Below are 115,343 nucleotides of genomic sequence, written 5' to 3'. Positions count from 1 at the left end.
TGTTTTCCACGGCTTTAGGAGATATATACTCTAATTTCGCCTGCAGTTTCTCGTTTTGTAACGCGCCGATTGTTATCTTCATAGCCATCCCAGTGACGAGACTTCCCACCTCGGTTTCATCGATATTACCTCGGAAAATCAAATCGTTCATGTTGGCAACTGTGGCAATTGTCGTACCATCATTAAACGTATTACTCAGGATTACGGTGTTACCGACCTTCACAGGGATATCTAAAATCAAGCCGCTTACGGTTGAACGAATCAACGTTGAACTTGTGTTTGCATTGCTCTTCGACACTCCATCGCGCACCACTTCAAGGTTATCGTTGGCTGAACGCACCTCTTCTTTGGCCTGACGCATGGTTTGTCTCACCTTATCATACTCGTCTGCACTGACCAATCCCTTATCAAACAAGACCTTTTCTCGCTGATAATCAATCATTGCTTGCTTGAGATTGACGTTTGCTAAGCGTACTCTTGACTCCGAAGAACTAAGTTGTTGCATGTCGGGTATAACCTTAATCTTGGCTATTATCTCACCCGCTTGCACGCTTTGTCCTGCTTCTTTGAGTATCTCTGTAATGATTCCACTGATCTGTGGCTTAACACTTACCTCGTTTCTTGGCTCAATCTTGCCCGTCACTACAGTCGTTTTCTTTAGATCCATGATTGTAGGAGTAAACTCTTCATAGGCAACTGACTGAGGACGCGACTTCATCCAAAGGAACACAAAGGTTCCAATGAAGACCAAAGCAATAAGGGCTGCAATAATAAACTTAATGTACTTTTTCATTTCTATAATGCATAATTCTTAATTCATAATCCATAATTAACTCTCACTCCCTACCTTTTTATCACATTCAAAGGTAGTCTTTACAATGGAAGTCAATAGTTTTATCAACGCAATACAATCGGAAAGCATACTTTCTGCTTGTGCTTTTGTGATATAATCAGAGTCACGTAATAGTTCCAACCAATACTCTGTCTCACTTGCTTCCTTAAGAGATATATTCATTTTTGAACCAAAATCAGCCTTAGATTGCCCGCGTAAAGCTTCTCTTACATTAGCTCCTATGCTTGTTCCACTACGAAGTAACTGCTTACCTATAATATAATTACCATCTTTTTCACATAGAAACTTATACAACTTCACGCATCTTAAAGCAAAATCCATACTCTTTGAGACGATTATATTATCTTCTTTTGTCTTCATTTTCTGCCTACTTATGCTTCAATATTTTGTTAAACATAAAATTTTCTAATATTTCAAACCGAGCATTCTCCAATCAACAATATGCCAGGAAGCTTAATTATGCATTATGAATCATGCATCATGAATTAATCATCCGTCCCTCATTGCATCGACAGGCTTTATAGACATGGCCCTCGCTGCAGGCGCAAGACCGGCTAATATGCCTAAAATACTTAGCAGAACTACGGCACCTACGGCCGTCCAAAAGCCTATTTGGAAGTGTGAACTCACGATTCCATCCGTTGTGTTTGCAAGCTCGGCAAGTTGTAAAATGACTACAGCGAAGAGCAAACCACTCATCCCTGACACCGCCGTTAGTAGGATACTCTCACTTATTATCTGGCTTAATATGTTGCGAGGTGTCGCTCCAATAGCACGTCGAATGCCTATTTCGGTGGTACGTTCTCTTACAGTTACCATCATGATATTAGACACTCCGATAGCTCCTGCAAGTAAAGTTCCGATGCCAACAAGCCAGATTAAGAAGTTAACTCCACTGAAAAGGTTGTCTACCATGCTAAACATTGCCTCACTATTAAACATGGAAATAGCTTTCTCATCAGTAGGATCGACCCGGTGACTACGGGCAATAACGCCTCTGATTCGTGTCGTAAGATTGCTCATTTTGACGCCCGGCTTTCCTGTAACTGAAATCAAATGCACTGTGTTTCCAAGGTTATAAGCTTGCTGCATGAGTGTAATGGGGATGACAATACTTTCATCTGTGCTCCCGCCTACAGTCATATTACCACTTGCATAGTCAACCCCTACCACACTATAATATATGGAATCGACACGCAAAAGCTGTCCACATGGGTCGCCACCTCCAGGGAAAAGCGACTTATATACATTCTTTCCGATGACACAAACCTTACGATGTTGCTGCATATCCATGTCATTTAAGAAGCGACCATAACGTAACTTTGGGGTCTCAACTCTGGCATATTCGGGCAAGACTCCTTTCACATAGCAACTTGTTTTCTTATCATTGAACACGGCATTATTACCTCCTAAGACAACCATTGGAGACACTACGTCTAACTCTGGCACTTGAGCTTTCAAACGATCTACGTCTTTATACTCCATAGACCATTGTCTTCCTTTGCGATAACCCGCATAAGGTTTCGTCGTGTTTTCAGCGAAAATAATAGCCGAATTGGTTGCAAAGCCTTCGAAATTCTTAGAGAGTAACTCCTCAAGTCCTTTGCCTCCACCGAACAATCCCACAAGCATGAACACGCCCCAGAACACCCCAAAGCCAGTCAATATCGACCTACTTTTGTTGCGAGTTAAGGTATCTAAGATCTCCTTATAAGTGTCAATGTCTATTCTCATCCTACTAAAGGCCTCACTCTATCCCTCAAAAAGTGGGATATATTGAGTTTATTTGGCTCATTATTAATTTATATTCATATTCTCATTTGCTACAAACAATGTCTTATAAAGCCATGCTTCATCCGACAAATCCACCTTTGTTGAGACAGGAAAAGGCTCATTTATTCTGCCCTTAACGCCTCAATAGGTTTGATTGTAGCTGCTTTTCGTGCTGGAATCAGCCCTGCAAGTGTTCCTGCAATGACCATAACGAGCGTGGCTTCTATGCATACATCCAACCCAACGGTAGGGTTAATAAACATCCTTGCCTTAAAGATTCCCGCGTCAACCTGCGTATGTCCCAACGTCATATCCATGTACTCATTGGCTATTATGCCAAGAACCATCCCCACATATCCAAAGAAAGTCGTGATGATTACACTCTCAACTATGATAAGTTTCAATATAGACCACGGCTTAGCTCCTATGGCTTTGCGGATTCCAAACTCATGAGTTCTCTCCTTAACTGTAATGAGCATGATGTTAGAAACACCCACTATACCACTCAACAACGTAAAGATGCCGACTATCCAAAGGGCAGTTCGTATAATGTCCATAGCCGTATTCATCTGCATATCCTGTGTAAACCTGTTCCAAAACCATACAGAATGTTCGTCATCCGGAGCCGCTTTATGATTCAAATTCAGGCTTGCACGATAGGCCTTTTCAAAGTCTTCATTGTCTTTTTCGGTTTTCAAACCATGAAAAGTAAAATGCAATTCATCGGTCTTATCCCCCTTGTTATATATTGTTCTAAGCGTATTGAAGGCCGAATATGCCACATCATTGCGCCCCGTGTCATCCTTTTTATAGATTCCAACGACGCTAAAGCTGAACGAACCCACGTTGACATGTTGTCCAATGAGCTGCTGAATATCTTGTGAAGTGAGTTGACGCGCCTGCTCATCACTAATGACTAAGACCTTACGCGACTGCTGATTGTCTATCTGATTCACGAATCTTCCATACATCATTTCAATCTTATTGATTTGCATTTCGTTAGGAAACACGCCCGAAAGTGACGTGGTCAGATAGTTTTCTTTCAATGAAATTGTGACCGCTTGTTGCGTAACTTGCCCTCCAATCTCATCGACATGACGACTAAACAACGCCCCCGTGATGGCACTGTCTTTATCATTTAGCGTAATCTCACGCCCCTCTTTGAGTCCTTGATACTCTTTCGTTGTCTCACCACCAAACACTACCATCGAGTTGGTCATAAAGTGATCAGTGTTCTGTTGGTTGGCATTGATGATGCCGTTTCCTGCACCAAGGAGAACAATCAGCATGAAAATGCCCCACGCAACGGCAAAGCCCGTGAGCCCAGTACGCAGTTTATTGCGCCTCGCTGTAGACAATATTTCGGATAAAATGTCTTTCATTTGTTCATGCTTTGTTTTATATTATTGTTTATATTCTGTCAGTTATCATTTCAAAGTGCCTCATCTGCAGTTGTAATCTATGGCATTTCATCGCATAAAATGATGCAGATTGTGGTGCAATATGACGCTTTTCAGGCCATGAAGTGCCCCACTTTACGACACCTTTTATACCCCTTTGAGTCTCAATCTGTTTCAGTTTATTTCATCACTCCATCGATTCCAAATGGTGACGCATGGTGATCGAAGTTGTCTTCTATCTTTCCTATGATGCCATCTTTAATGTGAACAATCTTATTAGTCTCGTTAGCTACACCACTTTCATGCGTCACTACAACAATCGTTTTGTGGTCTTCGGCATTGAGTTTCTTTAGTAATTGCATCACCTCTACAGACGTTTTACTGTCTAAAGCCCCAGTAGGTTCGTCGGCAAGTATAATCTGTGGCTGTGTAATCAAAGCGCGGGCAATGGCTACTCTCTGCTTTTGTCCGCCCGACATCTCATTGGGATAGTGGTCGGCCCAAGGCAAAAGACCTAACCGATCAAGATATTCGAGCGCCTGCTGGTGGCGTTTTCGCCGACTTACTCCTTGGTAAAACAGGGGAAGTTCGACGTTTTCTACAGCCGTCTTAAAGCCAATCAGGTTGAAACTTTGAAAGATAAAGCCAATCATTTTGTTGCGATATTCGGCAGCACGTGACTCAGAGAGGTTCTTGATGAGCTTGCCATCAAGGACATATTCGCCTGTATCATAGTTGTCAAGTATGCCGAGTATGTTCAAAAGTGTAGACTTTCCAGAGCCTGAAGCGCCCATAATTGAGACGAATTCTCCGGCTTCTATATCGAGGTTTATACCTTTAAGAACGTGTAAAGGCTGTGCCCCTTGATAGGTTTTATTTATATCTTTAAGATGAATCATATACAGTTTAGACGACGTTTTGTATGAAAAAGTTGCACAAAGGCTTTATTTTTCGCAGCAAGTTCCTATATTTTTGTTATCTTTAATATATGGTCACAATAGTCAATTACAGCCGGACGATGCGTAATAAAGAGTATCGTCTTGTCGTGAGTAGACAGAATATTGTGGAGCAGTTGACGCTCAGTGTCGGGATCAAGCGCACTCGTGGCCTCATCAAAGAGCATCACTGAGCGATCGCGGAGTAGGCTTCGGGCGATTGCAATGCGTTGAGCTTGCCCCTCACTAAGGCCTCCTCCCTGTTCAAAACAAAGCGTATTGAGTCCTTCTGGCAGGTCGTTGACGAAATCAGCACAGCTTACATGCAGGGCATGTAGCATCTCTTCGTCGGTAGCATCAAGCTTTCCAAGACGCAGATTCTCTCGAATTGTGCCGCTCATCAGCGTATTTCCTTGGGGCACATAAACGAAATTACACCGATGAAGCGGTGATAAGGTTTGACGGGTTGAGCCATGATAGATTTCAATCTGCCCACTTTGAGGCTGCACCAAGGCAAGAATCATGCGCACAAGTGTTGTCTTTCCGGCGCCCGTTTCACCGAGAATAGCCGTACAACTGCCCGGTTTGAAGTCAAAACTAAGGTTATCTATCACCTTATCTTTACCATCTTCATAGGCATAACAAAGGTTGTTCAGCCGTATTCCGCATGGGGCTTTAATATAAATAGGTGCACCTTGTGCTTCAAGTGGGTCTTCTTCAAGTTCCATTAAACGTTCAGCGGCTGTGAAAACACTAACGAATGCCGGTACGAGTTTGGTCAGGTTGCGTGCAGGTCCTTGTATTTTATTGACCAATTGCAGGAAAGCTGTCATGCCACCAAAGCTCAAGGTGTGGGCCGACATACGCAAAGCTGCCCACAAAAAGGCTACCAAATAGCCAAAGGCAAAGCCAAAATTGATGACAACATTACTGAAAACACTGAACTTTGTGCGCTTAACCACGCGATAACGGAGTTCACTCTGTATGTTCTCTAAACGCTCAACCATGGCTTCATTGCTTTCCAATGTCTTGATAAGCATGCGATGTTGTATTGTCTCTTGCATCACACTTTGCACCTTACTGTCGCTATCTCTGACTTCACGCGTTAGGTGTCGCATCCTGCCTACATAGATTTTACTCACTGCAAGGAATAGAGGAAAGATGGCAATCACTATGAGAGCGAGAACCTTATCCATTGAAAAGAGATAGAAGAATGCACCAAGGAACATTGCCAGAACAGACAAAGTGTTGGGTATAGTCTCTGTAAGAAAGGTGACAACTGTGCTGACATCGAACTCCAATCGATTGAGAATGTCAGCCGAATGATGATGATTGCGCCCTCGCCAGACCGATTTCAGCAAACGATCAAGGAGGCGTTGCTGCATGCGGTTTTGCGCTTTGATTCCTAAAATATTGCGAACCCACGTACCGGCAATGGTTAATGCAAAGTCTGAAAGAATCAAAACAGCCATCCAACCCACAGCCCAATAGATATTGCCACTAACCGTTCGCGAGGCAACATCAATGGCGTGCTTGACAGCCCACACTTGACCGAGCCCAACACCCACTGATAACAATCCGATGGTTGCATTGAGAATAGCTTGCAATTGATTTCCTCTCCACGCGTTCCAAAGCCATTTCATCAACGTACGAGCGTCATATTTGAACGCAGGAATCCTGAGTAAAGTCTTTAAAGTCATTGTCTTGAGTCGGCGCCCCACATGAGTTTTCGGTGTAAAGTGGAGAAATATCGCTGGTTTTTAAGTTTAACAAGCTTGACCATATAATCCGCTTTACGAATCGTTAAGCGTGTACCTTCGGTCAGTTTCATGCTGCGTCCGTCGATGGCAACAAGGAAATTATGCGACCGAGAGCATACTTCGAGCTCGATAACACTGGTATCATTGATGACGATTGGACGGATATTAAGACTATGAGGGGCTACAGGTGTGATACAAAGACTACCACTTTGAGGCACAATAATGGGTCCGCCATTCGACAAACTATATGCCGTGCTGCCCGTAGGTGTAGCAATAATCAATCCATCGGCTTGGTAATTGACAAGAAATTCGCCATTAACATAGGCCTTTATGCTAATCATCGAGGCTGTGTCGCGCTTCAAAACAGCAATATCATTCAATGCAAACGGACAGCAATCAACGCATTCTCCGTCGGCTTCTAACTTGATTACGGTGTGGTTTTCTATCATATAATCCCGTCGAAGCACATGTTCGAGCACATCTTCTATTTCACTTGGCAACACATCTGCAAGGAAACCGAGTCGTCCTTTGTTGATACCTAAGATGGGAATCTCACGCTCTCCAACCATACAAGCGGCTTTAAGAAACGTGCCATCTCCACCCATTGAGATGACTAAATCGACATTAGTTAGCTCATCAGGTTCTATCAATGACGAGACGGAATGACGGTCGAGAAAAGCTACAACACGTTCAACGAGGGGCTGAATCTCCTGTTGTTTAAACGCATTTACATAGATTGCAAATACCAATTGATTATCAATCATACTTTGTTTTTGCCGTTTCAACAATTCTTATTATATTTGCAAATGTAACGAAAAATATTAAAAGACTATGCCAAAAGTATATGAATTTTTAGCAAATGGATTCGAAGAGATTGAAGGTTTGGCTCCTGTTGACATCCTAAGAAGGGGTGGTGTGGACGTCAAGACCGTCAGTATTACAGGCGATTTGTTTGTAGAAACTTCGCATGGAGTAACAGTTAAGGCAGACATTAAATTCGAAGATGTGGCTGATTTCAATGATGCTGACCTTCTTTTACTGCCGGGTGGCATGCCGGGGAGTACGAATCTGAATGCACACGAGGGTGTAAAGACTGCATTAAAGAAGCAGTTTGAAGCCGGGAAACGCGTCGGAGCAATCTGTGCTGCACCTATGGTTTTGGCCTCATGTGGTATCCTTGATGGCAAGAAAGCAACGTGTAGTCCAGGTTTTGAGCGTTATTTCAACGCATCAACAACCTATACTGGCGAGCTCGTTCAAGTCGATGGAAACGTTACAACGGGTGAAGGTCCGGCAGCATCTCTACCATATTCCTATACACTTTTGAGTTATTTCATCGGCGAAGATGCCACAAAAGACCTCGAAAAGAAAATGCAATTTGCCCATCTGATGGGCCGATAAAGCTCATGAACTATATCATTATTGTGGCTGGAGGCAAGGGAATGCGCATGGGTTCTGAACTTCCTAAGCAGTTTATTCCTATTGGAGGAAAGCCTGTTCTCATGCACACCATAACGCGGTTTCATACGTATGATGCTGCATTGCAAATCATTCTTGTACTTCCCGAGAGCCAACAGACCTATTGGAAAGGCTTGTGTGAGACCCACAATTTTACGATTCCACACACCATTGTCAATGGAGGTGCCACACGATTTGAATCAGCTAAGAATGGACTTTCAGCCATTCCTGATGACGAAGAGGGCTTAGTGGGCATTCATGATGGCGTGCGTCCGTTTGTTTCTTCAAAGGTAATTGCAGCGTGTTTTGAAGCAGCTCACGAGGAGTTTGCTGCCATTCCTGTTCTTCCAGTGACTGATAGCATTCGCTACATTGACGCACATGGTGGCGGGAAGAATGTGCAACGGGCTGACTATCGCATTGTACAGACACCACAAGTATTTGATATTTCCTTGCTGAAACGAGCTTATAGTCAACCTTATCAGCCTCATTTCACCGATGATGCATCCGTAGTTGAGGCCCTCGGATGCCATGTTTCTATGGTTGAAGGGAATAGAGAAAACATCAAACTTACTACCCCTTTTGACCTCAAAGTCGCTGAAATCCTCTTGCAATGACCAGCATTCTCGACCAAGATATCATGTATTTGCCGGGCGTAGGTCCTAAGCGTAAGGAGATATTGAGTAAGGAACTCAACATCCAAACATGGCGAGACTTGTTGGAATACTATCCATATAAGTATGTGGATAGAAGCAAGATATACACTATTGACGAGCTAAATGGCTCGATACCCTTTGTACAAATCAAAGGAAAGATACTGAGTTTTGAAGAGTTTTCGAATGGAACAAGGAGGAAACGCATTGTCGCTCACTTCTCCGATGGGCACGGAGTAGTCGACTTAGTGTGGTTCCGTGGGACGCAATATATTTATAAAACCTATGCATTAAATACCGAATATATCGTCTTTGGCAAGCCAACCGTCTTCGGAAGTCGCTATCAATTCGCACATCCTGAAATCGAAAAGGCCGACGAACTCCAACTCAATGAGATGGGGATGCAGCCTTATTATTCCACAACGGAAAGGATGAAGACCAATGGAATCACAAGCCGCACCATAGAAAAGCTAACAAAGAATCTTATCAGTAGGCTGCCTAAAGACGCTATTTCAGAAACGCTTCCCGTGTTTATTCAGCGTCCTCTCCACCTCATTTCACGCGAAGCAGCCTTCAAAGGCATTCATTATCCTAAGTCATTAGATGAACTTCAGCACGCACAAGTAAGGTTAAAGTTTGAAGAACTCTTTTATGTTCAGCTCAACATCCTACGATATGCCAGCGACCATCGACGCAAATACCGAGGTTATGTGTTTCAAAGAGTGGGACAAATCTTTAATACTTTCTACCAAAACAACCTGCCGTTTGACCTTACAAACGCCCAAAAGCGCGTCATGCATGAGCTTCGTGACGACATGGCGAGCGGCAAACAAATGAATCGTTTGCTTCAAGGAGACGTGGGATCAGGCAAGACTCTCGTCGCCTTAATGACGATGTTGATAGCCATTGACAATGGTTTTCAGGCGTGTATCATGGCACCTACTGAGATATTGGCAGAGCAACATCTCACTACAATCAAAGAGTTTTTGCAAGGAATGGACGTCCGTGTCGAACTACTTACAGGCATTGTGAAAGGCAAGAAGCGGCAAGAAGTACTCGAAGCATTGGCAAATGGCGACATCAACATCCTCGTTGGAACCCACGCTGTCATAGAAGACACGGTGCAATTTGCCCGACTCGGGCTTGCCGTTGTCGATGAACAACATCGCTTTGGAGTAGCCCAACGCGCACGATTATGGGCAAAGAGCGAGAATCCTCCACACATTTTAGTGATGACAGCAACGCCAATTCCTCGCACGCTTGCAATGACAATATACGGCGATCTCGATGTAAGCATCATCGATGAGCTGCCTCCTGGGCGCAAACCTATACAGACAATACACAAGTTTGACAATCAAATGACAAGCCTTTACAACGGCATTCGTCAGCAGATTCAACAGGGGCGGCAAGTCTATATCGTATTCCCTTTGATCAAAGAAAATGAGAAAAACGACCTCAAAGACCTTGAAAAGGGATATGAATCATTGCTCGAAATCTTCCCAGACTTCTCAATTAGCAAGGTACATGGCAAGATGAAACCCTCTGAAAAGGAAGAAGAGATGAGACGATTTGTTAGTGGTGAAACGCAGATTCTCGTTGCAACAACGGTCATTGAGGTAGGCGTCAATGTGCCAAATGCCTCTGTAATGGTCATTCTTGACGCCCAACGATTTGGTCTTTCCCAACTCCATCAGTTGCGAGGACGCGTCGGTCGGGGTGCAAAACAATCCTATTGCATCCTCGTTACAAGTTATAAAATGAGCGAAGAAACACGAAAGCGCATCGACATTATGTGCGAAACAAACGATGGTTTCCGTATAGCTGAGGCCGATTTGAAGCTCCGTGGCCCGGGAGATCTTGAGGGAACGCAGCAAAGTGGAATCGCTTTTGACCTTAAAATCGCTGATATTGCACGCGATGGGCAGTTAGTTCAGCTCGCACGTGATGAGGCACAGAAGATTATTGAGCATGATCCGACGTGCCAAAAGGTAGAATATCAGCTCTTATGGGAGCATCTAAAAGAGTTAAGAAAAACTAATATTAATTGGTCTTCAATCTCTTGAAATTCCCCATATACAAACGAATTATGAGATAAAACGGCTTTTTTGATTGTGTTAAATTTGTAACAAAATACGTTAACAAGCATACAAACTGGTGATTTTTTGCATACCTTTGTAGCGCTTTTGACTACAATCGATGAACTTCTTTCATTCGTTGTTTGATAAATTTAGATTGCTTTTTTAGTTAATCTGAAGCTTATTCGGACCTAAAAACCATATTATGAGTTTAAGAAAAAGTATTGGAATATTTACGATAGGATTATTGTTTGCATTGGTATCTCTGCCAACTTCTGTGCAAGCGCAAGACCTTTTAGCACGTCAAGCCCCTGTAGATCGCAAGATGAAAGCCGTAGACACGCTCGTACTTCGTAGCATTGTTGAACGCGAACAGGAACAATCGCCCGCAGCAAGTCTTTATAACGACTGGGACAATCGCTATGCACATCGTCGTACAGAAATGCCCGATACTTTCAAAATAGACCTCCGTCATTTCAGCATGCCTACCAATAGTCGCGTCGTTACGAGTAACTTTGGTAGCCGATGGGGCCGTCAACACAAAGGATTAGACATCAAAGTATATATTGGAGACACTATCCGCGCCGCCTTTAGTGGCAAAGTTCGCATCGTAAGATACGAGGCAGGAGGCTACGGAAAGTATATCGTTATACGCCATCCCAATGGACTTGAGACGATATATGGACACCTTTCAGAACAACTTGTCACGGAAAATCAGGTCGTGCGTGCAGGCGAAATCATCGGTCTTGGAGGTAATACGGGGCGCAGTACTGGCTCACATCTTCACTTTGAAACACGCCTTTGTGGAGTCGCTTTGAATCCCGCCTTGATGTTTGACTTCCGTAATCAGGACGTAACGGGCGACTACTTTGTCTATAATGTCAATACATACGATGAACTATCTGCCGAAGCTACCCGCCTAAGAGGTAAGATAGGGAATGGTGGTTACACACGTGATCTCGTTCAAAATGGCGAACTTGGCACCTATAACAAAAAGCATTCGTCAGACAATGAAGATTTGCTCTATCACAAAGTTAAGTCTGGTGAGACCATCGCTTCTATCGCAAAACTGCGTGGTGTGACTGTAGAGAAGATTTGCAGTCTTAACCATCTGAGTGCAAACTCACGCGTTCGACCAGGCATGATCCTAAGATACTCATAATGAACAGCCCCCCAAAATGGGGCTGAATCATTTTTATCACATCATGGAATAGCTGCGTTCATGTGCTATATAGCAATTTATAACGTTACTATTCCATTTCTTTTTCCCTATAAAACACCACAGCGTTTCATTTGAAATGGCCAATTTAATGTCGTAAACATCATATTATTTCGGCGAAATTTGCCATTAATTTCGGCGTATATTGACGTTAATCATGTTATAAATAGAACGTTTCAACGCCATCGGTGTTACGCTTTCTAAGCGTAATCCGCCATGAATATCCTCGTTATAAGCCTGCTTTCTCAAAAAAAGCTCAACACCTATGGCGTTGAATCCCCTTGCGGATGCTTACCCGGGGTAGGCTCGTTCCTCGCCAACCCCGGGCTATCAAAAGAACAACACCTACGGCGTTGCACCATAAGGGCATTTATATTGCCAAATACATTCATGGAAATATTAACATAATTTCCACGACGTTGCGTTGTTACAACATTCATAATGGCACATACATTCATGGGGATATTGGCATAATAACCACGGCGTTGCATTGTTGTAACATTCATAATGGAATATACATTCATGGGGATATTGGCATAAAATCTACGGCATTACATCGTTACAACATTCATAATGGAATATACACTCATGGGGATATTGGCATAAAATCTACGACATTACATCGTTACAACATTCATAATGGAATATACATTCATGGGGATATTGGCATAAAATTCATGGCGTTGCGTGTTACAAACATACATAAGTTCGGGCACATTCATAGGTAAACCATTATAACATAAATGGTATTGATGACGAATGTCTTTTCGATCTTCGGATAAATGCTATGGTGTGATTATTCATTCTAATGCATTCCACTCCTTCAATGACAACAAACGGTGTAACAAACTGATAATAAGGATGTTGCAATTAGATACAGATTACAAGGTGAAATGAGGCAAATCGTGATGTAAAACAATAGAGATTACGCGATAATATGACGCATTTCACCCAGCCAAACAGAGGTAACCATGCTTGCTATGGCTACAAACGAACGCTTTTACTCATCGTGATAACGGAAGCTTTCCTACAGAAACATTCCAAGACTACACAGAAAGCGTATTCCGTTTTCTACTTCGCTGAATGACGAGGTCATAGAAAACGTGATATAAAGCTTACAATTTTGCAAGCTAATCACAAGTTCTACAAAGGTAAGAAAGATTGCAGATGTGATGTCTCTACAACCCATTTATATCCCTATCCTCCCCATATTGGGGAGGAATGAGGGACGTTTTTAAAGCCGAAATAAATAAACTATTTTTCTTTTTTATATCTCATAAAGAATCGTTTACAGCCGAATTAAATTGCCGAATGGCAGTCGAGACCAAACACATTGGCCACCGCCTTATAGGTAATGCAGCCATTTACAATGTTAACTCCCTTGAGAAGCGCTTCGTCTTCACGGCAAGCCTGCTGCCAACCCTTATCAGCCAAGGCTATAGCATAACGCAAAGTAGCATTTGTTAAGGCCGAAGTTGAGGTATTGGGAACCGCTCCTGGGATGTTCGCCACACAATAATGTATGATGCCATCCACGTCATATACCGGCTCAGAATGAGATGTTGGATGAGATGTTTCGAAGCATCCGCCCTGGTCAATAGCCACATCTGCAAGCACAGCTCCAGGCTTCATGAGTTTCAACATGTCACGAGTGATGAGCTTAGGTGCCTTATCTCCAGGTACAAGAACAGCGCCAATGACAAGATCAGTGACGGGAAGTTGCTGACGAATGTTATAAGATGTCGAATAAAGTGTATGCACATTGGCAGGCAAATCAATGCCCAACCGGCGCAAACGGGGCAGACAAACATCAGCAATAGTAACCTCAGCACCGAGTCCTGCGGCCATTCTTGCGGCAGCTTCTCCCACAGTTCCACCGCCAAGGACAAGCACTCGAGCTGGCAAAACCCCAGGAACGCCACAGATAAGTTTGCCATTTCCGCCCTTCGTTGTTTGCAGATAATGCGCCCCATTGAGTACCGCCATGCGACCAGCAACCTCACTCATCGGCACAAGTAAAGGCAAAGAGCCATCAGAAAGCTGCACCGTTTCGTAAGCAATACACACAGCTTTGCTCTTCATCATAGCCTCGGTGAGTGCTCGATCACAGGCAAAATGGAAGTAAGTGAATACCACTTGGTTCTCACGCACAAGCGAATATTCAGATGGGATAGGCTCTTTCACCTTCAAAATCATGTCTGCCTCGGCATAAACTGCAGCGATATCAGGAAGGATTTTAGCGCCAACCGCCTCATAGTCAGCATCAGAGAAGCCACTATTTTCCCCTGCACTGCGTTGCACATAGACTTCATGTCCGTGCTTAGAAAGTTCACTTACACCCGTAGGAGTCATGCCTACACGGTTCTCATTGTTCTTAATCTCGCGTGGAATTCCAATCTTCATAGCCGTATTCCTTTCGTTATTAAAGTTAATAGTAATAGAATTTTGCAACAAATATAACGATAATTCTAATTGGTTGTTACGCAAAAAGGAAATTTAACAGATAGAAATAACGACACAAAAAAAGCTCGGACATGAAATGATTTCATATCCGAGCTACAACGATTGCTATGCTTTTATCTTATTCTTTCTTCTCTTCGATAGCCTGACGGATTTGTCCTTCAAGCTCATCGCAAAGCTCTGGATTATCTCGAAGCAAGTTCTTTGTGGCGTCACGGCCTTGTGCAAGTTTCGAACTATTATAGCTAAACCAGCTTCCACTCTTTTGAATTATACCATATTCAACGCCAAGATCGAGGATTTCTCCTACCTTACTGATTCCTTCTCCGAATAGAATTTCGAACTCAACCTTGCGGAATGGAGGTGCAACTTTATTCTTTACGACCTTCACTCTCACTTGATTTCCTATGATGTTATCACCGTCTTTAAGACTTGTAACGCGTCGAATGTCGAGACGAACACTACTATAAAACTTAAGTGCATTGCCGCCCGTTGTGGTCTCAGGACTACCAAACATCACGCCAATCTTCTCGCGAAGTTGATTAATAAAGATACAACATGTGTTGGTTTTACTTATCGTTGACGTTAGCTTTCGTAAGGCTTGACTCATCAAACGCGCTTGAAGTCCGACGACATTATCACCCATGTCGCCCTCAATCTCTTTCTTTGGAGTCAGTGCAGCGACTGAATCGACAACGAGAATATCAATTGCACTCGAGCGAATTAGCTCGTCGGCAATCTGTAACGCCTGTTCCCCATTGTCGGGTTGGCTTATCCAAAGGTTGTCAACATCAACCCCAAGTTTCTCTGCATAGAAGCGATCAAAGGCGTGTTCTGCATCAATGAAGGCTGCAATACCGCCCATTTTTTGCGCTTCTGCGATTGCATGTAGCGCCAAAGTAGTCTTTCCTGATGACTCAGGTCCATATATTTCGATGATGCGACCACGTGGATATCCGCCCACACCGAGTGCCACATTGAGTCCTATACTGCCTGAAGGGATGACGTCAACATTTTCAATTTGTTCGTCACCCATACGCATAATAGAACCTTTTCCGAAGTCTTTTTCTATCTTAGACATTGCTGCCTGCAAAGCCTTTAGCTTCTCACTCTGCTGGTTAGCCTCTGTTTCTTTTGCCATATTTGTTAGGATTTATATCATTAAATGAGACAAGCTGTCCCGTATATAGATTAGAGTTCTAAGTCACCATCAAACACTTCATGCCATGGAAGCCCTTGTTTGTTGAGCTCATCCATAAATGGATCGGGGTTGAAGTCCTCTACATTCCACACTCCCGGGCGTTTCCAAATACCCTTTAGGAACATCATTGAGCCAATCATTGCAGGCACTCCAGTCGTATAACTGACTCCCTGCATGCCGGTTTCTCTATATGCTTCCTGATGTTTACAATTGTTATAAACATAATAAGTGCGTTCCTTTCCATCCTTAAGTCCACGGATTCGGCAGCCAATAGAAGTCTCTCCATCATAGTTTTCGCCTAAATCTTGGGGATTAGGTAGCACAGCTTTGAGGAATTGTAAAGGCACAATTTTCACCTTTGCGGTCTTCGTTGGGTCATCAACCAATGGAGCTTCTACCTCAACTTCATCTATTCGAGCCATTCCTATGTTCTGAATCACGTCGAGATAATTAAGATATTGCTGTCCGAAAGTCATCCAAAAGCGAGCTTGTTTTATGGTCGGATAGTTCTTAACTAAAGACTCAAGTTCTTCATGATGCATAAGATAACTGTCGCGAGGACCTATGTTTGGGTACGTAATATCTTGGTGAACAGCTAATGGTTCGGTTTCAATCCATTCGCCCTCTTTATAGTAAAGGCCCTTCTGTGTAATCTCTCTGATGTTGATTTCTGGGTTAAAGTTCGTCGCAAAAGCTTTGTGGTGGTTTCCTGCATTGCAATCAACAATGTCGAGATATTGTATCTCATCGAAGTAATGTTTAGCCGCATAAGCCGTAAATATGCCTGAAACACCGGGGTCAAATCCACAACCTAAGATTGCCGTTAGCCCTGCTTGCTCAAACTTTTCCTTATAAGCCCACTGCCAAGAGTACTCAAAATGTGCCTCATCCTTAGGCTCATAGTTTGCTGTATCAAGATAGTTGCAACCACAAGCCAAGCATGCTTCCATGATGGTTAGGTCCTGATAGGGCAATGCAAGGTTTACAACCAGCTCGGGTTTATAGTCATTGAACAGCACTTTTAGTTGTTCAACATCATCTGCATCGACTTCAGCGGTCTTGATATCCAACTTATATCCTTTCGCATGTATTGCCTGAACGAGTCGATCACACTTAGCTTTGTGGTGACTGGCAATCATCAATTCAGAGAAGATTTCACTGTTCTGTGCCATCTTAAAGGCTGCAACGGTGGCTACACCGCCAGCACCTATCATCAAAATTCTACTCATATCTCTTTATTTTATTTCTTCAGCTTTGATGCCTAATGCGTTCATCAACGAATAGCCTAATATCTCTTGACGGAAGTTTCCGCCTTCCATGGGCTGCATAGCAAATAGCGTTATGCGCTTATTATCATCGTCTACACGTTGCAAAAGATGACGAATGCGGTCATAAGCATCACCATGTTCGCTGTCGGGAACTAACATTATGCGATGCACTTCCTTATGATCAAGGAGTGTGTGGAGCACGTTTTCAAAATATTCTTCCTTACTGATAGCATCGCCTAATGCCACAGAAGTTATCGTGAATTCACCCAAATAGTCATCTGAAAAAGCACGTGCATGGAGGTCATGTTCATAGTTTGACGGCTTGAAATTATCCATTTCTTTATGCTTTTCATCATGAACAAGTACCACTTGAACATCATTTTTCCCTGCACGCACACCGCCATCAAGCGCCATACAGACAGCCCACTGACTCAAATCTGCCTTCGGTAGTGGCCTGCCTATCATGCGTTCAAAGTTCACAATGAGGTCAAATACGACCGAATCTAAGTAATCTGCATCAGCAACGACGATGTTCTCGCTCATTCTAATGCTGTTCTCTGGCTGTGAATTCATGCTACAAAGATAATGTTTTAATTTCAAATTATCGTGGCTAATAATATTTTTTTTCTTAACTTTGCAGTGCTTATACAGAATTAAATATATATAATAAAATGACAACTTTAACTGTTCTAATTATCGTGGTATTTGTAGTTGGCTACATGTTTATTGCCCTTGAAAGTATCACGAAAGTCAACAAGGCTGCTATCGCACTGCTGATGTTCGTGGCATGCTGGACACTTTTCATGGTTAATCCAGGCATTTATCTCCCCGGATTGACTGGTAATGCGCTTACAAATGCTGTGAATGCCGCCATTGAACACCATTTAGGAAGCACCTCAACAACGTTGTTTTTCCTCATGGGGGCAATGACAATTGTTGAGATTGTCGACCAAAACGGGGGATTCAATTGGGTACAAACCCGCATGAGTACTAAGAGTAAACGCTCTCTTTTGTGGAAGATTGCCTTCATGACCTTCTTTTTTTCGGCCATACTTGATAACTTAACAACGGCCATTGTGATGATTATGATTCTGCGAAAGCTTGTTTATGATCACAAAGATCGACTCATATATGCGTCTTTAGTCATTATCGCTGCCAACTCAGGAGGTGCATTTTCGCCCATCGGAGACGTTACAACTATCATGTTATGGAATAAGGGTGTAATCACGGCTTTAGGCGTAATCAGTGAGATTTTCATTCCTTCTGTTATTTCACTCCTTATCCCTATGCTGATACTTCAACAGCAACTTAAGGGTGAACTCAAGCAAGAAAGTTCACAACCTTACGACGTTCGAGATGGTGAAGTGCTTGAATTTACGAGCTCAGAACGCAAGATTATCTTCATCGTTGGCGTGGGAGGACTGATGTTTGTGCCAGTATTCAAGTCGATAACTCACCTGCCCCCATTCGTTGGAATCCTTCTTGTGCTCGGTGTTTTATGGACAGTTACCGAGGTGTTCTACCGCAAATTGCATCGCCATCAGAAAGAAATGACATTCCAAAAGCGTGTTTCCAATCTGCTGAGTCGCATTGATATGACCACCATTTTGTTCTTCCTTGGCATCCTGATGGCCGTGGCTTGTCTCGAAGAAATTGGTGTACTCACTTCTATGGGAGGTGCACTTAACACTATATTTAATAAGAATCATTATCTTGTTACGGGTATTATTGGTATCCTTTCAAGCATCGTTGACAACGTGCCTCTTGTCGCAGGATGTATGGGAATGTATCCCGTTGAAGCGTTAGGTGACATGGCTGTAGATGGTATTTTCTGGCAGTTGTTGGCCTATTGTGCCGGAGTTGGTGGCAGCATTCTCATCATAGGAAGCGCTGCCGGAGTAGTAGTTATGGGATTAGAAAAGATTACTTTCGGTTGGTATATGAAACACATTAGCTGGATAGCTCTGTTAGGTTATCTTGCAGGTATACTGAGTTACTTCATTATTCGCTCAACAATCTTGCCTACAGCACTATAATTTCAACAGATAAAATCATAAGATATCGGTCGCAAACTCATTTGATTTGCGACCGATTTTATTTTGAAAGCATTGATTCATTGCATGTGAAAATAAATAAGTTAATCGAGAGTGTTGTCATTATTGCTATTAAGGAGCAAAAAGATTTACGGCAAACAACGATGTAATTAGGTGCATTTTACCGCGTGAAACGACGCATATCATACGCCAATATGCGTCCAATTACTACGTAAAATGACGCGAATGAGAAACCAATAGGATTTTACCAACAAGAGGATAACATTTATATAAGTAAAACAAATCCATTTTATGAGGTTTTACCCGTTATTTAACTACCAGAAGGAACATTCTTTTTCATGCTATGAATTAAACAAAATCAAATAGAAATCTGATAGAGAATTACGTCAGCCGCCTATTTGATGCACACTGAAAACACCAAGCACCGCGATGCCTTTTGACTGTTTTGCGACTGACAAACGTATGATTTCGGGACATAAAAAAGGTGGTTCGCACGAAGCAAACCACCCATTTATCTTTTTAATTGAAATAGAAGTGCGATTATTCTGCAGCGAGAGTAAAGCGCTTGTAAGCAACAATCTTCAAATCACCTTGCTGCTTCAACCACTCACAAACACTGATTTTATCACCCTCAGAGAACTGGAACTCCTGATCAACCAAGCAGTTGTCTTTGAAGAACTTGTTCAAACGACCCTTTGCAATGTTCTGAATCATCTGCTCATTGAGGCTTGCAGCCTTCTCTTCGCCAACGGTTTTCTTGATTTCTCTGGCTTTATCAGCGTCCTCTTGTGTAAGCCATCCCTTCTTCGTATTACTCTCGATGTGATCTTCTGAGTCTACATGTGCAGGGTTGATACCAGCTTTTTTGAGTGCAGCATTAACTGCTTTCTCAACCATTTCCTCTTTAGTCTTCTCAACAGCAACCTTGAATTCTTCATCCTTTACAGACTGAGGAACAGATGCTTCATCAAGAGCAACAGGCTTCATTGCAGCAACCTGCATTGCAACCTTATGTCCAGCTTCCTCGTTGTTTGCATTGAGTTGAACCATAGTTGCTAAGGTATGACGACCCATGTGGTCATAAACAGAGATGTTATCTCCCTCAAGGAAGTTATAACCGTCTATCTCCATCTTCTCTCCAGTGATACCAGAACGATGCTGAACTGCCGTAGCTGCGTCGTCACCATTAGCCAACTTGAGTGCCTTAACCTCATCAAGAGTCTTGCATTTTGCAGCAACTGCTGCATCAAGTATTTCCTGTGTGAGCTCTATAAAGTCTTTACCTGCAGCCACAAAGTCGGTCTCACACTTAACAGCTACCATGGCAGCAAAGCCTGGAACGCTCTTAACGAGGACACAACCATTTGAAGTTTCGCGGTCAGAACGCTTTGCAGCAATAGCCAAACCACGCTCACGGAGCAGCTCCTTAGCCTTATCAAAGTCACCAGCGGCCTCTGTTAGAGCCTTCTTTACGTCAGCCAAGCCAGCACCAGTCATAGCACGAAGCTTCTTGATATCTTCTATTAAAATACCCATAATCTATTATTTCTTTTATTAATTTGTTTGAAAAAAGAAAAAGGTCTCATTGATAGTGCATAGGGATTTATGGCATCCTACCCTATCAAATAAGACCCTCTATGCGATTACTCAGCCTTTTCAGCCTCAGCTTCTGCAGCAGGAGCTGCTTCTTCCTTACGTGCCTTGCGAGTACGTTTCTTTACTTCAGCAGCCTCTTCTGCCTGTTCAGCGGAAGCCTTTTCATCTGCTTTTTCAGCCTTACGCTCTTCAAGACCCTCAGCAATAGCACCACAAACAGCTGTGAGAATAGTCTCTACGCTGTCCTTAGCGTCATCGTTTGCAGGAATAACGAAGTCGATATTCTTAGGATTTGAGTTTGTATCAACAATACCAAAGACTGGAATTCCAAGACGGTTAGCCTCTTTCACTGCGATGTGCTCTTTCATTACGTCAACAATGAAAAGTGCACTTGGCAGACGAGTCAAGTCAGCAATTGAGCCAAGGTTCTTCTCTAATTTAGCGCGTTGGCGTGTAATCTGCAACAACTCACGCTTAGAAAGGTTAGAGAAAGTACCATCGTTCATCAGCTTGTCGATGTTTGTCATTTTCTTAACTGCCTTACGAATTGTTGGGAAGTTGGTCAACATACCACCTGCCCAGCGCTCGTTTACGTATGGCATATTAACAGATGCGGCCTTATCAGCTACGATATCTTTAGCTTGTTTTTTAGTAGCGACAAACAGAATCTTCTTGCCTGACTTAGCGATTGCCTTTAATGCCTCTGCAGCTTCATCGATTTTAGCAACAGTTTTGTTTAGATCGATGATATGAATACCATTGCGCTCCATGAAGATATAAGGAGCCATAGCTGGATTCCACTTGCGTTTGAGGTGACCAAAGTGGCAACCTGCCTGGAGTAATTGGTCGAAATTTGTTCTTGACATTTCTCTTTTTAATTTTTATTGTTTACTTTCTTTTTTAATTCTTTCAGCCTGCATACCGCATAACGATTATGGATAACAGACCCCTTTTGCTCAGAATCAGCCCGACAGTAATCTGCTTCTGTACTACACAATGAGTGTATCAGTGTGCAGAGTCTGCCTGGTTTAGATACTAAACGAGATTGTTCCTGAATATTGAATCGTTGTTTCTGAATTTTGAATCGTACCAAACGAAAGGCTCTTGTGAGTCATTGTCGCTCAGGATATAAAACAAAACATTCGATGATTTGTATCCAATATCCAAAGAACAAGGCTTAACGCTTGCTGAACTGGAAGCGGCGACGTGCCTTTGGTTGACCTGGTTTCTTACGCTCAACAGCACGACTGTCGCGAGTAAGGAAGCCTGCATCCTTCAAAACTTTCTTGTCTTCAGCGTTCACTTTGACAAGAGCGCGAGCGATAGCAAGGCGTAATGCCTGGCTCTGACCAGTGAAACCACCACCATCAAGGTTTGCCTTTATATCGTATTTACCATCAGCTTCTACCAACATCAATGGCTGTTTAACCACATACTGCAGAATAGCTGAAGGGAAGAATTCTGTTAATTCTTTCTTATTTATAATGATCTTACCGGTACCTTCACAAAGGTAAACACGAGCTACTGCGCTCTTGCGGCGACCAATTGCATTTATTACTTCCATCTTTATCCTTAATTATTTATACTGGTTAATATCGATTGATTTTGGTTTCTGAGCCTCTTTGTTGTGCTCTGCGCCTTCGAATACGTAAAGGTTGTCCATCAATGCGCGACCAAGACGGCCTTTTGGCAACATACCTTTAACCGCATGACGAATCATTTTGTCTACACCATTGGCACGAGTACGTAGCTCTGCGGGTGTATTAAAACGCTGTCCACCTGGGTAACCAGTATAACGTGTGTAAACCTTATCAGTCTCTTTCTTACCTGAGAAGACTACCTTTGCGGCGTTGATAATGATTACATTGTCTCCACAATCTACGTTAGGAGTGAAGTTTGGTTTGTACTTTCCGCGGAGAAGTTTAGCTACTTTAGAGCAAAAACGACCTACAATCTGATCGCTGGCATCAACAACCACCCACTCTTTCTTAGCTGTTTCCTTGTTTGCGGAAATAGTTTTGTAACTTAAAGTGTCCATTTTTAAAACTTAATTTAACTACTAAAAAACTTATAAATCAATCAATGATAACAGAAACCTCGCGGCGCCTCCAGTCTAAAAGAGACCATCCACAGCTTTACGTTCTGTTGTTTAACAGATTCACTAACCGCCTAATCTGGCCAAAGAAAAGGCTATTAACACTGCTAAACTACTGGGAATTCCAAGCGCTCTCCCAGTAATCGGTTTGCAAAGATACATATTTTATAGGAAGAATCGAAAAGCATTAGCAGACAAAAGCATTCTGGTTACGAATATTTAACAATATTATTAATTATTAATATTATTCATTTCGTGAAATCAGTCCCTACAACCCAAGATACATTATGAATCATAAAAGTAGATAAAATAAAACGAGTTAAGAAGTCACCCTTTAGTCTACATTGTCCCGACTCTAATGAAGAGGACAACAATTTGCTTTAGCTAACAAAATAGAGGAATACACTTTCGTGCATTCCTCATAACAAAACATGCCTTAATTATTGTTGAACACCAGACAAAAGCCCTTTATTCAACATCAAGTTCGCACCTTAATCTACGAACAGAATCAATTAAGCTTGCGACTCATTTTCTATATTTTCGGCAGCAACTTCTTCCTTTCCACGACGCACATTGCCACTGAAGGTGACAAAATAAAAACCTTTTCGTGGAGTCCACTCCATGCAAAACAGTTCTGAAGGACTCTTAAAGCCATTACTCTTGATATAGCGTAACACCCACTCACGCGTCTTATTACATTGCAAAAGCGTTCTCTCCACAATCTCACCATTATTGACAAGCAAGTGAGAATAAGCCGTTCTACCTGGCGGAAGCACTGTCACTGCACCATTAGTCTCAAATAAAACATCATCAACATCAAACATAGAGAAGATTCCTTTCTGCCGTAACAGCATGCGAAATTGCTCCATTTCCAAGCTGTTTCGCTTGAAAGCTTTGAAGTTTATATAGCCATCTCTCACGAGATATGAACTTTCTCCTTTAATCAGATGACGCAAACGGGCTGAGCGCATACAAACTCTGACAAACATATTAAAGGCAGTCCACACGGCCAAAGCAAACAAAATATGCCACATAGACATATCAGGATTGTAAAGAACACCACCGACTAAGGCACCAATAACGAATGCACTTACAGTGTCAAGCGGTGTAATTTGTGCCATCTGTGCCTTGCCTGCAATACGTAAAAACACAAGAATGCCAATCATACCCGTAACGAGTTTCAAGGCAATTGCAATGTAGGGTTGTAATTGTTCCACCATATTCTTTGAAAATAAATAAATATTTTAAGATGATTCTCTAATTATTTCATATTACGAAAACTATCGGGTACCAACATCACCAAAATGTAATCATCCATAGAAATCGATGACAAAGTTAATTTTTCTCCTTGAGATATACAAAAAATTCGAAAAGAAATATGATTCAAAGAATTATTTTCTATCTTTGCATTAATCATATATTACGTTATGAAACTCAAGCATTTAGCCCTTTTTCCTATTATTATCACAACACTCTTCGGCTGTCATCAATCGAAGATTCCTTTCTTACAAGCTCTCGATATCAATGCTGACAGCCTGCTAATGGATTCTATTCCCCAGCCTTTAACCGACGATTTACGCGGCCTTTGGCTTACGGGTGCACAGGTGATGCAATTGAAAGGCAACGCCATTGATAGCTTTCCAGATCGCATTTTATCGGTTCAACGCTTCGCGAATGACTATGCTTTGGCTTTCGCTTATCAAGGAATGGTAGAGCTATATTTATATAATGCTGAAGGAAAGAGGCTCGATCGTGTTGAACTCGGCTATTGGAATGAACCCATAAAACCCTCAACCCTCCAACCGAAAGTTGTCAAACTATCTGTCTATATTGATAGTCTTACAGCAACATACGGCCGATATCATCGTGTGGATGAACGGCATTTTGAAGTTTATTGTACTACAAAAGACGACACCATCTGCTGGAAATATGTAGTTGAAAACCATCACTTCAAGTTACTCAAACGCACTGCCAATCATCCCGTAGCTACGCCTTCACGCGACATTTCCGCTTATCCCTGGTCACAAACCTATGAAGTTTGTCCTCTTATAAACAACTCTCGGGAAATCTTACCAACAGGAATGTTGTGCCGATTAGAAACACCCGGTGGCCATTTTTCCTACGAATATCTACGCAAACAACGTGACATGGGCGCTTATTGGCAGTGGATTTATGACCACCGTGGGCATGAACGACTCTCTAATAAAATACGCGACAATTACTATTGGGCTATGCATTACAAAGACAAGAAGCGCCAATTACCACGTGAAATGATTGAAAACGACATCCAAAAAGTAAGGAACAAACAGGCAAAAGCTTATCTTTTAAAACTTGTCAGAAGCTGGAACAACAACCCGTATAACGCTGAATAAAATGCCACATGAATCATTTCTTTAAGTTGCGCCCCACGAATTAGCCATAACTTCTGCCCTACAAGCACAATCCACCCTTACACATGAGCACCCCACCATATGCGCTATTGCTCTCAAACAACAATCATCTACAAACTACATCTATAACTATTATGGATTAAAATGCAAAGGCTTGCATCATGACGAACCTTGACCAACAAAACAAAGTTTCACCTATACCTTATATATATAGGGGCAGTTATACGATGAAGAAACACTAATACGAACAACTATCAACATTCACCATTTCACCAGGTGCATAAAAACAAAGTACCGAACCATGCACATCGACACGTTTCGGTACTCATCTTTTGTTGTGTTTCAGCCTTACCTCATTGCCAAGCAAGCCTAAAACTCTTTATTATTTATTTGCTTTCAGTTTTTTACTACTTAGCTTATTCCTTGCAGCAAGCCTTCTTAGCTTCCTTCTTGCAGCACTTCTTAGCTTCAGGTTTGCTTTCCTTGCAGCAAGCTTTCTTTGCTTTGCAATCTTTCTGGCAGTCTTTCTGGCAGTCTTTCTTTACATCATTTTTAAGCTTCTTCACCTCATTCTTTGTGCCGTTATAAGCCTTCTTAGCTGCATCACCGATTTCTTCGCCAGTCTTCTTTGCATCAGACTTAAACTGCTTTGCATCCTTCTTAACTTGTTCTTTTACTTCTTTTTCTACGGTTTTAACCTTCTGTGCGTTTGCAATACCAAATGAAGCTAATGCTAAAACTGCGCATAATACAATCTTTTTCATACTCATTTCTTTTATATTTAACGCTTGCAAATATACAGTTATTCATCTAAATAACAAAGAAAATATAAGGAAATTCGCAATTTTAACGCTATTTTTGAATTACACTTCGTATTAAAAACCATAAATGAAAGATTAACGTTGTGAGTAAACCATAATGAGATTGCATCACATGGAAACGTTCTTTAAGCGATGCTTTGTGGTTTTTGACACTCAGTCCCCCGTCAAGATAGTTAGCAATTACAGCGTTAACATTGCGCAAAGTCATGTGCTGTTGGCCTGCCTTTTTCATCACTTTAATACACCAATCCACATCTGCTGAGTACTTATAATGCGTGTCGTAAGGAATAGATTTGGCTATATCCGCACGCACATAAAACGCTTGATGACACACTAACATGCCGTTACGGAACGAACGCCAAGTAAGTTTTCGTGGAGGGGATAGACGGCGACGGCGCAGAAAACGACCTGTATCATCGACAATATCTGTATCACCATAGAGCACACCGGGATGCGCTTCACCCTCTCCAACGCATCCCGCGATATGCTCAAGGGTATCAGTCGAAGGAAAGGTATCACCTGCATTAAGAAACACAACATAATTTCCCGTGGCCTTTTCCAGGCCTTTATTCATTGCATCATACAGTCCTTTGTCTGGTTCAGAGACAAAAACAACACGATGCATACAATCTTCATTGTCATCATTGGCTTGGATATAACGCTCCACAATGTCTTTTGTTCCATCCGTAGAAGCACCATCTATGATAATATGTTCAACGTGACGATAGCGCTGATGCAGTACACTTTCGAGCGTTTTTGGTAGTTCTGATGCAGCCTGATAAGTGCAAGTAATAATAGAAAAGCGTATCATAAGTGAAAGTTTTTAAGTGCAATGGCCTCATTATAGACTTCAATATACTTCATTGCCACGGCATGTTGCGAATAGTTTGTAACGACCTTGTGCACCGCTTCACGGCTCAAAGCGTCATAATCTGCCTCATAAAGCACCCAATATAGCCCTTTGGCAAGGTCGTCAACATCGCGATATGCTGCCACATATCCATTTTTCTTATGGTCTATTTCTTCGGGAATTCCACCAACATTAAAGCCAACAGAGGGCACTCCGCAAGCCATTGCTTCCATTATTGTGTTAGGAAGATTCTCGGAAAGTGAGGGTAACACAAACACATCGGCAGCGTTATAGATATCTACAAGCTGTCGAGTGTCATTCACATATCCTAATTTTCCCGTGCAGAAATCAAAGACATCACCAATATTTCCCTTACCTCCGCCGAGCACAGCAACAAAGGTTTTATGCACGATTTCCGGGTGTTCAGCCGCCATTTTGTGGCAGGCTTCAATAAGATAAAATATCCCTTTGTTTTCGTTTATTATGCGTTGGGCTGCAAAAAGAATCACCTTCATGTCTTGAGGTATCCTTGCACGCTGGCGAGCTAACTTGCGATCAATAGGTCGAAAGACATGTGTATCAATGGGATTTGGTATCGAACAAATCGGCTGCCCATACAGAATGGCACTCTTTTTAGCCTCCTTTTCCAACCATTTACTACAGGTTACGAATGAGATTGTACGTCTATTCAACAAACTTTTCTTGCGTTTGAAAACCTGATATGACAGGTCATGCACAGAACCTCCATGGGGAAGGAGGCGACAATAGCCACAAGAGGTTTGATAACGACGGCAGTTTAATGCAACATGACAAATGCCAGTAGCCGGCCAAATATCGTGCATCGTCCACACCACGGGCTTACCGCTATCGAGTATTTTGCGTATATCTTTAAGAGAAAGCATCCCTTGATTAATCCACGAAAGATGGATAACATCGGCTTCTTTGAATTCAGGCAGCCGCGTAACATCCGTTCCTGTGTTGGCCATATCTATCTCAAAGAGATGCGTCCGCTTGAAATGTAGGTGACAAAACAAGCACCAACGCTCCCAAAGAAAACGCCAATAGTTGAGCAATTTGTGTTTAAGTCCAACTACTGTAATATCATCTGTGAGCTTATCGCGCACCAACATCTTGGCTTTTACGCCATTGTTGTTGAGCGCATCCATTAGGCGATTGGCCGCAACAGCAGCCCCGCCGGTATGCTCACTCGTATTTATAATCAATACTCTCATTCTCGTTTTACTTACTTTCTGCAAAGATACGTAAAAACTAAAAAAGCAAAAAGGTTAATGCTTAAAAAGTAATCTCAAGACGCTTTGACTGTCCACGCATCACACTTCTTCCCTATGTTCAAACACAAAAATTACACCTTATTATATATAGGCACCTGAACAACATCATAAACAAATCGTTTTGACAACACCAACCACTAAGCATAAAACAACAAAACCTATGAAATCAAAACACCATTACCCAACAAGAAATAGATATAAAAAGGCTTTCAATGATGTATTTTCATACAATATCCAATGTAAACAAACACGAAGAAAACAGAAAACTGCATGTGTGTACGAACACAATACGTTGATTTAGGTCAAGAAAACACGTCAGATTGCATGAAAATCACACGTAAAGTTGCAACATGAGATTAATCTTTCTACCTTTGCATCATCAAAAGGTTAATAGATTGTTTAGGTTAGTAGTAATAGATTTTAGGTTTTAGTTATTAGGTTTAAGGTAATTTTTAACAGATTGTTTCGTAGATAACAATGGAGACCGTGAGGTTACCATTTGTTTAGAAAGGTTTTTAGTTAGAAATAGATGAGGTCGAAGCTCGGGTTAGAGTTTCGGCTTTTTCGTTTCTTGTTGGTTAGGTATGAAAACCTTGATTGACTGAAAACCCATCCTACATTCATTTTTTTCTATTCATCATTTCAAAGTTTTCATAAATCGATAGACAATCAAACAGAAATGATTATCTTTGTGATTGATAAACAAACAAACGCTATGGCAAACGAGATTAAACTTGGAGAATATAATGTTTTACGCGTAAAAGAGGTGGCACGTCGCGAAGGATTTGGTGAAGTTTTCGGGCTTTACATGGACGGAGGACGTGAAGGTGAGATACTGATGCCCCAGAAATACGTTCCTGAAGGGGCTAAACCTGGCGACGAAATTGAATGTTTCATCTACTTAGATCAAGACGAACGCCCCATCGCAACGACTGAAAAGCCATTGGCAAAAGTGGGAGATTTCGCCTACTTGGAATGCGCTTGGGTCAATGAATACGGCGCTTTTCTGAACTGGGGGCTAACCAAAGACCTCTTTTGTCCATTCCGCGAACAGAAAAAACGCATGGAGATTGGCGACAGTTATATCGTATATGTGCACATTGACGAAGAGAGTTATCGCATCGTTGCCAGTGCAAAGGTGGAGCATTTTCTCGGTAATGACGTTACAAAAGCAGGCTTTAAACGCAATCAAGAAGTAGAGATTCTCATCTGGCAAAAGACTGATTTGGGCTTCAAAGCCATTGTAAACAATCAATATCCGGGCCTTGTTTATCAAAACCAAGTTTACAAATATGTGCACACAGGCGACCGAATGAAGGCATACATCCACAATGTTCGACCCGACGGAAAACTTGATCTAACCCTTCAACCTACAGGAATGGCAGCCGCAGAAGACTTTTCTGCCACGCTATTTCAATATCTTCAAGACAATAACGGCTATTGCGTATTGGGCGACAAGAGCAGTCCTGACGACATCAAACATCAGTTTCAGGTGAGCAAAAAGGTATTCAAAAAAGCCATTGGAGAGCTATATAAGCAACGGAAAATAAGGATTGAAGACGATGGAATATACTTGGTGAGGGAGTAATATTGTAAATATTAATCGCTAATATTTAACACTTCATTTCTTCATCAAAGAGAAACAAAAACATCGTTTTTCTATTATCGTCCTCCATTTTACCCAAGATTACCTGCCTATTTCATCGTATTAGCAACGCAAAGTGTGTCATTTCATCTTGCTAAATGACACATAAGGCAGGGTAAAATATAGGAGAACACTTGATAAAACAAGCCTTTTCATTCCCAAATCTGCCTCTTCTTACAGCTTAATCCTTCCTATTTTCCAACATCATTTCTTTTGTTTTTTATAACTATTTGAAAGTCATTAAATTACAAACAGGTAAAAAATAGAGCCGTTTTCCATCTAAAAAGGATTTGAGATTCAAATTTTGTCATTCTCCGAAACACTTTGTTTGCATTTTTCATAAACAATAAATTATAGGTCACATTGTGCAATTATAAGTGCTTATCAGTATCAGAATGTTAAACAAACCATTATGATTCTTTGCATAAAATCAATGCCTATAGCTTCGCCTTTTAGTACATTTGTCTCCCCCATCCCAATCCAATAGCATACAGCAAAAGGCCAAGTAGGTTTTGTTTTCAGCCTTTTTGTATCGCTTCAATCACGTTAAATACACTTAACTACCTTTAGAATTAGCCATATTTGGTAGCAGAAGTGGAAAAATATTGCTATATTTGCACGCAATAAATTTTAAAAGTTACAATATGTCATCATTTGTTGCAGATAAAATTGTAATGGACGGTCTTACCTTTGATGACGTCCTTTTGATTCCTGCTTATTCCGAAGTACTTCCTAAAGAAGTAGAGTTGAAAACCAAGTTTACACGTAACATCACCCTGAATGTGCCCTTTGTGACAGCCGCAATGGATACAGTTACCGAGGCATCAATGGCCATTGCCATTGCACGCGAAGGTGGTATTGGCGTTATTCACAAGAACATGTCGATAGAAGAACAGGCACATCAGGTGGCAATTGTTAAACGTGCAGAGAACGGAATGATTTATGATCCCGTGACAATTCGACGCGGAAGTTCGGTTAAAGACGCTCTCGCCTTGATGCATGATTACCATATTGGTGGCATACCTGTAGTGGATGATGACAACAAACTCGTTGGAATCGTGACGAACAGAGACTTGCGTTTCGAGCGTCATATGGACAAAAAGATAGACGAAGTGATGACAAAAGACAATCTTGTTACTACTCATCAGCAAACAGACTTGGGTGCTGCTGCACAGATATTACAGGAGAACAAGATTGAGAAACTACCCGTTGTAGACAAAGATAACCATCTCGTGGGCTTGATTACCTATAAGGATATCACCAAAGCCAAAGACAAACCAATGGCTTGCAAAGATGAAAAAGGCCGCCTTCGCGTGGCTGCCGGCGTTGGTGTTACAGCCGATACGATGGAGCGTGCAAAGGCTTTGGTTGAGGCAGGTGTAGATGCTATCGTCATCGATACAGCCCATGGACACTCCAAAGGCGTAGTAGAAAAGCTCAAACAAGTAAAGGCTGCCTTCCCAAATGTAGACGTTATTGTTGGTAATGTGGCTACAGGTGCCGCAGCAAAATACCTTGTTGACAACGGAGCCGATGCCGTAAAGGTGGGCATTGGACCCGGTTCTATTTGCACAACTCGCGTTGTTGCTGGTGTGGGTGTGCCTCAATTGACCGCTGTTTACGATGTATATTCAGCACTTCAAGGTACGGGTGTGCCATTAATTGCAGATGGTGGACTTCGTTATTCAGGCGACATTGTTAAAGCATTGGCAGCTGGTGGCAGTTGTGTTATGATTGGTTCACTCGTTGCCGGCACAGAAGAAAGCCCAGGAGAAACTATTATCTTCAATGGACGTAAATTCAAAAGCTATCGCGGAATGGGTTCACTTGAGGCTATGGAACAAAAGAATGGCTCTCGTGATCGCTACTTCCAGAACGATGTTCGCGATGTAAAGAAGCTCGTACCAGAGGGTATTGCCGGTCGTGTTCCCTACAAAGGAACTGTTCAAGAGGTGATTTATCAGTTGACAGGTGGCTTGCGTTCGGGAATGGGTTATTGCGGAGCACCTTCTATTGAGAAGTTGCACGATGCGAAATTCACACGCATCACTAACGCTGGTGTAATGGAAAGTCATCCTCATGACATTGCCATCACGAGTGAAGCTCCTAACTATTCTCGTCCAGAATAAGTGAGGTTCATGCAGAAAAGAAAAAGATTTATGATATCATTGGCCATGCTTCTTTGTGGAAGCATGGCTTTTGGTCAGACAGACGACCCTGTCTTGATGACGATAAATGGCAAGCCCGTGAAGCGCTCGGCATTCGAATTTGCATATAAGAAATATCAAACAGCAAACGGATTCGAACGAAAGAGCGTGGCCGATTATGCCGAACAATACGCCAATGACAAGTTGAAAGTCGAAGAGGCCCTATCGGAACGACTCGACACTTTGCCTTCTTTTCTGCAATTGTTTGCTGCTTATCACAACCAACAAATCCCGCAAACATTAGACAACGACGCTGAAACGGAAGCAGAAGCACGCCGTCTTTATGCCTTCACTCAACAACGAGTTGACGCCTCAGGTGGCATGATTAAGGTGCGTGAAATACTGCTTCGATTAGGACAAAGGGCCTCAAAACGAACGGAAATTGAGGTTAAACAACGAATAGACTCTATTTACAATGCACTGCAACATGGTGCGGACTTTGGAGAAATGGCAAGGCGATATTCGGACAATAAGACTGCAACTAATCTTGGAGAGCACCAACCTTGGCTGCTACCGGGACAGACTTTACCCGAATTTGAGACTCAGGCTTATGCCTTAAAGAAAGGAGAAATGAGCGCGCCCTTCCTCACTCCAGCAGGTTATCACATTATATTAATAGAGGACAAAAGCGCTTACTTTCCATACGATTCAGTTCGAAACAACTTGCTACGCTTTGTTAGTCAGCGAGATCTTCGAAACAAACTGACAGCTGTCCGACTACAAGAAAGGTCATTTGCACAACGTAGTTCTGAAGACATGGCTTTGAAAAAACAAGCTGATGCCTTTGAAAAAGAAAATCCACAAATGGCAAATCTCATGCAAGAATATCGTGATGGATTGTTGATTTTTGAGGTTAGTAAGCGGATAATATGGGACAAAGCTGCTCATGACGAAGCAGGACTGACAAACTATTTTGACCACAATAAAAAGAAATATAAATGGTCGTCACCACGTTATAAAGGTATCATCATCCATGCAAAAGAGGCTGGAGAGGTGAAGAAAGTGAAAAAGTTACTGAAACATATTGACTTTAATCACTGGAAAGAGGCAATAGACCAACAGTTCAATGCAGGCGGAGAGGTTCGCATAACTGCCACGCAAGGGCTATTCAAATCAGGTGATAATTCGTGGATTGACTATGAGATATTCAAACAAGGAGAGGCACCTCAGCCTATAAAGGACTATCCTTTTAACGGAGTTTATGGGAAAAAGCTCAAAGCTCCCAAGGCATTAGCTGAGGTTAGACCACTTGTTCTTGCAGATTATCAAGAGGAGTTGGAACGCCAATGGGTAAAGACCTTGCGTGAGAAATATCCTGTTATAATCCATCAGGAAGCGCTTAAGACAATAAAAGAAAATAGATAATTGTAGAGAATTAAAACGAAACAATAACGAGATGAACAAAGGATATAAACTATTTGGTGGCTTTATTGGCGTACTACTTCTGGCAGGTATCAGCGCTAAAGCCAATAAAACTGTCGGTAATATGACGGATGAGAATGATACGGTGCAAGCAAAACCTGCCGCAACGCATATCCCAGAGCATAGTGTTATCGATGAAGTTGAATGGGTAGTAGGTGATGAACCTATCATGAAATCAGACATTGAGCAAATGCGTTTGCAAGGAGAAATGGAAGGAATGAAATGGGGTGGTAATCCCGACTGCCGCATTCCGGAACAGATTGCCGTTCAAAAACTCTTCTTACATCAGGCTATACTCGACTCCATTGAAGTTACAGAGTCAGATATTGCGCAAACCGTTGAGCAACAAATCAACTTGTGGATAAACTCCGTTGGTTCCAAAGAGAAACTCGAAGAGTATCAAGGAAAGAGCATAAGTCAAATCCGTTCCGATCTGCATGATGATGTAAAGAACAGCAAGATGATTCAACAGATGAAACGAAAGATCATGGGAAATGTCTCTGTTACGCCTGCCGATGTAAGACGATACTTTAAGAATCTGCCCGAAGATAGTATTCCTTTTATCCCTACAGAGGTTGAAGTTGAGATCTTAGTTCGCAAGCCTCGTATCCCACAAAGCGAGATAAACCGCATCAAAGACCAGTTGCGTAACTTCACGGATCGCGTCAATAAAGGAGAGACTTCCTTTAGTACCTTGGCACGACTCTATTCAGAAGACCCAGGAACTTCACGTCAAGGAGGAGAGATGGACTATACAGGTCGTGGCACACTTGACCCTGCTTTTGCCAGCGTTGCCTTTAATCTTACCGACCCAAAGAAGATTTCTAAGATTGTAGAATCAGAGTTTGGATACCACATTATCCAATTGATTGACAAGCGAGGAGACAAGATAAAGGTGCGTCATATATTGCTAACGCCGAAGGTTTCTAATGAAGATATGAACAAAGCCTTATCCAGATTAGACTCTATTGGCAATGATATTAAAGATGGGAAGTTTACATTTGAGGCTGCCTGCTCTTATCTTTCAGAAGATAAAGACACACGTAACAACCACGGCTTAATGGCCTATACAGACAATCAAACAGGTAAAATCACCTCACGCTTCCAAATGAAGGATCTCCCCACTGAAGTCGCTCGAGTTGTAGATACGATGAAAGTTGGAGAGATATCTGTACCATTCAAGATGATAGATCATCGTGGAAAGACAGTGGCAGCTATCGTTAAATTGGTCAATAGAATCGATGGACATAGAGCTAAAATCACTGAAGATTTCCAGACAATGCAAGAGGTAGTGATGCAGAAAGAGAGTGAAAAGAAACTGCATGATTGGGTGGTTAACAAAATAAAGAATACGTATGTGCGCATGAATGACCGCTATAAAGATTGTGATTTTGAATATCAAGGTTGGATAAAATAACGGATGAGACATCATCACATCATACGAATTAAATATAGACATAGGGCATTCCTTGGAATGGTCCTATGTTTGTTTGTGCTGTGCTTAATGCGGAGCTATGCTGCAGTTGGAAACAAAAAGTCTGACGATAAAGTATTTCTTATACATGCAGATGAACTTCGTTATGACCAGTATGGCCCTGTTCCTGATGCCCAAATTGTAAAAGGTCGCGTGCACTTTATGCACAAAGGATCAAACCTTTGGTGTGATAGTGCTTACTTTTATCAGCAGTCTAATTCTGTAAAAGCATTTGGCCATGTCCGCTATCAACAGGGAAAGACTCTTTCACTCAAAGCAGATCGTGCTGCCTATGATGGCTTCCGACAATTATTGGAAGCTCGAAAGGACGTGGTTTTACATCATGGTGACAAGACACTTTACACTGATAGTCTCGATTATGACCGCTTTAATGATTACGCATACTTCTTTGAAGGCGGGAGGTTAATAGACAAAAAGGATCGCTTAGTGTCTGACTGGGGCGACTATAACCTAAAGACTCGCGAGGCAACCTTTTGGTATAATGTGAAGATGCGCAGTGGTAATCGCACGGTCACTACAGACGAATTGCATTATGATACAAAGAAATCCTTGGCACATGTTGTGGGACCAAGTAAGATAATTCAGAACGGAAGTGTCATCCAAACGACAGATGGTTACTTCGATAGCAAGTCTGATCTTGCTGAGATGTATGGGCGTTCTACGGTTACAGACAAGGATAAAGAGATTACAGGCGATAGTCTTTTCTACAACAAACGAACAGGAATGGCTCGCGGTTTGGGTAAGGTGGTCTATGTAGACAAGCGTAACAAGAACCAGCTTTTAGGCGAAAGAATCTTCTATAACGAGAAAACGGGACGAGGTTTTGCTACAGGTCGTGCCTTAGTTAAAGACTATTCACAGAAAGATACCCTGTTTATGCACGCCGACTCTATGAAGATTTTCACGTTCAATATGAATACAGATTCTATGTATCGAAAGGTACATTGCTTCCATCATGTAAAGGTATTCCGCCAAGATGTGCAAGCTATCTGCGATTCATTAGTGTTAAACAGCAAAGACTCCTGCATGACCATGTATCGCGATCCGATTGCATGGAGTGGAGATCGACAAATACTTGGTGAGATAATCAAAGTTTATATGAATGATAGTACGGTGCGTGAGGCACACGTTATCAACCAAGCTTTGAGCATTGAACGCATCCCAGGACAGAAATATTTCAATCAACTTTCATCGAAAGAAATCTCAAGTTATTTCATCAAAGGTAAGATTCGGCGCGTCATTGCATCAGGAAATGCGAAAGCAATCTTCTATCCTGTGGACGACAAAGATTCCACTTTGCAAGGTCAAGTCTATATAGAGACAGACACAATAAAAATGTTTATCTCACCAGAAAGAAGACTTGACAAGATATGGACACCCAAAAATACGGGTGTTATGCTACCAATGACACAGATTCCTGCCGAAAAACTGAAGCTTCCGGAATTCGCTTGGTTTGAAGAATTGCGTCCAACAGACCCACAGGATGTTTTCCATTGGCGCGGGAAAGGCGAAGGTTCAGCACTTAAAGTGATACAACGTCGCCGGTCACCTCAGCAGAAAGTCAATACTGTTTCACGATGAATCTCTTTCAACAACCACGGCCCCGACGATTCAATCACAAATATATCTATGTGGATGAACGCAAAGAACGCTTGCAAAAAATAGAGCAACAGGCACGTGAAACGTTAGGGCTTACCCCTCATAAGCCCTTAGACCAAGAACAAATTCATCAGGCATTCCGTGCCGCAATGCCTCATCTCTCAAAGAAGAAGAGGTGCTACAATGGTGCAAACCAACTCATCCAAGTTGTTCTTCTACTATTTCTTTTGGCGTTATTTTATTTAATTTTGTTATTTATCTTTTAGCAATTTATGAGCGATATCATACAACTTCTTCCCGATTCTGTTGCCAACCAGATTGCCGCTGGCGAGGTTATACAACGCCCCGCATCTGTAATTAAAGAATTAGTTGAGAATAGTGTTGACGCAGGGGCAAAGAATATACAGATTCAAGTCATTGATGCCGGAAAGACAACGATATTAGTTACCGACGATGGTAAAGGCATGTCTGCAACAGATGCACGTCTATCTTTCGAACGACATGCTACATCTAAGATTAGGAAGGCTGATGATTTATTCGCTCTTCACACAATGGGTTTCCGCGGAGAAGCCTTAGCTTCTATCGCTGCTGTGGCTCAAATTGAATTGAAAACTCGGCAAGAAAGCGATGAGGTAGGCACTCTTTTATCCATCTCCGGAAGTCGTTTTGTTGGACAAGAGCCCTGTTCTTGTGCAGTAGGTAGCAGTTTTTCTGTCAATAACCTATTTTATAATGTACCCGCGCGAAGGAAGTTTCTGAAGTCCAATTCAACGGAACTAAATAACATTATCACCGCTTTTGAGCGCATAGCACTGGTCTATCCTGACATAGCCTTTACCTTACAAAGCAACGGAACAGAACTTTTCAATCTTAAAGCTGGCGTACTTCGTCAGCGAATCATAGACATTTTTGGGAAACGTCTCAATCAAGAACTGCTTTCTGTAAAGGTAGATACAACGATGTGTCGCATCAATGGATACGTCGGTAAACCTGAGTCTGCCCGTAAGAAAGGTGCACATCAATACTTCTTTGTAAATGGTCGTTACATGAAACACCCTTACTTCAACAAAGCAGTGATGGCTGCCTTTGAACGATTAGTGCCAACGGGTGAGCAAGTTCCTTATTTTTTATATTTCGAAGTGGCTCCCGAAGATATCGATGTCAACATCCATCCTACGAAGACTGAAATTAAATTTGAGAATGAAGTGCCTATTTGGCAAATCCTTTCTGCTGCTGTGAAAGAGGCTGTTAGCATGTTTAACGACATCCCTTCAATTGATTTTGACACAGAAGGCAGGCCTGAAATTCCTGTGTATAACCCCACAGAAAACGTTGAAGTGCCTAAAGTTAAATATAATCCAGATTATAATCCTTTCCGGAATTCATCAGAAGCACCTCGTTCTTCGAGTCCCTCTAACCGATGGGAAGAGCTTTATCAGAATCTACAAAAGCCTAGTCAGGAAACAGAATTATTCTCTTCAAAGATGACTTTGCCTGATATTCAAGAGGAGGAAGAACCAACCGAGAACGTCATTGAAGAGAAATCACCCTCTCACTACCAGTATAAGGGACGCTATATCATGACAGCCGTGAAGTCAGGACTAATGATTATCGACCAACATAGGGCACATGTGAGAATTCTTTTCGATCGATATCAAGAGCAATTGAAGCGCAGTGAGACTGCCGCTCAAAAGCTATTATTTCCCGAAAACCTTCATTGCACAGCATCAGAAGAAGTTACTTTGTCGAAGATTCTACCCGAGCTGCAAGATCTTGGCTTTGAAATCAGTCCATTAGGAGGTTCGACTTATGCAATATTAGCTGTTCCTTCAGGGCTTGAAGGACTTGACATGATTAATCTTTTGCATGACATGATTCTCTCAGCACAGGAGAAACCCACCAATCTTCGCGAAGAAATCAGCCGAGAATTGGCTTTAACCATGGCACGAAAAGCTGCAATCCCGCAAGGACAAGTATTGAACAATGCGGAGATGGAGAACATCTTTAATTCTCTTTTCTCTTCATCGAATCCCAATTATACACCAGATGGCAAAAACATTCTTTGCATATTAAAACAGAATGAAATAGAACATCTTTTAGATTAAAATATGTAAAATTATACCATCTGAATGAAAATATCATTAACTTTGTAATCAAATGCAAAAACAAAGCATATATTCAGATAGCAAATAACTTATATTAATTATTATTATTTATGAAGAAATTCGTGATCGGTGCAGCTTTATTGGGCATGTCTATGACTGCTTTTGCACAACAAGCTGACCCAACACTGAAGTACAGTGTAGCCACAAATTCGTTTTGGAGCAACTGGTTTATTCAGGTAGGTGGTGATTACAACATTTGGTATTCAAACCAAGAGCATGGCCGTGGCCTTGATAATGGTGGCAATTATAACTTCCTTAGCAAGCAACGTCGTAGCTTTGGAGGGTCTGTTGCCATAGGAAAGTGGTTCACACCAGGCATTGGTCTCCGTACAAAGTTACAGGGATTCAACTCTAAAAAGATTGGTGCTGTTGGCGTAACTTCACAGCATTTCTGGAGTTTGAACGAGCATATCATGTTCAATTTAAGCAATCTTTTCATGGGTTATAACCCTGAACGAGTTTGGAATATCAGCCCATTCATTGGTGGAGGTATGGCTCGTAATATGTCTGTTAATCGTTATGTTATGCAGTTAAGTGCCGGTATCAACTCTTCATGGAGACTCTGTCGGAACCTTGATCTCTATGCAGAAGCAGGATGGAATCGCATGGAAGATAACTTCGATGGCAATGAGATGGCACAGCTTTCTAATGCACATTATGGACGTGGTTGGGAAGATAAGGACAACCATTTATACGCAGAAATAGGTCTTACTTTCAAACTCGGCAAGGCCACATGGAATAAGACTCCTGACGTAGATGCAATCAAAGCATTGTCTCAATCACAAATAGATGCACTCAATTCTCAGCTTAATGACCTCAACACAGAGAACGAAAAACTCCGCAAAGAGCTTGCCGAGAAGCCAAAGACTACTGTCTTGACAAAGAGTCTTAAGGAATTTGTTGCAACACCAATCTCTGTATTCTTCAACATCGGTAAGATTGATGTAGCTCTCTTGAAGGACTTAGTTAACGTTCGTGCACTTGCAAAATACGCAATAGAGAACAACTCTCATATCCTTGTTACAGGTTATGCTGACTCATCAACTGGTACACCTGCTATCAACCAGAGACTCTCTGAGCAACGTGCTAACACTATCGTTGAGGAACTTGTTAAGATGGGTGTTAACCGTTCTAACATCAGAACAGCAGCTGGTGGCGGTGTAAAGATGCTCGAATATCCTGACTATGATCGTCGCGCTACAGTTCAAATTGTAGACTAATCGAAGTCAATGAGCCTGTCTTTTAAGGCAGTTCATATAGAAAAAGCAACATCCTCAGTCAATCTTTTGACTGAGGATGTTTTTTATTAGATTTATTTGCACGGGTGAAATAAATTTCTTAATTTTGCAATCGCTTTACAAAAGTAAGGGCGTTTAGCTCAGCTGGTTTAGAGCATCTGCCTTACAAGCAGAGGGTCGGCGGTTCGAATCCGTCAACGCCCACAAGGGGTGTATCCCTGTAGTCCTTTGGGATTGCAGGGATTTTCTTTTATATCATAACCCCGTTGGGCTGCAAGCGAATCTTTTGTTCATGCTAATCATTTTGCTTTACACACCACTCCACGCCATGATTTAATAGCACACAATTCGCAGGCAAACAACACTTGCGATGCAGCGTCTAACAATTCACAAAATAATCCATATCAAAACACACGATAATCTCTATCACTTTACATCGTAATTAGCGTCATTTCACCCAGTAAAACAAGTCTAATTACATGGTCATTTGCCTCAAAGCATTTTGCCTATCATTATCCTTGAAATCATAAAGTGTTTTGGGATGAAATACGTTTTCTATAAAATAAACTTTGGTTTAATGGCTTCCTATCTCGCAATTCAAAACTATTCATCTCGTGATAAGAAACAAACAAAAAAGAGATTTGATTAAAATCAAACCTCTTTCTCTTGTGGGCGTTGACGGATTCGAACCGCCGACCCTCTGCTTGTAAGGCAGATGCTCTAAACCAGCTGAGCTAAACGCCCTTACTTTTGTAAAGCGTTTGCAAAATTAAGCATATTCTTTGATTTAACCAAATAAAAGAGATTTCATTTTTGTTTTTTTAAGAAAACAATATGAATTAGCACAGATTTGCACTCAGAATAGTTCAATATAAGCTATCATTATACCCAAAAGGCTACCTTATCAATACTACAAACCAACCAAACCTAAGGCACTTTACACCCCATAATAATGCAAACAAAAAGGCAAAAGCCTTTTACACTTTTGCCTCTTTGCCACTATGCATGGTTTGAAATAGCCACAATTTTTCGTTATTTACAAACCAATGCTATCACATTTTCCTAATTTCCGTCCTGCTTACATCATCAAACCAAAGGATAAAGTTCTAAACTTTGGTCCATAACTTCCACGCAAAAGGTTGCAAGGACTATACTTAAAGTAAATATCTGGCACGCCTTTCACCCTCACAGTTCCCATGAAATCAATCGTAACGGGATTCACACGAACATTCGTATCGACATCTTTCACCTTCTGTCCATTAAGCTTATAGCGCGTCTTCAGACTGCCATAGGTGTTCAAATTGACTACAGGTCCGAGACTAAAACTTACCCATTGGCCCTCATAATGATAGCGAATAGGCATGTTTAAGCTAAAAACCTTGATACGAGAAAAGATAGGTGTGCTGCCCGTTGGATAGGTATCAATGGCCACAGCGCGGTTGTTCATCACAAAACGCAAGTCATCTGTCATACGGAAATTACGCCAATCAAGGCCAAATCCCACAGAGAAGGCATTGGCATTACGCCATGGTCGCACAACCCAATCGCCCAACAGCCACCATATTTCCCATGATTTGAACGGCTGAATATCAGCTCTTTCGGGCATACCTACTGCATTACTAAAACCTACACCGAGTCGCATTTCACACTCACGCATTGGCTTTCTGCTCTTATGTGCTTTGGAAAGACCGATAAAAGAGAAGTTCCATGTGTTGTCATTCAACGCAGAAGTACTCACATAATTGCTATCAACGACTTGAATATTACTTTCATAATGATAGCTCGGATTCGTTGAACTACCCCACACTTCTACCCGTTGCAACGAGTCACTACTAATGATTCTCACTCTACGTGGCTTCTCAACAACGACTGTATCATTGTCATTTGAATGGGCTGTTGCCGTCAAACAACATGCCAAAGCCACACAAATAAGGATTTTTTTCATAAGGATTTATTTAATGTATTAGTTTTCTTAATTCTGCAATACTGGCCACATTGCCTTCCATATAGACAAGGGTGACAAGCGTATCTCGGCCCTTTCGCTGTGTGAGATAACACAGATAGCGATATAATCCGCCCTGTTGTGGCAGACTCATGATGAGCGTTGACACATTGTTTCGACTGGTTTGTTCCGTTCCCACAGCCATTTTGCGGTCGCGTTCAACACATTTGTCAACCTCATTACATTGCTTTTCATTGGCCTTGAAACGTATACTGTGATAGAAATTCAGGTTATACTTACTAAGGGCACGCCCTTTTACACGAACTTCTACCATCTGTTCGCGTGGCACAAGCTTTCCAATGAAGAGTTCGTTGACATTCAATCCTTGCTGTGCATGAAGCAAACAAGCAAACCCACTCAGTAGAATTGTTAAGAAAATACGGTGTTTCATAGCCCTATAATCAATGATATTTTGTTTTCATTCAACTGTTTCCTAAAATCGAACGCAACTGATTGTCTACGTCTGCATCGCCATTTTGGTGGATGTCTTGCATGGTTTCATCCACTACTTTCATGACTTCTTTAGCGTTGGTCACATGCTTATTGTAGACAAAAGCCTCACAATAATTTTGTGATCTGTCCACCAAGAGCGTACTGCCAAGGGCTAAGAATAACGCGATGGAAGCCGCTGCAGCTATAAATTTGGGGCGAGTGACAAGATGAAGAAGCTTGAATCTCGGTGGTTGTGCTATTGCTTCATCCTGTGAAAGGCTGGCAAATGAACAGAAATATTCACGTAGTGGCATCAGTTCTTCCACCACGTTGCCTGCCGAAAAATAACGATACAACGCACGTTCTTCGTCAAGTGAGGTCTCTCCCGCCATGAAACGGTCGACCAATTGCTTTATCTTTTCGTCTTTATTCATCGTGTTGAAGTGTTATAAATTGATGCCTTATGGCTTGTCGTGCACGGCTTAAAGCCTTACGAACTGCTACATCTGAGCTTCCTAATAGCGCTGCAATGTCATGCATTTCCATCCCTTCGATGTGCCGCAAGCGTAGAATTGTCTGCTGAAATGTTGGTAACCGATCAGCTATCTGCATCACTTTTGCATAGCGTTCGTCGTTTGTTGGTTCATAGTCTATGAGATTTTCTGGGATAGACGTTGTTGTTCTACGTCGCCGAATGATGTCAACACAACGATTTTTCACAAGCACTGAGGCCATGGGAGCCATCGGAAGATGCAGAGATTCGAGCATTTGCCAAAGCCTGAGCAGTACATCTTGCACCGCATCTTCAGCCTCTTCATCGTCTTTTAAGTAGCTACGAGCAAGGCGAAGCATTTGTGGTCGGACTTGCTCCACCTCGTCTTTATATTCTTCAATAGTCATCGTTGTGTTATCAAATCTCTATAATGATTACGCAAAGTTAAGGATTTTGTGACATCTATAAAACCTTTTTTTCTGCTTTTTACTACTGAAACATTATATTTCCTCCCTACTATTGCAACACAAAAAGGCATAGAAGAGCATATATTTTGGCCTATTGAAAAGCATGAAAACATTTAACTTAATGTATGTTTTCCTTCACTCTAAACTATAAAAAGATGTTATTCATTACATCAAAAGCTTCAATCCGCCTCATGAATGTATAATCATAAAATATGTATATTCCCCATTTTAAAAAGTGTAAAAGAAGACTTCGTAATGAAAAAAAAGACTATTTTTGCAGCGACCAACATTAAAGAGGGTTATTATATCATTAATATTTAGGTGACAACAATAAAAAATTATTAATTCAAATGACGAAAAGAATGATGGCAGCCATAGCCTTTTTAGGCGTATCTATGGCTTCTTTTGCCCAGGAAACAGTACCCGTGCAGAAGTATAGTGTAGCGACTAATTCTTTTTGGAGTAACTGGTTTATTCAAATAGGAGGTGACTATAACGCATGGTATTCTAATCAAGAGCACGGACTTGGATTGGATAATGGCAAGCACTACAGCCTCTTTGCAAAACAACGCCGCACATTCGGTGGTTCGATTGCAGTTGGAAAGTGGTTTTCTCCAGGCCTCGGTATGCGTACAAAGCTACAGATTGGTAATGCAAAGAAAATGGGAATTGCCGATGTTTCCTCACTAAAGTTCTGGACAATTAACGAGCAACTCCTTTTCAACATGAGCAATTTGCTCTGCGGTTACAATCCAAATCGCGTATGGAACCTAACGACTTTCGTCGGCGGTGGTGTCAATCGAAACGAATCTATCAGCCTTTATGCAATGTTGTTAAGTGCTGGTATCAACTCATCTTGGAAGCTTTCACGTCACGTTGACCTTTATACTGAACTTGGTTGGAACCGAATGGAAGAAGACTTTGATGGTTATGACGGATACAACAACCGCGCAAAGCATCATGGTTACGGCTGGGAAGATAAGGATAATCACCTTTATGCAGAGCTTGGTTTAACCTTTAAACTCGGTAAATCAGGCTGGAACAAGACTCCAGATACTGATGCTTTGAAGGCAATGACACAGTCACAGATTGATGATTTGAATAATAAGATTAAGAATGCAAGCGATGAAGGCGACAGACTTCGTCAGGAATTGGCAGAAGCTCCGAAAGGAAATGTTCAGTCAAAGAGCATTAAAGAGTTTGTTGCTACACCTATTTCAGTATTCTTTAATATCAATAAAACTGAGTTAGCTCGACTCAAAGACTTAGCCAATGTGCGTGTACTTGCGAAGTATGCTGTTGAGAATAACAACCGCGTTCTCGTCACAGGATACGCTGACTCGGCTACAGGTACACCCTCAATCAACCAAAAACTATCTGAAGGACGTGCTAATACGCTTGTTAATGAGCTTGTTAAGATGGGCATAAAGCGTTCTAATATTAGCGTCGCTGCAGACGGAGGAGTGAAGATTTTGGAGTATCCGAGCTACGATCGACGTGCTACTGTTCAGATTATTGAATAGTCATCGCATGTCAATGGCTTAGAAAACTCATTCTAATGTCTCTATAGAAATGCAACAGCCTCGGCCGAATCTTTGGGTCGAGGCTGCTTTCTTTTATCACGTTCAACAAGTCTTCATGAGCAAAGACTTATTGAACGGCTTTTTGTTTTTAATGCTTTGACAATGCAATTACTTTTTCCACACGTGGTTAGCATAATGGAGATTGTAAACATCATAAAGCGATTTGAGACGTGTTAAGCGTGGAAGGAAGGCTGAATATGGGCCTCTGTCCTTCACCCATGCATTCTCTGCAAGCGCTGCCATGCGTGGAAGCAACATGTATTCTGCATGATTTGGAACTGCAACATACTCTGTCCAAAGGTTTGCTTGAATACCAATGATGTGCTTACGATTCTCTGGTGAGATGTCTTTTGGCATCGTATCCATGTTATAAACGCTATCAACGGGGAGATAACCACCTATTGCCAATGGCTCATGTACAGCCCTTGGATTAGCCTGATAGAAGTCAAAATAACAATATTTTGTAGGAGAAAGCACTACATCATGACCTTTTTGAGCGGCCTTTATGCCAAAAGATGGATTGCGCCAGCAATGTACCATTGCACTCGTATTAATGTCGCCATCCATAATTTCGTCCCAACCCATGATGCGACGGCCTTTAGAATTAACGAACTTCTCTATGCGATTAGTGAAATATCCCTGTATATTCTTCGGCGTTAAATGCTCTCTTTGCATGAGCGCTTGACACTTAGGACAATGCTCTACGCGTACAGTTGGAGCCTCATCTCCACCAATATGGATAACCTCTGAAGGGAAAATGTCTATCAATTCGCTAAGAACGTCTTCGCAAAACTTATAGGTATCTTCGTTACCAAGGCAGAGAATATCGTCATAAACGCCCCAAACGGTTCCTACTTTGTATGGACCGCCCGTACAACCCAAGTTAGGCATTGCAGCCAAAGCAGCCAACTGATGACCTGGCATGTCTATTTCGGGAACGACAACGATATGGCGTTGGCGTGCATACTCTACGATATCGCGAGCTTCATCCTGTGTATAATAGCCCTCATATGGCGTGCCATCACCAATCTGAGTGTTATGACCTATGACGGTTTCTGCACGCTTACTGCCGATGGCGGTAAGCAAAGGATACTTCTTTATCTCTAATCTCCAACCCTGATCTTCTGTTAAATGCCAGTGGAAACGATTCATATTGTGCATTGCCAACAGGTCAATGAACTCCTTGATGAACTTTACTGGGAAGTAATGTCGACCGCAATCAAGCATCACTCCGCGGTAACTGAAGCGAGGAGCATCGGCAATTTCAACCGCAGGTAGCGTCACCTCAGCTGTCTTTACAACAGGAAGCGACTTGCGAAGTGTCTGAATACCATAGAAAACACCAGCCGGAGTGCGACCCTTAATAGTTACACCTTTCTGATTACAAGACAGGGTATAGCCCTCATCGCCACTCATTTTTCCATCAAGAACAAGGCGAATGACATTGCTGCCTGACTGAGAAAGATTTGTAGAGAGCACGGGGCGGATGCCTGTAATCTCTTGAACATAGTCCTGAAGGAAATGGGCATTGCGCTCCATCTCTTCGCTTCCTTCGGGATAAGCAATGCGAGTTGCATTACTAAGTTTGAAAGACGGCTTTGCCGTTAGTTTGACTTGTTGTGGTAAAGGCACCACATTGAAGTCGGCTTGTTGCGCATGTATGGCCATAGTCGACATGAAAAGAAACAATGAAATAAATACTTTTTTCATTCCTTGGTTTTGATTTTTCGGTTTAACAAATTGTTATTTACTGAGCATAATAAATCAAAAGACTCGCTACACCCTATTATCTATACGTACAAATTTACTCACTTTACGATAAAGAACAAGTTGTTTTTGAAATTTTTAACCAAAAGAAAGACCATACTCCCCCATTTCTTCATCCCTTCATCTCTATTATATCTCATGCCACAATGCTTCCGGTTGAGAAATAAACAGCATGAGAATATCATCGAACGACAAGGCGAATACGCCGTAGGTATTGTGGTTTTCCGGCGTAATTAAACATTAAATCAGATAAGAATTGGCGGGTGTTGTATTATAAAATGAATATTTCAACGCCGTAGGTGTTACGCTTTTAATAGCCTAAGGTTGCCAAACGATAGTGCAGGCTACCCTGGGTTAACGTATGGTTTGCGTGGACCAACGCCGTAGGTGTTACGCTTTCTAAGCGTAATCCACCATAAATTCAGACACAAGAAAACGTAGTTCATGTTGCGGTTTGAATGTTTCAACGCCGTAGGTGTTGCGCTTTTGGTAGCCCAGGGTTGCCAAACGATAGTGCAGGCTACCCTGGGTTAATGTATGGTTTGCGTGGAACAACGCCGTGGGTGTTGCGCTTTTTCGGCGTTATCCGCCATAAAAGGTTTCATAGTAAGCGTGCCTTCACAGAAAAAGCTCAACACCGATGGCGTTGAATCTCCTTGCGAACGTTGACCCAGGGTAGGCTCGTTCCTCGCCAACCCCGGGCTATCAAAAGAACAACTCGTACCGAGTTGCGATATGAAATAATTGTAGTGACGATGATATTGATAATAAAGCATAAAATGATTTGCGTCATTTCATCGTGTAAAATACGGCAAAACACCGCGTAAAATGACGCAAAACTCAACACCATTTGATGCTAATCATGACACAGGCGGATGCTAATCGTGAGAAGAGGGAGCACAAACGGGAGTGAGAACTGCAGATTTTAACAATATCCAGACAAGGAAATCGCAGCATGACAACTAAATAACGAGAATACAAAAACATGAAAAACAAGGAATAAAACCAACAAAAACGGAGTCTTATTCCTTGTTTTCTAAGAGATATTGCGCCAATAACAGGCACATTATTTACTGCCATTCATCCAAAACAAATATAGATTTTATAAGATGCTTGCATCGGTTTTATTGTGAACTTTTTGCCTTTGTGTGCAATCACATCCATGAATAAAAATCATTGTTTCAGATGAATAGCGGTGAGATTCAAGACTTATTTGACCTTGTTAGCGTAGCCTCTGTTCGGTAGGTACGCCCATTTTCTTCAATTGTATACCACAACTTAAACGACTTTTTCACAGGGTCATACGTACCACCACCTGCAGTTATGCCAAGCTGATCATAGGGAGTGATTGTCAAAGTGTTATCGCTGTTCACACGAATATTATATGTTGAGCTTGCCACATTACCGATTTTTTCAGCTACCACCTTATTAAATAGTCGGATAGTAGAGGCATCTAATGCCGTGGCATTACGCAAAGTGGTGATGACCGAAGCCGAATTAGTATCTTTCTGCCCATTAATCATCTGCCAAGTTGCCCCTTCAAACGTGTAACTTCCAGAGTAATCGTTAACCATTTTGGGGTGAACCAGCAACACAGTATCTTTATTCACGGCAGAATAAGCATTGGTTGAGACCACCTTTAGTGGGATAACATAAAGCGAATCAGGGTGAAGCATGTTTGTTTTAAGCTTCAATGGTATGCGACAATAGGCTTCTCCGGCCTTGATTGTGCCTGTTAATGACGGAAACTCATACCAATCGGCGGGCAAAGTCTGATATTTCACATCGTCAGCCGAGAAGTTTTTATAGTTATAAAGCTTCATCTTGTCGTCACTCGCGCGTCCAATCGTCACCTGAACATCCTCACTTGGGAACTGCGTTCCACCGATAGCAACCGACACATAGAGGCTTCCATCGCCATTATATGCCACTTCTTTGTCTTGAATGTCTTGTGCCGCACCGACAAGATAGACTTCTTTCTTATACTGTTCATGCGTTAGTGGGTCGCTTTGAGGTTCGCAAGAACTGATAAAAGCGGTAGCCGTTGAGAGCATAAGGAATATGAAAAGATTATTCTTTTTCATTGTCATTACATTTAAATTCTTTGTTATTATTAGATGTTTTCCCTGAAATCATGTTTCCTCTTCATATTCGTTGGCCCACAAATGAAGGCAGGCCAGCAAACAAAAGGCATAATAACAGGATATTCTTTGACTTTATTTCTCCCATCCTGGGTTTTGATCGAGGTTAGGATTCTTGTCAATTCGTCTCTGCATGATGGGGTAAAGACACTGCTTATTCGTAATGTTGAAGAGCGAATATTGGTAAGAACTTACCGTTCTTGTATAGAACTTCTGCGGTTCATTGCTTCGCGCGTCGACATTCATCACAATGAATGGGTCGGCCATGGTACGCTGAAGTTCGCCCCAACGACGTAGATCGTAGAAACGACGGCCTTCAAGTGCAAACTCCACTTGACGTTCGCGCTTAATCAATTCGCGCATCTTCGTCTTGTTGGCAGCGTCAGCAAGTGTGATACCGGGTAAGCCTGCACGATAACGAATCATGTTGAAATACTTCACCATTTCAGCGGGATCACGCGACACAGTGACGTTATGTTCGTTGTCAGTATAGCTTCCTTCCATCTCATTCATAGCCTCAACATAGTTTAAAAGCACCTCAGCATAGCGAATCAAAGGGAAGTATTTACTACGCACAGTGCCTCCGTTTCCGGGCTTATCTGATGGGTGGCAGTATTTAATACAGTTGTAACCAGAGAACGATTTGTCGTTAGGATAGTCAGACCAAGCACCAAATGGGCTGTCCTTATAAAACGTTTGATAGAAGTTTTTGTTATTTGCGGCTGTACCAGTATAGGAACTTGCCTCGCGATAACAATAGTTAAAGACGATTGAAGCATAGAAACGCATCTCACGATTATCATACATTTTGGCCACCTGTGAACTCAATTGATAGTTTGAAAAGGTCTTACCATTGCCACCAATAGGCTTCCATGCCTCAGAAGGATCAGGGTAACCACTACCAGGTTCGTTGATATCCATGCCGTTTTGCATACGATATGCGTCGACAAGATTTTGGCTAACACAGAGTCCATTGCCTCCACCTGCAACGGCAGGGAACGAGATCCACACGAGATCCCACGATGCTTCTTTGGCCCACATGAATTCAGACACATTGAAACCACTTTCTTCTCCGGTAAACATATCATTGTAAGAGCGGAACGGATCGATGCCTCCAATGCCGTCGGGAAAGTTTGCCGTTGAGACGTTTGCAGGGAAAGTAGGTGTTTTACTGTCTGCAGGAACAGTATAAAGAGCATACTTTCCAGTGTCTATTATGCGTTTACAGACAGCGGCAGCCTTAGCCCATTTCGTTGCATCATAAGTCTGATTGAAGTAGTGAACACCATCAGTATGTCGCTTAAAGTCTACGTAATACTTGTTTCCATTGAACCAAGGACTGGCAGCTTCAAGCAGTACTCGTGACTCCAAAGCTAATGCAGCACCAGCTGTAGGCACCTTATATGTCTCAATAGAAGAGCGTTCTGTGTCGAGCATTTGAGCCGCTTCTTCATACTCTTTTGCTATGAAAGCGATGCACTCATCATAGGTTGCACGCGGATAAGTCATATCTTCTACGCTGGCATTCGAAGGGATTGACTTCGGAATCAAAGGCACAGGACCATATTGACGGACAAGACAATAATAATAATGTGCAAGTAAGAAGTGACATTGTCCAGCGATATCACGGCGTTCAGTCTCTGAAAGGTCCTGACATTCCTTCATGCGTTCAAGAATCATATAAGCCTTTCGGATGCCTTTATAGTAGTTAGCCCAGCCGTCAAAATAGCCTTTGTATTTATCAATCTCACCCATTGCGTAGTATATTCCCGCGTGCCTATCGTCCTTCCATGAGCAGAAAGCTTCGTCTGAAGAGAAGCTAAACGGAACACTTGCATTAGTCCATAACTGATCGTCTGCAGGCAGATAACTCGATGCTGCATTAAGATATTGCATCAGAAGGCTCTTGCGTTGGAACACAGAATCAAGACTCGTTTGGTTGTAAAAGTACTTATCTGTGTTGAGAAAATCATCGCAAGAAGAGAGTGCCGGAAGGAGCGTTACCGAGGCAACAACCCCTAATAATATATGTTTGGTTTTCATATTATTTCGTCATTAATAGATTGTTGTTTCATTTAGAAGCTTATATTAAATTGCAAAGTGTATGTGCGCTGAATAGGATATGCCGCACCATTGCTTGCCACCTGCCCCGGATCCCAAAGTTTAATGTTATCCCAAGTGCAGATGTTATTAACAATAAAGCTTGCATCTATATTTGAAATACCCAACGTTTTGTTAAGCCATGGGTAGATAAATGAATACCGTATCGTCAAGTTCTTAAAGCGAAGATAACGATTATTGGCTAACCAGAACGTGGAAGCTCGGTTGTTATTGCGATTCTCTCCATAGGTTAGACGAGGGAAACGAGCATCGGGATTCTCGGTAGATGCCGTTCCTGAGAACTCGCGCGGCGTCCAACGGTTATTTTGGTCGGCTGCAATCGTCAATAGATTTCCCGTTGCTTCCCATGCAAATGGATAGAAACCAGTGCCTCCATAGAAGAAAGTGCTGTGGCCAGTACCCTCAAACAATGCACTCACAGAAAGGCGTTTCCACTTCACTTCTGCGGCAAAACCATACTGGATTTCAGGTGTATTGGAATATGAAAGCGGTACAATATCGTCGTCGTTGATAACTCCGTCGTTATTAACATCCTTGTATTTGATGTCTCCAGGATATACCTTTGCCTCATAACTCTGTTTAGGTGAACTATAAACATCATCCCAATCGCGGAATAATCCAAGTGCTATTAAACCACGTTGAACACCATAAGGAACGCCCGTATAAGACTGATAAGGATAACGAATGTCTGATTGTTCCCAATTAGTTACCTTATTTCGTGAATAAGTAAAGTTTCCTCGAATTGTGGTTCGCCAGTCATGATTCCAGTCTTTGGTAAAGGTGATGTTACCATCCATACCATGTGATTGCATCGAACCAATGTTTGCCCAAGGCAAAGACTCTAATCCCATCTCGTCAGGAACAGTTGCACGCTGTTGAAAAATACCTGTTCGGTTGTCTCTAAAGTAATCAATGGTGAACTCAAGCATGCCTTTTAAGAGGTGTGCATCAATACCAATATCGAGCTTCTTTGCCTTTTCCCACACCAAGCCATCAGTGCCTACTTGACCTTCTCTGATAGAATGATAAAGACTGTTCCAGCCAGCTCCTGCCCCCGTTATAGTCGTAATATAAGGGAATCTCGTTCCACCAATGCGATCATTACCAACAAGTCCGTAAGAAGCACGTAGCTTAAAGTAATCTAACCAAGTCAAATTCTTCTGTACCCACTTATATTGTGTGGGGATCCAACCACCAGAAATAGCCGGGAACCAACCGAAACGGTGTCCTGTTTGGAATTGTTCTGAACCCGTATATCCAAGATTAAACTCTGTAAAATAAGTATCTTTATACCCATAAGTAACGCGACCTGACAGTGCTTCATTACGGTAAGGGATAGATCCTATGACTGATTCTACATTCTTACCATCCTTGAATGAGAACGACTTGCTTTGCAAATAGAACATCATTAACGCTCCCAATGAGTGGTCACCAAACTTCCGATTGTAGCTACTATTAAGCTCCCAATAGTAATCTCTATTAAAGATTACCTGCTGACCATAGCTTTCATCCCTCTTCTCTATAGTCCTTTCAGTGTGTAAAGAGCCATCCCCATAGCGGCCTTTTGCAATGTAAACATCGGGCATTTTGAAATGCGTTGTGTTATGTTCTGACTGACCTGAGTATGAGAACATACCGCGAACTTTCAGTCCTTTGGTAATAAAGTCAAGGTTTTGGTCTATACTTACGGAGAGATCTGTATTCAAACGACGATTTTGTTTGTATCCCATTTCATTCAATTGAACATAAGGTGAGATCTGATCTCCATTCTTTCCAAAAGATGAAAGCTGACCATTTGAATACTTAACTGGCATCGTTACGGGCGTAAGATTAGCCTGAGCGCTCCACAATGTGTTGTTATCGGAAAGACCAGGGCCGTCATTATCCACGATTACTTGATTGAGTTTTAGGCTCAAAGTAGTACGCTTTGTCAGGTTAGCATCTACCTTAGAGAGGAACGAATACTTAGTATATCCTACATTAGTATTATAGTCATGACAGGATTTATCCTGTTTAAACACGCCGTCTTTACTAAGGATACTCAACGAAAGATAATAGCGAGCAGCCGTTCCTCCGCCTGCAATACTGAGGAATTCTTGGTTCTGCCATACATGTTTATTAAGGATAACATCACGCCAATTCACGTTAGGATAGAGGTCAGGATCAAGCCCTGTGCGGAAGAGTTCAAGTTCAGTTGGTGTGTATTTTGGATCATTTCCACGCACCACCTGGGCTTCATTAGCCAACTTTGCATAAGTATAGGCATCGCAATACTTTGGTTCTCGTCCATTCTCACTCATGATAAAGTTCGACTTAAAGTTAATTCTTAACTTACCAGCCTTACCACTTTTCGTTGTGACAACAATCACACCATTCGCACCACGCACACCATATACAGCGGTTGCAGAGGCATCTTTCAAGATAGAGAAGCTTTCGATATCTGATGCATCGAGGTCATTAAGGTTACCTTCAATACCATCTATGAGCACAAGTGCTGATGAATTAGCGCCGAAAGTACTGATACCACGGATCCAGAACTCTGAAAAGTCATTGCCAGGTTCACCACTTCGCGTCACAGCTATTATGCCTGGGACGTTACCGCCAAGCATATTAGTAATTGAAGTGGCTGGAACATCAAGGTTCTCTGGCTTTACTGTCGTGATAGCTCCCGTCATAGAAACCTTCTTTTGCGTACCAGCTGCAACGACAACTACCTCATCAAGGTCGCCAATATCTTGCTTCAGAACGACTTTTAAGCCTTCTTTATTGTAATTTACTTTATAAGAATACTTCTTATATCCTAAGTAAGTGAAATCCAAAGTCGCATTACCGGGGATATCTTTCACACGGAATTTGCCATCAAGATCAGTCACTACACCACTCACACTCTTGTCATTACACTTTACAGTTACACCGATAAGTGGAGCTCCACTCTCGTCCATGACGGTACCAGCCACCATGAATTTACCCTGCGCAAAGGCTGAAGTGGCGATCAGCATGACTGCAAAGAGCATTATAATCTTTATCTGTTTCATCTTTTTGTTTTTAGGAATTAGAATACGATATAAGGGTTCTTCGCTTATTCTATGGCAAATTTACGCACGTCACTTCCCCACCCTTCAATAATATAGAAGTTGCCGTCATCGTCTGCAGAGATATCATAAGGATAGGTAAATGTTACTTCTGATGGTAAGCCTTCTACCTTATTATTATCTGATTTGTTGTAAATGCCGGCCACAGTCGTTACCATTCCGTCGGCATGTCCAATCTTTCGTATTGTGAATCCCATGGAGTCAGTGATATACATGTTACCATCAACGTCAAAGGCCATACCAGTTGGGTTCCTGAAAGAGGCACTCATTCGCGGTCCATCCATTGAGCCAACACCATTGAAACCAGCAAACTGCTCTATGGTTTGCCCATCTTTAGATATCTTATACACGCCATGCGCGTTCTGAACTGTCATATAAAAGCATTTATCGAGCTTGCTCCAAACCAGATAAGAGATATTCTTATCAACAGTACCACAATGCTCATTGAGGATTTCTACATGGTCGGGATCGGCTAATTCCATTCTACCGAAGCGGCCTTGATGGTCTCTGAAGTAAAGGAACTTTTCCTCGTCATCCAATGCACAGGCATAGATATCACCCTCAACTGTCTTTGTTTGCCCTGCAGCATCCTTGTATTGAAGACTCGTTGCAAGTCGTTTTGCACTCCAATTATTAGTCTGATCGAAGCAATATACAGCGTGGGGTTGCTGAATTTGGATTGCATATAGTCGCTTACGACTACTATTTACGGCTGGATGTCCAAAGTTAGGACCGCCTGCCAACAATGTAATCACCTTATTATCTGTTTCAGATATCATCCTAACTCGATTGTTTCGGCCTTCCATTACAATGACATTATTGCCTGTAACAACGCCCACACCATACATATAATTGAAGCGAGCATCAATGGGATTACCATCTACATAGCCTCCAGCTCCAGTCTTTCCAGCCAATACAGACACGCGTTCTACCTTGGTATACTTAAAGTCGTTAGGACACGTTACAGGCTCACCCACAGAGTCAACGCGCACAGTTACCTTATTGAATCCATTCTCTTGCTTCGGACAAATGCCATACAACGTGGTGCCATTTGAACTCACCACGGTTGCCTTTCGATTGCCATTGAAGACTACTTCTATCTTCGATGGGTCGGTGCCGAAGTTCGAACCATTAATTACAAACTGTGTAAGATACCCACCAGAATCAGGGAGTATCTTCGAAACTACAACGGGAAGACTCCGATTAAAGGCTTCACCCTTAATCTTTGGTGCCTCATAACGATAATCATCCGAACAGGAAACTAATCCTATCGAAAGTCCTGTTGCAAGGAAAAGGAAGGTTGACATTGTCAACTTGCACATCATATTAGACATATATTAAATAGGTATTAAACTTAAATGCGTTTGTTACATACTGATGAAACATGGTTCATCAAGACATTTCTTTTGGGATTTTATAGCGCTATTTCTGGTTCTTTAGTGCGTCGTTCTTAAGAGAGAGTTACACTGTTTATGTTATTTATAGGTTTTTATACATTGATTAGGTAATGCAAAAATATGAAAATTGTATTATAACACCAAATTAATTACAAAGAAAATTGTCTTTTAACACTAAAAAGTTTGAATTTAAGCATCTTGCAATTTGATAGACTTTACACGGTAATATGCATCTAATTGTCCTGCAATATGTTACACTTTACAAGACGATTTGACTTATTTTAGAAACAGACAACAGCGATTCTTCTTAACAACAACAAACTATCGGGAGGAAGAAACAAAAGGAGGTATGAAACCTACCTTAGGAAATTACAACATAAAGCGTGATGTAACAGCGTATTAGAAGAAAGAAAACACGACGCAATGTCTGCATAAGAAACGCTTTTCAAAAGTCAAAACATAACATCGATAAACATCAAAGGCTATAATATAATAAGGTGAAAACAACAAAAGAAGATGCAAAGAAAACAATCATTCATCAAACAATGCTGTCAAACGAACTTCATTTTAAGACTTTGTTTGCCTGCAATCCTCTGCAATATAAACAAAAATGATTGAAAGCCCCGCTACGTTTTCCTTCAAGAAATCATCCGTAACGCGGCTTTCAATCACTTATTTAGCTTTGCCCTTTGCCTGTTAAAGCGTCTTGATATATTGTGCAAGACGATCGTTTCCGGCAAGCGTTAGCTCGAAAAGTCGCCATTGATTGCGCGCTCTTTCAAGGTTATGAGTGGCATGAGTGGTCTTAAAGTAGGTGTCACCATTTAGATAATCTGCCAAGAAACGAACGCATTGCATGTATGGGAAGAGGCGCATTGCATAAGGAAGCAAGTCACGTTCGCGCTCGGTTAGAAACGATTTTGTTCCTTCAACATAGCCCTTCGTAAAGCTTTCAATAACATCCCAGTGCAAGGCTACCTTCGAAACATCGGGATCATCCTCTTGAACCACATTGGCAGCTGTACGTAAGAAGTCACCATAATCAGAGAAAACAAAGCTCGGCATGACTGTATCGAGGTCGATAACACAAAGCACTTGTCCGTTCTCATCAAACAACATGTTGTTTACTTTCGTATCACAATGGCAGAGATGTTTAGGGAGTTTGCCCTCACGATAAAGCCTTTCACCAAGACACATGGCTTCCGCGTGCTCCTCAATCTTGTCTACAAGGGGCTGAACTTCATTCAAACGACCCGCTGCATCGGCCTTAACTGCCTCACGAAGCTGCCTGATTCTCAGCTCCATATTATGGAAGTCGGGTATCGTTTCACCCAGTTCTTCGTCTACATCGCTAAGCATTGATTCGAAACGACCAAAGGTTCGTCCACAATCATAAGCATTTTGCGGCGTCACTTGAGAGTAAGTCTGTGTCCGAGGGATATAAACTGAAACACGCCAGAACTCACCTTCGGGCGTCTTATGATAGGTTTTACCATCTTTAGTCTGTACAAAGTGCAGCACTTTCCTATCAATATCCTGCTCACCGGCAGCCTCTAACTTCTTCCGAATGTGCCGAGTCACCACCTCAATATTATGTTGTAGCAACTCAACATCCGTGAAAATATGATGGTTAATGCGCTGAAGCACATAGTCATGTGGCGCACCTTCGGGCATATTTACCTTGTAAGTATCGTTGATAAGTCCGTTTCCTAATGGCACAATCTCCACCGGATTACCTTCAATTTCAAAGTTAAAAAGAATCTGTTCTTGTTTTGTTTTGCCTTCTTTTTGCATAGTAATAGTGTTAAATTCAATATAGATTACAATGCAAAAGTAGTATATTCTTCTCACTTTATTCAACAAAACAGAAAGTTTTATCTTATATATGCTTTATTTAACACAAACGATTGGAATCATCATTAACCTCGTTTCATGTGACAATTCGCTATTCTTTTTCTTGCATATCTCGTTTTTTTTTCCGAATATTGCAATTGAAATATAGTTGATACTAACATCTTTTTGACCAACACTAATATTGGCCTGACATGAAATCTGTAGTAAACTACCTGATAAGATTCCTTTTCTCTCTTCTTTTGTTGATGCTTTCAACGACAGAAAGTCTATCACAAAACATCGCGTTTAACCATCTTACACCCGATGAAGGGCTTTCCCAGATCTCAGTAAATAGCCTATATGCCGACCGAGATGGAAACATTTGGATTGCAACTCGCGTGGGATTAAACTGCTATGACGGTAATAAGTTGCGCATATATGCCAATAAAAGGGGCAACAAAAACAGCCTTTTCTGCAACAATGTGAAACAAGTCACGGGCGATGGCAACCGCTTTCTCTACCTGCTTTGTGCTGAAGGAATCGCCCAACTTGATTTAACGACGTTAAGTTTCAAAACACTTCTCATCGACAATAACGTCGGAGCGCTATGCTATCACAAGCAGTTGTTCTTCAGTGATAGGCATAAAATCATGGTCTATCAACCCCATTCGCGGCGCAACAAGCTTTATCTCACGTTGCCAACAAAGTCTCATGTGACGAGCATCAATATTGATTCGCGAGGCAGAATGTGGATAGGCACACGCGGAAATGGAGTATATTGTCTTGCATCGGGCAAGCTTTCTCACCCCATCCAGGTAGGAAACATCACCCAAATCTATGAAGATCACACACAAACGCAATGGATAGGAAGTTGGAATAACGGGCTATGGACCATCAATAGGCAAGGGAAATGCACCAACATCACTAAGGGAAAGTTGCTCAATTCAAACTTTGTTCGCGCGTTTTGTGAGGATAATTCAGGCATGATGTGGATTGGAACATACCTCGGTTTGACGCGTTATAATCCACGAACTGGCCAAGCTTCTACGTTCATTGCAGACAATCGGGAAAACAGTTTGACTAATTCCAGCATCTGGAGCATTATCAAAGACAAGCAGGGAACACTCTGGTTGGGAACCTATTTTGGGGGTATCAATTACTTTAATCCTGAATATGAGATCTACACGCAATACAGATTGCACGACAAAGGCAGTCAAGGATTGAGCAGCCAGATAGTGGGTCGCATGACAGAAGACGACAAAGGGAACCTCTGGATATGTACAGAAGGCGGCGGATTAAACATCTATCATCCCCAAACTAAAGCCTTCTCACGCTATCCTTTGCCTGGAGTGGAACTCACACAAAACAACTTAAAGGCTATCTTCTTTGACAAATCACGACGCACAATGTGGGTAGGCGCGCACTTAGGAGGCCTCGATCGCATCAGTCTTGCAGGCAAAACAAGTCGCACTTACAGGCACAATCCCGCCAATCCGAAGTCACTTCCTTCAGACATTGTTAGGGATATCAAGCCTTATGGGCGTCATTTGATTGTGGCAACTCAGGAAGGTGTCGCCATGATGGACCCCGAAACCGACACGTTTACGCCTCTACTTGCATCAGAAAAGCTACGCAATGTGCAAGGGCTTTGCATTGACAAACGCGGCCGTTTGTGGGTTGCCACAGAATCGCGTGGCGTTTATTGCTACCATTTTGCCACTAAAAGATTCCGCCATTTCCAACAAACGCAGGCAAAAGGCAGCCTTAGTTGTAACAACATCAACCACATTATGACGGATCGTCAAGGCCGCATCTGGCTGTCAACGGCCAATGATGGCATCGACCTTTATGACGAACAACACAACCAATTCATTAATTATGGGCATCAAGAAGGGCTGATTGGCAACTGCGTTTATGCCACTGCACCCTCATCTTTATCTGACAATGAACTGCTACTCATTACGAATCAAGGCTTCTCGGTATTCAATCTGCGCCATAAATCGTTTAGAAACTACAACAAAGACAACGGCTTTCCCCTCGCAACAATCAACGAAAATGCACTTTATGTGACGCCATCGGGAACGGTATATCTTGGGGGTGTGCGCGGAATGGTATCCTTTAAAGAGTGCGATCTCCACAAAAAGACAAAGCCTTTTGCCCTCCGTTTCACCCGACTTTATATCAATGGACAAGAAGTTTTGCCTCAAGATGCAACGCATATCCTCGATAAAACACTGAACAATACCAAAGAGATTGAACTCGATTATGACCACTCTGTCATCAGTATTGAATATGCATCATCCAATCATATCCAAGCCAACACACAGCCACTTGAATATCGTTTGACGGGCACTTCTAATCATTGGTTTCCCATTGGCAGGCGACAAAGAACGATAGACTTCTTTAATCTCCCCTCAGGACGATACACTTTAGAACTTCGCCCCATAGGAACAACAACACCTTCTGCCCGACTTCAAATCAAGATTCTCCCTCCATGGTATCGCTCTTTCTGGGCCATCATCGGCTATATCCTATTGACTGGGCTTATCATTATATGGCTGGTGCGGAGTTATCGCAAGCGAATCAAGTTGTCAGAATCGTTAAAATACGAACAACAACACGCGAAAGACATTGAAGAACGCAACCAATCAAAGCTTCGTTTCTTTACAAATGTCTCGCATGAGATAAGGACTCCCCTCACGGTTATCATGGGATTGTCGGAGGCTTTGCTACATTCTCAACGATTTGCTGCTGATATTCACAACAAACTTCAAGGCATTTATCGTAACAGTCAGCAACTGCGCGACCTCATTTCTGAACTTCTTGACTTCAAGAAACAAGAGCACACACAAGGTAAACTCTGTGTAGAAGAGACACAATGGTCGGCCTTTGTCAAAACCATTTGCAGCCTGTTTAAGGAATATGCCAATGCAAAAGACATCTCACTCACCGTGAATGCCACTACCGACACTATGGTTTGGATAGACCAAAAGCAAATGAAGAAGGTGGTGAACAACTTGATTGCTAACGCTTTGAAATACACTCCACAAGGTGGAACGATTGTGGTTACAACCCAAACTACGGCTACCGAAGCCCTGCTTCAAGTCGCTGACTCGGGCAAAGGCATTGCCCAGGCCGACCTTGAACATGTGTTTGATTGCTTCTATCAGGTGAAAGAGTTTGAATCTTTGACTGAAATTGGCACGGGCATAGGCCTAAACCTGACACAAACCATTGTGCAACAACATCACGGAACGATTCATGTTACGTCGGAAATCAACAAGGGAACCACGTTCACTGTAGCCATACCATTGGGTAAAGACCATTTTAATGAGAGCGAAGTAAACACTACTCCCCAAGAGAAGGCTATCTCGTGTGCAAACAATATGCGTCAAATTACCGCACAATCTGCGTCAAATCACGAGGTAATTCCTATGACTTCACCCGATGAAATACGTCAAACCGCAAACGCAACAATATTGATTGTTGAAGACAATGACGACATTCGGCAACTCTTAGTGACTGTACTCAGCCCCTACTTCCACACTGTTACGGCTGTAGACGGCCGCGAAGGGCTCGAAGTTACGCGTGATGTTATGCCCGATATCATTATCAGTGATGTGCTGATGCCTCATCTTTCAGGCTTAGAACTCTGTAAGATGATTAAGGAAGACCTATCGATTTGTCATATACCTGTGATTCTTTTGACGGCACAAACTGCCTTGACTCAAGAGCTCGAAGGACTGAAAATAGGAGCTGACGACTATATCACCAAACCATTTAACAACGAGGTTCTCGTGTCAAGATGCAACAACTTGATTAATTCCCGACGTCTACTTCAACACAAATTTGGTGAACATCCTCACACCGAAGCAAACATGTTGGCCTCTAATCCGCTTGACAAAGCAATGTTAGACAAAGCTATCGACATCATAGACAAACATTATATGAGCTCGGATTTCAGCGTAGAAGTGTTTGCAAGAGAAATGGGATTGTCGCGTACAAGCCTATTTACGAAGTGGAAAACACTTACAGGTCAGACGCCAAACGAATTCATTATGCAGATGCGTTTGCGTAAAGCTGCAAAGATGTTACGCGAGAATCCCCAGCTAAGTATAGCCGAAATAAGCTATAAAAACGGCTTTTCCAGCCCGCGTTATTTCTGTAAATGTTTCAAAGACCGCTATCAACAACAACCTTCGGCCTATCGAAACACAAGCGAATAAGCGTTATTTTAAATCGAAAACCTACGCTTTTCAGAGAGGAAAGAGCCTTTTATCGTGTCATAAAAGGCTTCTTCATCTCTTCCATTGTCGGTGCAATATGCTCGAAAAAGCGGCGATAACCCGCACAAAGATAATTCAAGCCAGGATTCCCATAGCGGTCTTTGAGGAAACGATTCTTAGGACATTCGCCATGACAAGCAAAGGCCCAACGACACTCTTTGCACTGACGTGGAAGACGATTATACTTGAGTTGGCTGAAATGTCGTTGCTTTTCACCATACAACATCTCTAATAACGTGTGCTGATAGATATTGCCTAACTTGTATTGGGGAAAGACAAAGTGGTCACACGAGTATACATCTCCATTGTATTCCATAACACCTGCGTGGCCACATTCCTTTGAAAAGATACACGTTCCGGGCATAACACCAACCCAATTTGCCAGCATACTGTCGAAGATTTGAACGAAAACCTTACCTATATCGGCCTTTTTCCACTCATCAAAGATGCCACAAAGGAAGCTACCCCATTGCTCGGGAGTGACCGAAGTGTCTGAAACCATCTCACCGGCAGCCTCACCCAAGGCCGCAAGATGGCGTCCGTCGTCGTGTGGCATGATGCGTTCCACGATGGGAGCAAACTGAATAAACTGGCAGTTTATACGTTTAAAGAAGTCGTAAAATGCCTTTGGATGGTCGGCATTATAGCGGTTGACAACGGCCATTGCATTCCATTCCACGCCGTGTTTTTGTAGTAATCGTATGCCATTCATCACCTTTTCAAACGATGGATTGCCACGATTATCACGACGATATCGGTCATGAAACTCAGCAGGTCCATCGATAGAGATGCCTACAAGCCAATTGTTTGCCTTGAGAAAACGGCACCATTCGTCGGTCAACAAAGTGCCATTGGTTTGCAAAGCATTATCAATTCGGCGACCACGAGCATATTTTTGTTGCAAGGCTACAGCCTTTTGATAGAACGAAAGCGGTCGAAGTGTCGGCTCACCACCATGCCAAGTGAAGAGCACTTCATTCATTGTTTGCGCTTCAATGTATTCTTTGATGAAGCGTTCCAATAGTTCATCCGTCATGATTCGATGCGATTGCTGCTTATAAAGATTTGACTTTTCAAGATAATAGCAGTAATCACACGCCAAGTTACAAGCCGCTCCAACGGGTTTTAACATTACATATAGCGGACGAGCAAAAGGAGATATAGTGGCCATAGATTTCAATTTAAATGCTGAAAGATATTTTCCGAGGGTGCAATGATACTAAAAAAATGCGTTATATGCAAACATTTCACCCCTTCATCCGCCTTTATTTAACCTCATCTGGCCATGGACATGGCTCGCCAGTAGCCTTTACTGATGGCCTCTGTGCATTGACTTTACGAAGATATCGCCCAAGCTTTGACGATAGTTTCCGCACTATCAACGGATACTTTTCAGCCAAATCATGGGCTTCTCCAATATCATTTGGGATATCATAAAGCTCTTTTTTATGCGTCTTATAGTTATAAATGAGCTTCCAAGAGCCCTCTCGTGCAGCGCAGTTCAGACTGATTCCAGGGCCTGTATTGCCCCAAACATTAGGGTAATTCCACACTAACAGTCGACCACGTGAAGGGTCTCCGCTTCCTTTCAACAATGGAACAAAGCTCTTACCATCAACCTTTTGCGGCACCTTATAATGCTTAACACCGGCTAATTCGAGTAGCGTTGGGAAGTAATCTTCTATCATAACATATTGTGAACACACGCTCTTTGGCTTCACAACTCCAGGCCATCGCACGATCATTGGCTCGCGAATACCTCCTTCATACATAGAACCTTTGCCCGACTTTAACGGATAATTCTGCGTAAAAAGCGGCTCATCACGCCACTGTTTCCCTGTTGCATAGCCTCCATTATCACTCATAAAGATGACTATAGTGCGTCGAGTTTCATCGTTGTTATCTAACCAATCGAGGATATCTCCAAGGCTTTTATCCATCCCTTCCACAAGAGAAGCATAGGCCGCTTCCTTCTCACTAAGTCCCTTTTTGAGGTATTTCGCATAATAACGAGGGTCTCTATCTACGGGAATATGCACCGCATAATGAGACATATAGAGGTAGAATGGCTGATGATATTGCTTGGCTTGATCTAATGATTTGAGTGCTTCTCGCGTCAAAGCTTCAGTGAGAAACACGCCCGAATGCCAGTAATTATCCAGTCCCGGAATAGCCATTCGGTGACTCTTTCCATTGTTTTCCGCATTCCCATAGCATCGTTCACTAAGGTAAGTAGCAGGTCCTCCTATCGCACTTCCCGCGATATTGACCTCAAATCCCCAATGCGTGGGGTTCTCGCCAGGCGTATTTCGTGCACCCCAATGAGCCTTTCCGCAGTGTATAGTGTGGTAACCGGCAGCCTGAAGCAGGTTGACAAACGACGTCGCGCGATACGTATTGCGCTCTCCTTCCACTCTACTGATGCCGTTATAGTTCCAATCTGGCAAGGTCAAAAGACTGTCTTTGAGGTCTGTTGACACGTTCTTTTCCAACGTCCAATTAGTCACTTTATGGCGCGCTGCATTACTACCCGTCATCAAACTACAGCGACTTGGCGAGCTAATTGGACATGCATAGGCCTGACGAAACAACATACCTTGCGATGCAAGTCGCTCCATATTAGGGGTCTCATATCGGTCATTATACATGGTGCGTTGCGTCCAAAAGGGAAGCGAAGTGTCTTGCCAGCCCATGTCATCTACCATAAAAAGGATGATGTTTGGACGTTCCGAAGCATCGTCTTTCGCCATTACCGATGAGCCAAAGGCAAAGAAAACACCAGATAAAGCAACGGAATAGCGGCAGAGATTTGTAGAAGATGAGGTTTTCATTTGAAGGAGTATAGGATTTAAAGTCTATTGATTTTGATTTTCTGTTTTATCGTTTTGTCTTACGACTCTACAAAGATAACACAAAAAAAGCAAGGTAACCAACAAGTAATATACTTTTGAACGATTTTGTAATCAAAATGAACGGATTTAACAAATGAAACATTTTTAATTATAATCTCAGGCAGTTCACCGCATGAAATGACGCAGATTACTCGGTGAAATGACGCAAATCGTTGTGTAAAATGCCTCACTTTATACGATGAAATGCCCCAAACCATTTTACCATTAATTATCAACAATGTCATCACCCCTAATTAACCCATTTGCGGCTACAAATATCCTAATACACAATGCCAAAGATATTGTGTTAATATCCCAATGAATATATCTGCCATGATGTATGTTGTAACGATACAACAATGTAGGTTTATGCCAACATTTCAATGAATGTATCCGCCACCATGAATATTCTCACCACGCAACTCGGTACGAGTTGTTCTTTTGATAGCCCGGGGTTGGCGAGGAACGAGCCTACCCCGGAGAAACGTTCGCAAGGAGATTCAACGCCGTAGGTGTTGAGCTTTTTCTGTGAAGGCACGCTTACTATGAAACATTTTATGGCGGATAACGCCGAAAAAGCACAACACCTACGGCGTTGTTCCTCGCAAACCATACGCTAACCCAGGGTAGCCTGCACTATCGTTTGGCAACCCTGGGCTATCAAAAGCGCAACACCTACGGCGTTGAAATTTTCATTTTATAATACAATTAATACCAAAATACGAATAAATAAATAGCAAAATATGTCAACATTCCCATGAACACATCGCCCATGGTGAATGTCATAACGATGCAACGCTTACAGCGTTGCCACTTCGATAAATATAAAATTATTATCGATTGCAGAGAAATAATGTCATGGTGATTGTGTTTTCCCTCTTAAATCACCATGACGTCATGGTTTAGAATGGCGTAAAAAGCCATGTAATCTCCACCTTTTTAAAATATGGAGCAAATCACTTGATAATCTACTTCACAAGAAGGCGTTGAATGAAGTCATTCGGAGGGAACTGCAATAAAAATTGAATCATGGCATGAGAAAACGGGATAAAACTATTCTTTCTGTACGGAATTGAACTTTTTTTGAACTATTTTACTATAATATTCATTGTAAAACCACTATATTTGCGACTGAAAACCTGTGATAATCTATCAGATTTCCTTGACTAATCAACCTAACAATTATATACTTTATGAGAATTAAAAGCAGCAAAGTAGCTTGGAAAAAAGCCCTATTCTGTACGTCGCTTGCCCTGACTTCTATGTCAGTTCACGCGCACGATGGTAGGGTTTGGACCGCTGATAAGAGTGGAATGCCGTCGTCAGTAGCACAAGATCAGGTGACTATCACAGGTAGTGTGTCTGACAACATGGGGCCGATGATTGGCGTAACTGTGTTGGAAAAGGGAACAACCAATGGCTGTGTGACCGACCTTAACGGCCAATTTGTACTAAAAGTGAAGTCGGCTGATGCCACACTTATTGTGTCGAACATTGGTTATACGACGCAAGAGGTGAAACTACGAGGCAGAAAATCGGTAACGATTACATTGGCAGAAGACAACAAACTGCTTAATGAGGTCGTCGTAGTAGGCTATGGTACCCAGAAGAAAGTAAACATGACAGGCGCTGTTTCGTCTATAAACGTGTCGAAACTTGCCGAGAGTCGTCCTCTAACTAATGTCTCTCAAGCACTTGCGGGCTTAGCCGCCGGAGTCTCAGTAACCTCTAATCACAACCGACCGGGAGACGATAATGCTTCTATTTTGGTGCGAGGTCAGGGCACATTAAACTCATCTGCGCCCCTGATTATTATCGATGGGTCGGAAGCCGGCATTAATACGGTGAACCCACAAGACATAGAATCTATCTCAATTCTAAAGGATGCAGCCTCTGCTGCCATATATGGCTCACGGGCAGCTAATGGAGTTGTGCTCATCACTACTAAGACAGGAGCGAGTGGGAAGATTAAAGTGGACTACAATGGTTATGTTTCTTTCGAGTCGATTCGCAAGACAATGACTCCTGTTTCCAATTATGCTGACTACATGGAGCTAATTAACGAGGGCTACACGAATAGCGGAAAGAAGGCTTTGTACAGTCAAAAGATGATTGATGCTTGGCGTAATGACGCAGGGAAAAACCCTCTAAAATATCCTAATACCGACTGGATTGATGAGACTTTCAAATGCTCAGCCTCAACAAATCATGTCATTTCGGTTTCTGGAGGCTCTGATAAGATACGCTTCTATGGTTCATTTGGCTTCATGAATAATCCTGGTGTGATGTATAATTCAGGCTTTACAAAGTATAATGGCCGCCTGAATCTCGACGCCGACGTAGCCAAATGGTTGAACATCGGCATTCAAGTGAGCGGGTATGTATCAGATATGCAGCCGGGATATCATGAGATTTCAAACGTCTTTACCTATACTTCTGCAACGACACCAGGCATGGTTTTCCGTGCACCCGATGGCAGATTTGGCGCTATGAACAATGATGAAGACGCGGCACAAAGTGCAAACAACAACCCATTGATACGCGCATTTAAATGGGATGGCACTGATCGTAAGAACAATTTCCACCCTCGTTTCCTTGCAACGATTAAGCCTTTGAAAGGACTTTCGCTTGCTTTGAGCTATTCGTATGAATTGGTTGACGAAGACATCATGCGTAAACCCGTGTTGTTAGAAGGCTGGAACTTCCTGACCGATCAAGTCACTTATACCACCAAAACAAAGTTTAACATCACCAATGAAAATAACAAAATAGAACGTTATTTCAATGATGCTGTGTTGAGATATCACCATAAGTTCTTCAAGAACAGCCTCACTTTAGACTATATGCTCGGTGCAAGTCAGGAACTATATCGGGCAAAGAATCTTCATGTTACAAAGCAAGACATGATTGATTTGGGCATGAGTGTGCTTGATGGTGCCACAGGTCAGGCCAGCGCTAATGGCGGAATATCAGAATGGGCCATGCGTTCTGTCTTCAGTCGACTAAACCTTAACTGGCAAGATCGTTATCTATTAGAGTTCAATCTCAGGGCCGATGGGTCGTCACGCTTCTTGAAAAACAAGCGATGGGGATACTTTCCATCACTCTCTGCGGCTTGGCGCATGGACCAAGAGAAGTTTATGGAGGGTGCGTTTAATGGCAAGTTGAGCAATCTTAAGCTTCGCGTTTCCTATGGTTCTCTTGGAAACAATAACGTGGGTAACTATGCTTCACAGTCACTTTACACGAGTAATAAGGGTGAATTAAACTATGTTTTAGGCAACACTATGGTAACAGGTATGGCGCAAATAGCCTTGGCCAACAGCCTACTTTCATGGGAAAGCACTAAGGTATTTGACGTTGGTTTGGACTTCGGATGGTTCAATAATCGCCTTACTGGAACTTTAGATTATTTCAATAAACGTACAACTGACATCCTCATTGACTTGCCGGCACCAGCTGTTCATGGTACAACGAGCTTACCAAAGGTTAATAGTGCCACTGTGACAAACCATGGATTGGAGTTCACTTTGGGTTGGCAAGACCAGGTGAATGGCTTTAGCTATGGCGCAACGGCAAACTTTACATATATCAAGAACAAAGTAAACAAGTTCAAAGGAACCGATAAAGGTGGCATGGCTATTAACGGAGCGAACCTCATTTGGGAAGGACATAGCATCAATTCTCAATATCTTTTGCGCGTTGACCGCTTGCTTCAAACAGATGAAGACATGCAACGCGTTCAGCAAATCATTGATAATGCCCCCACAGGTGCAGACGGAAAGAAACTTAATCCGTTTGCCGCCTTCGGCACACCAAAGAAGGGTGACCTGCTTTATAAGGACGTAAATGGTGATGGTGTCATTGACAACAACGACAAAGAGATAGTTAGTGATGGGCCGAATCCTAAGTTTATGATGGGTGTAAACCTTAATATGGCGTGGAAAGGCTTTGATTTTTCAGCGCTGATTCAAGGCGCTTTCGGAGCTAAAGTCTATTGGCAGCACGCGGCATATAATACTCCTACCGTGAGATTTGGATATCAAATCAACAAAAAAGTCGCTGATGGCAGATGGGTAGAAGGCCGTACTGACGCCACCTATCCACGTCTTGTAGACTATCAGGACGAGCAAAACACGAAGTTAAGTGACTTTTATTTAGAGAACAAAAGCTTCTTAAAGATTCGCAATGTGCAATTAGGCTACACGCTTCCTAAGGCATTAACGATGAAACTTAACATTGAAAGAGTACGCATTTACGGCAGTTTGGAGAACTTCTTCACCTTTACTAAGTACAAAGGATTTGACCCAGAAGTTAGTGGAATGGCTTATCCCTCAATGAAACAAGCTGTAATTGGTCTGAATGTATCATTCTAAATATAAGCAAACATGAAACTAAAATATATATCATTCGTTGCATTTGCAATGACATTATCATTGTCAAGCTGTTATGATTTGAATCGTTTCCCAGGCGATCAGCTTAGTAATGAGAAGTTCTATCGTAATGAAGAACATGCTAAAGAGGCTATGATGGCCGTCTACAATCAAATGCAAAAGGAAGACGTTTTCGGTCTACAATTCGCCATGGATGGCTTAGGTGGCATCGCAATGGGATATGATCCGCAGTCTTATCAGACTATACAGAGAGGCACTTATGACGTAAAGAATGGTCGCGTGTTAGGGAAATGGCAAAACCTTTACGAAGGAATCGCACGCGCAAATGGTGTACTTCAAAATGTAGATCGCTGCCAAATGAGCGATGAATTGAAAGTACAATATAAGGCAGAAGCTAAGTTTATGCGTGCCTTATACTACTTTACGCTGATGGATTTCTTTGGAGGTGTGCCCCTATATGACGAGAGTGTCATCGTAAGTGAAAGCTATAGTGAGATGAAAAACAAGCGAGAGAGCATTGAAAATGTGCGTGCTTTCATCCTCAAAGACCTCAAAGAAGCCGCTGATAAGCTTCCCGAAGCGTGGGATAAAGCTAATTATGGGCGTGCAACGAAATACGCAGCATTGGCTCAGATGGGTAAAGTCTATCTCTATGCAAAGGACTATCAGCATGCAAAAGACTGCTTCCAACAAGTTATTTCGTCAGGAAAGTATGCGTTATATGACAATTATGCCGACCTGTTTAAGCCCGGAGGAGACGAAAGTTCGGAGATGATCTTCGCCATACAAAACATGGGTGGCGTCGGAACGGACCATGGAATGCCGATGTGTTTCTATATGGGTACGAGGGAATCTTTTGGGAGTTGTTGGAACAATGTAATGGTTTCACCTCATTTTGTGGATACTTACGAGTACAAAGATGGGCGCCCTTTCGACTGGGATGATTGGTTCCCAGGCATTAAAACGAATAACAACATTAAGATAAAGACGTTCCGTTCTACCCTCGAAAAGGGCAAAGTGAAAGCTTATCCAGAAGCAAAGGCAAAGCTCTTACAAATGTATCAGGAGCGAGATCCACGCATGAATATGACTGTTATCTTGCCTTACACGCGCTATACTGGCTGGTATGCCAACGCAATTGAAGACTGTGAATTTGTTATTGCGCCTTCAATCATGAGCGGAAAAGGCTATATTCGTGTCAATCAGAACTACGAAACATACCTCTGGCGCAAGTTCGTTCCCGAAGGAAATATGGGAGGTGGTATCAACAATAGAGCGGATACACCTATCAACTTCCCTCTAATCCGCTATGCAGATGTACTATTAATGATGGCGGAATGCCAGAATGAATTGGGCAATCAGACTGAAGCTGTGGCACTAATCAACCAAGTTCGTGCACGAAAAGGGGTTGAAATGCCAGCCATCAACAGTGGTCCCACCTATTTAAATGCTACAACTAAGGATGAAGTTTTCAGCAGAATACGTCATGAAAGAGCTGTAGAATTGGCGGGAGAAGGCTGGAGTTTCAGTGACTTAAAACGTTGGAACATGTTGGAAACTCTTAATAAACGTGAGGAAAAAGATATCACAGGAAAGCCTCGTTACACACGTTCTGTGACAAAACGAGACTATCTTTGGCCGATACCTGCCGACGAAATAGAAAAGAACGGCAACCTTACGCAGAACCAAGATTGGTAGTTTTAGGTTATATATGTACATGAATGATGATTCCCGAGAGATGTGAATCTGAGCGGGAATCTTTTGAATTAAAGGATGATATGATTAAAAAAACGATATTCATTGCTTGGATGTGTATCATGGTTTTCTGCACTTCGCAAGCCTATGAGCAACGAAACATATTGCAAAACCATGCTACTGAGGCACTCATTCGACGTTCACTTGTGATGCAACAACAATGGGTTCCTTTCCCAAAATATGCTGATCGAGCTGGTTGGGACACGCTGTTTGGTGGAGAGAAACAAGCCATTATAGAGGCTGCAGAGCCTTTACTTGACTACCAATGGCAAGTCGTTCGGGCTACTGATTATTTAGACTATGAACGATCAGGTAACCGAAACACCATGCAGAAACCATACAATCGGAATATCAATGTCATGTGTAATCTGCTCGTCGCGGAACTCGCAGAAGGACGCGGACGCTTTGTAAACGACTTGATAAATGGTGCAATGTACTTCTGTGAAATGACGTCATGGGCGGAATCAGCTCACCTCTCTGCCTATCAGAAAAGCAAGAGAGCACTCCCTGACTACCGTGAAAGCATCTTGGAATTACGCCAAGGTGACGTCGCACAATTACTCTCTTGGACGTATTATTTCATGAGAGATCAGTTTGACAAAGTAGACCCAATAATTGCCAATCGCTTACATTTTGAATTGCAACGACGTGAACTTGACCCCTTCATTCAACGCAATGACTTTTGGTGGATGGCTCGAAACTATAAGCAAGACCGCCTACTTAACAACTGGACTCCATGGTGTAATGCCAATGCCTTGTTATGTTTCATGCTGTTAGAAGATAATCCCGAAGTACTCACTAAGGCCATTTGGCTTTCCATGCAGTCTGTAGATGAATACTTAAACTACGTGAAAAGCGACGGCGCTTGTGAGGAAGGACCTTCTTATTGGGGCCATGCGGCAGGCAAACTCTTTGAATATCTCTCCGCACTTTCACTCATTACAGGAAATAAAGTCAATCTCTTCGACGCACCATTAGTTAAGAAAATGGGCGAATATATCGCTGCTTCGACCATCGGAAATGAATGGGTTGTCAACTTCGCTGATGCCTCTGCACGGGCCAACGACCTCAATACGATGCTCATTTATCGCTATGGTTTGGCTGTCAACAGCCCCGAAATGAGAGGTATGGCAGCTCAACGTGCGAAGGCTTTCCCACCAAAACTGCCTGCAAGTTGGCTCGATCTGTTCCAAGAACTCCAAAACATTCGTTACCAATCTCAATTGAAACAAGAGAAGATTAGCTATCGTCCACCCCACTTTTCATGGTTCCCTCAGACGGAGTTTTGTTACATCCGACGCGGTAATCTGTTTCTCGCGGCAAAGGGAGGGCACAACAATGAAAGCCACAATCACAATGACATCGGCTCATGTATTCTGGCCATTGACAACCTACCTATACTCATAGATGTCGGCGTTGGCACTTATACAAAGAAAACATTCAGCAGCGAACGCTACACGATTTGGACGATGCAAAGTGATTATCACAATCTACCTATCATCAATGGGCAGTCAGAACACAATGGTATTCAATATCATTCCATGACCCCATCTGTCGATAAAAAGCGATTCAGTTTCAGTGTTGACATCGCTCAGGCCTATCCAAAAGAGGCTGCTGTTGAACGCTGGACACGGGCTTATGCGCTACAAAACAAACAATTGGTGATTACAGACGACTTCCAACTTAGTGCAAAAAAGGCTCCCAACCAGTTGAACTTCATGACCTGGGGCGACGTGAAAGTTCGCGAAAAGGGATGTATTCAACTGCATATCAAGCAGGTAAAAGCAACGTTAAACTATGATGCTCGTGTCTTCACGCCTACGATAACACCTATCGAACTCACCGACCCAAGGCTTTCAAAGGTATGGGGTGAGCGCGTCTATCGCATCACACTAACTGCCAACGACCAAGCATTGCGTGGCCAATACCGCTGCACACTGACCCAAGAATAACTTAAAACACAATGTATATGTACACTCCTAATACTCTAAACCACAACAAAATCAGTCTCAACCGAAGGCTGATTTTGCTGTTATCCCTTATATGTGTCGCTACGTTCTCTATGGCTCAACGTGCCATTTTGCCGCTCAATGACAACTGGTTATTCAGGTTTTCTCACGAAGTTCAAAAGGAAAGTGGACGCAAAGTGATGCTCCCTCACACATGGAATGCCGTTGATGCACTCAGTGGAAAGCCTGATTATAAACGCGGAATCGGCAATTATAGTCGCACACTTAACGTGCCTTTATCGTGGAAAGGCAAACGCATCTTCATACGCTTTGAAGGGGCCAACAGCGTGACTAACCTCTTTTTAAATGGCAAACACATAGGAGAACATCGCGGAGGTTATGGCGCTTTCATCTTCGAACTGACGGATAAGTTAACCTATGGTGGCCAAAACCAACTACTCGTTCGCGTCAATAATGCCGAACAATTGGACGTAATGCCGCTCGTAGGTGACTTTAATTTCTATGGCGGAATATACAGAGAAGTTGCTCTTTTGCTTACAGACAGCATCTGCATCTCACCACTTGACTATGCCTCGCCAGGCATTTATCTACGACAAACGAAGGTAAATGCACAACAAGCTGACGTGCAAACCGATGTGATTATAGACAATCCTACTCATAACAAACAAGCTGTTGATGTGTCGATAGAGGTGTTTGCCGGTACAAAGTCGGTCTTAAAACAACAAAAGACATTGGCGCTTGATGCGCAATCTACGGTACAACGCCACACCATTCCCTTCACCTTGCATCGCCCACACCTATGGAATGCCACAGAAGACCCATTTATGTATAAGGTGAAAGTGAGCCTACGACAAGGCAATCGACTACTCGACGAGGTGGAACAACCTTTGGGTTTACGCAGTTATCAAGTCAACCCATCACGCGGTTTCTTTCTCAATGGTCGACATCTTCCCCTACATGGTGTTTGCAAACATCAGGATAGAGCCGTTGTTGGCAATGCCATCACACGCGAAAACACTACAGAAGACGTTAAAATCATGCGCGAAATGGGCGTCAATGCCGTTCGCTTGGCCCACTATCCTCACGCGGCTTACACCTATGAACAAATGGATCGGGCCGGCATTGTGACGTGGGCTGAGATTCCATTTGTAGGTCCTGGTGGTTACGCCGATAAGGGATTTGTAGACAGTAAGGCTTTCCGCGATAATGGAAAACAGCAACTTGTTGAGCTCATTCGCCAGCAATTCAATCATCCAAGCATTTGTTTCTGGGGCTTATTCAATGAACTTAAGTACGAAGGTGATAACCCGTTAGACTATATTCAAGAGTTAAACAGACTGGCACATGCCGAAGATAACACGCGACTTACTACTTGTGCAAGCAACCAAATGGGGCAAATGAACTTCATTACTGACGTGATGGCATGGAACCGTTACGATGGATGGTATGGCTCAACGCCGTCTACTTTGGCCACCTTTCTTGATGAAATGCACGCCAAACACCCTCAACTCTGCATCGGAATCAGTGAGTATGGTGCCGGTGCTTCAGTCAATCATCAACAAAATTCGTTGCAACAGCCAAAGCCAAATAGCTGGTGGCATCCCGAGAACTGGCAGACTTTCTATCACATTCGCAATTGGGATATCCTCTCACATCGGCCTTATTTATGGGGTTCTTTCGTATGGAACATGTTCGACTTTGGTGCTGCTCACCGCACGGAAGGTGACCGCCCAGGCATCAACGACAAAGGACTTGTGACGTATGATCGCCGTATCAAGAAGGACGCCTATTACTTTTATAAGGCTAATTGGAATCCCGAAGCAATGGTATATATTGCTGGCAAGCGCATAACAAAACGCAAAAAGGCTAATAACGAGCTATGGGTGTTCTCCAATTGTAAATCGGTTGTACTCTCGGTTAATGGCAAACAACAGGCTTCACTCACGCCCAACGACAACTCACTCTGCACCTTCCATGTCACACTTCAGCCTGGATTAAACCGCATTGTGGCTAAAGGTACGAAAGATGGCAAGCAGGTGAGCGACGAATATGAGGTCATGTGTGAGCCAAAATTATAAAAATCATAGTGTAGAATGTAGGTTTCAACACCATAAGTGTTGCGCTTTTTAGGCGTAATCCGTCATGAGTTTAGGTAAGTTTTAACGCCAAGTAGATTGTTAAATATAGGTTTCAACGCCGTAGGTGTTGCGCTTTTGATAGCCCAGGGTTGCCAAACGATAGTGCAGGCTACCCTGGGTTGGCATATGGTTTGTGTGGAACAACGCCATAGGTGTTGCGCTTTTTCGACGTTATCCGCCATGAAATGTTTCATTGTAAGCGTGCCTTCATAGAAAAAGCGCAACACCTACGGCGTTGAATCTCCTTGCGAATGTTTACCCGGGGTAGGCTCGTTCCTCGCCAACCCCGGGCTATCAAAAGAACAACTCGTACCGAGTTGCATGGTGAGAGTATTCATAGTGGCAAATATATTCATTGGAACATTAATATAACACCGATGGCGTTGCATCGTTACAACATTGATAATGATAATTACGTTCATGGGGATATTGGCATAATACATAAAATATTGATAATTAATAACCAATACTTTGGTTTATATTAATGAAATAAATGTGATACGTTATCATTGATATTTCAATAAATCATGCCATAAATAATAAATCAACACGCATTTCGCAATGCTGTAAGCGTTGTACCTTTTCGGCGTAATCCAACATGTATTCATGCGTATATTGCCGTTAATCACACCATGATATGAATATTTCAACGCCGTAGGTGTTGCGCTTTTGATAGCCCAGGGTTGCCAAACGATAGTGCAGGCTACCCTGGGTTAACGTATGGTTTATGGGGAACAACGCCGTAGGTGTTGCGCTTTTTCGGATTAATCCGCCATGAAATGTTTCATTGTAACAATGCCTTCACAGAAAAAGCTCAACACCTACGGCGTTGAATCTCCTTGCGAATGTTTACCCGGGGTAGGCTCGTCCCTCGCCAACCCCGGGCTATCAAAAGAACAACTCGTACCGAGTTGCGTGGTGAAACAATTGTAGGCGTGGCGTGGTTGATAATAAAAGGTGAAATAGGGTAAGGCAAACAAAGCCTCTCCCCCAGCCCTTTGCTTTCCTCGTTTCGCAGGCTTCACGAACAGCGACCTATGGTTCCCCGAAGAGGGAGGGGAGTAGTTAGCCATGGAAATGGAGGAGGTCATTTTGGGGTTAATTGGGGGTGACGATAATGTTGATAATGAAGCGTAAAATAAGTTAGGCTATTTCATACGATGATTAGCCTTATTTTACACGATAAAATGACGCAAAACATTGCATGATTTGTGGCATTTTACAATGCTGGAGATAAAGGAACATAAAACAAAGGGAAATGGGGTTATGATGCTTCTGTGGCAAAGCGGTTTGTATTGGCCATGAACCACTAAACTGATTTGAAAAACATGACCCTGCAACCCCATTTATGTTACAGGCTATATCCCATTTCTTTCCCTACTAACGCTATTCCACTCATCACACTTTATGACTTATAGAATATGCCCATTTTTCGCCTTTTTCCCTTTGATTTCTTTCTTTTTATCCAAAAATATACGTACTTTTGCGAGCGTATGTACTACAAGTTTTACTTGATTGTGTTGCTTTTTTGCCTGTCGTTACCATTGAGTGCGCAGACAAAAACAGATGGGAAGCGCCCTGAAAGCGTTGCTCCTGAGGACCGAACTGTCGATATGGATGACCCTACTTTCGTACCAATGGTGCGCGTAGGAAAGATACTTCAGGGGCGAGATTCAATCCAATATGTAGAACTTAACAATGTATATGTCTACCCACAACCCGTATTTGAGAACGCACAACAACGCATGGCATACAACCGTTTGGTTTATAATGTCAAGAAAGTGCTGCCGATAGCCAAGGAGGTTAACCGCATAATCATTGAGACTTACGATTATATTCAGACGTTACCCAACAAGAAAGCCAAGGACGCTCACCTCAAATATGTGGAACAAAGCATTAAAGAAGAGTACACACCACGCATGAAGAAGCTCACCTATCAACAGGGAAAACTGCTCATTAAGTTAGTATATCGCGAGTGTGGAAGCTCTGCTTATGGTGCACTTCAAGCCGTGTTAGGCCCTGTTCGCGCGGGATTTTGGCAAGCGTTTGCATGGACTTTTGGAGCCTCTTTGACGAAGAAATATGACCCGAATGGCGTAGATCGCCTCACCGAACGTGTGGTGTTGATGGTTGAAGCCGGCCAATTATAACCGAGAAAATGAAGAAATCAATGAAGATAATGCTTGGAGTTGTCGTGGCTGCAGTGGCTATCGGTGGACTCCACTATTACAAACAAGGAAGTAAGAGTATTGAAAACACGGAGGAAGTAGAGGAGATTGAGAAAGTCACTCCCGTCGGTCCATCGTTTAATGCCGATAGCGCTTACAGCTTTGTAAAGGCACAATGCGACTTCGGTCCACGCGATATGAACAGCAGTGGGCATGAACGTTGCGCGCAATGGATAGTGAAGAAGTTCAAGGAATATGGCTGTAAGGTGACCACCCAGGATGCAACTCTCACCGGATATGACGGCACCAAGCTCAAGAGTAGCAACATTATTGCCAGTATAAACCCTGAAGCCACCACCCGAATACTGCTTTGCGCGCATTGGGATAGCCGTCCTTGGGCCGACAACGACCCTGATAGTACGAACTGGCACAAGCCAATTCTTGCCGCAAATGATGCCGCAAGTGGCGTTGCAGTGATGCTCGAGTTGGCACGAATCATCCATAACAATAAAGGCGATAAAGCCTTAAACGCTCAACTTGGCATTGACTTTGTGTGCTTTGATGCCGAAGATTGGGGGACACCTCAATGGGCAAATACCCCCGATAATGCCGATAGTTGGGCACTCGGAGCACAGTATTGGAGTAAGAATCTGCCGCGAGGTTACGAGGCACGTTATGGCATTTTACTCGATATGGTGGGTGGAGTTGGCGCGCGATTCTATAGAGAAGGCATGTCAATGCAATATGCTTCGGCGATAGTAAACAAGGTTTGGCGCGCTGCAAAAGCAGTTGGTTTTGGAAGTTATTTCCCTCAACAAGATGGAGGAATGATTACAGATGACCATGTGCCTATTAACCAATTTGCCAAGATTCCGACTATAGACATTATCCCATATTACCCAGATTGTCAGCAAAGTAGCTTTGGACCAACGTGGCATACGCTTGCCGATAATATGGAAAACATTGATAAGAACACGCTGAAAGCCGTGGGTCAGACAATGGTTCAAGTGATATATTCAGAGAAATAGTTGCACATGACAACATGAAATACGTCAACAGGGATGCACAAAGTGTGCATCCCTGTTTATCTTTTCTATGGATTTTAATGCTACTATCCTACTATGTATATAATGATTGTATAGCGTTGATAACACCAATCCACACATTTGAGATTAGTTTTGCATTGATTTAAGCTCCTTAAAACGTTACTTCGGCCTGGTCTTTTACGGCTTGCATTACCCTAAGCCAATTGCCTCCCCAAATCTTTTCGATATCTTCTTCGCTGAATTTACGGCGTAACAATTGGATGGTAAAGTTGATCATTTCGGATGCATCGGCCATACCTACGATGCCACCATCACCATCAAAGTCGGTGCCTACACCCACATGGTCGATTCCCATCACGTTGATTGCATGCTCAAGATGGGCCACTGCATCGAGTATTGTGGCTTCAGTTTCTTTCCGAAGGAAGCCATGATACATCGTGGTTTGAGCCACACCGCCTCTTGCAGCGAGTGCTCTCAGCTGGTCATCGGTTAGATTTCGTGGCACATCGCAAAGCGCTTTACAGTTGCTATGACTACAAACGATAGGCGTTTTACTTATCTCTAATGCATCATAAAAACTCTTTTCTGCCCCATGACTGAGGTCAACCATAACCCCAAGTCTATTCATTTCGTGAATAACCTGCTCGCCAAAAGCACTTACTCCGTTATGCGTTCCCGTGCCACGAGCACTATCACAGATGTCGTTATCGCCGTTATGGCAAAGCGTGATGTAAGTAATTCCACGACGAGCAAAGTGCTCTACGTTCGCAATATCAGTCTCAATAGCCAGTCCATTCTCTATACCGAGCATGATACTCTTGCGACCTTGTGCCTTGTTTAGATAGAGATCGTGAGGTGTTTTCGCGATAGAAACATACGCGTTTTCACGCTTAACAATAGCCGATATCTGGTCAAATATGCTGTCAGCATATTGCTTCGGCGTCATGTCTTCAGGGATTTCACCCGGCTTTGGGTGCTGAGGAATGTAGGCAACCATCGTCACTGCATCTTGTCTTCCATCTGACATCTTGTGGAGATCATATAGGATTCGTGGATCCCTTTGCTCGAAATGAATGCCTTGAGGGAAGAACATTGGCGTGTCACAATGGCTATCAAACGTGAGGATTCGACGGTGAATGTCTTTTGCTTTGCTAAATTCAGCACTGCGATGGATGATCCATTGGAAGAGTTTTAGACCCTCTTCTTCAAGCCATTCAGGATGCCATTGTACCCCAATGATAGCCTTTTGCTCACTACTTTCAATCGCTTCGACAATTCCATCGGGTGCGGTTGCCGTGACACGGAACTTATCTCCACATTCAGCTACAGCCTGATGATGGAATGAGTTGACATAAGTTTTCTCGCCATAAAGGTCAAACAACACACTGTTTTCACGTATGTTTATGCTATGAGTAGGCTCTTCACGCACTGCATCTTGAACGTGTTTGAGTGGTGTTTTGATATCTTGGGTCAGCCGACCTCCTAAAGCTAAGGCGATGGTTTGCATGCCACGACACGTTCCAAGAATAGGAATCTGTCGGTTATATGCTAATCTTGTGAGCAACAATTCTGGCAAATCACGCTCTGGATTAACGTGACCTAACTCTTTAAGAGGCTCTTCATTACTCCATAATGGACTATAGTCTGCTCCACCAGTAAACACAAGTCCGTCGATGCGATCAAGCATATTGATGATTACTTGATGGTCGGCCACAGGCGGAATGATAACGGGTGTGCCGCCCGCTTTAACGATTTGACGATAGTAAACGCTTCGTATCATGGCATCACCATCAGCATAATTGGCAGTGATTCCAATCATTGGGCGTTGTTGAGCCTCGGGAAATGAGGAATAAATCTCGTCAAGATATGTTCCAAGTTGATATTTCTTTATCATTTTTTCAGTTCAAAAATTAAGTTCAAAACATTTATATTCTTTCCTATTTTCAGGGTGTTTACGTTATCATAGAATACACATCCATGCTTCAACACATTGGAAACATCCCTCAAAATCATTTGAAAACAAAAATAATTAATATTATTTGAATCGACAAAAAAAGCGCGGAAATCTTTCAATCTCCGCGCTTTCAGTATGAGGAATAAATGATTTTACTTTTCTATACCTACCAATTCAACGGTGAAAATGAGTGTAGAGTAAGGCTTAATCTGCCCTGCTTGTCTTCCGCCATAAGCCAGATTCTCTGGTATACAGACTTCCCATTTGCTGCCAACTGGCATCATTGTGAGCGCTTCTGTCCATCCTTTGATGACTTCATTGCATCGGAACGTGTTGGTTTGAGGGTCGCGTTTGTAGCTACTATCAAAGACAGTACCATCTATTAAGCGTCCTTCGTACTTCACTTTTACCTTATCTGACTCCTTAGGCATAGGGCCTTTACCTTCTACAAGCACTTTATACTGCAGCCCAGAAGGCGTAGTATGCATGCCCTCTTTCTTGGCATTGGCCTTCAACCAGTCTGCATTTTCCTGTTTGTATGCTGCATTTCGTGTCTCAACAACATCCTCCATACGCTGACGATAGCGCTTAGTTGCCTCGTTTTGCGTAAAGAAAGTCGTGTCGTTTTGCAGTGCAGCAGTGAATCCATTAATAAACATTGCATGCTCAATAGAATCTTTTGATCCAGCGAAAGCCTGCTTCATATTCGGCAAAATACGGCTGTTGACCATCTCAGCAATCTGCATTCCCGCAGCATAAGCCTTGAAAGCAGGGTCTGAAACGCGTGTCTGTGCTTCACGAAATCCTTTCAGGAAGTCAGCCATATTCGTTGTATCAACCTGGAAACTCTGTTGAAGATAAGCCACAAGTCCTTCAGTTGCCGACATGCCGGCAAGGTAACTAAGCGTATCATTCGGTGAAACGAGCTTCACTATTGACGCTGGTGTTGTGGCAACAGGCTTCTTTTTCTTATCCTTTGCCTGTGTAGTAAGCGTAACGCCCGCCATGAAGACGAGCGCTAAGAGTATTAGTTTTTTCATTGTTTACAATCTTATTTCCCGCCAACCTTTACGAGTTCAATCTTAAAGATGAGTGCAGAGAAGGGCTTAATCTGGCCTTGTTCGCGGTCGCCGTAAGCCAGTTGTTGAGGAATATAGACTTCCCATACAGAGCCAGCAGGCATATGTACGAGCGCATCGGTCCATCCTTTAATCACCTGATTGGCTTTAAGTGTGATAGGTTCTCCACGCTTATAGCTGCTATCGAATACCTTTCCATCGATTGTTTTGCCTTCATAGTTGACAACAACTGTTGAAGTATCCTGAGGCATTGCACCCTTTCCTTCTTTTATTACCCTATATTGTACGCCAGAAGGAAGTGTCTTTACGCCTGCCTTTTTCTTGTTTTCAGCGAGCCATTTCTCACCGGCTGCCTTGTTAGGACCATATTGTTTCTCCATGTTCTTGCCCTTAATAGCCATCATTTTGGCTTGAGCAATCTGCTGAGCTTCCTCAGCTGTCATCTTCACGCTACCTGTCTTACCCGTTGTTCCGGCAATAAAACCAGCCATAAAGTTCTTTAATGAGATGCTCTTTGTAGAGTCTTCGCCAAACACTTCGCTATTAATGCCCTTGATCATCTGGTTAGATATCTGCTGACCTATTTGTATTCCAGCGTAATAAGCGGCTTTCTTCTTGTCGTCACCAGCGTTAGCTCCATCGTTAAGTCCTTTGATAAACTCGTCCATGTAGGTAGTATCAATCTGCATACGACCTACGAGGAAGTCCTTCAAACCTTGTGTTTGAGCCATACCCATGGCGTAACTCATCGTGTCAACATCGTTTTTCAGATCGGCCTTTGGAGTCGAATTGCCACACGCAGTGAATGTTGCGGCAGCGATAGCCATAGCGGCTACGATTGCGATTTTCTTCATTTCTAATCTTATTATAATGTATATTATTTCACTGATACAAGCTCTACATCAAATACCAACGTAGAGAATGGAGGGATAGATGCACCTGCTCCGCGCTCGCCATAACCGAGTTTATAAGGTATAAAGAAGCGATACTTGCCACCTTCTTTCATGAGTTGCAAGCCTTCTGTCCATCCGGCAATCACTTGATTGAGTGGGAACGTGGCGGTTTGTCCGCGATCATACGACGAATCGAACTTCGTTCCATCTATCAAAGTGCCTTCATAATGACACTCAACTGTGTCGGTTGCCTTTGGACTTTGACCATTTCCTTCACGCAAAACCTGGTATTGCAGCCCCGAAGCTGTCGTAATAACACCTTCCTTTTTGCCGTTTTCGGCGAGGAACTTCTCACCATCTTGCTTTGCAGCCTTACCCTTTTCGGCAGCCTCTGCCTTTTGTTTCTCCTCTTGTTTTGCAAAGAACTCCTGCACAATCTGTTGTGCTTCAGCGTCGCCGAGCTTCAAATCGCCCGCAATAACGTCTTTAATTGCCTGTGCAAAATCGTCAATATTAAGGTCTGCGGCACCCATCTGAGACAATTGTCTGCCGATGCCTATGCCGAGAGCATAGCTTACTTTATCCATAAAATCTTAAATCAATTGGTTTAAATGATACTATTTTTCGAAATCAAATGCAAAGATAGCAGAATAAAACTGAATAGAAAAGAAACGATGCTTTAATTTTATTAAAATGTAAAGGGCTTCACATAATTTTTATATATATTTGTAACACGTTTACATTGTTAGGCTATACGCGCCATGACAAAGCAGTAAACACATGATGGAAAGATACAAAAACAACAAAGAAAGATGACCAATAAAATCTCAAAAATAGTGTTTCTTACGGGTGCAGGCATGTCGGTTGAGAGTGGATTCAAGACGTTTCGCGGCAGCGATGGCCTTTGGGAAAACTATCCTGTGGATGAGATTGCCACACATCATGGCTGGGAAGACAACCCCACTAAGGTGACAAACTTCTATAATATGCTAAGAAAGAAGTTGTGGAATGCCTCACCTAACGAGGGACATCGCCTCATTCAGTCGCTGGAACAGCAGTATGAGGTGACTGTTGTGACGCAGAATGTCGACAATCTCCATGAGCGTGCCGGCTCAACTCACGTCATTCATCTGCATGGAGAGTTATCAAAGGTGTGCTCAAGTCGCGACCCTTACAACCCTGAATACATTGAAACATTAACGCCAGAGCATAGTAATGTTGAGCCAGGTACACTTGCTAAAGATGGTAGTTTGCTTCGACCTTTCATCGTTTTCTTTGAAGAAAGTGTTCCAATGATAGCCCCGGCAGCGCATGAAGTGACGTCGGCTGACCTGCTCGTTGTTATCGGAACAAGTCTCAATGTCTATCCCGCTGCAGGGTTGTTACAATACTGTCGACCTGGTGTTCCGATTTATCTCATAGACCCGAATCCCGTGAACACCAACGCCTTTCAACATGTAAAGCAGTTGCAAATGGGGGCAAGCGAGGGGATGAAACGGCTGACAGAGTTGCTCAACTCGGCTTCATCGAAAGAGACAAAAGATTGAGATTCAACCCCTGTTAAGGACTAAGTCGGGGATAAGCAGCTATTTGTAATGGCTCACTTTGCAGGTGTTTGATGAGTGAGCGCTTATAAACAAAGCCTCATCCCCAGCCCCTTTTCTTCCTCGTTTCACTGGTTCAACGAACAGCAACCTTTGGTTTTCAAAAGAGAGAACAGATTAGTTAGCCTTTGAAATAGAAGAGATTATTTGAGGGGGAATGGGGAATATTGGCGTTGTTGATAATTCATGGTAAAATGGTTTGGGGCATTTTATCGTATAAAATACGGCAAAACACTGCATGAAATGTGCCACTTTACCGCATGAAACGACTGAGATTGCCGCGTGATATGAGGCAGATTGGAAAAGGGTTTGTAACTCGTTAATAATAAAGAGGTTATTCATGAGAGCATAAAAGCCACAGGATGGGATTGACTATCAATATCAATGCCCATTTGGAATAGCTGTTTTGAGTTTATGTTTTCTTTCCTTTGAAATCAAGGAATAATAGGTTTTAGCTGATGCGCAAAATCATTCATATCGACATGGACGCTTTCTTTGCGAGCGTAGAGCAAAGAGATCATCCCGAACTTCGCGGCAAACCAATTGCCGTGGGCTATGATGGTGCGCGCGGAGTTGTGTCTACTGCCAGTTACGAAGCACGCAAGTTTGGCATTCATTCGGCTATGTCGGTACAGATGGCTAAGCGATTATGCAAGGACCTTATTATCGTAGAAGGAAGTTATCAGCATTATAAAGAGGTGTCGGCACAAATACATCACATCTTTCATGACTACACAGAACTCATCGAACCCATATCCCTTGACGAGGCTTTCCTTGATGTTACCACAAACAAGAAAGGCATTCCACTCGCTGTAGACATAGCAAAGGAAATCAAACAACGCATAAAAGACGAACTGAATCTTACGGCTTCGGCTGGTATTTCGTATAATAAGCTCTTGGCAAAGATAGCTTCTGACTATCGAAAACCCGACGGAATATGCACCATTCACCCTGACAAAGCGTTGGACTTTGTGGCAAAGCTGCCCGTAGAAGACCTCTGGGGAGTGGGTCCAAAGACGGCTTTGCGCATGCATCGCATGGGAATTTTCAACGCCCTTCAACTGCGGGCATGCTCTCTGGAGCATCTAACGATGGTGTTTGGAAAGGCGGGTCCTTCGTTCTATAACTATGCACGAGGCATTGACGAGCGTCCCGTCATCATCGAACGCACGCGGAAGTCTGTTGGCTGTGAGCACACTTTTCTTGAAGATATCAGTCTACCTTCGGCCCTGTTGATAGAACTTTATCACCTTGTTGTTGAACTTTCAGCGCGCATAAAGAAAGGAAACTTTGAAGGAAAGACCTTGACACTGAAAATCAAATATGCCGATTTCAAACAGATAACGCGTAGCATCACGAGCCATAAGCTATTGAAAACAAAGGACGATATATTGCCTTTGGCCAAGCGTTTGCTACAATTGATTAGCTATGATAATGCACATGCCATTCGATTAATGGGCCTTTCGGTGTCTAATCCGGGAATAGATGACAATGAAAATAAGGCTGAATGGATACAGTTGGAATTGGAATTTAAAGGCTATCTCAATCCCTCTAAGAAGAGAAATGCTGACAAATGAGTTCCATGAAGTATGGTTTCAGGAGATGTGTGGCGTTAAAGCATGCCGCCATTCTGCATTTTTCATGATGCGGGATGAATGAAACCTCATGACATTATGCCTTGCCCTCCCCTATATTTATACGCAAATGAGCGGCATCAAAGGTGATGTTTCCTTGCTCAATAAAGTTTCCCAACGATCCATTGTCAGCCAAGCCGCGCGGCGTTCCGACATGAAGTTTGCCGTCATCTAACAGCCATAGTCGGTCGGCAACCTGCAAAGCCTGTTCTATATCGTGGGTAGAGAGCAGAATAGTTTTGTTGAGTTTGTGGGCTAATTGATGCAAGAGCTGCATTGTTCCCACCTTACTGGGATAATCGAGAAAGGCAGTTGGCTCATCAAGGAATATCACAGGCGTTTGTTGAGCGAGTGCTTTTGCAATCATAGTCTTTTGCCTTTCGCCATCACTTAGCGTGTGGATGAGTCGCGATTGCAGTGGTTTGACGCCTGTCATCGCCATAGCTTCATCGATAATCTGTTGGTCGTTGGCCTTCAAACGGCCAAAGAAGCCTGTATAAGGATAGCGTCCCATGCCCACAAGTTCGGCCACAGTGATGTTTGCAGTGTCTAACTTTGTTGTCAACACCACGCCTATTTGCTGCGCACATTCATAAGGTTTGAGTTGCGAAATGTCCTTTCCATTAAGCTCAACACAGCCTTTCAAGGGTGGAATAAAGCCCGATAGGGTGCGCAACAATGTTGATTTGCCAACACCATTTGGGCCTAACAAACACGTAAATTCGCCTGCATGCAACACCGCCTGCAAGTCAGTTGCCACAACCTTATGCTTATACCCAATAGTTAAATGATTCAAAACGATTGATTCCATGCTGCAAAGATAATGAGAATTCATGATAGTTTTCTTAATTTTGCACGCGAAATGAGGATGCAAACTACAGCAATTCAGGAATTACAACGCCAGAAGATGCTTCTTCAAATGGAGTATTACACCGAGAAAGAAGCCTTTCGCAAGCAGACCGAAGCAATGGGACTCTTGCGAAAAGTGAAGCGTGGCGATGCCTGGTTTCCATTGTCTGTGGGGCGAAGTTACTACAATTCGATGAATCAAATGGCCTTAGAGGTCAGGCGAACTGCCGACCAAGACATCGAACATAACTTTGAATTTGGACGTCCGGCGATATTCTTCACGCTACAAAAGGTGAATGGTGAGGCCAAAGAACGATTGCACTATTTCAACTTTTCGTGTGTGGTGTCGTATGTAGATGGCGATAACATGGTTGTGATTCTCCCCGATGCAGGACGTGTTATCGACCTTCAGCACGCGCAAGGACAGGTGGGTGTGCAGCTGTTTTTTGATGAAACAAGCTATAAATGCATGTTCGATGCGCTCGATCGCGTAATCAACGCCAAGGGGAATCGATTGGCCTACCTGCGCGATTTGTTTTATTCGGGACAGCAAGCCCAGCGATTCACCTTCGAGAGTCAACGCTTTCCGTGGCTCAATCCCACACAAGAACGTGCCGTAAACGAAGTGTTGTGGGCCAAAGATGTGGCTGTGGTGCATGGGCCACCGGGCACAGGAAAGACCACAACCTTGGTCGAAGCAATCAACGAAACCTTGATGAAAGAGAGTCAAGTGCTTGTGTGTGCACAAAGCAATATGGCTTTAGACTGGATATCAGAGCAGTTGGTTGACCGCGGGATTAATGTGCTTCGCATTGGCAATCCGACGCGAGTGAACGACAAGATGTTAGGCTTTACGTATGAAAGACGCTTCGAAAGTCATCCTGATTACCCTCAACTTTGGGCCATTCGAAAGGCAATCCGTGAGCTGAGAAGCCATCGCAAACGAGGCGATGAGCGTTTCCATCAGAAGTTTGAGCATTTGAAAGCGCGCGCCACTGAACTCGAAATACGCATTAACAGCGCCCTGTTTGACGAGGCACGTGTCGTGGCTTCAACGCTCGTTGGGTCTGCAAACAGAGTATTAGAAGGCATGAAATTTGGCACACTCTTTATTGATGAAGCTGCCCAAGCCTTAGAAGCGGCGTGCTGGATTCCCATGCGTCGTGTCACAAGAGTAGTCTTTGCAGGCGACCATTGCCAGCTTCCGCCGATGGTAAAGAGCATAGCTGCGCTCAAAGCGGGATTGGGAAAGTCTCTTATGGAGCGTATCGTTGAGCACAAACCCGACGTCGTTACCCTACTTAAAATACAATATCGCATGAACGAAAAGATAATGAAGTTCTCAAGCGATTGGTTCTATCATGGTGAAGTTGAGAGTGCTCCGCAGACACGAAATCGCGGTATTTTAGACCTCGATGAACCGATAGAATGGCGTGATTCAAAGGTAGACGACGAAGAAGGTGATAGCGGAGAGTCGTTTGTGGGTGAGTCGTTTGGCCGTATCAACAAAGCCGAAGCCCAGTTAACGCTCGACACTTTAGAAGATTATTTCAAGAAGATTGGCAAGCAACGCATACTCGATGAGCATATCGATGTAGGCGTTATTTCGCCTTATCGCGCCCAAGTGCAATATCTAAGACGGCTGATTCGCAAGCGCGAAAGCTTCAAACCATATCGTCATTCCATTAGCGTGAACACCGTAGATGGCTTTCAAGGGCAAGAGCGTGACATCATTTTGATCTCTCTTGTGCGCAGCAACGATCAAGGACAAATAGGTTTTCTCAACGACCTTCGACGCATGAATGTTGCCATAACGCGTGCCCGCATGAAGTTGATTATCTTAGGTGACAAGGCAACGCTTTGCCGACATCCATTTTATCGCAAGCTGAATGAAGCAATAGAAAGCACGAATGAGCACGCATAAACTCGCTGTTTGTGGCCTCAACGCTATTGAAGAAGAAGACAAAATGGTTTTTATTATAATGATATATAAAGGTAAGAAGATTCAGGAATGACAGAACAAAGCACATTAAAACACGAAACAAGCATGACGAGTGGTGCACCTTTTCGGGCTATTTTATCGTTTGCTACCCCACTCGTTTTAGGCTATATCCTTCAACAACTCTATCTCATCATCGATGCAGTCATTGTGGGTCGCTGGATTGGCGTAGGCGCTTTGGCTGCCGTTGGGGCTTCAAGCAGCATCATGTTTCTTATTATGGGCTTCTGCAACGGAGCCTGTGCAGGCTTTGCAATCCCTGTAGCGCAAGCCTTCGGAGCCGAAAATTATCACAAGATGCGGTGCTATGTGAGCAATGCTATCCGTATAGCAGCGGTGTTGGCAGTGGTGATTATGCTGCTCTCTTGTGTGCTATGCGATAAGATTTTGCACATGGTGAATACACCGAATGAAGTGTTCCACGATGCCTATGTATTCTTGTTTCTACAGTTTTGCACAATACCTTTCACCATAACCTATAACCTATTGGCGGGTCAGATTCGGGCTTTGGGTAACTCGAAACAGCCTTTCTATTTCTTGATTATATCCTCAGTGCTAAACGTTTTCTTGGATGTGATACTGATTTTAATCCTGAAATTCGGCGTCGAAGGTGCGGGTATAGCCACCTTTTTGAGTCAGGCCTTTGCCTCATGGCTATGCTGGCGCTTCATTAAACGCAACATGCGAATACTTGTTCCCATGGGAGATGAGCGCGACTTTGACAACAAAAAAATCAGTATTCTCCTGAATAATGGCGTGCCCATGGGACTTCAATTTTCTATCACTTCGATAGGCATCATCATGCTTCAAAGTGCAAACAATGCTTTGGGAACCGTGTATGTAGCTTCGTTTACGGCTGCCGTCCGCATTAAATATCTATTTACGTGCGTGATGGAAAACATTGGGGTGTCCATGGCAACCTATTGCGGTCAGAACATAGGTGCCAAGAAACTCGATCGGGTTAAAGCCGGAGTGCGTGACGCAATGTGGTTAGTGATGGGCTATTTTGTTCTGACAGTGCTTGTCATCTATCCTTTTGCCGACCAGATGATGATGCTTTTTGTCGACAGCAGTGAGCATGCAGTGATAGCCAACGCCGCCCAACTGATGCGCATTTGCAACTGGTTTTATCCGGCTTTAGGCATTCTCGTCATCCTTCGTTATAGCATTCAAGGCCTCGGTTACAGCAATCTCAGCATGATGAGTGGCGTGATGGAAATGTTCGCACGCTGTGGAGTGAGCCTCTGGTTAGTGCCTGCCGTGGCATGGCTCGGCGTTTGTTATGCCGACCCTGTAGCCTGGATAATGGCCGACATCTTCCTTATTCCCGCCTATTTCTGGCTATTGCAACGCCTAAGAAAAAAGATTATGGTTGCCGCATAATCATGATTTGAAAGAACACTATGCAATAAGCATGAAATAGAGAAAAAAGTGCTTCTGTCAACGACATAAACACCAAATAGAGAAAAAAGTGCTTCTGTCAACGACATAAACACCAAATGGAGAAAAAAAGTGCTTCTGACAACGACATAAACACCAAATGGAGAAAAAAAGCGCTTCTGTCAACGACATAAACACCAAATGGAGAAAAAAAGCGCTTCTGTCAACGACATAAACACCAAATGGAGAAAAAAAGTGCTTCTGACAACGACATAAACATGAAAAAGGAAATTTCCATGCTACATACAACGTATGGAACACCAAAATGAAGAAATTCGTGTTACATACAACGTATCAAGCGCAAAAAAAAGGAATTTGGAGTTAGATACAATGCATCAAGCATTAAAAAGGGGATTTTCATGCTTCTGCGTGGCGCAGAAAGACCAAATGGAGATTTTTCATGCTTCCGCGTGGCGCAGAAAGACCAAAAAGAGGTTTTAGGTGTTACAGCGTGGCGCGGAAAGGCCTAAATAAACTTGTAATCTGCTGCCGTGTGTATTCCTTGCCATGAAAGGCTAAGATAGCCGTGTGAGAGGGGGTTTCAAGAGGGATTGTACGAATTTGGAATGAATTTGTATTATAATTCTATACCAGTTAAAACGAAGTCTGTAATTTTGCGGAAACAAACTAACAATTATATATAACCTTCTTGTTAATCATGAGTAAATTTAAAAAAATCATTACCCGGAGAAGCGTCTTATCATTCGTATTGATGTTTGTATCAATCGTGATGAGTGCTCAAATCAAAGTTTCGGGCGTCGTAAAAGACGATGCAGGTGAACCCATGCCGGGAGTAAGTGTGATGATAAAAGGGACGAATGTCGGTGTTGTCACCGATGTTAATGGTCTTTTTAGTCTACAAACCGACCGCAAGAATGCAGTTCTTTCGTTTTCGTTCTTAGGTTATACCACGCAAGAACAGAAGTTGCAAACAGGAAAACTGATGACTGTCACGATGCAGGAAGACCACCAGGTGCTTGACGAGGTAGTCGTTGTCGGCTATCAAGAAGTGAGGAAACGTGACCTCACGGGCTCGGTGTCTAAAGCAGATGTGAGTGCGCTGACGAGTACTCCTGTTTCGTCATTCGACCAGACTTTAGGAGGTCGCTTGGCGGGAGTCAACGTGTCTTCTAATGAGGGTATGCCTGGCGGAAGCATGAAAATTGTGATTCGAGGCAACAACTCTTTGACGCAAGAGAACTCGCCCTTGTATGTTATTGACGGTTTCCCGGTTGAAGATCCAAGCATTGCGAGTTCAATTAATCCCTCGGATATTGCTTCGATTGATGTTTTGAAAGATGCTTCTGCCGCAGCCATTTATGGTGCGCGAGGCGCAAATGGTGTGGTGATTATCGTTACAAAGAGCGGTAAGACAGGCCGTCCAAAGGTGAATTATGACGGCAGCGTAGGTTGGCAGAGCGTATCAAAGACCATCCCAATGATGAATGCCTATGAGTTTGTTGCCTTGCAAAATGAGATGTATCCAGAGATTGTTAAGAACTCATATCTATCGCTTTATGATGGAAAGCAATGGACAATGGACGATTATAAGCATATTCCTCAATATGATTGGCAGGATATGATCTTCAGAACAGCACCTATTCAGAATCACAATGTGAGTCTGACGGGAGGAAGTGAAGACGTTAGATATACCGCCTCACTATCTTATTTTGATCAAGATGGTATTGTGCAGAATTCTAATTATAACCGCATTCAGGGGCGCTTGGCAACCAATTTAAAATATAAGAAGTGGAAAGTTAACCTCAACGTAAACTATGCACAGTCGAACCAAACGGGTCAGTCTCCTTCGCAGACTTCTTATTCTGGCATGAACAACCTATTCTATAGTGTGTGGGGTTATCGTCCGGTGACCCAGCCAGGAGTTCCACTTCATACGCTTGTTGAACGTGCAACGGATGAGGATGTGAACAACACAAACGACTATCGTTTCAATCCAATCATGTCGTTGAACAATGAGTATAACAAACGCACCACTACCTACATGCAGTTTAATGGCTTCGTAGAATATGAACTCATGAAAGGACTTCGTTTGAAGGTTTCGGGCGGATATACTGATAACCGCATGAATACGGATAACTTCAATAACTCGAAAACACGTTATGGAGGACCGACATCTATAGAGAAAGTAAATGCACAAGTGGCGCGTGCTCAACGTCAAACATGGCTCAATGAGAATACTTTAACTTGGCAAACAAACATTCAAAAGCGCCATTATTTCAATTCTTTATTGGGTTTCTCACTACAGAATTCTGACTTCGAATATTATCGTTTCAAGACGATAAAAATACCAAACGAGAGCTTAGGAATGGCTGGAATGAGCGACGGAACACCAACCATCACACGCTCAGAGAAGTCATCTTGGGCGATGATGTCTTATTTCGGACGCTTCAACTACAACTATAAGTCGAAATATTATGCTACGATGACGATGCGTGCCGACGGCAGTTCTAAGTTCCGTGGCAATAATCGTTTCGGATATTTTCCATCGGGTTCATTGGCTTGGAACTTTACCGAAGAGCAGTTTATGAAGCCAGTTCGCAAGGTGCTCAATAGCGGAAAGCTTCGTCTAAGCTGGGGACTCACGGGAAACAATCGCGTGGGTGAGTATGACACCTATGGCATTTATCAACTCTTAAAAGACCGCACAGGCGACCTCATCTCATTGGGAAGTGTGCCCAGTGGCGTTTATCCTTATAACAATGACAATACAAATGTCGGCATGGTTCCAGTCTCTATACCAAACAAAGACTTGAAATGGGAGACTACGGAGCAATGGAACTTAGGTGTTGATTTGGGCTTCCTTAACGATAGAATTGGCTTGACCGTTGATTTATATCATAAGGTAACACGCGACCTTCTGCTGGTATCGAGTCTGCCTTTATCATCGGGTTTCATCAGTGCAATGAAGAATGTTGGAAAGGTTAGAAACCAAGGTCTTGAAATCACCTTGAACACAACAAACATCAAGACCAAGCATTTTACGTGGACCAGCAACTTTAACATTGCCTTCAACCGCAACAAAGTGTTGGCACTTTCAGAAAATCAGACCGCCCTACTCACCTCTGCTCAGTTTGATCAGAACTTCAATTCGCAAAGCAGTTACATTGCAAAGGTGGGCCATTCTATGGGAGCTATGTATGGATATATTTATGAAGGAACGTATAAATTGGATGACTTCAACAAGTCAGGAAATAGCTATACGCTGAAATCGAATGTTCCTTACTATACCTCTGAAGCCAACACACAACCTGGAATGCCTAAATATCGCGACCTAAATGGCGATGGTGTCATCAACACGAACGACTGTACATTCATCGGTAACGGCCTTCCCACACACACAGGTGGCTTTACCAACAACTTCAACTATCGTGATTTCGATTTCAGTTTCTTCTTCCAATGGTCGTATGGAAACGACGTTTTGAATGCCAATCGACTGATGTTTGAAAGCTCATGGAACCGTACACGCGAGCTGAATCAATTTGCAAGCTATGCTGATCGCTGGACGATTGACAACCCAACAAGCAATATTCCTCGTGCAACCTCATCGAGTTCAAATCGCGTCTTCTCTTCACGCATCATTGAAGATGGTTCTTTCTTGCGTCTGAAGACCTTGACTTTGGGTTACACCGTTCCTCGAAAAGCAATCTCACGCGTAGGAATCGACCAACTCAGAATATACTTTGCAGCACAGAATCTCTTCACCATTAGCAACTATAGTGGCTATGACCCAGAGGTGTCTATTAGAGAAAGTGCGCTGACTCCGGGCTTAGATTTCTCAGCATATCCACGTGCCCGCAGCTTCAGCTTCGGTATTAATCTTGGTTTCTAACTATTAACTGCAACACATTATGAAAGTAAGTAATATATATATCATAGCGCTTGGAATTATCGTTTCATTGCTATCGAGTTGTAACTTCCTTGACAAGGAACCAACAAGTACAACGTCAGGGAGTTACTTTAAGAACGAATCAGAAGCTGAACTATTCCTAAAAGGCATCTATGCTCCTATTACTGAGACCGCCTTTTACGGCAATGATTACTTCTATCTCGTAGGAGGTGACGACCTCGAAGCCTATGGAGGACCTGGTCGTTCGCCATCAACGAGGGGGTTGATTTGCAACAATGCAAACAGCAGTGACCCTGCAGTCGCAGCATACTGGTATACACTTTACACCGGAATTAACCGTGCAAACATCTTCTTGGAGGAGGTGAATGGAGTGCCTGGACTATCAGAATCCATGATAAAGACCATGTCTTCAGAAGCTCGTTTCCTCCGTGCCTTCTACTATTTCAACTTAGTTCAATGCTGGGGAGATGTGCCTTTCAGAACCCATTCCACGCAATCGGTGTATGGACTACAAACTGCTCGTACGCCAAAAGAAGAGATTTATGACTTCATTTGCAAGGAAATGGAAGAGAGTGTTGACGGACTTAAGCACGCTTCGGAAGTCAGTTTCTTGCCCGGAGGCATAACAAAATCAGCTGCATGGGGCATCTTGGCACGCGTCTATATGTTTAGAGCTGGCGAATGTTTCCGCGATCATACCACCCCAAATGAAGCCTTAAGAAAAGACTATTTCACTAAGGCTGGGGCATTTGCACAAAGAGTTATGAACGAAGGTCACACGCTTGCACCGCATTATTGGGATTTCTTCATCGACCAATGTTCTGATAAATATAACACAACAGGCAAGGAAAGTATCTGGGAAGCAGAATATACGGGCAACTATAGCACGGATACTCGCACCGAAGGTCGTGTGGGAAATATCATCGGAATCCAAGCACCCGACTTGTCAAGCAAAACAGATATCACAGGGAAATTAGACCCAGGATTCGGTTATTGCTTCTTCTGGAGCACACCAAAGCTTTATGAACTCTATGAAAAGAATGGCGATAAAGACCGCATGAACTGGAATATTGCCCCCTTCTCTTACACACAATCCAAAGTGGGTAAAGGCGTTGATGGACGCGTTTTCGAGAAAGGTAAGTTGCAAGAAGTAAAGACTCAGTATTACAATCAATCCTATAGCTATGGTGATATGCCTTCAACAGCAAAGACAGGTGACCGAGAAAAGGCCGTAGCTTCAACAGATTACAGCCGTATGTGTGGCAAATGGCGCCGTGAATATGAACCCGATAAGAAGAACAAGAACTTCACACTCATCAACTTCCCCATCCTTCGATATTCCGATGTGTTGCTGATGGTGGCAGAATGTGAGAATGAAATCCACGGCGGTCCAACGACTTTGGCTTATCAATGCATCAACATGGTGCGCCAACGTGCAGGAATTGCTACGCTCGCTGGACTCAATCAAGAAGACTTCCGCAATGCAATCAAAGACGAACGTGCCATGGAATTATGTTTTGAAATGACACGAAGATTTGACTTAATTCGCTGGGGTGACTTCACAAAGGATATGAATGCACTGGTTGAAAGAGCTAAAAACGGAACGAACTGGAACTTTGGACCATCCAATGTTTACACTTATTTCCAAGTCTCTGACGCCTATAACTATTTCCCAATTCCTTCGAATGAAATGGCAATCAACAAAAAGATTGTCGCTAATAACCCTGGTTGGTAGAAAGTAAAAGCATAGAGAACACACGACAAAGTGATAGACTTTGTCGTGTAAAGTGACTCTAATCATTTAATCATTCAATACAAATTAAACAACATGAAACGCTATATATATATGTGGATTCCTCTATTTGCCTTTATACTCTCAGCGTGTGAAGACGATATGAAGGAACAAGTTACCTTAAATGTAAAGGCGATTACGCAAGAAAACACCCAGCAAGCTGGCGACAATATCATTGTAAAAAAAGGATCGCCCCTAACATTTGCACTGACAGGCCAACCCGACTTCATCACTTTTTACAGTGGTGAAGCTGGCCATCAGTATGCTTATAAGGACCGCGATCAAGTGGCTTTTGACGACATCGCCTCATCAAAACTCACCTTCTCTGTTTGGTATCAATATGGAAATGCAGCCTCTTCGGCTGACCTTATGAGATTCTATATCTCAGAATCATTCCCTGGTTTAGCAAAGAATGCCTTCAAAGAAGATTCTACTTTGGTAGAGAGCTTCTCATGGAAAAACCTCGTTGAGCCTGCACAACTGCCTACTGCACCGAGCAATGCAGCCCATGCCAGCTCCTATGAGATTGATTTCACTCCCTATTTAGGTAAGCGTATCACCATCGCGGCATGCTATAAACCTCATACTAACATTGCTCCGCAACCGCGAGTTAACGTTGTTGGCATGAAGATTGTCAACACCATGAAAGATGGAACAAGTTCAACGCTCTATGCAAGTGGCTTCAACTTCACTGCACTGAACATGATGTGCCACCACAATTTGGCTGATCAGAAGACAATGACAGGCAATCGTGAGTATGGAACGGTATCGAATAATACGAGTGGAGTGTGGAATCTTACAGGCTCATCAAAAGGAGACTTCTTCATTCATAGCTCTGCAACAGGTGCTAAATTGAAATATTCATGGTTGGTTTCTGACTTGATTTTGGCGAACGCTTGCTCTCCTGATCGAGGCGTAAGCATAAAGAATACCACAGAAAGTCTGTCTTCCTACACCTATATATATAATAAGGTGGGACAATACAAGGCTGTGTTTGTTGCAACAAACGGCAACTATAAGTCAGAGAGTAGAGTCGTAAAAGAAATAAACATCCAAGTTGTTGATTGACGATATGAAGTTAAACACATTCAAATGTGTCATCCTTGGCCTTAGCCTTATCGCTGTTTCATCATCTGTTCATGCGCAGATGTATGACAATAGCCGTATGCTCTCATTTGAGACAACAAACGAGTTGCGCCAAATTCATACCGAAAAAGGAACAACCTCCCTATCTGATCGTCATTTCAGAAATGGCAAGAAGTCTTTGGAATGGACTTTCAACGCCGGAGGAAAGCTGTTTATTGACAAAGACCTTCAGTTTGAACCACACCTCAAGGGCAGTCAGGACAACTACCTATCTGCCTTTATCGTGTGGCTCTACAACGAGCGTCCACTGCCCAACAAGACTGTAGTCTTCAAGTTCCAAAAGCAGGGAAAGCTCTGCACTTCATTCCCAATGAGCCTTAATTTCAAAGGATGGCGCGGAGCATGGGTATGCTATGAGCGCGACATGAAAGGCAAACCAGAAACTGGAATGAATGAGATTGTTGTCGAAGCGCCTGATGTGGCGGGGAAACTTTATATCGATCACATGATTACCGCTATCAAAGTGGACCCTCGTTACCAAACCGCTGACGAGCTGTTGCCCTTTGTCAATCCTGAATCGCATAACGAATGGTTGCAGGTTTTGAAGCGTTCAAAGTTACAGTCTGACATCACTTTGACTCCTCTAACCACACAACAGACAAAGCAAATTCATGTGATAGAGCAACGCTTTCGGCATCTAATCTATACGCCATCCAAGTTTTATCCGAAGCAAATGGAAGGCATTCGGGACAAGATTGACACGTATAAAATCAAGAGAAAGAAAAGCTATATTATAGGTACTCCAATATGGTATGTGCGCCATGCAGAGGCTTATGAGCGTATGCTTCCTAAATGGGATAAGGAGATTCTGACACGAACGGGCTTTGAAATGAACGATTATTTCAAGCTCATGCAACAGATAGCAATCGCTTATAACAATGCATCTACGAGTGAAGATAAAAAGGAACTGCGTGAGATGTTCATGCTAATGTATGACAATATCACAGATCAGGGCGTCACCTGGGGCTCTTGTTGGGGTAACATTCACCACTACGGATACAGTCTTCGCAGCATGTATATCGCCTATTTCCTCATGAAAGAGGTGTTGAAAGCCGAAGGAAAATTAGATGAAGCTGTAGCAACAATGGTTTGGTATAGCCAATTGCGCCAGGTTTATGTAAAGCCAACAGGCAATGGAATGGATATGGATACGTTTAATACAGCCACAATGGGCTGTATGGCGAGCATCCTATTAATGGAAGATTCGCCCATAAAGGTGCAATATCTTCGTTCATTCTCTCGCTGGCTTGATTGGGGTTGCCGCCCAGCTCCAGGCTTAATGGATTCCTTTAAGATAGATGGTTCAGCCTATCATCATTGTAATAACTATCCAGCCTATGCGATTGGAGGTCTCAATGGCGCTACACAAATGATCTATTTACTTAGTGGAAGTGAGTTTGCTATAGGCGAATTAGCTCATCAAACCGTTAAAAATGCATTGATGGCCATGCGCTTTTACTGCAATAAACTGAGTTTCCCCTTATCCCTTTCTGGGCGTCATCCCGACGGAAAAGGACAGCTCTCACCGATGCATTACGCTTACATGGCTTGGGCAGGCACACCAAATGGTGCTAACGAACTTGACGAATCTATGGCTGCCGCCTATTTACGTTTAACGCAAAACACGACAAACAACAAAGAAAAACAAATCTATCGTGAGTTTAGATTGAAGGGAATTTCACCCGAAGCTGACCCACAAGGGAATCTCAGTTTAGGCTATTCGTGTGCCGCCGTACAGCGAAGAGACAACTGGGCTGCCGTTGTTCGTGGTACAAGTCGCTATCTATGGTGTAGCGAACACTATACAGGCGAGAATCTCTATGGCCGTTATTTGGGCTATGGCAGTTTGTTGTTATCAACAGCTCCCAAAGGAATTGATGTCACCTTAAAGACAAGTGGCTGGCAAGAAGAAGGCTTTGATTGGAACCGAATACCTGGTGCGACAAGCATTCATCTGCCATACGACGACCTGAAAGCCAAGATTTTGAATGTCGATACCTCTTCAGGCGTTGAAGAAATGCTATTGTCTGACGAAGCTTTTGCAGGCGGATTGTCTCAACAAAAGACTAATGGCAACTTCGGATTAAAGCTGCATGAGCACGATAAATATAATGGTTCGTTCCGTGCACGCAAATCTTTTCACTTCTTTAATGACGACATTATATGTCTCGGAAGCAACATAGAGAACAACGACAAGCAACATCCAACGGAGACAACTGTCTTTCAATTGGCAGCCGATGACCCACAAACACAAAGCTATTGGCAAACATATCAGCCCCAAAGTAATACGTGTTTAGACGCTCTTGGCACAGGATATTATTCTCCAAATCCATGGACTTTTACGGGTCTTATCCAACAACAATCGCGCAATAATGATACTAACAAGCCCAATACTGGACAATGGGTATCGTTATATATCCCTCATGGCACTGCCCCAACAGGTGCAGAATATGAATACGCTGTATTGCCAAAGGTTAATCCCGAAAGGCTAAAGATCATTGCTTCTAAGCCTTTCTACACCGTGATTAAAAAGGACAGAGACGCACATATCGTTCGACATGAGCCCACACACACCATGTCTTATGTCATCTTTGAAACGCCTAAGTCGTACCTTCCGGGTGGTCCTGTACTGCTCACCGACACAACTTGTCTCGCAATGGTACGCCAAGTGGCCAAGAATAAGCTGATATTAACGGTTGCTCAGCCTGATTTGAACCTTTATTCAGGCCCGAATGATGATATTTATCAAGATGGGAAACGTGTTGAACGCAGTGTTTATAGCCGGTCATGGATTAAGAATGCCAGCCAGGAACTGCCTGTTCGTGTAACCTTATTGGGCGACTGGGACTTCACTCCAACGGCAAATATCCGATTGGTTGAACGCAAAGCAAAAACAACAACGCTTGAGTTTATGTGTAAAGATGGACTAAGTTATGAACTTGAATTAAACAAACGATGATATGAAAATAAGAAAATTACTACTATCCTTGGGTGTTTTTCTAATGACACCAGCCTTTTGCCACGCTGAAAACAACGACATCAGCAACATCATTAACAATGATATTAACTTCTCAACACGCCAATATTCTCTGATGCTTCAACAGATTGGACGTGAAGGAAAGGTACGCATTCCCAAAACGATTGACAAACTTGGGCGCATGGTTTATATCCCAATAGACGATTGGTGCTCAGGATTCTTCCCCGGGAGTCTATGTTATCTCTACCAATTAACTAACGATAAATCGTGGCTTTTGCAATCAAGACGCTTTACAGAAGCCTTAGATTCCATCCAATATCTTACCTGGCATCACGATGTCGGCTTCATGATTGGCAGCAGTTATCTAAACATCTATCGTCTCAATCCTAACAAAGCATACAAGAAAGCCATTATACAAACGGCCAAATCTCTATGTACTCGCTTCCGTAAAAAGGCTGGAGTTATCCAGTCATGGAACGTAGATAGAGGGTGGCAATCAAAGCGAGGATGGACCTGTCCCGTTATCATTGACAACATGATGAACCTCGAATTGTTGTTTGAAGCAACGCGACTTAGTGGTGACTCTACCTATTGGAAGGTGGCTGTTTCGCATGCAAACAAGACATTAGAAAACCAATTTCGCAAGGACGGAAGCTGTTATCATGTGGTAGATTATGACCCAAACAACGGGGCCGTTTTACATAGACAGACTGCACAAGGATACGCAGATAATAGTGCATGGGCACGCGGACAAGCTTGGGCAGTCTATGGATATACTGTGTGTTATCGCTATACTCACGACCGCAAATACCTTGACCAGGCTGTAAAAACATTGAACTTCGTCATGCAAAATCCTAATCTTCCCGAGGATCTTATCCCCTATTGGGACTTTGATGCGCCTAATATTCCGAACGAACCTCGCGATGCTTCAAGTGCTGCTTGCATAGCTTCGGCGCTGTATGAGATGAATAATTACCTGCCAGATAATGGCTATACATCTCTTGCTGACAGAATAATCCGCTCGCTTTCCTCACCAGAATATCGCGCACCTCTTGGCAAAAATGGTTGCTTTTTGTTAATGCACTCGGTTGGAAGTATTCCTCATAACAACGAGATTGATGTGCCATTGAACTATGCAGACTATTATTTCCTTGAAGCATTGACAAGAAGAAAATGAAAAAAAAGACGTTTTTCGCGGGATTGTTAGTCTTTTCTCCGCAGGCTATTTGTGCAGTAGCAGGGAACAATGTGCCACCTAATATAGTATATGTATTCCCAGATCAGTTTCGTAATGCAGCCTTGGGGATATGGCAAGAGAAAGGATTTGCAGAACAAGTAAAGTTTCGTGGTGATCCAACACATACGCCACGACTGAATGAATTCGCTAAAGAGTCAGTAGTTTTAAGTTCGGCTATGAGCAACTGTCCACTGAGTAGTCCTCACCGTGGCAGTCTATTAACTGGAATGTATCCTAACCGTAGTGGCGTGCCTGTTAACTGTAACTCGTCCCGTCCATTTAGTTTTATTCGTCCAGAGACTACATGTATTGGAGACGTTTTCCATCAAGCAGGCTATGATTGCGGGTATATTGGTAAACTACATGCCGACAGACCTGAGCAAAACGACCCTGCTCGACCTGGTCATTACGTAGAAGATAAACAACCAGTATGGGATGCTTATACGCCAAAAGAACGTCGACATGGATTCAATTTCTGGTATTCTTACGGCACATTTGATGAACATAAGAATCCACATTATTGGGATACTGAGGGTAAGAAACATGAACCTCACGAGTGGTCTCCCTTGCATGAAGCACGCATTGCAGCCGACTACATTCGTAATCTGCATGGAGAGCGCGACCCCAAAAAGCCATTTTTCCTCATGGTTGGTATGAATCCGCCTCATAGTCCCTATCGTTCGTTAAACGACTGCATGCCAGAAGACTATGCTTTATATAAGGATAAACCTATCGAACAATTACTTGTGCGCGACAATGCAGTGCGAAACATGGACAAAGCTAAGTCTGCTGCATTCTATTTTGCCTCTGTAAGTGGCGTCGATAGAGCCTTTGGTCAGATCCTCGATGCACTGAAAGAAGCTGGGCTTACACGTAATACTATCGTCGTATTTGCATCTGATCACGGAGAAACGATGTGCAGTCAAGGAACAGAAGACCCCAAAAACTCTCCATACACTGAGTCTATGAACATTCCTTTCATGGTCAGATATCCTGGTCATTTGACACCAAGAGTCGACTCACTGCTCATGTCTTCACCCGACATTATGCCTACAATGATTGGCTTAGCAGGGCTTGGTCATCACCTTCCTTCATCGGTTCAAGGCCATGATTACTCATCACTTTTCTTGAATAAGAAGGCTACTATACAACGTCCTGACGCTGCTCTTTATATTCAAAACATAGACGGACGCAAGGGAACGAACGGCAATGTTCTTGATTACTTCCCATCAGCAAGAGGCATAAAGACATCGCGTTACACCCTCGCACTTTACATAACACGTAATAAAAAGCTTAAAAACGTTCTGTTCTTTGACGATTGGAACGATCCCTATCAGCTGCATAATATCGATCCAGAGACGCGAAAGGCCGACTATCTTGCCCTCTGTCACCGACTCGGAGAACTATTAAAAGAGATTGATGACCCGTGGGCTCAGCAACAGATTTTAAGTCAATTGATAAGCTACAAAAAATGAAACATGCAAAGATAATAAACATATTGTGCTGTCTTATGACGGCTACTCCTCTATGGGCACAGCAAGAGTATACTACCGCATGGAATGAATTTGTTACAAATTCCCCTCAAAACGTATTGTTAGACTTCTCTTATGCTGGCTACAATCATGGCCTTTCACTGCCCAAAGAGGCTTTCCCTGACTACACTATCTATAATGTGATGGACTATGGGGCTATCCCTGACGATGGGAAGTCTGACCGATTGGCACTGAAAACGATTCTATCGAAAATCGATAAGAAGCCTAATGCACGTGCAATCATCTATTTCCCAGAAGGAGAGTTCATTCTACACACCGCAGATGATGATATCATCGACAGCAAAACGGGGCTGAAAAAGTCAGAATGTCTCAACTTCGTTATGGGACAAGTAATCATGAAAGGTGCTGGTCGCGACAAGACTTTCCTCACGATGAATGACCCGATGTTGCCTGCAAATGAAAAGCTGTTATATAGTTCTCCAACACTGCTTTCCTTCCGAAACAATGGAGTAAAGACGCCAGCTATCTATGCAAATGTGAATGGAACAGCTCAAAAGGGAACATTTAGTGTCGAAGTTGACAACGTCTCTAAGCTGAAAGTAGGCGATTGGATATGCCTGCAAATGCAGCCAAATACCAATCTACAAGTCATCAAAGATGAACTTCTTGGACGTACTCCCGACCATACGATGACGAACCTCCTTAATAGTGGTGTCACCGTTAACGACTATCATCAAATCAAATCCATTGTAGGCAACGTGGTAACCTTTGAAGAACCGCTCATGCGTGCCGTCAAATCAGGTGAGCAATGGATGATAACGGAGTACAGACATTATGCAGAAGTGGGCGTAGAAGACCTCACTTTCCGCGGTCATTCCAAGCCAAACTTCAAACATCATGGCTCGTGGCAAGACGATGGAGCGTATAAACCTATCAACTTTGTACGCTTAGTTAACTCCTGGATGCGACGCGTAAGGTTTGAGAATATCAGTGAATGTGCGACGTTCCAAGACTGTGCAAACGTCATTTGTTATGATGTAGAGATAACGGGAAACCGAGGACATTCGGCCGTACGTATGGCCAGTTCGTCACGCGGATTGATTGCAAACGTTTATGATAACACGTGGGGTTATCTAACAAGTGATAAGTATTTCAGCGACCAACGCACTGGATTGGGACAGTATCACGCTTGCGGTGTGTCGAAACCAAGCATCGGAAACGTGATATGGAACTGCACTTGGGGAACTGACGACTGCTTCGAAAGCCATGCAACTCAGCCTCGTGCGACGCTATTTGATGACTGTAAAGGTGGGTTTATGCAGTTGCGTATGGGCGGAGATATAACCCAACTACCAAATCATCTCGATGACCTTACAATGTGGAACTTTACTTGTACGGCCACGAACCCTGACGAACTGCCTTTCAAATGGTGGGAGAACAGCAACCGATGGTATAAGACTCTCCCCCCAACCATCATTGGTTTCCACGGCACTCACGTGACTTTCGCCGATGGACACACAAAGCGTGACGAGGCACATGGACTCGAAGTGGCTCCTCGCTCGCTCTATGCGGCTCAATTGCAACACCGACTTGGCTATCTTCCAGATTGGGTTTCAGAACTCGATTTGCAGGCACAAGCACCCAAAAAGACATGGGATTTCACAATCATGCCTACGGAAGAGGAAGATCAATTGAGGCAAGATGCGAATTGGGAAAGCATTGATGACCATGGGAAACACTATTATTCTAACAAACAGAATATAGGTCGTTCGGGTGGAACAAAGACGCTTTCAGCCAATGAAATAGGCCCATTCACCTCCCCAATCTCTGCCAATGGGAAAGCCATTGAGAGCTGGCGAGGCCTTCAATTCGGTATCTTTGTCAACGGAAACAGCAAACCTCTCAGTGCAGGTAAGCTGCTGATTGCCTATGATGAGGGGCAACGTGTACTACGGTTGAATGCGAAAGGTATTGCCCTTGTTATCCCAAATTGTAAAAAAGGACAAACTATCACTGTGCATTACAAGTCAACAAGTAAGGCAGCAAAAAACTATTTGCAAGCTGAAGCCAATGTAGAGGTTTTGCAAGGGTTTGCTACTCCTGATGACGGCGCACTCATTCAAGAAAGCATCGGAAAGGTAAAAGCCGACGGAGATGTGGTCTTTACAACAACAAACGGACTTTTCCTCTTCGATATTATCCTAAAAGATGCTACGGGAAAGCCTATTCCTGCAGGGATAACGAATCACAAACTGCAGCAAAAAAAGGCTCAAGTGAGCATGACTTATAACCTACAAGGACAGCGTGTTGGCAAGTCTTTTAAAGGTATAGTCATTCAAAACGGAAAGAAAATCATACAGAAATAAATCATGAGAAACTTTATATCGACGCTTCTGTGCAGTCTCTTTGTGTCGCTTCCTGTAATGGGAAAAGGCCATGAGGTCAAAGTTGTTATCGCGAATCCTACGTCAGAACAACGCGCAGAAGTCGTCGAAATCAATGCTAAAATACTTTATCAGCGACTGCAATCTGCTTATGGTTCACCGCTGATTATACGCAATGCGTTTGGTCAACAGGTGGCCTCTCAACTCACATCTGATAGCCTCCTGCTGATTGATGCAGCCGTTTTTCCTCACGAAAAGACGGTGTTTAGCGTCACACGTGGCGTGCCTCAAGCCTTCAAAAGCAGCGTAGATGGTCAACTATATGCCTGGCGTGTGGATGACTTTACATGGGAAAACGACCGCTGTGCCTATCGTGCTTATGGGCCAGCTCTACAGAAAACAGGCGAGAAAGCCTATGGAATCGACATCTGGTTAAAGTCTGTTCCCAACTTAGTTGTAGCCGAACGCTATGCCAATGTCTATGCCGCCAATCAGGAAGAGAAGCGACTTCGCAAGCAGGGAGCTACCGAAGCTGCCGACAGTGTCAAGCGAAACTTCTCGTTACATCTTGACCATGGCAATGGACTTGATTGCTATAATGTAGGTCCTACGCTTGGATGTGGCACACCAGCCCTATTGCATGGCGACAGCATTGTTATGCCTTATTGCTTTAGTTCCTATCGTGTCATCGACAACGGGCCCCTCCGTTTCCGCGCAGAATTTATCTATAATCCTGCCAATGTGAATGGAGAGACCAACCTCATTGAGCATCGTTTGATTACATTAGATAAGGGATCAAGTTTCAATCACGCTGCCGTTTGGTATGAAAATCAACGTCGTCCGCAGCCATTCTGTGCTGGATTTGTCGTCCATGAGGGTGCCCTCAACACACTACACATGGGTCGTAACTACGTGGAATATGCTGATCCAACCGATAATCCATCGGGGCATGGCATCCAAATCTATGTCGCTGTCGTCTTCCCTGAAGGCAAAGTGCAACACCGCTGGTTGAAAAACACTCAATTAAGTAAAGGTGTTGCGGGGCACGCTATCTGCAAAACTACCCTCCGTCCGAATGAAAAGGCAACCTATTATTTTGGTGCTGGCTGGATTGGTTCAGGCATTCGCAATCAAAAAATGTGGCAACTTGAAATCAATTCTCTAACTGAAAGGCTGAAAAATCCACTCCAAGTGACGATTGAATAGCGCCTTATCACGAACCGTAAAGGCACACATCATAAAATGATTCGGGGCAAACCGGCGCGTCACCTCCCCCTATTTTACCGCATGAACCAAAGAAATGGGGTTAGAAAATATATGTTTCAACGCCACCGGTGTTGCGCTTTTGATAGTTTAAGGTTGCCAAACGATAGTGCAGGTTACCCTGGGTTAGCGCATGGTTTGTGGGGAACAACGCCAAGGTTTGTGTGTGTGAATGTGTGTAAGATACCTGGGGTAACATATGATTTGTGAGAAACAACGCCATCGGTGTTACGCTTTCTAAGCGTAATCCGCCATTTATACATGTGTGAATTGCCCTAAATCGTATCATGAAATAAATGTTTCAACACCATCGGTGTTGCGCCTTTGATAACCCAGGGTTGGCAAGCGATAGCGCAGGCTACCCTGGGTTTGCGTATGGTTTGTGGGGAACAACGCTGTAAGTGTTGTACCTTTTTGGCGTAACCTGCCATTTATACATGTGTGCATAAACATTAATCACATCATGCAACACACGTTTCAACGCCGTAGGTGTTGCGCTTTTGATAGCCCAGGGTTGCCAAACGATAGTGCAGGCTACCCTGGGTTAATGTATGTTGTGTGGGAAACAACGCCATCGGTGTTGCGCTTTTTCGGCGTTATCCGCCATAAAATGTTTCATTGTAACCATACCTTCACAGAAAAAGCTCAACACCTATGGCGTTGAATCTCCTTGCGAACGTTGACCCGGGGTAGGCTCGTTCCTCGCCAACCCTGGGCTATCAAAAGAACAACTCGTACCGAGTTGCGTGGTGAGAACATTCTTGGTAGCAGATTTGTTTATTGGAATATTGGCATAATATCCTATTAATCCCCTCGCTATAACCATGCCTTCACAAAAAAAGCTCAACACCTACGGCGTTGAATCTCCATGCGAACGTTCACCCGGGGTAGGCTCGTTCCTCGCCAACCCCGGGCTATCAAAAGAACAACTCGTACCGAGTTGCGTCGTTGTGACATTCGCAATGGTGGATACATTCATTTAGATATTGGCATAACACCTACGGCAGTGCATGATGAGAGCATTCATCATGCTGGATATATCCATTGAAATATTTGCATTAAATATACGGCGTTGTATTATTGCCACATCCATCATGGTGGATGTATTCATTGGAATCTTGACCCAATACCTTCGCCGTTGCGCATTAGGATATTTGTAACGGCAAATGGGTTAATGGGAAATGGTGGCGTAGTTGCTAATTAAAAGCTAAATGGTTTGCGGCATCTCATCGTGTAAAATACGGCAAAACACACGATGATTTGACGCAAATTGTCGCATGAAATGACGCAAACAATAAGGCGAAGTGCCACAAATAGCACTTCGCCTTAACTGATTTTACACAAATATTTCTATAATATTGTGATATACAACGACTTCACCAATATTCTACATGTAGCCTAACCACCTCAGAATGTCATTGAGATTGGCCACAATCATTAGCAGAATGAGAATCGTTACGCCTGTATACTCGGCACGAATCATAAACTTTTCACTCGGCTTTCGACCCGTTATCATTTCATAAATGAGGAAAAGCACGTGACCACCATCAAGGGCTGGGATGGGAAGTATATTCATAAAGGCGAGAATTATGCTTAAGAAGGCGGTCATTTTCCAAAAGATATACCAATCCCATGATGAGGGAAAGAGACTTCCTATCGTGCCAAATCCACCGAGACTCTTGGCTCCACTGGCAGAGAACACATACTTCATGTCACTCACATAGCCTTTCAACACATCCCAACCATAGGCAACTCCTGCCGGGAAACTGGCCAAAAAGCCATAACTTTTGTGTGTAGGTGTGTAGAGAGACAACATACTTGGGAACTCAATGGCAAACTTCAAGTCGGGTGTAAGCACAGCTTTTGCGGTGTCAACCTTATCGGATTGATATACCAACTGCGCCGTTCTTATCTTCATACTGTCTTGATGTGTCTTGCAAGCAGATAGTTTTTCTCTCATTTTACTTAGTTCGTCAAGGAACACATTGGCTGAAGTTATCTTCACCCCATTAAGTGCCAACAGCTTGTTTCCTTTCTTCAAACCAATCTTTTCGCCTGGACCACCGGGAAGAACAGAGTCGACTGTGGCAGGAAGATAAGGCTGACAGAAAGCCGGAGTGCTTTTAATCATGCTTAAAAGATTAATATCTCCTGACAAATGTAGGCTCATTGGCTTTCCATTTCGAATGATATCAACGCGCTTAGCCTTTGAGATTGCGCGGAACATATCGGCACTAAAGTCTTTAAACTGCCCTTTTTCGGTGCCAAGAAGAATGTCATGGTCTTTAAAACCATAGCGTTTTGCCTCTTGATTAAACAGCATTCCTTGCTTCATGTCTTTCGTTTGGATGTAAGTATCGCCCCAAACAAACATGAGCATTGAATAGATGAAGAGTGCAAGAAGGAAGTTAACAGTGACTCCACCAATCATAACCAGCAGCCGTTGCCATGCAGGTTTTGTTCTGAACTCCCATGGTTCAGCCGGTTTAGCCATTTGTTCGGTGTCGAAACTCTCGTCAATCATTCCTGCAATCTTGCAGTAACCACCAAATGGAAGCCATCCCATCCCATATTCAGTATCGCTGTTTTTAGGTTTAAAATGGAACAGACTACCCGTCCATTTCCCTATACCGACATCAAAAAATATATAAAACTTCTCAACTCTTATACCGAAAAGCTTTGCAAAAAACATGTGTCCACCCTCGTGGAGCAGTACTAATAGTGAGATTGCAAGAATGAACTGCAATGCCTTTATGAATATAACTTCCATGATTTATTTATCGTTTTTATTTTCAAAATGAATGACTCTATAGGGTTGAAGCCTTCAAAACAAGACGCTGAGCAATGGTTCTGGCCTCAGCATCTGTCTGCAAATAGACATCAAGATTAGGGTTTTTATCGAATGTTGCCTGCTGCATGGTTTGCTCAATCACATCGGCCATGCCAAGGAAAGAGCACTCATTGCGACGGAAAGCCGCATTAACCACCTCGTTGGCAGCGTTCAAAATACAGGGCATATTTCCCCCTTTATCGATTGCTTCGTAGGCCAAGGCTAAGCATTTGAACTTATTTGTGTCGGGCTCGAAGAACTCTAAACGTTGCTGTTTGAATAGATCGAGGCGCTCACCTTTTAGATATAAGCGCTCAGGGAACGAGAAAGCATATTGTATGGGCAATCGCATGTCGGGCACACCCAACTGAGCTTTCACCGCACCATCAATGAATTCGACCGCACTATGGACTATACTTTGGGGATGAATCAACACTTGTATGCGGTCAGCGGGTACGCCAAAGAGCCACTTTGCCTCTATAATCTCGAAACCTTTATTCATTAACGATGCCGAGTCTATAGTGATTTTAGCGCCCATATCCCATGTAGGATGCTTCAAAGCATCAGCAGCTGTGACCGTCTTGAGTTGTTCGTGGCTGAACAATCTGAAAGGACCTCCAGAACAAGTAAGCAGAATTTTCTCTATCTTATTATCTGCATCACCGACAATACTCTGGAAGATTGCACTATGTTCACTATCAACAGGCAAGATGGGTACATGGTTTTCTTTGGCCAAATTACATATTAATTCGCCGGCAACGACAAGCGTTTCTTTGTTTGCCAAGCATATTTTCTTATGCGCTTTAATGGCATTTATCGTCGGAACAAGCCCCGAAAAGCCAACCATTGCAGCTAAAACCATGTCAATAGGTGAGGCAGAAACAATCTGTTCTAAGGCCTCTTTACCAGCATAAACCTTTATTTCTGGTAGGTCGTTGAGCAGTTGTTGCAAAGCATCATAATGTGCTTCGTTGGCAATAACGACAGCAGCAGGCTTAAATTCTCGTGCCTGTTGGGCCAACTTCTCTACGCTGTTGTTCGCCGTAAGACAATAAACTTCGTAGCGATCACTATGCTGTCGGATAACATCTAAAGCTTGAGTACCAATGCTTCCAGTAGATCCGAGGATACATATCTGTTGTTTTTTCATTTCTTTTCCTATCGTCTTAGGGTTATAAATCAAGCAGCCCATCAGGGATGGACATTCGAATCTCACGGCGTTGCATATCAGCTTCGTGAATCAACTCCTCGTGAGCAGGCACCAAGATATCTTTACCCGTGGTGGTTTTAATCTCAAAAAGTGTGTTGATGGTGGTGTTATCAACTTCTGTTATATGCCCAACAACCTCATCATTCAGCCTATTGATGACCGTAAAGCCTATGATTTCGGCCCATGACAAGCCTTGTTCTGCGCCATCAGAAAGACTGCGTTCAAAGAACACTTCGCATCCCGTGAGCTGACGGGCACGCCCTTCTGAGTCGATATCTTCAAACTTAACAAGAGCATTTTCGGCACTCTTGAACCGATATTCCTCTATAAAGAACGGCACAAGTATACCATCAATAGATAGCAATAAATAGTCGGCTTCAACACGATCAAACACATCATCGGTGAAGAGAAAGGATATTTCACCTTGCACCCCATGTGGTTTCCCAAGCTTTCCGATTCTATATACGTCTTCGTTTTTAATCATTTACACGTTTGATACAAGCCCCGATAGCATTCAATCTGTTTTCAATGTCCTCATAACCCCTATCGATTTGGGCTATATTTGCAATATTACTTGTCCCCTGAGATGACATTGCTGCGATAAGTAAAGCGATACCCGCGCGGATGTCAGGACTGGTCATTCGTCCCGCTCTTAGCTTCATTTTGTGATCATGTCCCACGACAACTGCCCGATGAGGATCACACAAAATGATTTGTGCTCCCATATCAATTAGCTTGTCAACAAAGAACAAACGGCTCTCAAACATCTTCTGATGTATGAGCACAGAGCCACGTGCTTGTGTGGCAACGACAAGGAGAACAGAAATCAAGTCGGGGGTAAGTCCGGGCCAAGGTGCGTCAGACAATGTCATAATAGTGCCGTCAATGAACGAGTCAACCACGTAATGTGGCTGATAGGGTACAATCAAATCATCACCTTCAACCCGTATCTTTACACCCAAACGCCTAAAGGCATCGGGGATGATTCCTAAGTTTTGGAGTGACACATTCTTAATTCTTACGCCGTCACCCACCATGGCTGCCATGCCAATAAATGAGCCAACCTCTATCATATCGGGTAAAACCATGTGCGAAGCTCCATGCAATCGCTCCACCCCCACTATCGTAATAAGGTTACTTGCAATGCCACTGATGTTGGCACCCATAGCATTTAACAAGTGACATAGCTGCTGAATATATGGTTCACAGGCTGCATTGTAGATGGTAGTTGTGCCTTTTGCCGTCACAGCAGCCATGATAATATTTGCTGTTCCGGTAATAGATGCCTCATCAAGTAACATATAACAGCCTTTCAACTGTTCTGCTTCGATTCGAAAAACATCACGTTCGGGGTCACGAACAAACTTGGCTCCGAGGTACTTAAAACCGAGAAAGTGTGTATCTAAGCGTCTGCGTCCTATCTTATCTCCCCCAGGTTTAGCCACGATTGCTTTGCCAAAACGGCCTAACAGAGGTCCAATCAAGAGAACACTTCCACGAAGTGAGGAACATTTCTGAACAAATTGCAAGCTGTCGAGATAGGAAAGATTCAGTTCATCAGCTTGAAACGTGTAGTCTCCACGCTGATGTCGCGTCACCTTTACCCCAATATCTTGCAATAATATGATAAGGTTATTGACATCAAGAATATCGGGTATATTCTTGATTCTCACGGGTTCAGTCGTCAACAACGTGGCACAAATCACTTCAAGTGCCTCGTTTTTGGCTCCTTGTGGCGTGATAGTACCCTTTAATCGATGTCCACCTTCGATGATAAATGATTCCATAGTTACTTCTTTTTGCGCTTGTTCGGCGTATTAGCAATGGGCCTATCCGCAATCTTATTAAACACAAAGGAGTTCAAATCGAGTTGAACCTTCCCGTCAGTAAACCGTGCAAGGTCATCAGCAACCTTCACATCATCGGCTGAACCATGGCTCCACGTCATCAAATCTATCTTCATTTGATTCGCCGTCAAACGTATAAGTTCATCGCGTTCTTCGCCTTCTGGCATCGTCTTTAGACGCTGAAAAACTTCAAAAAGGATATGTCCGTAATGACGAACTGGTATGCGTTCCATCGGATAAGGCATCGGTTCAGGCTTTGAAGAGATTCTATTTGCCGCACTAATATCATAGGGCCAGTCGATATCAAGCTTGAAATCACTCATTATTGCAAGGTGATCCCACAGCTTATGTTGATAGTCCCCACTCTCTTTTCCCTGTGGAAACATACGCTCCATGATGGCAATTATTGTCTCAGCGCAAGCCTGACGCTCTTCCTTTGTCTTTAAGTTCACACAGAGATCCACCATATCTTGCACCTCACGTCCATACTCGGGCATGATTAGTTTCTCACGTTGTGTGTTGTAATCTAATCCTTCAATATTCATAATTAAAGCAGTTTCTTAGGCATTTTAGCTACAAAATCTTTCAAATAGAAAGGCACAAAGTAAGCTACATCCTCAAATTTCTCTTCAGCAAATCGCTTTTCTGCCAAGGGAAACATATTCTTTGCAAGTGGTAAAATGTCTTTAATGTAACGGGCGTTAGGATGATTTATCTCACTCATACATTTGCCTGCACCATCTCCAAAGAAATAAACAATACCCTTATCTAAATAAGTTTTATAGGTTTCTTCAGTTACTACATCTGCCTGAATCGGTCGAACAACATGCAAAGCACGGTCAAACACCTCAGCATATACCTCCATTCTGCGAGCATCTAACATAGGAACCAGCAGCGCATCTTCCTCATTTGGATGCTCACCAAGTAACACTGGAACAGCCAAAAGCTCAAGCGTTGGTATGGCAATCAACTTTACATCGCGACCATAACAAATGCCTTTAGCCATTGAAGTACCTATACGTAGCCCCGTATATGAGCCAGGTCCGCAGCTCACTGCCACTGCATCAAGTTTCAAACCATGGCTATCAATGAAAGAAAGTGCCTCATCTACGAACGCACCTAACGTCTCGTTGTGGTGCGGACCACTATGATCTTCCTTGTTAAAGATGCATTCTGCGTCATTACTCACGGCAACCGAGCACACCGTTGTACTCGTTTCAATGTTTAATATACACGACATAAATGAAAAATATAATCTTAATAAATTGCAAATTTACGCTTTTTTCCCACAAAATTATTACTTTTGCAGAAATTTAACGCGTAGCAATTATGATACAATCCATGACGGGTTACGGCAAAGCTGTAGTCACTTTCAAAGAAAAGAAGATTAATGTTGAGATTAAATCTCTAAACAGTAAGGCATTAGATTTGTCTGCCCGCATTGCCCCACTCTATAGAGAAAAGGAGATGGAAATACGCCAAAAGGTAGCTAAAAGCCTTGAACGTGGGAAGGTAGACTTTGCCATTTGGATTGAAAAAGATGACGTTGTAGACGCTGCTTCCATTAATGTGGCGCTCGTAGAAAACTATTATAAGCAGATAAAAGATATCTCATTGCAAACCGGAATCCCTGAGCCTACCGATTGGTATGCCACTCTTCTGGCGCTCCCTGATATCACAACAAAGACTGAAAACGAAGAACTCACCAACGAAGAATGGGCAGTTGCCTCCACAGCTATTGACGAAGCACTCCATGCCTTGGTAGATTTCCGCAAACAAGAAGGGGCTGCTTTGCAACACAAATTCAACGAAAAGATTAACAATATCGAAGCCTTACTCGCAAGTATTGAGCCATATGAGAAGAGCCGTGTAGAGAAAATACGACAGAATATCATTAAAGGCCTTGAACAAATCCCAAGTGTTGACTACGACAAAAACCGCTTAGAGCAAGAGCTTATCTATTATATTGAAAAGTTAGATATCAGCGAAGAGAAGCAAAGACTTACCAATCACTTGAACTATTTCCGTGAAACGATGCAAGAAGAAGGCCATGGTGTTGGTAAGAAACTTGGCTTTATTGCACAAGAAATGGGGCGAGAGATCAACACAACTGGTAGTAAGAGCAATCAAGCGGAGATGCAAAACATCGTCGTAAAGATGAAAGATGAGTTGGAACAAATTAAGGAACAGGTGCTAAATGCACTGTAAGTTAAAGATGAAAGGGCTCTACATATCTTCCCAAAGGGGTAGAACCTCTAAACAGATGCATCTTTCTTGCGACTAATTCTGAAATGAAACAGCTCTATAAATAGCAGAATTTAGATAATCCTTCAATGGTGAATAAAAGTAGGAAAGAATCTTCCTAATCAAAATAAACCATGATATTAAAGGATGAATATGATGAAACAAAACAACGACTTTCTTCATTCCAACGAGTCAGAACAAAGCAAACAACAACCAGAAGACTCTAAAAAAAACTCTCATTTGGCTGAGTTTCCTGGCCGACTCCTAATCTTCAGTGCGCCATCGGGCTCGGGAAAGAGCACCATTGTGCAATGGTTGATGAAAGAACATCCTGAACTTAATCTCCACTTTTCAATCTCGTGTACAAGTCGTGAGCCTCGAGGAACGGAACAAAATGGCGTAGAATACTTCTTTCTTTCGCCCAAAGCATTCAAGGAAAAGATAGCAAACAACGAGTTCCTTGAATACGAAGAAGTTTATGAAAACCGCTTCTATGGCACACTAAAGTCTGAAGTTGAGGAGCAGATTGCACGTGGAGAGAACGTCGTTTTTGACGTAGATGTGAAAGGCGGATGCAACATCAAGCGATTCTTCGGCAGTCAAGCCATAAGCATCTTTGTACAACCTCCCTCGATAGAAGAACTGAGAAAAAGACTTAATGGCCGTGGAACCGATCGGCAGGAGGTTATCGAACAGCGCATCGCAAAAGCTGAATACGAACTTTCTTTCGCACCAAACTTCGACCATATCGTTGTCAACGACGACCTCGAAACAGCCAAACAAGACACTCTTAGACTGATAACGACTTTCCTGAACAATAAATAAAAGTGGACGAAATAAGGCTCACTGCACCCCGAATCGGTATCTACGGCGGTTCATTTAACCCCATTCATATGGGTCATATATCGTTGGCTAAGACGCTACTTCAGCACACACGGCTCGACGAAATCTGGTTCATGGTGTCGCCTCTCAACCCTTTTAAGCGCATGGACAACGACCTTTTAGACGACAACCACCGCTTAGAACTCACACAAAATGCCCTTGCTGACGAGCCAAACCTTATTGCTTGTGACTTCGAATTCCGCCTTCCTAAGCCCTCATATACCTATGATACGCTTTGTAAACTCCATGAAACCTACCCCAAAAATCAGTTTACACTCATCATAGGAGCAGACAATTGGGCGAACTTCGACCGCTGGAAAAACCACGATTTCATCCTCCATCACTACCCCATTATCATCTATCCGCGCAAACATTCGCCTATATGCACAACGCAACTTCCCAAGAATGTCACGCTCGAAAACACGCCGTTATACGATTTCAACAGTACGGATATCCGGCGACGCATTGCACATGGCATGTCGATTCATGGCATGGTGAAGCCTGAAATAGAAGCAAAAACAATACAATATTACCAAGAACTGCAAAAGAAAACAAATCTTTCAGAGAATCTCTAAGGTGAATCGACCTACTGAAAGATGTTTGTTGGGGGGGTAGATTGAGGGAAATAAAGCCTCTCCCCCAGCCCCTCTCCGAAGAGAGAGGGGAGTAGTTAGTCGTGGAAATGGAGGGAGTTGTTTTGGAGTTAGTTTGGGGTGGTGATGTTGTTGATAATTAAAGGTGAAATGGTTTGGGGCAAAACAAAGCCTCTCCCCCAGCCCCTCTCCGAAGAGAGAGGGGAGTAGTTAGTCGTGGAAATG

88 protein-coding genes, 2 tRNA genes and 1 pseudogene (1 of these 91 running past the window's edge) are annotated in these 115,343 nt (G+C 43.0%); 39 read left to right on the top strand and 52 right to left on the bottom strand.

Going from position 1 to position 115,343, the window contains the following annotated elements; all coding sequences use genetic code 11:
• The 7 genes from HMPREF9145_RS05880 to HMPREF9145_RS05850 all read right to left on the bottom strand — a co-directional run.
• Window positions 1-793 carry the 5' portion of an efflux RND transporter periplasmic adaptor subunit gene (locus HMPREF9145_RS05880; protein ID WP_007135324.1) on the bottom strand. It extends 320 nt beyond the left edge of the window, so only the first 793 of its 1,113 coding nucleotides appear in the window; its start codon is at window positions 791-793; the stop codon falls past the left edge of the window.
• Window positions 794-829: 36 nt separating this feature from the next.
• Complete coding sequence (locus HMPREF9145_RS05875; protein WP_021825432.1) at window positions 830-1,213, bottom strand: four helix bundle protein; 384 nt, start codon at window positions 1,211-1,213, stop codon at window positions 830-832.
• A 129-nt stretch (window positions 1,214-1,342) separates the two neighbouring features.
• Window positions 1,343-2,587, bottom strand: a complete 1,245-nt coding sequence (locus HMPREF9145_RS05870) for an ABC transporter permease (protein WP_021825426.1) — start codon at window positions 2,585-2,587, stop codon at window positions 1,343-1,345.
• A 161-nt stretch (window positions 2,588-2,748) separates the two neighbouring features.
• The gene (locus HMPREF9145_RS05865; protein ID WP_021825443.1) at window positions 2,749-4,008 is read right to left on the bottom strand and encodes an ABC transporter permease; all 1,260 of its coding nucleotides are present in this window, start codon (window positions 4,006-4,008) and stop codon (window positions 2,749-2,751) included.
• A gap of 197 nt (window positions 4,009-4,205) precedes the next feature.
• On the bottom strand, window positions 4,206-4,925 hold the full coding sequence (locus tag HMPREF9145_RS05860; protein WP_007135319.1) for an ABC transporter ATP-binding protein: 720 nt from the start codon (window positions 4,923-4,925) through the stop codon (window positions 4,206-4,208).
• Window positions 4,926-4,990: 65 nt separating this feature from the next.
• A complete protein-coding gene (locus HMPREF9145_RS05855) occupies window positions 4,991-6,661 on the bottom strand; it encodes an ABC transporter ATP-binding protein (protein ID WP_036906792.1) in 1,671 nt (556 codons plus the stop codon).
• On the bottom strand, window positions 6,658-7,485 hold the full coding sequence (locus tag HMPREF9145_RS05850; RefSeq protein ID WP_021825439.1) for an NAD kinase: 828 nt from the start codon (window positions 7,483-7,485) through the stop codon (window positions 6,658-6,660). Before HMPREF9145_RS05850 ends, HMPREF9145_RS05855 begins: the two co-directional genes overlap by 4 nt.
• Window positions 7,486-7,552: 67 nt before the next feature.
• On the opposite strand from HMPREF9145_RS05850, the gene HMPREF9145_RS05845 reads away from it, so the two are divergent.
• The 4 genes from HMPREF9145_RS05845 (at window position 7,553) to HMPREF9145_RS05830 (ending at window position 12,069) form a co-directional block, all read left to right on the top strand.
• Entirely contained in the window at window positions 7,553-8,122 is a 570-nt protein-coding gene (locus HMPREF9145_RS05845) for a DJ-1 family glyoxalase III (protein ID WP_007135316.1), read from the top strand.
• 5 nt (window positions 8,123-8,127) lie between these two features.
• A complete protein-coding gene (locus HMPREF9145_RS05840; protein ID WP_021825393.1) occupies window positions 8,128-8,796 on the top strand; it encodes a 2-C-methyl-D-erythritol 4-phosphate cytidylyltransferase in 669 nt (222 codons plus the stop codon).
• Window positions 8,793-10,895: an ATP-dependent DNA helicase RecG gene (recG, locus tag HMPREF9145_RS05835; RefSeq protein ID WP_021825395.1), complete on the top strand. Its 2,103-nt coding sequence runs from the start codon at window positions 8,793-8,795 to the stop codon at window positions 10,893-10,895. Before HMPREF9145_RS05840 ends, recG begins: the two co-directional genes overlap by 4 nt.
• A gap of 217 nt (window positions 10,896-11,112) precedes the next feature.
• The gene (locus HMPREF9145_RS05830; protein WP_021825360.1) at window positions 11,113-12,069 is read left to right on the top strand and encodes a M23 family metallopeptidase; all 957 of its coding nucleotides are present in this window, start codon (window positions 11,113-11,115) and stop codon (window positions 12,067-12,069) included.
• 320 nt (window positions 12,070-12,389) lie between these two features.
• On the opposite strand, the gene HMPREF9145_RS05825 is transcribed toward HMPREF9145_RS05830, so the two are convergent.
• From HMPREF9145_RS05825 to HMPREF9145_RS05805, 5 genes are all read right to left on the bottom strand, one after another.
• Window positions 12,390-12,632, bottom strand: a complete 243-nt coding sequence (locus HMPREF9145_RS05825; RefSeq protein ID WP_036906789.1) for a hypothetical protein — start codon at window positions 12,630-12,632, stop codon at window positions 12,390-12,392.
• 793 nt (window positions 12,633-13,425) lie between these two features.
• A complete protein-coding gene (gene ald / locus HMPREF9145_RS05820; RefSeq protein ID WP_021825444.1) occupies window positions 13,426-14,529 on the bottom strand; it encodes an alanine dehydrogenase in 1,104 nt (367 codons plus the stop codon).
• 178 nt (window positions 14,530-14,707) lie between these two features.
• Window positions 14,708-15,727 (bottom strand): recombinase RecA, encoded by a 1,020-nt coding sequence (gene recA / locus HMPREF9145_RS05815; RefSeq protein ID WP_007135308.1) that lies wholly within the window; start codon window positions 15,725-15,727, stop codon window positions 14,708-14,710.
• A gap of 50 nt (window positions 15,728-15,777) precedes the next feature.
• On the bottom strand, window positions 15,778-17,016 hold the full coding sequence (locus HMPREF9145_RS05810; protein ID WP_021825441.1) for a saccharopine dehydrogenase family protein: 1,239 nt from the start codon (window positions 17,014-17,016) through the stop codon (window positions 15,778-15,780).
• Window positions 17,017-17,022: 6 nt separating this feature from the next.
• Window positions 17,023-17,628 carry a DUF6621 family protein gene (locus HMPREF9145_RS05805; protein WP_036906786.1) on the bottom strand — a complete coding sequence of 202 codons (606 nt, stop codon included), beginning with the start codon at window positions 17,626-17,628 and terminating at the stop codon, window positions 17,023-17,025.
• A gap of 98 nt (window positions 17,629-17,726) precedes the next feature.
• On the opposite strand from HMPREF9145_RS05805, the gene nhaD reads away from it, so the two are divergent.
• Window positions 17,727-19,091 carry a sodium:proton antiporter NhaD gene (gene nhaD / locus HMPREF9145_RS05800; protein ID WP_021825368.1) on the top strand — a complete coding sequence of 455 codons (1,365 nt, stop codon included), beginning with the start codon at window positions 17,727-17,729 and terminating at the stop codon, window positions 19,089-19,091.
• Window positions 19,092-19,649: 558 nt separating this feature from the next.
• Here nhaD and tsf read toward each other — a convergent pair.
• The 5 genes from tsf to HMPREF9145_RS05775 form a co-directional block, all read right to left on the bottom strand.
• Window positions 19,650-20,645 carry a translation elongation factor Ts gene (gene tsf / locus HMPREF9145_RS05795; RefSeq protein WP_021825376.1) on the bottom strand — a complete coding sequence of 332 codons (996 nt, stop codon included), beginning with the start codon at window positions 20,643-20,645 and terminating at the stop codon, window positions 19,650-19,652.
• Between the two features lie 107 nt (window positions 20,646-20,752).
• Window positions 20,753-21,571: a 30S ribosomal protein S2 gene (gene rpsB / locus HMPREF9145_RS05790; RefSeq protein WP_021825406.1), complete on the bottom strand. Its 819-nt coding sequence runs from the start codon at window positions 21,569-21,571 to the stop codon at window positions 20,753-20,755.
• A 311-nt stretch (window positions 21,572-21,882) separates the two neighbouring features.
• Entirely contained in the window at window positions 21,883-22,269 is a 387-nt protein-coding gene (rpsI, locus tag HMPREF9145_RS05785) for a 30S ribosomal protein S9 (protein ID WP_007135299.1), read from the bottom strand.
• 12 nt (window positions 22,270-22,281) lie between these two features.
• On the bottom strand, window positions 22,282-22,743 hold the full coding sequence (gene rplM, locus HMPREF9145_RS05780; protein WP_007135298.1) for a 50S ribosomal protein L13: 462 nt from the start codon (window positions 22,741-22,743) through the stop codon (window positions 22,282-22,284).
• 569 nt (window positions 22,744-23,312) lie between these two features.
• Complete coding sequence (locus HMPREF9145_RS05775; RefSeq protein WP_036906781.1) at window positions 23,313-24,020, bottom strand: DUF421 domain-containing protein; 708 nt, start codon at window positions 24,018-24,020, stop codon at window positions 23,313-23,315.
• A gap of 207 nt (window positions 24,021-24,227) precedes the next feature.
• On the opposite strand from HMPREF9145_RS05775, the gene HMPREF9145_RS05770 reads away from it, so the two are divergent.
• The gene (locus HMPREF9145_RS05770; RefSeq protein ID WP_021825370.1) at window positions 24,228-25,172 is read left to right on the top strand and encodes a hypothetical protein; all 945 of its coding nucleotides are present in this window, start codon (window positions 24,228-24,230) and stop codon (window positions 25,170-25,172) included.
• A gap of 434 nt (window positions 25,173-25,606) precedes the next feature.
• On the opposite strand, the gene HMPREF9145_RS05765 is transcribed toward HMPREF9145_RS05770, so the two are convergent.
• The 3 genes from HMPREF9145_RS05765 to HMPREF9145_RS05755 form a co-directional block, all read right to left on the bottom strand.
• The gene (locus HMPREF9145_RS05765) at window positions 25,607-25,954 is read right to left on the bottom strand and encodes a hypothetical protein (RefSeq protein WP_021825365.1); all 348 of its coding nucleotides are present in this window, start codon (window positions 25,952-25,954) and stop codon (window positions 25,607-25,609) included.
• An 88-nt stretch (window positions 25,955-26,042) separates the two neighbouring features.
• Window positions 26,043-26,822: a glycosyltransferase family 2 protein gene (locus HMPREF9145_RS05760; protein ID WP_021825369.1), complete on the bottom strand. Its 780-nt coding sequence runs from the start codon at window positions 26,820-26,822 to the stop codon at window positions 26,043-26,045.
• Window positions 26,819-28,093: a glycosyltransferase family 4 protein gene (locus tag HMPREF9145_RS05755; RefSeq protein WP_021825404.1), complete on the bottom strand. Its 1,275-nt coding sequence runs from the start codon at window positions 28,091-28,093 to the stop codon at window positions 26,819-26,821. The genes HMPREF9145_RS05760 and HMPREF9145_RS05755 overlap by 4 nt, the downstream gene beginning before the upstream one ends.
• A 775-nt stretch (window positions 28,094-28,868) precedes the next feature.
• Here HMPREF9145_RS05755 and HMPREF9145_RS05750 point away from each other — a divergent pair.
• From HMPREF9145_RS05750 to HMPREF9145_RS05710, 9 genes are all read left to right on the top strand, one after another.
• The gene (locus tag HMPREF9145_RS05750) at window positions 28,869-29,741 is read left to right on the top strand and encodes a CvfB family protein (protein WP_036906810.1); all 873 of its coding nucleotides are present in this window, start codon (window positions 28,869-28,871) and stop codon (window positions 29,739-29,741) included.
• A gap of 701 nt (window positions 29,742-30,442) precedes the next feature.
• Window positions 30,443-31,927 carry an IMP dehydrogenase gene (gene guaB / locus HMPREF9145_RS05745; protein WP_036906778.1) on the top strand — a complete coding sequence of 495 codons (1,485 nt, stop codon included), beginning with the start codon at window positions 30,443-30,445 and terminating at the stop codon, window positions 31,925-31,927.
• Between the two features lie 9 nt (window positions 31,928-31,936).
• Window positions 31,937-33,370 carry a peptidylprolyl isomerase gene (locus tag HMPREF9145_RS05740; RefSeq protein ID WP_036906776.1) on the top strand — a complete coding sequence of 478 codons (1,434 nt, stop codon included), beginning with the start codon at window positions 31,937-31,939 and terminating at the stop codon, window positions 33,368-33,370.
• A 31-nt stretch (window positions 33,371-33,401) separates the two neighbouring features.
• Complete coding sequence (locus HMPREF9145_RS05735) at window positions 33,402-34,844, top strand: peptidylprolyl isomerase (protein WP_021825423.1); 1,443 nt, start codon at window positions 33,402-33,404, stop codon at window positions 34,842-34,844.
• Window positions 34,845-34,847: 3 nt separating this feature from the next.
• On the top strand, window positions 34,848-36,503 hold the full coding sequence (locus tag HMPREF9145_RS05730) for an OstA-like protein (RefSeq protein WP_036906773.1): 1,656 nt from the start codon (window positions 34,848-34,850) through the stop codon (window positions 36,501-36,503).
• Window positions 36,504-36,553: 50 nt separating this feature from the next.
• On the top strand, window positions 36,554-36,787 hold the full coding sequence (locus HMPREF9145_RS05725; protein ID WP_231369761.1) for a hypothetical protein: 234 nt from the start codon (window positions 36,554-36,556) through the stop codon (window positions 36,785-36,787).
• A gap of 6 nt (window positions 36,788-36,793) precedes the next feature.
• Complete coding sequence (gene mutL / locus HMPREF9145_RS05720; RefSeq protein ID WP_021825413.1) at window positions 36,794-38,626, top strand: DNA mismatch repair endonuclease MutL; 1,833 nt, start codon at window positions 36,794-36,796, stop codon at window positions 38,624-38,626.
• A gap of 110 nt (window positions 38,627-38,736) precedes the next feature.
• Window positions 38,737-39,906 (top strand): OmpA family protein, encoded by a 1,170-nt coding sequence (locus tag HMPREF9145_RS05715; protein ID WP_021825384.1) that lies wholly within the window; start codon window positions 38,737-38,739, stop codon window positions 39,904-39,906.
• Between the two features lie 147 nt (window positions 39,907-40,053).
• A tRNA-Val gene (locus HMPREF9145_RS05710) sits at window positions 40,054-40,128 on the top strand.
• 465 nt (window positions 40,129-40,593) lie between these two features.
• Here the strand turns inward: HMPREF9145_RS05710 and HMPREF9145_RS05705 are convergent.
• The 5 genes from HMPREF9145_RS05705 to HMPREF9145_RS05685 all read right to left on the bottom strand — a co-directional run bounded on the left by HMPREF9145_RS05705 (window position 40,594) and on the right by HMPREF9145_RS05685 (window position 43,258).
• Window positions 40,594-40,668: transfer RNA gene (locus HMPREF9145_RS05705), tRNA-Val, on the bottom strand.
• 334 nt (window positions 40,669-41,002) lie between these two features.
• The gene (locus tag HMPREF9145_RS05700) at window positions 41,003-41,869 is read right to left on the bottom strand and encodes a hypothetical protein (protein WP_021825387.1); all 867 of its coding nucleotides are present in this window, start codon (window positions 41,867-41,869) and stop codon (window positions 41,003-41,005) included.
• A 10-nt stretch (window positions 41,870-41,879) separates the two neighbouring features.
• Window positions 41,880-42,317, bottom strand: a complete 438-nt coding sequence (locus tag HMPREF9145_RS05695; RefSeq protein ID WP_007135277.1) for a DUF6108 family protein — start codon at window positions 42,315-42,317, stop codon at window positions 41,880-41,882.
• A 31-nt stretch (window positions 42,318-42,348) separates the two neighbouring features.
• Window positions 42,349-42,792: a hypothetical protein gene (locus tag HMPREF9145_RS05690; protein WP_021825394.1), complete on the bottom strand. Its 444-nt coding sequence runs from the start codon at window positions 42,790-42,792 to the stop codon at window positions 42,349-42,351.
• On the bottom strand, window positions 42,785-43,258 hold the full coding sequence (locus tag HMPREF9145_RS05685; RefSeq protein WP_021825437.1) for an RNA polymerase sigma factor: 474 nt from the start codon (window positions 43,256-43,258) through the stop codon (window positions 42,785-42,787). Before HMPREF9145_RS05685 ends, HMPREF9145_RS05690 begins: the two co-directional genes overlap by 8 nt.
• Window positions 43,259-43,668: 410 nt before the next feature.
• Between HMPREF9145_RS05685 and HMPREF9145_RS05680 the strand changes: the two genes are divergently transcribed.
• Window positions 43,669-44,841 carry an OmpA family protein gene (locus HMPREF9145_RS05680; protein ID WP_021825366.1) on the top strand — a complete coding sequence of 391 codons (1,173 nt, stop codon included), beginning with the start codon at window positions 43,669-43,671 and terminating at the stop codon, window positions 44,839-44,841.
• A gap of 168 nt (window positions 44,842-45,009) precedes the next feature.
• On the opposite strand, the gene HMPREF9145_RS05675 is transcribed toward HMPREF9145_RS05680, so the two are convergent.
• The 7 genes from HMPREF9145_RS05675 to HMPREF9145_RS05650 form a co-directional block, all read right to left on the bottom strand.
• Window positions 45,010-46,611 carry a beta-N-acetylhexosaminidase gene (locus HMPREF9145_RS05675; RefSeq protein ID WP_021825431.1) on the bottom strand — a complete coding sequence of 534 codons (1,602 nt, stop codon included), beginning with the start codon at window positions 46,609-46,611 and terminating at the stop codon, window positions 45,010-45,012.
• A gap of 587 nt (window positions 46,612-47,198) precedes the next feature.
• A complete protein-coding gene (locus HMPREF9145_RS13930) occupies window positions 47,199-47,444 on the bottom strand; it encodes a hypothetical protein (protein ID WP_081697699.1) in 246 nt (81 codons plus the stop codon).
• Window positions 47,445-47,870: 426 nt separating this feature from the next.
• Entirely contained in the window at window positions 47,871-48,752 is an 882-nt protein-coding gene (locus HMPREF9145_RS05670) for a BT_3044 domain-containing protein (RefSeq protein WP_036906808.1), read from the bottom strand.
• A gap of 132 nt (window positions 48,753-48,884) precedes the next feature.
• Window positions 48,885-50,852 (bottom strand): RagB/SusD family nutrient uptake outer membrane protein, encoded by a 1,968-nt coding sequence (locus HMPREF9145_RS05665; protein WP_021825382.1) that lies wholly within the window; start codon window positions 50,850-50,852, stop codon window positions 48,885-48,887.
• A 32-nt stretch (window positions 50,853-50,884) separates the two neighbouring features.
• Entirely contained in the window at window positions 50,885-53,965 is a 3,081-nt protein-coding gene (locus tag HMPREF9145_RS05660; protein ID WP_021825402.1) for a SusC/RagA family TonB-linked outer membrane protein, read from the bottom strand.
• A gap of 44 nt (window positions 53,966-54,009) precedes the next feature.
• Complete coding sequence (locus tag HMPREF9145_RS05655) at window positions 54,010-55,347, bottom strand: IPT/TIG domain-containing protein (RefSeq protein WP_231369760.1); 1,338 nt, start codon at window positions 55,345-55,347, stop codon at window positions 54,010-54,012.
• A gap of 768 nt (window positions 55,348-56,115) precedes the next feature.
• Window positions 56,116-57,213 (bottom strand): phosphotransferase enzyme family protein, encoded by a 1,098-nt coding sequence (locus HMPREF9145_RS05650; protein WP_021825375.1) that lies wholly within the window; start codon window positions 57,211-57,213, stop codon window positions 56,116-56,118.
• A gap of 305 nt (window positions 57,214-57,518) precedes the next feature.
• On the opposite strand from HMPREF9145_RS05650, the gene HMPREF9145_RS05645 reads away from it, so the two are divergent.
• The gene (locus HMPREF9145_RS05645) at window positions 57,519-61,478 is read left to right on the top strand and encodes a hybrid sensor histidine kinase/response regulator transcription factor (RefSeq protein ID WP_196809750.1); all 3,960 of its coding nucleotides are present in this window, start codon (window positions 57,519-57,521) and stop codon (window positions 61,476-61,478) included.
• 49 nt (window positions 61,479-61,527) lie between these two features.
• On the opposite strand, the gene HMPREF9145_RS05640 is transcribed toward HMPREF9145_RS05645, so the two are convergent.
• On the bottom strand, window positions 61,528-62,709 hold the full coding sequence (locus HMPREF9145_RS05640) for an anaerobic sulfatase-maturation protein (protein WP_021825388.1): 1,182 nt from the start codon (window positions 62,707-62,709) through the stop codon (window positions 61,528-61,530).
• Window positions 62,710-62,803: 94 nt separating this feature from the next.
• A complete protein-coding gene (locus HMPREF9145_RS05635; RefSeq protein ID WP_231369763.1) occupies window positions 62,804-64,288 on the bottom strand; it encodes a sulfatase in 1,485 nt (494 codons plus the stop codon).
• Window positions 64,289-64,812: 524 nt separating this feature from the next.
• Between HMPREF9145_RS05635 and HMPREF9145_RS14120 the strand changes: the two genes are divergently transcribed.
• From HMPREF9145_RS14120 to lacZ4, 5 genes are all read left to right on the top strand, one after another.
• On the top strand, window positions 64,813-64,941 hold the full coding sequence (locus tag HMPREF9145_RS14120; RefSeq protein ID WP_081697698.1) for a hypothetical protein: 129 nt from the start codon (window positions 64,813-64,815) through the stop codon (window positions 64,939-64,941).
• A 681-nt stretch (window positions 64,942-65,622) separates the two neighbouring features.
• Complete coding sequence (locus HMPREF9145_RS05630; RefSeq protein WP_036906768.1) at window positions 65,623-68,805, top strand: SusC/RagA family TonB-linked outer membrane protein; 3,183 nt, start codon at window positions 65,623-65,625, stop codon at window positions 68,803-68,805.
• A 12-nt stretch (window positions 68,806-68,817) separates the two neighbouring features.
• The gene (locus tag HMPREF9145_RS05625) at window positions 68,818-70,521 is read left to right on the top strand and encodes a RagB/SusD family nutrient uptake outer membrane protein (RefSeq protein WP_021825403.1); all 1,704 of its coding nucleotides are present in this window, start codon (window positions 68,818-68,820) and stop codon (window positions 70,519-70,521) included.
• An 80-nt stretch (window positions 70,522-70,601) separates the two neighbouring features.
• Entirely contained in the window at window positions 70,602-72,530 is a 1,929-nt protein-coding gene (locus HMPREF9145_RS05620; RefSeq protein ID WP_021825428.1) for a heparinase II/III family protein, read from the top strand.
• A 17-nt stretch (window positions 72,531-72,547) separates the two neighbouring features.
• Window positions 72,548-74,626 (top strand): beta-glucuronidase LacZ4, encoded by a 2,079-nt coding sequence (gene lacZ4, locus HMPREF9145_RS05615; RefSeq protein ID WP_021825422.1) that lies wholly within the window; start codon window positions 72,548-72,550, stop codon window positions 74,624-74,626.
• Between the two features lie 287 nt (window positions 74,627-74,913).
• Here the strand turns inward: lacZ4 and HMPREF9145_RS12775 are convergent, their stop codons facing one another.
• Window positions 74,914-75,108, bottom strand: a complete 195-nt coding sequence (locus HMPREF9145_RS12775) for a hypothetical protein (RefSeq protein WP_231369759.1) — start codon at window positions 75,106-75,108, stop codon at window positions 74,914-74,916.
• A gap of 399 nt (window positions 75,109-75,507) precedes the next feature.
• Window positions 75,508-75,777 (bottom strand): hypothetical protein, encoded by a 270-nt coding sequence (locus HMPREF9145_RS12770; RefSeq protein WP_155945274.1) that lies wholly within the window; start codon window positions 75,775-75,777, stop codon window positions 75,508-75,510.
• 402 nt (window positions 75,778-76,179) lie between these two features.
• Between HMPREF9145_RS12770 and HMPREF9145_RS05610 the strand changes: the two genes are divergently transcribed.
• Both HMPREF9145_RS05610 and HMPREF9145_RS05605 read left to right on the top strand, forming a co-directional pair.
• Window positions 76,180-76,836, top strand: coding sequence for a DUF4294 domain-containing protein (locus tag HMPREF9145_RS05610; protein WP_021825401.1), 657 nt, complete (start codon window positions 76,180-76,182; stop codon window positions 76,834-76,836).
• Window positions 76,837-76,844: 8 nt separating this feature from the next.
• Window positions 76,845-77,882, top strand: coding sequence for a M28 family peptidase (locus HMPREF9145_RS05605; protein WP_021825389.1), 1,038 nt, complete (start codon window positions 76,845-76,847; stop codon window positions 77,880-77,882).
• A gap of 169 nt (window positions 77,883-78,051) precedes the next feature.
• Here HMPREF9145_RS05605 and HMPREF9145_RS05600 read toward each other — a convergent pair whose 3' ends face one another.
• The 4 genes from HMPREF9145_RS05600 to HMPREF9145_RS05585 form a co-directional block, all read right to left on the bottom strand.
• A complete protein-coding gene (locus HMPREF9145_RS05600) occupies window positions 78,052-79,794 on the bottom strand; it encodes a membrane dipeptidase (RefSeq protein WP_021825399.1) in 1,743 nt (580 codons plus the stop codon).
• A 212-nt stretch (window positions 79,795-80,006) separates the two neighbouring features.
• On the bottom strand, window positions 80,007-80,894 hold the full coding sequence (locus HMPREF9145_RS05595; protein ID WP_036906766.1) for an FKBP-type peptidyl-prolyl cis-trans isomerase: 888 nt from the start codon (window positions 80,892-80,894) through the stop codon (window positions 80,007-80,009).
• An 11-nt stretch (window positions 80,895-80,905) separates the two neighbouring features.
• Entirely contained in the window at window positions 80,906-81,787 is an 882-nt protein-coding gene (locus HMPREF9145_RS05590; protein WP_007135246.1) for an FKBP-type peptidyl-prolyl cis-trans isomerase, read from the bottom strand.
• 23 nt (window positions 81,788-81,810) lie between these two features.
• A complete protein-coding gene (locus HMPREF9145_RS05585) occupies window positions 81,811-82,413 on the bottom strand; it encodes an FKBP-type peptidyl-prolyl cis-trans isomerase (RefSeq protein ID WP_021825429.1) in 603 nt (200 codons plus the stop codon).
• A gap of 225 nt (window positions 82,414-82,638) precedes the next feature.
• Here HMPREF9145_RS05585 and HMPREF9145_RS05580 point away from each other — a divergent pair, with 225 nt between their 5' ends.
• Together HMPREF9145_RS05580 and dinB are read left to right on the top strand one after the other, a co-directional pair.
• Window positions 82,639-83,373: an SIR2 family NAD-dependent protein deacylase gene (locus tag HMPREF9145_RS05580; protein ID WP_021825390.1), complete on the top strand. Its 735-nt coding sequence runs from the start codon at window positions 82,639-82,641 to the stop codon at window positions 83,371-83,373.
• A gap of 515 nt (window positions 83,374-83,888) precedes the next feature.
• Entirely contained in the window at window positions 83,889-85,007 is a 1,119-nt protein-coding gene (dinB, locus tag HMPREF9145_RS05575) for a DNA polymerase IV (protein WP_021825414.1), read from the top strand.
• Between the two features lie 94 nt (window positions 85,008-85,101).
• On the opposite strand, the gene HMPREF9145_RS05570 is transcribed toward dinB, so the two are convergent.
• Window positions 85,102-85,875: an ABC transporter ATP-binding protein gene (locus HMPREF9145_RS05570; protein WP_036906764.1), complete on the bottom strand. Its 774-nt coding sequence runs from the start codon at window positions 85,873-85,875 to the stop codon at window positions 85,102-85,104.
• Between the two features lie 51 nt (window positions 85,876-85,926).
• On the opposite strand from HMPREF9145_RS05570, the gene HMPREF9145_RS05565 reads away from it, so the two are divergent.
• The 10 genes from HMPREF9145_RS05565 to HMPREF9145_RS05520 all read left to right on the top strand — a co-directional run bounded on the left by HMPREF9145_RS05565 (window position 85,927) and on the right by HMPREF9145_RS05520 (window position 105,455).
• The gene (locus HMPREF9145_RS05565) at window positions 85,927-87,837 is read left to right on the top strand and encodes an AAA domain-containing protein (protein ID WP_196809747.1); all 1,911 of its coding nucleotides are present in this window, start codon (window positions 85,927-85,929) and stop codon (window positions 87,835-87,837) included.
• An 87-nt stretch (window positions 87,838-87,924) separates the two neighbouring features.
• The gene (locus HMPREF9145_RS05560) at window positions 87,925-89,295 is read left to right on the top strand and encodes an MATE family efflux transporter (protein WP_036906762.1); all 1,371 of its coding nucleotides are present in this window, start codon (window positions 87,925-87,927) and stop codon (window positions 89,293-89,295) included.
• A gap of 769 nt (window positions 89,296-90,064) precedes the next feature.
• Window positions 90,065-93,202, top strand: a complete 3,138-nt coding sequence (locus HMPREF9145_RS05555; protein WP_394357108.1) for a SusC/RagA family TonB-linked outer membrane protein — start codon at window positions 90,065-90,067, stop codon at window positions 93,200-93,202.
• A gap of 19 nt (window positions 93,203-93,221) precedes the next feature.
• The gene (locus HMPREF9145_RS05550; protein WP_021825400.1) at window positions 93,222-94,955 is read left to right on the top strand and encodes a RagB/SusD family nutrient uptake outer membrane protein; all 1,734 of its coding nucleotides are present in this window, start codon (window positions 93,222-93,224) and stop codon (window positions 94,953-94,955) included.
• A 93-nt stretch (window positions 94,956-95,048) separates the two neighbouring features.
• The gene (locus HMPREF9145_RS05545; protein WP_021825363.1) at window positions 95,049-96,080 is read left to right on the top strand and encodes a DUF5017 domain-containing protein; all 1,032 of its coding nucleotides are present in this window, start codon (window positions 95,049-95,051) and stop codon (window positions 96,078-96,080) included.
• A 4-nt stretch (window positions 96,081-96,084) separates the two neighbouring features.
• Window positions 96,085-99,117, top strand: a complete 3,033-nt coding sequence (locus HMPREF9145_RS05540) for a chondroitinase family polysaccharide lyase (protein ID WP_196809746.1) — start codon at window positions 96,085-96,087, stop codon at window positions 99,115-99,117.
• 1 nt (window position 99,118) lies between these two features.
• Window positions 99,119-100,312, top strand: a complete 1,194-nt coding sequence (locus HMPREF9145_RS05535; protein WP_021825411.1) for a glycoside hydrolase family 88 protein — start codon at window positions 99,119-99,121, stop codon at window positions 100,310-100,312.
• Window positions 100,309-101,847 carry a sulfatase family protein gene (locus HMPREF9145_RS05530; protein WP_021825408.1) on the top strand — a complete coding sequence of 513 codons (1,539 nt, stop codon included), beginning with the start codon at window positions 100,309-100,311 and terminating at the stop codon, window positions 101,845-101,847. The genes HMPREF9145_RS05535 and HMPREF9145_RS05530 overlap by 4 nt, the downstream gene beginning before the upstream one ends.
• Window positions 101,844-104,231: a DUF4955 domain-containing protein gene (locus tag HMPREF9145_RS05525; protein ID WP_036906758.1), complete on the top strand. Its 2,388-nt coding sequence runs from the start codon at window positions 101,844-101,846 to the stop codon at window positions 104,229-104,231. Before HMPREF9145_RS05530 ends, HMPREF9145_RS05525 begins: the two co-directional genes overlap by 4 nt.
• A gap of 3 nt (window positions 104,232-104,234) precedes the next feature.
• Window positions 104,235-105,455, top strand: coding sequence for a DUF4861 family protein (locus tag HMPREF9145_RS05520; protein ID WP_021825364.1), 1,221 nt, complete (start codon window positions 104,235-104,237; stop codon window positions 105,453-105,455).
• 100 nt (window positions 105,456-105,555) lie between these two features.
• Here the strand turns inward: HMPREF9145_RS05520 and HMPREF9145_RS12765 are convergent, their stop codons facing one another.
• From HMPREF9145_RS12765 to tsaB, 11 genes and pseudogenes are all read right to left on the bottom strand, one after another.
• Entirely contained in the window at window positions 105,556-105,735 is a 180-nt protein-coding gene (locus tag HMPREF9145_RS12765; protein ID WP_021825433.1) for a hypothetical protein, read from the bottom strand.
• Between the two features lie 62 nt (window positions 105,736-105,797).
• On the bottom strand, window positions 105,798-105,959 hold the full coding sequence (locus HMPREF9145_RS13690) for a hypothetical protein (RefSeq protein ID WP_196809745.1): 162 nt from the start codon (window positions 105,957-105,959) through the stop codon (window positions 105,798-105,800).
• A gap of 205 nt (window positions 105,960-106,164) precedes the next feature.
• Window positions 106,165-106,266, bottom strand: a pseudogene (locus HMPREF9145_RS14295) (tetrahydrofolate synthase); the annotation flags it as partial.
• 96 nt (window positions 106,267-106,362) lie between these two features.
• Complete coding sequence (locus HMPREF9145_RS14115) at window positions 106,363-106,491, bottom strand: hypothetical protein (RefSeq protein ID WP_081697694.1); 129 nt, start codon at window positions 106,489-106,491, stop codon at window positions 106,363-106,365.
• The gene (locus HMPREF9145_RS14110; RefSeq protein ID WP_262502498.1) at window positions 106,492-106,623 is read right to left on the bottom strand and encodes a hypothetical protein; all 132 of its coding nucleotides are present in this window, start codon (window positions 106,621-106,623) and stop codon (window positions 106,492-106,494) included.
• A gap of 276 nt (window positions 106,624-106,899) precedes the next feature.
• Window positions 106,900-108,282, bottom strand: coding sequence for an RIP metalloprotease RseP (gene rseP / locus HMPREF9145_RS05515; RefSeq protein ID WP_021825418.1), 1,383 nt, complete (start codon window positions 108,280-108,282; stop codon window positions 106,900-106,902).
• 37 nt (window positions 108,283-108,319) lie between these two features.
• Window positions 108,320-109,492, bottom strand: a complete 1,173-nt coding sequence (locus HMPREF9145_RS05510) for a 1-deoxy-D-xylulose-5-phosphate reductoisomerase (protein WP_036906796.1) — start codon at window positions 109,490-109,492, stop codon at window positions 108,320-108,322.
• A gap of 22 nt (window positions 109,493-109,514) precedes the next feature.
• Window positions 109,515-110,036, bottom strand: a complete 522-nt coding sequence (rimM, locus tag HMPREF9145_RS05505; protein WP_021825440.1) for a ribosome maturation factor RimM — start codon at window positions 110,034-110,036, stop codon at window positions 109,515-109,517.
• Complete coding sequence (gene murA, locus HMPREF9145_RS05500) at window positions 110,029-111,339, bottom strand: UDP-N-acetylglucosamine 1-carboxyvinyltransferase (protein WP_021825415.1); 1,311 nt, start codon at window positions 111,337-111,339, stop codon at window positions 110,029-110,031. Before murA ends, rimM begins: the two co-directional genes overlap by 8 nt.
• Window positions 111,340-111,341: 2 nt before the next feature.
• Complete coding sequence (locus HMPREF9145_RS05495) at window positions 111,342-111,944, bottom strand: DUF4290 domain-containing protein (protein ID WP_007135223.1); 603 nt, start codon at window positions 111,942-111,944, stop codon at window positions 111,342-111,344.
• Between the two features lie 2 nt (window positions 111,945-111,946).
• On the bottom strand, window positions 111,947-112,639 hold the full coding sequence (gene tsaB, locus HMPREF9145_RS05490) for a tRNA (adenosine(37)-N6)-threonylcarbamoyltransferase complex dimerization subunit type 1 TsaB (protein ID WP_007135222.1): 693 nt from the start codon (window positions 112,637-112,639) through the stop codon (window positions 111,947-111,949).
• Between the two features lie 89 nt (window positions 112,640-112,728).
• Between tsaB and HMPREF9145_RS05485 the strand changes: the two genes are divergently transcribed.
• The 3 genes from HMPREF9145_RS05485 (at window position 112,729) to nadD (ending at window position 115,100) form a co-directional block, all read left to right on the top strand.
• Complete coding sequence (locus tag HMPREF9145_RS05485) at window positions 112,729-113,607, top strand: YicC/YloC family endoribonuclease (protein ID WP_021825430.1); 879 nt, start codon at window positions 112,729-112,731, stop codon at window positions 113,605-113,607.
• 183 nt (window positions 113,608-113,790) lie between these two features.
• The gene (gmk, locus tag HMPREF9145_RS05480; protein ID WP_021825434.1) at window positions 113,791-114,468 is read left to right on the top strand and encodes a guanylate kinase; all 678 of its coding nucleotides are present in this window, start codon (window positions 113,791-113,793) and stop codon (window positions 114,466-114,468) included.
• A gap of 2 nt (window positions 114,469-114,470) precedes the next feature.
• Window positions 114,471-115,100, top strand: coding sequence for a nicotinate (nicotinamide) nucleotide adenylyltransferase (gene nadD / locus HMPREF9145_RS05475; RefSeq protein WP_021825425.1), 630 nt, complete (start codon window positions 114,471-114,473; stop codon window positions 115,098-115,100).
• Window positions 115,101-115,343 lie beyond the last annotated feature (243 nt).

The sequence above is a fragment of the Segatella salivae F0493 genome, from assembly GCF_000477535.1.
Taxonomy (GTDB): domain Bacteria; phylum Bacteroidota; class Bacteroidia; order Bacteroidales; family Bacteroidaceae; genus Prevotella; species Prevotella salivae.
This window is presented reverse-complemented; position numbering and strand designations above follow the sequence as displayed.

Bases quoted from the DNA above. Each gene is read 5' to 3' on its own strand.
- HMPREF9145_RS05875 (WP_021825432.1), bottom strand. From the start codon at position 1,213: ATGAAGACAAAAGAAGATAATATAATCGTCTCAAAGAGTATGGATTTT.
- HMPREF9145_RS05870 (WP_021825426.1), bottom strand. From the start codon at position 2,587: ATGAGAATAGACATTGACACTTATAAGGAGATCTTAGATACCTTAACT.
- HMPREF9145_RS05865 (WP_021825443.1), bottom strand. From the start codon at position 4,008: ATGAAAGACATTTTATCCGAAATATTGTCTACAGCGAGGCGCAATAAA.
- HMPREF9145_RS05860 (WP_007135319.1), bottom strand. From the start codon at position 4,925: ATGATTCATCTTAAAGATATAAATAAAACCTATCAAGGGGCACAGCCT.
- HMPREF9145_RS05855 (WP_036906792.1), bottom strand. From the start codon at position 6,661: ATGACTTTAAAGACTTTACTCAGGATTCCTGCGTTCAAATATGACGCT.
- HMPREF9145_RS05850 (WP_021825439.1), bottom strand. From the start codon at position 7,485: ATGATTGATAATCAATTGGTATTTGCAATCTATGTAAATGCGTTTAAA.
- HMPREF9145_RS05845 (WP_007135316.1), top strand. From the start codon at position 7,553: ATGCCAAAAGTATATGAATTTTTAGCAAATGGATTCGAAGAGATTGAA.
- HMPREF9145_RS05840 (WP_021825393.1), top strand. From the start codon at position 8,128: ATGAACTATATCATTATTGTGGCTGGAGGCAAGGGAATGCGCATGGGT.
- recG (WP_021825395.1), top strand. From the start codon at position 8,793: ATGACCAGCATTCTCGACCAAGATATCATGTATTTGCCGGGCGTAGGT.
- HMPREF9145_RS05830 (WP_021825360.1), top strand. From the start codon at position 11,113: ATGAGTTTAAGAAAAAGTATTGGAATATTTACGATAGGATTATTGTTT.
- HMPREF9145_RS05825 (WP_036906789.1), bottom strand. From the start codon at position 12,632: ATGAATGTTACAACAATGCAACGCCGTGGTTATTATGCCAATATCCCC.
- ald (WP_021825444.1), bottom strand. From the start codon at position 14,529: ATGAAGATTGGAATTCCACGCGAGATTAAGAACAATGAGAACCGTGTA.
- recA (WP_007135308.1), bottom strand. From the start codon at position 15,727: ATGGCAAAAGAAACAGAGGCTAACCAGCAGAGTGAGAAGCTAAAGGCT.
- HMPREF9145_RS05810 (WP_021825441.1), bottom strand. From the start codon at position 17,016: ATGAGTAGAATTTTGATGATAGGTGCTGGCGGTGTAGCCACCGTTGCA.
- HMPREF9145_RS05805 (WP_036906786.1), bottom strand. From the start codon at position 17,628: ATGAATTCACAGCCAGAGAACAGCATTAGAATGAGCGAGAACATCGTC.
- nhaD (WP_021825368.1), top strand. From the start codon at position 17,727: ATGACAACTTTAACTGTTCTAATTATCGTGGTATTTGTAGTTGGCTAC.
- tsf (WP_021825376.1), bottom strand. From the start codon at position 20,645: ATGGGTATTTTAATAGAAGATATCAAGAAGCTTCGTGCTATGACTGGT.
- rpsB (WP_021825406.1), bottom strand. From the start codon at position 21,571: ATGTCAAGAACAAATTTCGACCAATTACTCCAGGCAGGTTGCCACTTT.
- rpsI (WP_007135299.1), bottom strand. From the start codon at position 22,269: ATGGAAGTAATAAATGCAATTGGTCGCCGCAAGAGCGCAGTAGCTCGT.
- rplM (WP_007135298.1), bottom strand. From the start codon at position 22,743: ATGGACACTTTAAGTTACAAAACTATTTCCGCAAACAAGGAAACAGCT.
- HMPREF9145_RS05775 (WP_036906781.1), bottom strand. From the start codon at position 24,020: ATGGTGGAACAATTACAACCCTACATTGCAATTGCCTTGAAACTCGTT.
- HMPREF9145_RS05770 (WP_021825370.1), top strand. From the start codon at position 24,228: ATGAAACTCAAGCATTTAGCCCTTTTTCCTATTATTATCACAACACTC.
- HMPREF9145_RS05765 (WP_021825365.1), bottom strand. From the start codon at position 25,954: ATGAAAAAGATTGTATTATGCGCAGTTTTAGCATTAGCTTCATTTGGT.
- HMPREF9145_RS05760 (WP_021825369.1), bottom strand. From the start codon at position 26,822: ATGATACGCTTTTCTATTATTACTTGCACTTATCAGGCTGCATCAGAA.
- HMPREF9145_RS05755 (WP_021825404.1), bottom strand. From the start codon at position 28,093: ATGAGAGTATTGATTATAAATACGAGTGAGCATACCGGCGGGGCTGCT.
- HMPREF9145_RS05750 (WP_036906810.1), top strand. From the start codon at position 28,869: ATGGCAAACGAGATTAAACTTGGAGAATATAATGTTTTACGCGTAAAA.
- guaB (WP_036906778.1), top strand. From the start codon at position 30,443: ATGTCATCATTTGTTGCAGATAAAATTGTAATGGACGGTCTTACCTTT.
- HMPREF9145_RS05740 (WP_036906776.1), top strand. From the start codon at position 31,937: ATGCAGAAAAGAAAAAGATTTATGATATCATTGGCCATGCTTCTTTGT.
- HMPREF9145_RS05735 (WP_021825423.1), top strand. From the start codon at position 33,402: ATGAACAAAGGATATAAACTATTTGGTGGCTTTATTGGCGTACTACTT.
- HMPREF9145_RS05730 (WP_036906773.1), top strand. From the start codon at position 34,848: ATGAGACATCATCACATCATACGAATTAAATATAGACATAGGGCATTC.
- mutL (WP_021825413.1), top strand. From the start codon at position 36,794: ATGAGCGATATCATACAACTTCTTCCCGATTCTGTTGCCAACCAGATT.
- HMPREF9145_RS05715 (WP_021825384.1), top strand. From the start codon at position 38,737: ATGAAGAAATTCGTGATCGGTGCAGCTTTATTGGGCATGTCTATGACT.
- HMPREF9145_RS05700 (WP_021825387.1), bottom strand. From the start codon at position 41,869: ATGAAAAAAATCCTTATTTGTGTGGCTTTGGCATGTTGTTTGACGGCA.
- HMPREF9145_RS05695 (WP_007135277.1), bottom strand. From the start codon at position 42,317: ATGAAACACCGTATTTTCTTAACAATTCTACTGAGTGGGTTTGCTTGT.
- HMPREF9145_RS05690 (WP_021825394.1), bottom strand. From the start codon at position 42,792: ATGAATAAAGACGAAAAGATAAAGCAATTGGTCGACCGTTTCATGGCG.
- HMPREF9145_RS05685 (WP_021825437.1), bottom strand. From the start codon at position 43,258: ATGACTATTGAAGAATATAAAGACGAGGTGGAGCAAGTCCGACCACAA.
- HMPREF9145_RS05680 (WP_021825366.1), top strand. From the start codon at position 43,669: ATGACGAAAAGAATGATGGCAGCCATAGCCTTTTTAGGCGTATCTATG.
- HMPREF9145_RS05675 (WP_021825431.1), bottom strand. From the start codon at position 46,611: ATGAAAAAAGTATTTATTTCATTGTTTCTTTTCATGTCGACTATGGCC.
- HMPREF9145_RS13930 (WP_081697699.1), bottom strand. From the start codon at position 47,444: ATGCTTTATTATCAATATCATCGTCACTACAATTATTTCATATCGCAA.
- HMPREF9145_RS05670 (WP_036906808.1), bottom strand. From the start codon at position 48,752: ATGAAAAAGAATAATCTTTTCATATTCCTTATGCTCTCAACGGCTACC.
- HMPREF9145_RS05665 (WP_021825382.1), bottom strand. From the start codon at position 50,852: ATGAAAACCAAACATATATTATTAGGGGTTGTTGCCTCGGTAACGCTC.
- HMPREF9145_RS05660 (WP_021825402.1), bottom strand. From the start codon at position 53,965: ATGAAACAGATAAAGATTATAATGCTCTTTGCAGTCATGCTGATCGCC.
- HMPREF9145_RS05655 (WP_231369760.1), bottom strand. From the start codon at position 55,347: ATGATGTGCAAGTTGACAATGTCAACCTTCCTTTTCCTTGCAACAGGA.
- HMPREF9145_RS05650 (WP_021825375.1), bottom strand. From the start codon at position 57,213: ATGCAAAAAGAAGGCAAAACAAAACAAGAACAGATTCTTTTTAACTTT.
- HMPREF9145_RS05645 (WP_196809750.1), top strand. From the start codon at position 57,519: ATGCTTTCAACGACAGAAAGTCTATCACAAAACATCGCGTTTAACCAT.
- HMPREF9145_RS05640 (WP_021825388.1), bottom strand. From the start codon at position 62,709: ATGGCCACTATATCTCCTTTTGCTCGTCCGCTATATGTAATGTTAAAA.
- HMPREF9145_RS05635 (WP_231369763.1), bottom strand. From the start codon at position 64,288: ATGGCGAAAGACGATGCTTCGGAACGTCCAAACATCATCCTTTTTATG.
- HMPREF9145_RS14120 (WP_081697698.1), top strand. From the start codon at position 64,813: ATGAATGTATCCGCCACCATGAATATTCTCACCACGCAACTCGGTACG.
- HMPREF9145_RS05630 (WP_036906768.1), top strand. From the start codon at position 65,623: ATGAGAATTAAAAGCAGCAAAGTAGCTTGGAAAAAAGCCCTATTCTGT.
- HMPREF9145_RS05625 (WP_021825403.1), top strand. From the start codon at position 68,818: ATGAAACTAAAATATATATCATTCGTTGCATTTGCAATGACATTATCA.
- HMPREF9145_RS05620 (WP_021825428.1), top strand. From the start codon at position 70,602: ATGATTAAAAAAACGATATTCATTGCTTGGATGTGTATCATGGTTTTC.
- lacZ4 (WP_021825422.1), top strand. From the start codon at position 72,548: ATGTACACTCCTAATACTCTAAACCACAACAAAATCAGTCTCAACCGA.
- HMPREF9145_RS12775 (WP_231369759.1), bottom strand. From the start codon at position 75,108: ATGAACGTAATTATCATTATCAATGTTGTAACGATGCAACGCCATCGG.
- HMPREF9145_RS12770 (WP_155945274.1), bottom strand. From the start codon at position 75,777: ATGACCTCCTCCATTTCCATGGCTAACTACTCCCCTCCCTCTTCGGGG.
- HMPREF9145_RS05610 (WP_021825401.1), top strand. From the start codon at position 76,180: ATGTACTACAAGTTTTACTTGATTGTGTTGCTTTTTTGCCTGTCGTTA.
- HMPREF9145_RS05605 (WP_021825389.1), top strand. From the start codon at position 76,845: ATGAAGAAATCAATGAAGATAATGCTTGGAGTTGTCGTGGCTGCAGTG.
- HMPREF9145_RS05600 (WP_021825399.1), bottom strand. From the start codon at position 79,794: ATGATAAAGAAATATCAACTTGGAACATATCTTGACGAGATTTATTCC.
- HMPREF9145_RS05595 (WP_036906766.1), bottom strand. From the start codon at position 80,894: ATGAAAAAACTAATACTCTTAGCGCTCGTCTTCATGGCGGGCGTTACG.
- HMPREF9145_RS05590 (WP_007135246.1), bottom strand. From the start codon at position 81,787: ATGAAGAAAATCGCAATCGTAGCCGCTATGGCTATCGCTGCCGCAACA.
- HMPREF9145_RS05585 (WP_021825429.1), bottom strand. From the start codon at position 82,413: ATGGATAAAGTAAGCTATGCTCTCGGCATAGGCATCGGCAGACAATTG.
- HMPREF9145_RS05580 (WP_021825390.1), top strand. From the start codon at position 82,639: ATGACCAATAAAATCTCAAAAATAGTGTTTCTTACGGGTGCAGGCATG.
- dinB (WP_021825414.1), top strand. From the start codon at position 83,889: ATGCGCAAAATCATTCATATCGACATGGACGCTTTCTTTGCGAGCGTA.
- HMPREF9145_RS05570 (WP_036906764.1), bottom strand. From the start codon at position 85,875: ATGGAATCAATCGTTTTGAATCATTTAACTATTGGGTATAAGCATAAG.
- HMPREF9145_RS05565 (WP_196809747.1), top strand. From the start codon at position 85,927: ATGAGGATGCAAACTACAGCAATTCAGGAATTACAACGCCAGAAGATG.
- HMPREF9145_RS05560 (WP_036906762.1), top strand. From the start codon at position 87,925: ATGACAGAACAAAGCACATTAAAACACGAAACAAGCATGACGAGTGGT.
- HMPREF9145_RS05555 (WP_394357108.1), top strand. From the start codon at position 90,065: ATGTTTGTATCAATCGTGATGAGTGCTCAAATCAAAGTTTCGGGCGTC.
- HMPREF9145_RS05550 (WP_021825400.1), top strand. From the start codon at position 93,222: ATGAAAGTAAGTAATATATATATCATAGCGCTTGGAATTATCGTTTCA.
- HMPREF9145_RS05545 (WP_021825363.1), top strand. From the start codon at position 95,049: ATGAAACGCTATATATATATGTGGATTCCTCTATTTGCCTTTATACTC.
- HMPREF9145_RS05540 (WP_196809746.1), top strand. From the start codon at position 96,085: ATGAAGTTAAACACATTCAAATGTGTCATCCTTGGCCTTAGCCTTATC.
- HMPREF9145_RS05535 (WP_021825411.1), top strand. From the start codon at position 99,119: ATGAAAATAAGAAAATTACTACTATCCTTGGGTGTTTTTCTAATGACA.
- HMPREF9145_RS05530 (WP_021825408.1), top strand. From the start codon at position 100,309: ATGAAAAAAAAGACGTTTTTCGCGGGATTGTTAGTCTTTTCTCCGCAG.
- HMPREF9145_RS05525 (WP_036906758.1), top strand. From the start codon at position 101,844: ATGAAACATGCAAAGATAATAAACATATTGTGCTGTCTTATGACGGCT.
- HMPREF9145_RS05520 (WP_021825364.1), top strand. From the start codon at position 104,235: ATGAGAAACTTTATATCGACGCTTCTGTGCAGTCTCTTTGTGTCGCTT.
- HMPREF9145_RS12765 (WP_021825433.1), bottom strand. From the start codon at position 105,735: ATGGCGTTGTTTCTCACAAATCATATGTTACCCCAGGTATCTTACACA.
- HMPREF9145_RS13690 (WP_196809745.1), bottom strand. From the start codon at position 105,959: ATGCACACATGTATAAATGGCAGGTTACGCCAAAAAGGTACAACACTT.
- HMPREF9145_RS14115 (WP_081697694.1), bottom strand. From the start codon at position 106,491: ATGAATGTATCCACCATTGCGAATGTCACAACGACGCAACTCGGTACG.
- HMPREF9145_RS14110 (WP_262502498.1), bottom strand. From the start codon at position 106,623: ATGAATACATCCACCATGATGGATGTGGCAATAATACAACGCCGTATA.
- rseP (WP_021825418.1), bottom strand. From the start codon at position 108,282: ATGGAAGTTATATTCATAAAGGCATTGCAGTTCATTCTTGCAATCTCA.
- HMPREF9145_RS05510 (WP_036906796.1), bottom strand. From the start codon at position 109,492: ATGAAAAAACAACAGATATGTATCCTCGGATCTACTGGAAGCATTGGT.
- rimM (WP_021825440.1), bottom strand. From the start codon at position 110,036: ATGATTAAAAACGAAGACGTATATAGAATCGGAAAGCTTGGGAAACCA.
- murA (WP_021825415.1), bottom strand. From the start codon at position 111,339: ATGGAATCATTTATCATCGAAGGTGGACATCGATTAAAGGGTACTATC.
- HMPREF9145_RS05495 (WP_007135223.1), bottom strand. From the start codon at position 111,944: ATGAATATTGAAGGATTAGATTACAACACACAACGTGAGAAACTAATC.
- tsaB (WP_007135222.1), bottom strand. From the start codon at position 112,639: ATGTCGTGTATATTAAACATTGAAACGAGTACAACGGTGTGCTCGGTT.
- HMPREF9145_RS05485 (WP_021825430.1), top strand. From the start codon at position 112,729: ATGATACAATCCATGACGGGTTACGGCAAAGCTGTAGTCACTTTCAAA.
- gmk (WP_021825434.1), top strand. From the start codon at position 113,791: ATGAATATGATGAAACAAAACAACGACTTTCTTCATTCCAACGAGTCA.